Annotated in this window: 102 protein-coding genes and 1 other RNA gene (2 of these 103 cut by a window edge); 50 read left to right on the forward strand and 53 right to left on the reverse strand. The window is 64.9% G+C overall.

Annotated features, from left to right (window positions below):
- The 5 genes from rpoB to EUV02_RS01360 form a co-directional block, all read left to right on the forward strand.
- On the forward strand, nt 1-2,092 hold the final stretch of the coding sequence (gene rpoB, locus EUV02_RS01340) for a DNA-directed RNA polymerase subunit beta (RefSeq protein WP_135244427.1). It extends 2,261 nt beyond the left edge of the window; the window shows 2,092 of its 4,353 coding nt (coding positions 2,262-4,353); the start codon falls outside the window, past its left edge; the stop codon is at nt 2,090-2,092.
- 119 nt (nt 2,093-2,211) lie between these two features.
- Nucleotides 2,212-6,429: a DNA-directed RNA polymerase subunit beta' gene (gene rpoC, locus EUV02_RS01345; RefSeq protein WP_135244428.1), complete on the forward strand. Its 4,218-nt coding sequence runs from the start codon at nt 2,212-2,214 to the stop codon at nt 6,427-6,429.
- A gap of 247 nt (nt 6,430-6,676) precedes the next feature.
- Nucleotides 6,677-7,972, forward strand: coding sequence for a glycosyltransferase family 4 protein (locus EUV02_RS01350; RefSeq protein WP_207790122.1), 1,296 nt, complete (start codon nt 6,677-6,679; stop codon nt 7,970-7,972).
- Between the two features lie 32 nt (nt 7,973-8,004).
- Nucleotides 8,005-8,352: a transfer-messenger RNA gene (gene ssrA / locus EUV02_RS01355) on the forward strand.
- Between the two features lie 231 nt (nt 8,353-8,583).
- Complete coding sequence (locus tag EUV02_RS01360) at nt 8,584-9,051, forward strand: SspB family protein (protein WP_135244430.1); 468 nt, start codon at nt 8,584-8,586, stop codon at nt 9,049-9,051.
- Between the two features lie 105 nt (nt 9,052-9,156).
- Here EUV02_RS01360 and EUV02_RS01365 read toward each other — a convergent pair whose 3' ends face one another.
- Nucleotides 9,157-10,248: a Zn-dependent alcohol dehydrogenase gene (locus EUV02_RS01365; protein WP_135244431.1), complete on the reverse strand. Its 1,092-nt coding sequence runs from the start codon at nt 10,246-10,248 to the stop codon at nt 9,157-9,159.
- A gap of 142 nt (nt 10,249-10,390) precedes the next feature.
- Between EUV02_RS01365 and fumC the strand changes: the two genes are divergently transcribed.
- The 5 genes from fumC (at nt 10,391) to EUV02_RS01390 (ending at nt 17,132) form a co-directional block, all read left to right on the forward strand.
- Nucleotides 10,391-11,773, forward strand: coding sequence for a class II fumarate hydratase (fumC, locus tag EUV02_RS01370; protein WP_135244432.1), 1,383 nt, complete (start codon nt 10,391-10,393; stop codon nt 11,771-11,773).
- A 106-nt stretch (nt 11,774-11,879) separates the two neighbouring features.
- On the forward strand, nt 11,880-13,586 hold the full coding sequence (locus EUV02_RS01375; RefSeq protein ID WP_166430452.1) for a serine hydrolase domain-containing protein: 1,707 nt from the start codon (nt 11,880-11,882) through the stop codon (nt 13,584-13,586).
- A 154-nt stretch (nt 13,587-13,740) separates the two neighbouring features.
- Nucleotides 13,741-14,403 carry a guanylate kinase gene (gene gmk, locus EUV02_RS01380; RefSeq protein ID WP_135244434.1) on the forward strand — a complete coding sequence of 221 codons (663 nt, stop codon included), beginning with the start codon at nt 13,741-13,743 and terminating at the stop codon, nt 14,401-14,403.
- 73 nt (nt 14,404-14,476) lie between these two features.
- Nucleotides 14,477-15,784, forward strand: coding sequence for an acyl-CoA dehydrogenase family protein (locus EUV02_RS01385; protein WP_135244435.1), 1,308 nt, complete (start codon nt 14,477-14,479; stop codon nt 15,782-15,784).
- Between the two features lie 229 nt (nt 15,785-16,013).
- Nucleotides 16,014-17,132, forward strand: a complete 1,119-nt coding sequence (locus EUV02_RS01390; protein WP_207790081.1) for a hypothetical protein — start codon at nt 16,014-16,016, stop codon at nt 17,130-17,132.
- On the opposite strand, the gene EUV02_RS01395 is transcribed toward EUV02_RS01390, so the two are convergent.
- The 3 genes from EUV02_RS01395 to EUV02_RS01405 are packed head-to-tail and all read right to left on the reverse strand — an operon-like array spanning nt 17,129 to nt 20,223.
- Nucleotides 17,129-17,839, reverse strand: a complete 711-nt coding sequence (locus EUV02_RS01395) for a CPBP family intramembrane glutamic endopeptidase (RefSeq protein WP_135244437.1) — start codon at nt 17,837-17,839, stop codon at nt 17,129-17,131. The genes EUV02_RS01390 and EUV02_RS01395 overlap by 4 nt on opposite strands.
- 54 nt (nt 17,840-17,893) lie before the next feature.
- Nucleotides 17,894-18,967, reverse strand: coding sequence for an SO2930 family diheme c-type cytochrome (locus EUV02_RS01400; RefSeq protein WP_135244438.1), 1,074 nt, complete (start codon nt 18,965-18,967; stop codon nt 17,894-17,896).
- Nucleotides 18,968-18,987: 20 nt separating this feature from the next.
- Nucleotides 18,988-20,223 carry a parallel beta-helix domain-containing protein gene (locus EUV02_RS01405; RefSeq protein ID WP_207790082.1) on the reverse strand — a complete coding sequence of 412 codons (1,236 nt, stop codon included), beginning with the start codon at nt 20,221-20,223 and terminating at the stop codon, nt 18,988-18,990.
- Nucleotides 20,224-20,380: 157 nt separating this feature from the next.
- Between EUV02_RS01405 and EUV02_RS01410 the strand changes: the two genes are divergently transcribed.
- Together EUV02_RS01410 and EUV02_RS01415 are read left to right on the forward strand one after the other, a co-directional pair.
- On the forward strand, nt 20,381-22,468 hold the full coding sequence (locus EUV02_RS01410) for a prolyl oligopeptidase family serine peptidase (RefSeq protein ID WP_135244439.1): 2,088 nt from the start codon (nt 20,381-20,383) through the stop codon (nt 22,466-22,468).
- Nucleotides 22,469-22,560: 92 nt separating this feature from the next.
- On the forward strand, nt 22,561-25,785 hold the full coding sequence (locus EUV02_RS01415) for a caspase family protein (RefSeq protein WP_135244440.1): 3,225 nt from the start codon (nt 22,561-22,563) through the stop codon (nt 25,783-25,785).
- 111 nt (nt 25,786-25,896) lie between these two features.
- Here EUV02_RS01415 and EUV02_RS01420 read toward each other — a convergent pair whose 3' ends face one another.
- The 16 genes from EUV02_RS01420 to secB all read right to left on the reverse strand — a co-directional run bounded on the left by EUV02_RS01420 (nt 25,897) and on the right by secB (nt 38,731).
- Entirely contained in the window at nt 25,897-26,811 is a 915-nt protein-coding gene (locus EUV02_RS01420; protein ID WP_135244441.1) for a hemolysin family protein, read from the reverse strand.
- 17 nt (nt 26,812-26,828) lie between these two features.
- The gene (ybeY, locus tag EUV02_RS01425; RefSeq protein WP_135244442.1) at nt 26,829-27,338 is read right to left on the reverse strand and encodes an rRNA maturation RNase YbeY; all 510 of its coding nucleotides are present in this window, start codon (nt 27,336-27,338) and stop codon (nt 26,829-26,831) included.
- Nucleotides 27,339-27,359: 21 nt separating this feature from the next.
- Nucleotides 27,360-28,388 (reverse strand): PhoH family protein, encoded by a 1,029-nt coding sequence (locus EUV02_RS01430; RefSeq protein WP_135244443.1) that lies wholly within the window; start codon nt 28,386-28,388, stop codon nt 27,360-27,362.
- A gap of 2 nt (nt 28,389-28,390) precedes the next feature.
- Entirely contained in the window at nt 28,391-29,728 is a 1,338-nt protein-coding gene (miaB, locus tag EUV02_RS01435; RefSeq protein ID WP_279379485.1) for a tRNA (N6-isopentenyl adenosine(37)-C2)-methylthiotransferase MiaB, read from the reverse strand.
- Nucleotides 29,729-29,825: 97 nt separating this feature from the next.
- The gene (locus EUV02_RS01440; RefSeq protein WP_135244444.1) at nt 29,826-30,563 is read right to left on the reverse strand and encodes a lysophospholipid acyltransferase family protein; all 738 of its coding nucleotides are present in this window, start codon (nt 30,561-30,563) and stop codon (nt 29,826-29,828) included.
- A gap of 110 nt (nt 30,564-30,673) precedes the next feature.
- On the reverse strand, nt 30,674-31,105 hold the full coding sequence (locus EUV02_RS01445) for a Fur family transcriptional regulator (RefSeq protein ID WP_135244445.1): 432 nt from the start codon (nt 31,103-31,105) through the stop codon (nt 30,674-30,676).
- 152 nt (nt 31,106-31,257) lie between these two features.
- Nucleotides 31,258-31,674: a Ros/MucR family transcriptional regulator gene (locus EUV02_RS01450; RefSeq protein ID WP_135244446.1), complete on the reverse strand. Its 417-nt coding sequence runs from the start codon at nt 31,672-31,674 to the stop codon at nt 31,258-31,260.
- A 124-nt stretch (nt 31,675-31,798) separates the two neighbouring features.
- The gene (gene rimI, locus EUV02_RS01455) at nt 31,799-32,269 is read right to left on the reverse strand and encodes a ribosomal protein S18-alanine N-acetyltransferase (RefSeq protein WP_135244447.1); all 471 of its coding nucleotides are present in this window, start codon (nt 32,267-32,269) and stop codon (nt 31,799-31,801) included.
- The gene (gene tsaB / locus EUV02_RS01460) at nt 32,266-32,874 is read right to left on the reverse strand and encodes a tRNA (adenosine(37)-N6)-threonylcarbamoyltransferase complex dimerization subunit type 1 TsaB (protein WP_166430453.1); all 609 of its coding nucleotides are present in this window, start codon (nt 32,872-32,874) and stop codon (nt 32,266-32,268) included. The genes rimI and tsaB overlap by 4 nt, the downstream gene beginning before the upstream one ends.
- Nucleotides 32,875-32,904: 30 nt before the next feature.
- Nucleotides 32,905-33,498, reverse strand: a complete 594-nt coding sequence (locus EUV02_RS01465) for a malonic semialdehyde reductase (protein WP_135244449.1) — start codon at nt 33,496-33,498, stop codon at nt 32,905-32,907.
- Nucleotides 33,499-33,522: 24 nt separating this feature from the next.
- Nucleotides 33,523-34,083: a NifU family protein gene (locus EUV02_RS01470; protein WP_135244450.1), complete on the reverse strand. Its 561-nt coding sequence runs from the start codon at nt 34,081-34,083 to the stop codon at nt 33,523-33,525.
- 81 nt (nt 34,084-34,164) lie between these two features.
- Nucleotides 34,165-34,644, reverse strand: coding sequence for a universal stress protein (locus EUV02_RS01475; RefSeq protein WP_135244451.1), 480 nt, complete (start codon nt 34,642-34,644; stop codon nt 34,165-34,167).
- Between the two features lie 45 nt (nt 34,645-34,689).
- The gene (locus EUV02_RS01480) at nt 34,690-35,364 is read right to left on the reverse strand and encodes a DUF4136 domain-containing protein (protein ID WP_135244452.1); all 675 of its coding nucleotides are present in this window, start codon (nt 35,362-35,364) and stop codon (nt 34,690-34,692) included.
- Between the two features lie 119 nt (nt 35,365-35,483).
- Entirely contained in the window at nt 35,484-36,500 is a 1,017-nt protein-coding gene (gene trpS, locus EUV02_RS01485; protein ID WP_135244453.1) for a tryptophan--tRNA ligase, read from the reverse strand.
- An 8-nt stretch (nt 36,501-36,508) separates the two neighbouring features.
- Nucleotides 36,509-38,074 (reverse strand): murein biosynthesis integral membrane protein MurJ, encoded by a 1,566-nt coding sequence (gene murJ / locus EUV02_RS01490; protein WP_135244454.1) that lies wholly within the window; start codon nt 38,072-38,074, stop codon nt 36,509-36,511.
- Between the two features lie 159 nt (nt 38,075-38,233).
- A complete protein-coding gene (gene secB / locus EUV02_RS01495) occupies nt 38,234-38,731 on the reverse strand; it encodes a protein-export chaperone SecB (RefSeq protein WP_135244455.1) in 498 nt (165 codons plus the stop codon).
- 192 nt (nt 38,732-38,923) lie between these two features.
- Here secB and EUV02_RS01500 point away from each other — a divergent pair, with 192 nt between their 5' ends.
- The 4 genes from EUV02_RS01500 to EUV02_RS01515 all read left to right on the forward strand — a co-directional run bounded on the left by EUV02_RS01500 (nt 38,924) and on the right by EUV02_RS01515 (nt 42,127).
- Nucleotides 38,924-39,595 carry a Tim44/TimA family putative adaptor protein gene (locus EUV02_RS01500; protein ID WP_135244456.1) on the forward strand — a complete coding sequence of 224 codons (672 nt, stop codon included), beginning with the start codon at nt 38,924-38,926 and terminating at the stop codon, nt 39,593-39,595.
- Complete coding sequence (gene mltA, locus EUV02_RS01505; RefSeq protein WP_341533697.1) at nt 39,592-40,773, forward strand: murein transglycosylase A; 1,182 nt, start codon at nt 39,592-39,594, stop codon at nt 40,771-40,773. Before EUV02_RS01500 ends, mltA begins: the two co-directional genes overlap by 4 nt.
- Nucleotides 40,751-41,296 (forward strand): Smr/MutS family protein, encoded by a 546-nt coding sequence (locus EUV02_RS01510; RefSeq protein ID WP_135244457.1) that lies wholly within the window; start codon nt 40,751-40,753, stop codon nt 41,294-41,296. The genes mltA and EUV02_RS01510 overlap by 23 nt, the downstream gene beginning before the upstream one ends.
- Nucleotides 41,297-41,365: 69 nt before the next feature.
- Complete coding sequence (locus EUV02_RS01515) at nt 41,366-42,127, forward strand: class I SAM-dependent methyltransferase (protein WP_135244458.1); 762 nt, start codon at nt 41,366-41,368, stop codon at nt 42,125-42,127.
- A gap of 1 nt (nt 42,128) precedes the next feature.
- Here EUV02_RS01515 and EUV02_RS01520 read toward each other — a convergent pair whose 3' ends face one another.
- From EUV02_RS01520 to EUV02_RS01560, 9 genes are all read right to left on the reverse strand, one after another.
- Entirely contained in the window at nt 42,129-42,506 is a 378-nt protein-coding gene (locus tag EUV02_RS01520) for a VOC family protein (RefSeq protein ID WP_135244459.1), read from the reverse strand.
- A gap of 146 nt (nt 42,507-42,652) precedes the next feature.
- A complete protein-coding gene (locus tag EUV02_RS01525; protein ID WP_135244460.1) occupies nt 42,653-43,063 on the reverse strand; it encodes an ATP synthase F1 subunit epsilon in 411 nt (136 codons plus the stop codon).
- A 1-nt stretch (nt 43,064) separates the two neighbouring features.
- Entirely contained in the window at nt 43,065-43,673 is a 609-nt protein-coding gene (locus EUV02_RS01530) for a hypothetical protein (protein WP_135244461.1), read from the reverse strand.
- Nucleotides 43,670-45,124: a F0F1 ATP synthase subunit beta gene (gene atpD / locus EUV02_RS01535; RefSeq protein ID WP_135244462.1), complete on the reverse strand. Its 1,455-nt coding sequence runs from the start codon at nt 45,122-45,124 to the stop codon at nt 43,670-43,672. The genes EUV02_RS01530 and atpD overlap by 4 nt, the downstream gene beginning before the upstream one ends.
- A 19-nt stretch (nt 45,125-45,143) precedes the next feature.
- A complete protein-coding gene (locus EUV02_RS01540; protein ID WP_135244463.1) occupies nt 45,144-46,028 on the reverse strand; it encodes a F0F1 ATP synthase subunit gamma in 885 nt (294 codons plus the stop codon).
- A gap of 73 nt (nt 46,029-46,101) precedes the next feature.
- Nucleotides 46,102-47,631: a F0F1 ATP synthase subunit alpha gene (atpA, locus tag EUV02_RS01545; protein WP_135244464.1), complete on the reverse strand. Its 1,530-nt coding sequence runs from the start codon at nt 47,629-47,631 to the stop codon at nt 46,102-46,104.
- A 2-nt stretch (nt 47,632-47,633) separates the two neighbouring features.
- A complete protein-coding gene (locus EUV02_RS01550) occupies nt 47,634-48,188 on the reverse strand; it encodes a F0F1 ATP synthase subunit delta (RefSeq protein WP_135245329.1) in 555 nt (184 codons plus the stop codon).
- A gap of 146 nt (nt 48,189-48,334) precedes the next feature.
- A complete protein-coding gene (locus tag EUV02_RS01555; protein WP_135244465.1) occupies nt 48,335-48,739 on the reverse strand; it encodes a hypothetical protein in 405 nt (134 codons plus the stop codon).
- The gene (locus EUV02_RS01560) at nt 48,736-51,201 is read right to left on the reverse strand and encodes a patatin-like protein (RefSeq protein WP_135244466.1); all 2,466 of its coding nucleotides are present in this window, start codon (nt 51,199-51,201) and stop codon (nt 48,736-48,738) included. Before EUV02_RS01560 ends, EUV02_RS01555 begins: the two co-directional genes overlap by 4 nt.
- Before the next feature lie 163 nt (nt 51,202-51,364).
- On the opposite strand from EUV02_RS01560, the gene EUV02_RS01565 reads away from it, so the two are divergent.
- The 4 genes from EUV02_RS01565 to radA all read left to right on the forward strand — a co-directional run bounded on the left by EUV02_RS01565 (nt 51,365) and on the right by radA (nt 55,429).
- Nucleotides 51,365-51,664 carry a putative quinol monooxygenase gene (locus tag EUV02_RS01565; RefSeq protein ID WP_135244467.1) on the forward strand — a complete coding sequence of 100 codons (300 nt, stop codon included), beginning with the start codon at nt 51,365-51,367 and terminating at the stop codon, nt 51,662-51,664.
- Between the two features lie 58 nt (nt 51,665-51,722).
- Complete coding sequence (locus EUV02_RS01570) at nt 51,723-53,006, forward strand: hypothetical protein (RefSeq protein ID WP_135244468.1); 1,284 nt, start codon at nt 51,723-51,725, stop codon at nt 53,004-53,006.
- A 60-nt stretch (nt 53,007-53,066) separates the two neighbouring features.
- Complete coding sequence (locus tag EUV02_RS01575) at nt 53,067-53,978, forward strand: lipase family protein (protein ID WP_135244469.1); 912 nt, start codon at nt 53,067-53,069, stop codon at nt 53,976-53,978.
- 65 nt (nt 53,979-54,043) lie between these two features.
- Nucleotides 54,044-55,429, forward strand: a complete 1,386-nt coding sequence (gene radA, locus EUV02_RS01580) for a DNA repair protein RadA (protein ID WP_135244470.1) — start codon at nt 54,044-54,046, stop codon at nt 55,427-55,429.
- On the opposite strand, the gene EUV02_RS01585 is transcribed toward radA, so the two are convergent.
- Entirely contained in the window at nt 55,426-56,337 is a 912-nt protein-coding gene (locus EUV02_RS01585) for a CPBP family intramembrane glutamic endopeptidase (protein ID WP_135244471.1), read from the reverse strand. The genes radA and EUV02_RS01585 overlap by 4 nt on opposite strands.
- Before the next feature lie 101 nt (nt 56,338-56,438).
- Between EUV02_RS01585 and EUV02_RS01590 the strand changes: the two genes are divergently transcribed.
- The 9 genes from EUV02_RS01590 (at nt 56,439) to EUV02_RS01630 (ending at nt 65,284) form a co-directional block, all read left to right on the forward strand.
- Nucleotides 56,439-57,128, forward strand: a complete 690-nt coding sequence (locus EUV02_RS01590; protein WP_135244472.1) for a CvpA family protein — start codon at nt 56,439-56,441, stop codon at nt 57,126-57,128.
- Between the two features lie 14 nt (nt 57,129-57,142).
- Nucleotides 57,143-58,447 carry a cysteine--tRNA ligase gene (cysS, locus tag EUV02_RS01595; RefSeq protein WP_135244473.1) on the forward strand — a complete coding sequence of 435 codons (1,305 nt, stop codon included), beginning with the start codon at nt 57,143-57,145 and terminating at the stop codon, nt 58,445-58,447.
- Nucleotides 58,448-58,525: 78 nt separating this feature from the next.
- Entirely contained in the window at nt 58,526-59,284 is a 759-nt protein-coding gene (locus EUV02_RS01600) for a DUF3298 and DUF4163 domain-containing protein (protein ID WP_135244474.1), read from the forward strand.
- A gap of 26 nt (nt 59,285-59,310) precedes the next feature.
- The gene (locus EUV02_RS01605; protein WP_135244475.1) at nt 59,311-59,748 is read left to right on the forward strand and encodes an iron-sulfur cluster assembly scaffold protein; all 438 of its coding nucleotides are present in this window, start codon (nt 59,311-59,313) and stop codon (nt 59,746-59,748) included.
- Complete coding sequence (locus EUV02_RS01610) at nt 59,745-61,559, forward strand: monovalent cation:proton antiporter-2 (CPA2) family protein (protein WP_135244476.1); 1,815 nt, start codon at nt 59,745-59,747, stop codon at nt 61,557-61,559. Before EUV02_RS01605 ends, EUV02_RS01610 begins: the two co-directional genes overlap by 4 nt.
- Before the next feature lie 33 nt (nt 61,560-61,592).
- Entirely contained in the window at nt 61,593-62,594 is a 1,002-nt protein-coding gene (locus tag EUV02_RS01615) for an NADP-dependent oxidoreductase (RefSeq protein WP_135244477.1), read from the forward strand.
- Nucleotides 62,594-62,851: a DUF333 domain-containing protein gene (locus tag EUV02_RS01620; RefSeq protein ID WP_135245330.1), complete on the forward strand. Its 258-nt coding sequence runs from the start codon at nt 62,594-62,596 to the stop codon at nt 62,849-62,851. Before EUV02_RS01615 ends, EUV02_RS01620 begins: the two co-directional genes overlap by 1 nt.
- Before the next feature lie 25 nt (nt 62,852-62,876).
- On the forward strand, nt 62,877-64,022 hold the full coding sequence (locus tag EUV02_RS01625; protein ID WP_135244478.1) for an acyl-CoA dehydrogenase family protein: 1,146 nt from the start codon (nt 62,877-62,879) through the stop codon (nt 64,020-64,022).
- Nucleotides 64,023-64,195: 173 nt separating this feature from the next.
- Nucleotides 64,196-65,284, forward strand: a complete 1,089-nt coding sequence (locus tag EUV02_RS01630) for a phosphotransferase (RefSeq protein ID WP_135244479.1) — start codon at nt 64,196-64,198, stop codon at nt 65,282-65,284.
- Between the two features lie 4 nt (nt 65,285-65,288).
- Here the strand turns inward: EUV02_RS01630 and EUV02_RS01635 are convergent, their stop codons facing one another.
- A complete protein-coding gene (locus EUV02_RS01635) occupies nt 65,289-66,245 on the reverse strand; it encodes an acyltransferase family protein (RefSeq protein ID WP_135244480.1) in 957 nt (318 codons plus the stop codon).
- A gap of 190 nt (nt 66,246-66,435) precedes the next feature.
- Here EUV02_RS01635 and EUV02_RS01640 point away from each other — a divergent pair, with 190 nt between their 5' ends.
- A complete protein-coding gene (locus tag EUV02_RS01640) occupies nt 66,436-66,807 on the forward strand; it encodes a DUF423 domain-containing protein (protein ID WP_135244481.1) in 372 nt (123 codons plus the stop codon).
- A 19-nt stretch (nt 66,808-66,826) separates the two neighbouring features.
- Here the strand turns inward: EUV02_RS01640 and EUV02_RS01645 are convergent, their stop codons facing one another.
- Nucleotides 66,827-67,603, reverse strand: coding sequence for a class II aldolase/adducin family protein (locus EUV02_RS01645; protein WP_135244482.1), 777 nt, complete (start codon nt 67,601-67,603; stop codon nt 66,827-66,829).
- A gap of 40 nt (nt 67,604-67,643) precedes the next feature.
- Nucleotides 67,644-67,820 carry a DUF2256 domain-containing protein gene (locus EUV02_RS01650; RefSeq protein WP_135244483.1) on the reverse strand — a complete coding sequence of 59 codons (177 nt, stop codon included), beginning with the start codon at nt 67,818-67,820 and terminating at the stop codon, nt 67,644-67,646.
- Between the two features lie 80 nt (nt 67,821-67,900).
- Between EUV02_RS01650 and EUV02_RS01655 the strand changes: the two genes are divergently transcribed.
- Nucleotides 67,901-69,559: an alkaline phosphatase D family protein gene (locus EUV02_RS01655; protein ID WP_243445731.1), complete on the forward strand. Its 1,659-nt coding sequence runs from the start codon at nt 67,901-67,903 to the stop codon at nt 69,557-69,559.
- Nucleotides 69,560-69,568: 9 nt separating this feature from the next.
- On the opposite strand, the gene EUV02_RS01660 is transcribed toward EUV02_RS01655, so the two are convergent.
- Complete coding sequence (locus tag EUV02_RS01660) at nt 69,569-70,519, reverse strand: DMT family transporter (RefSeq protein WP_243445732.1); 951 nt, start codon at nt 70,517-70,519, stop codon at nt 69,569-69,571.
- Between the two features lie 106 nt (nt 70,520-70,625).
- On the opposite strand from EUV02_RS01660, the gene pyrC reads away from it, so the two are divergent.
- Nucleotides 70,626-71,693: a dihydroorotase gene (gene pyrC, locus EUV02_RS01665; RefSeq protein ID WP_135244484.1), complete on the forward strand. Its 1,068-nt coding sequence runs from the start codon at nt 70,626-70,628 to the stop codon at nt 71,691-71,693.
- Nucleotides 71,694-71,764: 71 nt separating this feature from the next.
- On the opposite strand, the gene EUV02_RS01670 is transcribed toward pyrC, so the two are convergent.
- The 5 genes from EUV02_RS01670 to EUV02_RS01690 all read right to left on the reverse strand — a co-directional run bounded on the left by EUV02_RS01670 (nt 71,765) and on the right by EUV02_RS01690 (nt 75,334).
- Nucleotides 71,765-73,396: a GMC family oxidoreductase gene (locus EUV02_RS01670; RefSeq protein ID WP_243445733.1), complete on the reverse strand. Its 1,632-nt coding sequence runs from the start codon at nt 73,394-73,396 to the stop codon at nt 71,765-71,767.
- 83 nt (nt 73,397-73,479) lie between these two features.
- Complete coding sequence (locus EUV02_RS01675) at nt 73,480-74,109, reverse strand: hypothetical protein (RefSeq protein WP_207790084.1); 630 nt, start codon at nt 74,107-74,109, stop codon at nt 73,480-73,482.
- 78 nt (nt 74,110-74,187) lie between these two features.
- Complete coding sequence (locus EUV02_RS01680) at nt 74,188-74,655, reverse strand: hypothetical protein (RefSeq protein ID WP_135244486.1); 468 nt, start codon at nt 74,653-74,655, stop codon at nt 74,188-74,190.
- A gap of 102 nt (nt 74,656-74,757) precedes the next feature.
- The gene (locus EUV02_RS01685; protein ID WP_135244487.1) at nt 74,758-75,081 is read right to left on the reverse strand and encodes a TraR/DksA family transcriptional regulator; all 324 of its coding nucleotides are present in this window, start codon (nt 75,079-75,081) and stop codon (nt 74,758-74,760) included.
- A gap of 1 nt (nt 75,082) precedes the next feature.
- Nucleotides 75,083-75,334, reverse strand: coding sequence for an HP1242/YdcH family protein (locus EUV02_RS01690; RefSeq protein ID WP_135244488.1), 252 nt, complete (start codon nt 75,332-75,334; stop codon nt 75,083-75,085).
- Between the two features lie 358 nt (nt 75,335-75,692).
- On the opposite strand from EUV02_RS01690, the gene EUV02_RS01695 reads away from it, so the two are divergent.
- A complete protein-coding gene (locus tag EUV02_RS01695; RefSeq protein ID WP_135244489.1) occupies nt 75,693-76,871 on the forward strand; it encodes a DGQHR domain-containing protein in 1,179 nt (392 codons plus the stop codon).
- A gap of 469 nt (nt 76,872-77,340) precedes the next feature.
- Here the strand turns inward: EUV02_RS01695 and uvrA are convergent, their stop codons facing one another.
- Nucleotides 77,341-80,208 (reverse strand): excinuclease ABC subunit UvrA, encoded by a 2,868-nt coding sequence (gene uvrA, locus EUV02_RS01700; RefSeq protein WP_135244490.1) that lies wholly within the window; start codon nt 80,206-80,208, stop codon nt 77,341-77,343.
- Between the two features lie 215 nt (nt 80,209-80,423).
- Between uvrA and EUV02_RS01705 the strand changes: the two genes are divergently transcribed.
- On the forward strand, nt 80,424-80,936 hold the full coding sequence (locus EUV02_RS01705) for a hypothetical protein (protein WP_135244491.1): 513 nt from the start codon (nt 80,424-80,426) through the stop codon (nt 80,934-80,936).
- 1 nt (nt 80,937) lies between these two features.
- Here EUV02_RS01705 and EUV02_RS01710 read toward each other — a convergent pair whose 3' ends face one another.
- Nucleotides 80,938-81,222 (reverse strand): EF-hand domain-containing protein, encoded by a 285-nt coding sequence (locus EUV02_RS01710; protein ID WP_135244492.1) that lies wholly within the window; start codon nt 81,220-81,222, stop codon nt 80,938-80,940.
- A gap of 328 nt (nt 81,223-81,550) precedes the next feature.
- On the opposite strand from EUV02_RS01710, the gene EUV02_RS01715 reads away from it, so the two are divergent.
- Entirely contained in the window at nt 81,551-82,438 is an 888-nt protein-coding gene (locus EUV02_RS01715; RefSeq protein WP_135244493.1) for a class I mannose-6-phosphate isomerase, read from the forward strand.
- 13 nt (nt 82,439-82,451) lie between these two features.
- Here the strand turns inward: EUV02_RS01715 and EUV02_RS01720 are convergent, their stop codons facing one another.
- A complete protein-coding gene (locus EUV02_RS01720; RefSeq protein WP_135244494.1) occupies nt 82,452-83,258 on the reverse strand; it encodes an NUDIX hydrolase in 807 nt (268 codons plus the stop codon).
- 74 nt (nt 83,259-83,332) lie between these two features.
- Here EUV02_RS01720 and EUV02_RS01725 point away from each other — a divergent pair, with 74 nt between their 5' ends.
- The 7 genes from EUV02_RS01725 to aguB all read left to right on the forward strand — a co-directional run bounded on the left by EUV02_RS01725 (nt 83,333) and on the right by aguB (nt 93,107).
- Nucleotides 83,333-83,941 carry a DUF4126 domain-containing protein gene (locus tag EUV02_RS01725; RefSeq protein ID WP_135244495.1) on the forward strand — a complete coding sequence of 203 codons (609 nt, stop codon included), beginning with the start codon at nt 83,333-83,335 and terminating at the stop codon, nt 83,939-83,941.
- Between the two features lie 29 nt (nt 83,942-83,970).
- Nucleotides 83,971-86,634 (forward strand): patatin-like phospholipase domain-containing protein, encoded by a 2,664-nt coding sequence (locus EUV02_RS01730; protein WP_135244496.1) that lies wholly within the window; start codon nt 83,971-83,973, stop codon nt 86,632-86,634.
- 3 nt (nt 86,635-86,637) lie between these two features.
- Complete coding sequence (locus tag EUV02_RS01735) at nt 86,638-87,747, forward strand: glutathione binding-like protein (RefSeq protein WP_135244497.1); 1,110 nt, start codon at nt 86,638-86,640, stop codon at nt 87,745-87,747.
- 365 nt (nt 87,748-88,112) lie between these two features.
- Nucleotides 88,113-90,719, forward strand: coding sequence for a beta strand repeat-containing protein (locus tag EUV02_RS01740; protein WP_135244498.1), 2,607 nt, complete (start codon nt 88,113-88,115; stop codon nt 90,717-90,719).
- Between the two features lie 183 nt (nt 90,720-90,902).
- A complete protein-coding gene (locus tag EUV02_RS01745; RefSeq protein ID WP_135244499.1) occupies nt 90,903-91,877 on the forward strand; it encodes an agmatine deiminase family protein in 975 nt (324 codons plus the stop codon).
- Nucleotides 91,877-92,227, forward strand: coding sequence for a DUF3147 family protein (locus tag EUV02_RS01750; RefSeq protein WP_135245334.1), 351 nt, complete (start codon nt 91,877-91,879; stop codon nt 92,225-92,227). Before EUV02_RS01745 ends, EUV02_RS01750 begins: the two co-directional genes overlap by 1 nt.
- A gap of 16 nt (nt 92,228-92,243) precedes the next feature.
- On the forward strand, nt 92,244-93,107 hold the full coding sequence (gene aguB / locus EUV02_RS01755; protein ID WP_135244500.1) for an N-carbamoylputrescine amidase: 864 nt from the start codon (nt 92,244-92,246) through the stop codon (nt 93,105-93,107).
- Between the two features lie 40 nt (nt 93,108-93,147).
- On the opposite strand, the gene EUV02_RS01760 is transcribed toward aguB, so the two are convergent.
- The 4 genes from EUV02_RS01760 to EUV02_RS01775 all read right to left on the reverse strand — a co-directional run bounded on the left by EUV02_RS01760 (nt 93,148) and on the right by EUV02_RS01775 (nt 100,074).
- Nucleotides 93,148-94,326, reverse strand: a complete 1,179-nt coding sequence (locus tag EUV02_RS01760; RefSeq protein ID WP_135244501.1) for a catalase family protein — start codon at nt 94,324-94,326, stop codon at nt 93,148-93,150.
- Nucleotides 94,323-96,203: a GMC family oxidoreductase gene (locus EUV02_RS01765; RefSeq protein ID WP_135244502.1), complete on the reverse strand. Its 1,881-nt coding sequence runs from the start codon at nt 96,201-96,203 to the stop codon at nt 94,323-94,325. Before EUV02_RS01765 ends, EUV02_RS01760 begins: the two co-directional genes overlap by 4 nt.
- Nucleotides 96,200-98,692, reverse strand: a complete 2,493-nt coding sequence (locus EUV02_RS01770; protein ID WP_135244503.1) for a c-type cytochrome — start codon at nt 98,690-98,692, stop codon at nt 96,200-96,202. Before EUV02_RS01770 ends, EUV02_RS01765 begins: the two co-directional genes overlap by 4 nt.
- Nucleotides 98,693-98,817: 125 nt before the next feature.
- Nucleotides 98,818-100,074, reverse strand: a complete 1,257-nt coding sequence (locus EUV02_RS01775; protein WP_207790085.1) for an LLM class flavin-dependent oxidoreductase — start codon at nt 100,072-100,074, stop codon at nt 98,818-98,820.
- A gap of 121 nt (nt 100,075-100,195) precedes the next feature.
- Here EUV02_RS01775 and EUV02_RS01780 point away from each other — a divergent pair, with 121 nt between their 5' ends.
- Nucleotides 100,196-100,741 carry a phosphatase PAP2 family protein gene (locus EUV02_RS01780; RefSeq protein WP_135244504.1) on the forward strand — a complete coding sequence of 182 codons (546 nt, stop codon included), beginning with the start codon at nt 100,196-100,198 and terminating at the stop codon, nt 100,739-100,741.
- Between the two features lies 1 nt (nt 100,742).
- Here the strand turns inward: EUV02_RS01780 and EUV02_RS01785 are convergent, their stop codons facing one another.
- Nucleotides 100,743-101,111: a diacylglycerol kinase gene (locus EUV02_RS01785; RefSeq protein ID WP_135244505.1), complete on the reverse strand. Its 369-nt coding sequence runs from the start codon at nt 101,109-101,111 to the stop codon at nt 100,743-100,745.
- Between the two features lie 2 nt (nt 101,112-101,113).
- On the reverse strand, nt 101,114-102,076 hold the full coding sequence (locus tag EUV02_RS01790; RefSeq protein ID WP_135244506.1) for a quinone oxidoreductase family protein: 963 nt from the start codon (nt 102,074-102,076) through the stop codon (nt 101,114-101,116).
- A 99-nt stretch (nt 102,077-102,175) separates the two neighbouring features.
- Here EUV02_RS01790 and EUV02_RS01795 point away from each other — a divergent pair, with 99 nt between their 5' ends.
- From EUV02_RS01795 to EUV02_RS01810, 4 genes are read left to right on the forward strand one after another with little or no spacing between them, the layout of a single operon-like run.
- Nucleotides 102,176-103,180, forward strand: a complete 1,005-nt coding sequence (locus EUV02_RS01795) for a zinc-dependent alcohol dehydrogenase family protein (RefSeq protein WP_135244507.1) — start codon at nt 102,176-102,178, stop codon at nt 103,178-103,180.
- A 45-nt stretch (nt 103,181-103,225) separates the two neighbouring features.
- Nucleotides 103,226-104,362 (forward strand): acyl-CoA dehydrogenase family protein, encoded by a 1,137-nt coding sequence (locus tag EUV02_RS01800; protein ID WP_135244508.1) that lies wholly within the window; start codon nt 103,226-103,228, stop codon nt 104,360-104,362.
- Between the two features lie 10 nt (nt 104,363-104,372).
- Nucleotides 104,373-105,368, forward strand: coding sequence for an acyl-CoA dehydrogenase family protein (locus EUV02_RS01805; RefSeq protein ID WP_135244509.1), 996 nt, complete (start codon nt 104,373-104,375; stop codon nt 105,366-105,368).
- A gap of 47 nt (nt 105,369-105,415) precedes the next feature.
- On the forward strand, nt 105,416-106,228 hold the full coding sequence (locus tag EUV02_RS01810) for a bestrophin-like domain (protein WP_135244510.1): 813 nt from the start codon (nt 105,416-105,418) through the stop codon (nt 106,226-106,228).
- A gap of 3 nt (nt 106,229-106,231) precedes the next feature.
- Here the strand turns inward: EUV02_RS01810 and EUV02_RS01815 are convergent, their stop codons facing one another.
- A complete protein-coding gene (locus tag EUV02_RS01815; protein WP_135244511.1) occupies nt 106,232-106,807 on the reverse strand; it encodes an OmpA/MotB family protein in 576 nt (191 codons plus the stop codon).
- Nucleotides 106,808-107,059: 252 nt separating this feature from the next.
- On the opposite strand from EUV02_RS01815, the gene EUV02_RS01820 reads away from it, so the two are divergent.
- Nucleotides 107,060-107,902, forward strand: coding sequence for a hypothetical protein (locus EUV02_RS01820; RefSeq protein ID WP_135244512.1), 843 nt, complete (start codon nt 107,060-107,062; stop codon nt 107,900-107,902).
- A 602-nt stretch (nt 107,903-108,504) separates the two neighbouring features.
- Here EUV02_RS01820 and EUV02_RS15840 read toward each other — a convergent pair.
- From EUV02_RS15840 to EUV02_RS01835, 3 genes are all read right to left on the reverse strand, one after another.
- On the reverse strand, nt 108,505-109,101 hold the full coding sequence (locus EUV02_RS15840) for a hypothetical protein (protein WP_166430454.1): 597 nt from the start codon (nt 109,099-109,101) through the stop codon (nt 108,505-108,507).
- 11 nt (nt 109,102-109,112) lie between these two features.
- Entirely contained in the window at nt 109,113-109,916 is an 804-nt protein-coding gene (locus EUV02_RS01830) for a DUF2092 domain-containing protein (RefSeq protein WP_135244513.1), read from the reverse strand.
- A 69-nt stretch (nt 109,917-109,985) separates the two neighbouring features.
- The gene (locus EUV02_RS01835) at nt 109,986-110,669 is read right to left on the reverse strand and encodes a VOC family protein (protein ID WP_135244514.1); all 684 of its coding nucleotides are present in this window, start codon (nt 110,667-110,669) and stop codon (nt 109,986-109,988) included.
- Between the two features lie 92 nt (nt 110,670-110,761).
- Between EUV02_RS01835 and EUV02_RS01840 the strand changes: the two genes are divergently transcribed.
- Nucleotides 110,762-111,913: an alpha/beta hydrolase family protein gene (locus EUV02_RS01840; RefSeq protein ID WP_135244515.1), complete on the forward strand. Its 1,152-nt coding sequence runs from the start codon at nt 110,762-110,764 to the stop codon at nt 111,911-111,913.
- Nucleotides 111,914-112,009: 96 nt separating this feature from the next.
- On the opposite strand, the gene EUV02_RS01845 is transcribed toward EUV02_RS01840, so the two are convergent.
- Nucleotides 112,010-112,654, reverse strand: a complete 645-nt coding sequence (locus EUV02_RS01845) for a TetR/AcrR family transcriptional regulator (RefSeq protein ID WP_207790086.1) — start codon at nt 112,652-112,654, stop codon at nt 112,010-112,012.
- A 66-nt stretch (nt 112,655-112,720) separates the two neighbouring features.
- Here EUV02_RS01845 and EUV02_RS01850 point away from each other — a divergent pair, with 66 nt between their 5' ends.
- Nucleotides 112,721-113,757, forward strand: partial view of an 8'-apo-carotenoid 13,14-cleaving dioxygenase gene (locus tag EUV02_RS01850; RefSeq protein ID WP_135244517.1) — the 5' portion only. It continues 370 nt past the right edge of the window; only the first 1,037 of its 1,407 coding nucleotides appear in the window; the start codon lies at nt 112,721-112,723; its stop codon lies beyond the right edge, outside the window.

Here is a 113,757-nt window from a genome sequence, read left to right on the forward strand (position 1 = left end):
GATTCCGTTCCTGGAAAACGATGACGCCAACCGCGCACTCATGGGCTCGAACATGCAGCGTCAGGCCGTGCCGCTGGTGCGCGCCGAAGCGCCGTTTGTCGGCACCGGCATGGAAGGCACCGTGGCCCGCGACAGCGGCGCCGCGATTGCTGCCCGCCGCACCGGCATCGTCGACCAGGTCGATGCGACGCGTATCGTCATCCGCGCCACCGAAGATGTCCAGGCCGGCAAGTCGGCGGTCGACATCTACACGCTGATGAAGTTCCAGCGTTCGAACCAGAACACCTGCATCAACCAGCGTCCGCTGGTGAAGGTCGGCGACATCGTCAGCCGCGGAGACATCATCGCCGACGGCCCGTCGACCGAACTGGGCGAACTGGCGCTCGGCCGCAACGCACTCGTCGCGTTCATGCCGTGGAACGGCTACAACTACGAGGATTCGATCCTGATCAACGAGAAGATCGTCAAGGAAGACGTCTTCACCTCGATCCACATCGAAGAATTCGAAGTCATGGCGCGCGACACCAAGCTCGGGCCGGAAGACATCACCCGCGACATCCCCAACGTCGGCGAGGAAGCCCTGCGCAACCTCGACGAAGCGGGCATCGTCTACATCGGCGCCGAAGTCGAACCCGGTGACATCCTGTGCGGCAAGATCACGCCCAAGGGTGAAAGCCCGATGACGCCTGAAGAAAAGCTGCTGCGCGCCATCTTCGGCGAAAAGGCCTCGGACGTTCGCGATACCTCGCTGCGCCTGCCGCCGGGCGTTGCCGGCACTGTCGTCGAAGTCCGCGTCTTCAACCGCCACGGCATCGACAAGGACGAACGCGCGCTGCAGATCGAGCGTGAAGAAATTGAACGCCTCGAAAAGGATGCCGCCGACGAACGCGCCATTCTCGACCGCTCGACCTATGCCCGCCTGCGCCAGAGCCTCGTCGGCCAAACCGTTGTTGCGGCCCCCAAGGGCCTCAAGAAGGGTGCCGAAATCGATGACGACATGCTCGCCACCGTGCCGCGCCGCGAATGGTGGAAGTTCGGCGTTGCCGAAGACGCCATTCAGGCCGATCTCGAAGCACTGAAGGCGCAGTGGGAAGACGCAACGAAGAACATCGACGCGCGTCTCGATGACAAGAAGGACAAGCTCCAGCGTGGCGACGAAATGCCGCCGGGCGTGCTCAAGATGGTCAAGGTCTTCGTCGCGGTGAAGCGCAAGCTGCAGCCGGGCGACAAGATGGCCGGCCGTCACGGTAACAAGGGCGTCATCTCGCGCATCCTGCCGCAGGAAGACATGCCGTTCCTCGAAGACGGTACGCCGGTCGACATCGTCCTTAACCCGCTGGGCGTGCCGTCGCGCATGAACGTCGGTCAGATCTTCGAAACGCACCTTGGCTGGGCTGCACGCGGTCTCGGCAAGCAGATCGGCCAGATGCTCGAAGACATCCATGCCCGTGGCAAGGAACTGGCTTCGGCGGACACCACCGAACTGCGCGCCAAGCTCAAGTCGATCTATGGCTGGCAGTATGACAGCGATATCGCCGACCTGTCGCCCGACCAGCTGGGTGAGCTTGCGCACAACCTCGCTGCCGGCGTGCCGATGGCGACCCCGGTGTTCGACGGTGCGCGTGAAGCCGATGTGACGGCGATGCTCGAACTGGCCGGCCTTGATGGCTCGGGTCAGGTCGAACTGTTCGACGGCCGCACCGGTGACATGTTCGACCGCAAGGTGACCGTGGGCTACATTTACATGCTCAAGCTGCACCATCTGGTTGACGACAAGATCCACGCACGTTCGATCGGGCCGTACTCGCTCGTTACCCAGCAGCCGCTGGGCGGCAAGGCGCAGTTCGGTGGCCAGCGCTTCGGCGAAATGGAAGTCTGGGCGCTGCAGGCTTACGGCGCCGCGTACACGCTGCAGGAAATGCTGACGGTCAAGTCCGATGACGTCATCGGCCGTACCAAGGTCTACGAAGCCATCGTCAAGGGTGACGACACCTTCGAGGCCGGCATTCCCGAAAGCTTCAACGTGCTGGTCAAGGAAATGCGTTCGCTCGGCCTCAACGTCGAACTGCAGAACCACGAGGTCGTCAAGTAGGGGCGGGTTGGCGGCGCGGCAGCTTCGGCTGCCGCGCGCACCGACGGCGCGCAACACCGCGCGCAACCTCCCCTCGGCCCCGCGCAGTTGGCGGGGAACAGAATTAGAAGGAACCGGTTATGAACCAGGAACTGATGAACTTCTTCAACCCGGCGGCGAAGCCGGAAACGTTCGACCAGATCCAGATCTCTCTGGCATCGCCCGAACGTATCCGTTCGTGGTCGTTCGGCGAAATCAAGAAGCCCGAAACCATCAACTACCGGACGTTCAAGCCCGAACGCGACGGCCTGTTCTGCGCGCGCATCTTCGGTCCGATCAAGGACTACGAATGCCTGTGCGGCAAGTACAAGCGCATGAAGTACAAGGGCATCGTCTGCGAAAAGTGCGGCGTTGAAGTCACCGTTTCGAAGGTCCGCCGCGAACGCATGGGCCATATCGAACTGGCGGCGCCGGTTGCGCACATCTGGTTCCTGAAGTCGCTGCCGTCGCGCATCGGCATGCTGCTCGACATGCAGCTAAAGAACCTAGAGCGCGTGCTCTATTTTGAACAGTATGTCGTGCTCGAACCCGGCCTGACGCCGATGAAGAAGTTCGACCTGCTGACCGAAGACGAACTGCTCAAGGCGCAGGACGAATACGGCGAAGACGCGTTCCAGGCCGGCATCGGCGCCGAGGCGATCCGCAAGCTGCTCGAGGAAATGGACCTCGAGGGTGAAATGGAGATCCTCAAGGAGGATCTGCGCACCACCAAGAGCGAATTGAAGCCCAAGAAGATCATCAAGCGGATGAAGGTCGTTGAGAGCTTCATCAATTCGGGCAACCGCCCTGAATGGATGGTGCTCCAGGTCGTGCCGGTCATCCCGCCCGAACTGCGCCCGCTGGTGCCGCTCGACGGTGGCCGCTTCGCGACGTCGGATCTGAACGACTTGTATCGCCGCGTCATCAACCGCAACAACCGTCTTAAGCGGCTGATCGAACTGCGCGCGCCGGACATCATCGTCCGCAACGAAAAGCGCATGCTGCAGGAAGCCGTTGACGCCCTGTTCGACAACGGTCGCCGTGGCCGCACCATCACCGGTGCCAACAAGCGTCCGCTCAAGTCGCTGTCCGACATGCTCAAGGGCAAGCAGGGCCGCTTCCGCCAGAACCTGCTTGGCAAGCGCGTCGACTATTCGGGCCGTTCGGTCATCGTGACGGGTCCCGAACTCAAGCTGCACCAGTGCGGCCTGCCGAAGAAGATGGCGCTCGAACTGTTCAAGCCCTTCATCTACTCGCGTCTCGATGCCAAGGGTCTGTCGATGACCCTCAAGCAGGCGAAGAAGTGGGTCGAAAAGGAACGCAAGGAAGTCTGGGACATCCTCGACGAGGTGATCCGCGAACATCCCGTGCTGCTCAACCGCGCGCCGACGCTGCACCGCCTCGGCATCCAGGCGTTCGAGCCGGTGCTCATCGAAGGCAAGGCGATCCAGCTGCACCCGCTCGTCTGCTCGGCGTTCAACGCCGACTTCGACGGTGACCAGATGGCTGTCCACGTCCCGCTGTCGCTCGAAGCGCAGCTCGAAGCGCGCGTGCTGATGATGTCGACGAACAACATCCTGTCGCCCGCCAACGGCAAGCCGATCATCGTGCCGTCGCAGGACATGGTGCTCGGGCTCTATTACCTTTCGATGGAGCAGCAGGAGCACTTCCCCGAATACATCGAGCTGCCCGATGGCACCAAGAAGCAGAAGCTGCCGATGTTCGGCAACATGGCCGAAGTCCATGCTGCACTGAACGCCAAGGCGGTGACACTGCATTCCAAGATCATCGCGCGCGTCGAAACCGTCGATGAAAACAACCAGCCGGTGCTGCGCCGTGTCGAAACGACGCCGGGCCGCATGCTGCTGGGTGAAACGCTGCCGAAGAACAGCCTCGTGCCGTTCGAAACCATCAACCGCCTGCTGACCAAGAAGGAAATCGGCGACGTTATCGACGTCGTCTATCGCCACTGCGGCCAGAAGGACACGGTGCTGTTCGCCGACGCCATCATGACGCTCGGCTTCCGTCACGCGTTCCAGGCCGGCATCAGCTTCGGCAAGGACGACATGGTCATCCCGGCCGCCAAGGAAGCGCTGGTCAATGACACCAAGGCCTCAGTCAAGGACTTCGAACAGCAGTACCAGGACGGCCTGATCACGCAGGGCGAAAAGTACAACAAGGTCGTCGACGCCTGGGCGCGATGCGGCGATCTCGTTGCCGACCGCATGATGGAAGCCATCAAGGCGCAGCCGATCGATCCGGTCACCGGCGTCCAGAAGAGCATCAACTCGGTGTACATGATGGCGCATTCGGGCGCCCGTGGTTCGCAGGCGCAGATGAAGCAGCTTGCCGGCATGCGCGGCCTGATGGCCAAGCCGTCGGGCGAGATCATCGAAACCCCGATCATCTCGAACTTCAAGGAAGGTCTGACCGTCCTTGAATACTTCAACTCGACCCACGGCGCCCGCAAGGGTCTCGCCGACACCGCGCTGAAGACCGCCAACTCGGGCTATCTGACGCGGCGTCTGGTCGACGTGTCGCAGGACTGCGTCGTCATCGAAGACGACTGCGGCACCTCGCGCGGCATGATGATGAAGGCCATCGTCGAAGGCGGCAGCACCATCGTTTCGCTCGGCGAACGCATCCTCGGCCGCACCGTGCTCAACGATGTCGTCGATGCCAAGACCGGTGAAGTGCTCGCACCCGCCGGCCTGCTGCTCAGCGAAAGCGACGTGTCGCGTATCGAAAAGGCGGCAGTGCCCGAAGTCAAGATCCGCTCGCCGCTGCTGTGCGAAACCAAGGCTGGCGTCTGCGCTACCTGCTACGGTCGCGATCTGGCGCGCGGTACCCCGGTCAATGCCGGTGAAGCCGTCGGCGTCATCGCGGCGCAGTCGATCGGTGAACCCGGCACGCAGCTGACGATGCGTACGTTCCACATCGGTGGCGCGGCGCAGGTCAGCGAGCAGTCAACGCTTGATGCTCCCGTCGACGGGACGCTGGTGTTCCGCAACCTCAACACCATCGCCGACAGCCGTGGTCGCAACATCTCGATGGCGCGCAACGGTGAACTGGTGCTGATGGACAGCGACGGTCGCGAACGTTCGATCCACCGCATCCCGTATGGCGCCACCGTCATGCACGGCGATGGTGCCATCGTTGCGAAGGGCGACCGTCTGGCCGAATGGGATCCGTACACCCTGCCGGTCATCACCGAAAAGTCGGGCAAGGTGAAGTACCAGGACCTGATCGAAGGCGTCTCGATGTCCGAGAACGTCGACGAAGCCACCGGCATCGCCAACAAGGTCGTGCAGGACTGGCGTTCGATCAACAAGAAGGACGACCTCAAGCCGCGTATTACGCTGCTCGACGCCGACAGCGGCGAAGCCGCGCGTTACCTGCTCGCGGTCGACGCCATTCTGTCGGTCAATGACGGTCAGGAAGTCTTCGCTGGCGACGTCGTCGCCCGCATCCCGAAGGAAGCCGCCAAGACGCGCGACATCACCGGCGGTCTGCCGCGTGTTGCCGAGCTGTTCGAAGCCCGCATCCCGAAGGACAATGCGATCATCGCGCGCATCAACGGCCGCGTTGAATTCGGCAAGGACTACAAGACCAAGCGCCGCATCAACATTCGCCCCGAAGGCGAAGGTGAAGTCGCCGAATACATGGTGCCCAAGGGCAAGCATGTTTCGGTGCAGGAGGGCGACTACGTTCGTCGCGGCGATTATCTGATCGACGGCAACCCGAACCCACATGACATTCTCGACGTGCTCGGCATCGAGCCGCTCGCTGAATATCTGTGCTCGGAAGTGCAGGAAGTCTATCGTCTGCAGGGCGTGAAGATCAACGACAAGCACATCGAGGTGATCGTTCGCCAGATGCTGCAAAAGGTCGAGATCACCGCGTCGGGCGACACCACCTTGCTCGTCGGCGAACAGGTCGACCGCGAGGAAATGGACGAGACCAATGCCAAGGCGATTGCCGAAGGCGGCCAGCCCGCCGAAGGCAAGCCGATCCTGCTCGGCATCACCAAGGCGTCGCTGCAGACGCGCAGCTTCATCTCGGCCGCATCGTTCCAGGAAACGACGCGGGTGCTGACCGAAGCGGCGGTGCAGGGCAAGATCGATACGCTGACGGGTCTCAAGGAGAACGTCATCGTCGGTCGCCTCATCCCCGCCGGTACCGGTGCGGCGATGGCGCGGATGCGTGTCACGGCGAACAGCCGCGATGCCGCGCTGCGTGCGAGCCAGGCTGCCAAGGTCGATGTCGTGGCCGCGCCCGAAGCGCTGGTCAGCCCAGTAGCGACCGCAACCGAAGTCTAGGCCTCGGTTCGAAACAAAAAGGGGCGCGCGCCGGGAAACCGACGCGCGCTTTTTTTGTTGTGCATCAGGTAGTTACGCGGCGAATCTGGTCAGGCTTTACGGGTCCAGGGCTTTTCGCGCAGTTTACACTGCTATCGCTGCGCAATTGCAGAATAGCCAGCGCCAAGGCGTGCGAAAGCGGCGACCTGTCGCCGGCCTGTCGCTTTCATGCCCTATCGTCGCCATTATCGGCGCGTAGATGGGCAGCATGGAGCTGAGCCACCCCCAGTTCGCGCGCCCTGTCGCCCCGCTGTCCACGCCGGGGCAGGGGCTGCGCGTTGCGCTGATTTCCGGCAACTACAACTACGTCAAGGACGGCGCAAACCAGGCGCTCAACCGGCTCGTGGCGTATCTTGAACGCAAGGGCGTCACCGTCCGCGTCTACTCGCCGACTAGCGACACGCCGGCGTTCGTCCACAGCGGCACCCTTGTGTCGGTGCCGTCGATCCGCATGCCCGGCCGCGGTGAATATCTCGTCGGGCTCGGCCTGACGCCGGCACTGAAGCGCGATTTGCGCGAATTCGCGCCCGATCTGGTGCATCTGTCGGCGCCCGACTTGCTCGGCCACCGCGCCAAGAAGTTTGCCAAGTCGCTCGGCGTGCCGATCGTCGCCTCGGTGCATACGCGCTTTGAAACCTATTTCCGCTACTATGGCATCGGCTGGCTGACACGCGTCGGTGAAAACATGCTGCGCAGCTTCTACAGCGACCTCGCCGGCATCTATGCGCCGTCGGAAAGCATGGCCGACCTGTTGCGCGCGCAACGCATGAATGAGCATGTGCGGATCTGGAGCCGCGGTGTCGACCGCAACCTCTACAAGCCGTCGCGTCGCGATACCGACTGGCGCCGCGCAATGGGAATCGCCGATAGCGAAGTCGTGGTTGGGTTCGTCGGCCGCTTGGTCCATGAAAAGGGCCTCGACGTCGTTGCCGACACAATCGCCGAGCTTGAACGCCGCGGCGTCAAGCACCGTGTCGTCATGGTCGGCGAAGGCCCGGCGCGCGACTGGCTCACCGAACATATCCCGGGCGCCATCCTGACCGGCCACCTTGAGGGCGAGGCACTGGCGCGTGCCTATGCGTCGATGGACATGCTGTTCAACCCCTCGACGACCGAAACCTTCGGCAACGTCACGCTCGAAGCGATGGCAAGTGGCCTGCCCGTCGTTGCCGCAATTTCAACCGGCAGCAGCTCGCTGGTCAACGACGGCGTCAGTGGCCGCCTGATCGCGCCGGGCTCGATTGCCGGCTTTGCCGATGCGCTCGCCGGCTATATCGCCGATCCGTTGGCGCGCGTTGCCGCCGGTGGCAGCGGGCTCGCCGCGAGCTCGCGCTACGACTGGGACGAAATCAACGGCGCGATGCTTGAACATTATCGCTCGGTGCTCGAACCGGCACCCGCCGCGCTGCCGGTATTGCTGCCGCGCCGTGCCGGTGCTGCACGTGTCGCGCCGGTGCCGCCAGTCGCCGCCGTCCGGCCGCCACTCGCCGCCAGCGGCAGCTAATTTGTGGCCGCCGTTGCGGCCATTCCAAAGCATCCCTTTCAAATCATGCCCTGCGCGCCTATATTGACCGTGCAGTCCTTCGGGATTGCTATGGCGATAAACGGCGTCGTGAAATAGGCACAGCGGACCCGGGGGCGGTACCCGGCGGCTCCACCATTATTTCTGGTTGTTCCGGAAGGTTTGGGGCCGAACTAGGATCGACGTGTGTTGAAAGACGAGAGCTTTTGCCCGGCCTGAAAACGCCGTTAAACTGTTCAAAACACCATAAATGCCAACGACAACGAGGCATTCGCAATCGCAGCGTAACCCGGTCCTCACGGACTAAGTTACACTGGCCGAAAGCGCGGTAGGGACCACGCCGGGCAACAGAAGTGGAAACCAGCGGTACGGGGAGCACCGGGCAACAGAAGCTCCCCACTTTTTTTGTTGGCGCTTCCGCTTGTAGGCGGCACCGGCCCACACCCCCGGCCCCGCCACCCATGAGTTTGTCGCAAAGTGCGGCTGGGCCGGGGGTGTGGGCCGGCACCTTGCGACGGGCGTGATAACGCGCCGCTTGACCGCGGCGGCGCATCACGTCACCTAGGGCGCTTAGCTCACCGGAGTCGCACATCGTGACCGATACGCCCGTCGACAGCCTGATACCGTACGACGAGATCGTGCAGGACGCGCTGCGTTCGGTCGTCCAGCGCGTGCTTGAACGCATCGATGCCGAAGGCGGACTGCCCGGCAACCACCATTTCTACATCGCTTTCCGTACCCGCTATCCGGGCGTCGAGATGCCCAAGCACCTGCTCGAGCGCTATCCCGAAGAAATGACCATCGTCATCCAGCACCGCTATTGGGATCTGAAGATCGACGACAAGCATTTCGAAATCGGCCTGAGCTTCAACCAGGTGCCGGCCAAGCTGTCGATCCCGTTCGATGCGGTGACCGGCTTTGTCGACCCGGCGGTCGATTTCACGCTGCAGTTCCCCATGAAGGAGGGCGAAGTCGCCCCCGAACCCGAACCGGCACCGCCGATCGTGCAGGGTGAACCCGGCTCGAACGTCGTGACAATGGACGCGTTTCGAAAGAAATAGCGGCAGGTTTAAGGGCCTCCGGCGGGCAGGGCCTCGGGCCCTGCACCCAATTGTTTGGCGCTCTTCAAATGGGTGCAGGCCTCAGGCTTGCCCGCCGGAGGCTCTTTAATCATCGAAAACAATCACTGACCGCGCCACCGACCCGCGCGCCAGTTCCTCGAACGCCTCGTTGATGCGCGACAGCGGGATGCGCTGCGAGATCAGCTCCTCGACCTTCAACTTGCCCTGCATGTAGAGCTCGACGTAGCGCGGGATGTCGATCGGCGGTCGCACGCTGCCCATGTACGAGCCCTGGATGGCGCGCTCGCCGATGGTCAGCGTGATGCCGGGGACTTCGATGTTGACGCCGGGCGAAATGACACCGGCGATGGTCGCGGTGCCGCCGCGCGCCAGCATCCGGTAGGCTTGCTGCGCGGTCTGCGGCAGGCCGATAGCTTCGATGGCATGGTCGACGCCCCAGTTTTCGGTCAGCGCCATCACCGCCTCGACAGGGTCGCAGGTCGAGGCATCGATGATGTCGGTGGCGCCGAACTTCTTCGCCATTTCAAGCTTCATCGGTATGCGGTCGACGGCGATGACACGGCGTGCGCCTGCTACTGACGCGCCGTTGACCGCCGCCAGCCCGACGCCGCCGCAGCCGATGACGACGACGGTTTCGCCGGGATGCACATTGGCGGTGCGCGTCGCGGCGCCAAAGCCGGTGGTGACGCCGCAGCTGATCAGGCAGGCGCAATCGAACGGCATGTCGTGGCGGATCGCCACGCAGCCGCTGTCGTGCACCAGCATGTACTCAGCGAAAGATCCGGTGCCGCAGAATTGTTCGAGCGGCTGGCCGTTCGCCGTCAGCCGCGGCGCCTCGCCGGCACCGCGCCGCGCTTCGGACGGCATGCAGCGGTTGGGGTGGCCGCTCAGGCAATGCTGGCAGTGGCCGCAGTGGAACACCAGATTGGCGATGACATGGTCGCCCGGCTTGACATTGGTGACGGCGCTACCGACGCGTTCGACGATGCCGGCGGCTTCATGGCCAAGCACAATCGGCAGTGCGGCGGGCAGGTGGCCATCGATGACGTGCAGGTCCGAATGGCACAGCCCGACCGCCTTGACGCGCACCAGCACCTCGCGTGGGCCGGGTTCTGCGACGGCGACCTCCTCGATCTGCATGGGCTTGCCGATTTCGCGGAATACTGCTGCCTTCATGGACGTTCACCTCCCAAGTGCGGCGCTGCGGCGCCTGTTTCGTTGGGGCGATAGTCCGCGCGATTGTGCAGCATTGCAACCCCATTGGGTGGGCGGGCGGCGATGCGCTATGCTGGCCGCCGTGGCGACACTGGAGACATTTATGGCAACGCGAACCGAGACTGACAGCCTAGGCGCCGTCGAGGTGCCGGCCGATGCTTATTGGGGCGCGCAGACGCAGCGCAGCATTGAAAATTTCCCGTTTCCGCCGCGTGAACGCATGCCGATCGAAATCATCCACGCGCTGGCGATCATCAAGGGCGCGGCCGCAGCGGTCAATCGTAGCCACGGTCTCGACGCCGGGCTGGCCGATGCCATCGAAGCCGCTGCCGCTGCGGTCGCCGCCGGCGCGCATGACGACCAGTTCCCGCTGACGATCTGGCAGACCGGTTCGGGCACGCAAACCAACATGAACGTCAACGAGGTCATCGCCGGGCTGGCCAATGAAGCGCTGACGGGCAAGCGCGGCGGCAAGGCGCCGGTGCACCCCAACGACCATGTCAACATGGCGCAATCGTCGAACGATTGCTTCCCCACCGCGCTGCACATCGCTGCCGCGCGGATGGCCACGCAGCGGCTCATGCCGGCGCTCGACAGGCTGCACGCCGCGCTGGCGGCCAAGCAGGCAGCCTGGGCCGACATCGTCAAGATCGGCCGCACACACCTGCAGGACGCAACGCCGCTGACGCTGGGGCAGGAGTTTTCAGGTTATGCCAACCAGCTGTATCGCTGCCGCGCGCGCATCGAACCCGCGGTGATGCACGGCATGTGCCAGCTGGCGCAAGGTGGCACGGCAGTCGGCACCGGGCTCAACGCGCCGCCGGGGTTCGGCGGTGCGATTGCTGCTGAGATCGCGCGACGCACCGGCCTGCCGTTCTTCACCGCCGAAAACAAGTTCGAGGCGCTGGCGAGCAACGATCCGCTGGTGCATCTGTCGAGCACGCTCAATACGCTGGCGGTGGCGCTGACCAAGATCGGCAACGATATCCGCCTGCTCGGCAGCGGGCCGCGCGCCGGCATCGGCGAGCTGTCGTTGCCCGAAAACGAGCCCGGCAGTTCTATCATGCCCGGCAAGGTCAACCCGACGCAGAGCGAAATGCTGACGATGGTGGCGGCGCAGGTCATCGGCAACCATGCCGCGGTCACGGTTGGTGGTATGCAAGGCCAGTTCGAACTCAATGTGTTCAAGCCGCTGATCGGCGCCAATGTGCTGCGCTCGATCGACCTGCTGAGTGTGGCGATGGACAGTTTCGCGACGCGTTGCGTCGAGGGACTGGTCGCCAACCGCGACCGCATCGCCGAACTGGTCGAACGCTCGCTGATGCTGGTGACCGCGCTGACGCCTGAAATCGGCTATGACGCAGCGTCGAAGATCGCCCGTCACGCGCATGCCAAAGGTCTGACGCTGCTCGAGGCCGCCCTAGCGCTCGGCCTCATCGACGAACCCCGCTTCCGCGCGCTGGTCCGTCCCGAAACCATGACCTGAACAACCGGGTGCAGGCCTCAGGCCTGCCCGCCGGAGGCCCTTAAATCCCGCTGGCGATTTCCCCGGGGTCGATGCAATGTCAAGCAGGGCAAGCAGGGGACACGGCATGCAAATTAATCGCAGGTGGGCGCTCGGGCTGGGCGCGGCGGCGAGCGTTGCGCTGGCGAGCGCCGGTCGCGCAGCGACAGTGGGAGCGGCGCGGATCAACGTGCTGGCGCCGGGTGCGGGCGATGCGGGCGCGATGCTCAAGGCGCTCGGCGACTATGCCGCAACCGAGATGAACGCATGGGGGCTGCCGGGGATGACGCTATCGGTGCGCGGGCCGAAGGGGCTGCGCGCGGTGATGACGCTGGGGCTTTCGGACATCGAACGCGGCTTGCCGGTCCGGCCCGACCAGCTGTTCCAGATCGGCTCGATATCGAAGTCGCTGGTGGCGCTATGTCTGTACCGGCTGGCGGCACAAGGGCGGCTGAACCTCGATGCCCCGATGGCGGAAGTGTTGCCCGGCGTGCCGCTGCCGGTGCCGGTGACCGTGCAACAGTTGCTCGAACACAGCAGCGGGCTGGCGCATGACGCGCCACTGTTCCCGCGCGTCAATGGCAACATGCTGTGGACGGGGTTCACGCCCGGCACGCGGTTTTCGTACAGCAACACCGGCTATGATTTGCTCGGCCACGTCGTGTCGCAGATCACCGGCAAGACCTATGCGGCCGCCTGCCGCGAGCTGGTGCTGGTGCCACTCGGCATGACGCACGCCGAGCCGGTGATCGTGGCGCGCGACCGGCCGCGCTATGCCATCGGCTATGTGCCGACGCTGGGCGACCGTGTCTATTTCCCCGGCGCCGAGTGGACGGCGGGGCCGTGGTTCGATGCTGATATTCCGGCGGGCTCGGTCGCGGCAACGCCAGCCGACATGTTGCGCTACCTCGACATGCTGGCGCAGCTTGCGGCGGGCAAGGGCGGCGCGCTGATGACCGATGCGCTCGCCAAGCGCTTTGTCACCGCCACCGTCGATGCACCCGATTTCGGCAAGGGCGCGCGCTACGGCGCCGGGCTGGCGACGATCGATATCGATGACCACAAATGTCTGCATCACACCGGCGGCATGATCAGCTTCAGCTCGTCGATGATGTTCGATGCGGCGGTCGATGGCGGTGTGTTTGCCAGCAGCAACGTCGGCAACATCAACTATCGCCCGCGCGAAATCACCCGCTACGGCTGCCGCTTGCTGCGCGCCTATGCCGAGGGCAAGCCGCTGCCCGAAACGCCAGCGGTCCGTACCCAGCCGCCGGTCGAGGACCCAATCAACTACATCGGCAACTACCGCGCCGCGAACGGCAGCGCGATCGACATCGTGCCCTATTTCGATGGCATCGCGGTGCGTGTCGGCAGTGTCTATGGCAGCATGAAGCCGATTGGCGCGACGAACTTCCTGACCGATCACCCGGCGCTCTACGCGCACGAAATCGCCTTTGACGCGGGCTCGACGACACGCGACCGACTGTGGTGGGGCGGCACGCTTTACGGCCGCGATGCGCCGCTCGCCACGCCGCCAGTCCCGGCCAAGCTCGCGGCGCGCGCCGGCAGTTATTATAGCAGCGACTCCTGGGTCGGCGGCATCTCGGTCGTGGCACGCGGTGACACGCTTGTCGCCGAAGGCGCCGGGCCGCTGAGCGAAAGCCCCGACGGCAGCTGGCGCTTCGCCGACTCCGAAATGGCTGCCGAACGCCTGTGGTTCGACGCGCCGCTGGCGGGTCGCATGCAGCGCGCCAGCTTTTCGGGCGGCGACATGTGGCGATTCAACGATGTTTGAGTTCAAAGTGAAGAGCCTCCGGCGGGCAGGGCCTGAGGCCCTGCACCCGATTGTTATGCGCTCTTCAAATGGGTGCAGGCCTCAGGCCTGCCCGCCGGAGGCCCTTGAATCGTCCCGCGCTTGAACGCGCTCCCCTGAAATGCCACAGCAGCGCATGAGCGAATTCATCCATCCCAATCTGACGCAACCGCAGCGCCGCGGGCTGATGTTCGTGCTGTCGTCGCCGTCGGGCGCCGGCAAGACGACGATGTCGCGCAAGCTGCTCGAAGACGACGACCATATCACGCTGTCGGTGTCGGCCACGACGCGGGCGCCGCGTGCCGGCGAAATCGATGGCCGCGACTATCATTTCGTCGACAACGCGCGCTTCGATGCGATGGTGGCGAACGGCGAGCTGCTCGAATGGGCGCATGTTTTCGGCAACCGCTACGGCACGCCGCGCGCCGCGGTCGAGGCAACGCTGCACGCCGGCCGCGACGTTTTGTTCGATATCGACTGGCAGGGCACGCAGCAGCTCCAGCAGACCGAAGCCGGCGGTGATTTGGTGCGTGTTTTCATCCTGCCGCCGAACATGGCCGAACTTGAGCGCCGGCTGCGGTCGCGCGCCACCGACAGTGAGGACGTCGTCGCCGGCCGCATGGCGCGCGCCGCCACCGAAATCAGCCACTGGGGCGAATATGACTATATCCTGGTCAATGACGACGCCGCGCAGTGCCTCGCCGAAATCCGCGCCATCCTCGCGGCGGAGCGCTTGCGGCGTTTCCGTCAACTCGGGCTGGCGGCATTCGTTCGCGACATGCTAGGCGTCGCGGGCTGAAACGAATCGCGCCAACGCGATCACCAACACGGCTTCAAGACATTTGGCACGACACTTGGGAAAGGACGACCGCATGACCATGGCCTCCGAATTCGGGTTCAACCCGCACGATGACCTCAACGACCTGCGCATGAGCGAGGCAGCGACGCCGCTGTATGACCACGTCAAGCGCTTCATCAAGGAAACCGTCGAGCCGATGCAGGCCGAGTGGGTCAAGCTCGGCGAAGTGCCGCACGACCGCTGGCAGTTCGCGCCGGGCCAGCTCGAAGTGCTCGAAGTCGCCAAGAACAAGGCGAAGGCCGAAGGCCTGTGGAACTTCTTCCTGCCTGACGCCGAATCGGGCGTCGGCCTGAAGAACCTCGACTACGCCTATATCGCCGCCGAACTCGGCAAGGCGCCGATGGCCTCCGAAGTCATGAACTGCGCTGCGCCCGACACCGGCAACATGGAAGTGCTCGAACGCGTCGGCACCCCCGAACAGAAGAAGAAGTGGCTCGAACCGCTGATGAACGGCGAAATCCGTTCGGCCTATGCGATGACCGAACCCGATGTCGCCTCGTCGGATGCCAAGAACATCGCCACCAGCGCCGTGCTCGACGGCGACGAATGGGTCATCAACGGCGAAAAATACTATATCTCGGGCGCCGGCGATCCGCGCTGCAAGATCATGATCACCATGGTCCGCACCAGCCCCGATGCCGTGCCCAACAAGCAGCAGTCGCAGATCCTCGTCCCCACCGACACGCCCGGCGTCAAGATCCTCGGGCCGATGCACGTGTTCGGCCAGGACCACGCACCGCGCGGTCACATGCACATCAAGTTCGACAACGTCCGCGTGCCGGCATCGAACATGCTGCTCGGCGAAGGCCGCGGCTTCGAAATCAGCCAGGTCCGCCTCGGGCCGGGGCGCATCCATCACTGCATGCGCACCATCGGTAAGGCTGAAGCCGCGCTCGACCTGATGCTCAAGCGCGGCGTGTCGCGCAAGGCATTCGGCCAGAAGATCGCCTATCTCGGCGGCAACCTCGAAATCATCTCGCGCGCCCGTATCGACATCGAAGCGATGCGCCTGATGGTTTTGAAGGCCGCCAAGGCAATGGACGTGCTCGGCAACCGCGAAGCCCGCATCTGGGTCTCGATGGTCAAGGCCATGGTCCCCGAACGCGTCTGCGAAATCATCGACCAGGCGATGCAAATCCATGGCGCCACCGGCATTTCGCACTGGTCGCCGCTGTCGGAAATGTACACCGATGTCCGCCACCTGCGCTTCGCCGACGGTCCCGATGAAGTCCACCACATGGTCGTCGGCCGCAACGAAGTACGCCGCTATGAAAACAGCCCGGCCGATGACATTACGCCGGCGGTGGTTTGGCGCAACTAGGGGGTAGGGCCTCCGGCGGGCAGGGGCTTGCCCCTGCACCCGATTGATTTGGGCCGGCATTCCACAAGGGACGCCGGCCCTTCCTTTTTCCCTCTCCCTTGACGGGAGAGTGCGACCCGCGCGCCAGGGTGAGGGTGACCTGCCGCCCGCGTATTTCCCCTTAATTCCGGCTGCCACGCGCTGTGCTACAGACTGCCAACTCGTGATGGCGCAAAGGTCGGTGAATCCAGTGAGTCGTCGTCCATCAGTGATCGCACCCGGCCGCACAATCGCCGCGTTGGTCATCTGGGCTGCAGCCACTGCGACGGCATCCAGCGCGTCGGAGACCAATGCAAAATCGCCGCCACGCTGGACGATTTCCGCCGAAGCCGTCCTGCTCGGCCGCGTCGGCACCGGCAACCAGCCGCTCGTCGCGTTCGTGCCCGGCGATGTCTATTGGTGGACGCCTTCCGGCCTCAACACGACGAACTATCCCGGTGCCGTTGCGCTCGCCAGTAACCAGCTCGGCCAGCGGTTGGCGCCCGGACCGAAACTGGGCGTGACGTATCGTGGCGCATCGGGCTGGAGTGCCGAACTCAGCTATTTCTCGGTGGTCGGGCTGGGTGCCACGCGCACGCGCGGCCCCGAAAACCCCGGGCAATGGTTGGTGATGAAGGCACCGGGCAGCTTCTGGCAGACGCAGGACTTCGCCTATCAGTCGATGGCGTGGCGCGCTGATTCCGGGCTGCACAGCCTTGAGGCCAACGTCCGGCGTGATGTGTCGCCACGCGTCACGCTGTTCGCCGGGCTGCGTTGGCTGCAATTGAACGACACGCTGCAGGGCACGCTGACCCCCATCGACATCGGCGAGCCCGACTGGAAAACCACGGTCATGCCGGCGACGCTCGCCGACGCGAAGCCTATGGCCGGCAGCACGCCAGTCGCCAACCCGCCATTCTGGACGACCGATACAGGTAACAGCCTCTACGGCGTCCAGATCGGCGCGCGCGCAACGGTCTGGCAGCATGCCCGCTTCTCGGTCGAGGCACTGGCCAAGGCCGGCGTCTACGCCAACCACGCCGAACAAGCCGCGCTGGTCAGTATCCGCAAACAGCTCAACCCCGCCAGCGCCGCCGTCAACACCACGAGCTTCGTCGGCGAGGGCGGTCTGGTCGCGCGGTTTGGCGTCACTGACGCCGTCGCGTTCAAACTCGGCTACGACATTCTATGGCTAAACGGCGTCGCGCTGGCGCCGACGCAGATCGCGCAAATGAGCACGACGCCCACTACGGTCACCGCGACCGGCGTCGATACGGGCGCGTCGACGCTGTTCCAGGGTCTCAGCTTCGGGGTTGAATACACCTTCTAGGCCGCGTCAAACCGCCGTTTGCGCAAATCGACGACCCAAAGCACCAGCGCCACCACCGCGTTGAGTACGATGCCGATGTTGATCAACGGGCCGAAATCGCTGCCGAAGACGCCGCCCAGGAACTGCACCGCGTCCCACAGCATGTGGAAAATCATCACCGGCACCAGGCTGTTGGCGCGCAGCGCGTAGCACGCCATTGCCAAGCCGAAGATGAAAGTCAGGCCGAGCTGTTCGAACATGCTGTCAATGGGGACGCCCGCCAGCGTATTGACTGAGTGCAGCAGCGAAAAGCCGACTGATGAAATCAGGATGGCCTTGCCCAGGCTGACATCGCGCAATGCGCCCTGCAGCAGGATGCCGCGAAACACCAACTCTTCCGAAAAGCCGACCAGCACCATCGTCGCGACGATCAGCAGCACAAACCCTGAAAGCTGCGGGTTGCCGGTGCTGAACGCGGCGTAGAACAACGCGGCCGCGAGCGCGAAATTGGGCAGCATCCACAGCGCGCCGCGCCAGTCGATCAGGCCGTAACCGCAATCCCAACGCCCGAAAATGCGCCGCGCCATGAAGATGGCGAACAGGCTCATCGCCACTTCGAAAAATACCAGCACCCGGACCATGTTCGGGTCGCCGTACGTGATGTTGAATACATGGCCGGTGGTGAACATGCCCACCGCCATGATCGCGATATAGCCGGTCGCAGCCATTATGGCAGGCCGCAAGGTTCCACCTTCAAGCTTCACGGCTGCTCCCTTTCTATGTTAGCCAGCGCATGCCCCCGGCATTTCGCGGATCCATTGGCGGATCAGCGCGACGCCCTCGCGGTCGGCGACCGAGCGGCCGAGTTCGGGCATCATCTTGGCGGGGTCGGCCGATTCCATCCGGTAGAGCAAGATCGACGCATCGGGCTTGCCCGGCACGACGTCATAGATACGGTCACCGCTGCCTTGCCCGGCCGCGACGGGGGTCTTGCACACGCCCCACAGTGCGGCATCGGTGACGCCGGGCTCAAGCGACAGCCCCGTGGTGTCGGCGGCGCCCTTGCTGTTGTGGCAGTGCGCGCAGTTGATATCGAGGTACGACCGCGCACGGACATCGAGCGACGCCGACGTGTCGCGCCAGTTGACGCTGCGCGGGGCATCGGCGGGCGCCTGATCGAGCATGTGGCGGCTGACCAGCCGCTGCAACTGTGCCGGTGCGCCGCCGAAGCCCACGTGGTTAAGGTGCGCCGCGGTCAGCCCGATCGGCTGCATGACCTTGGTCGTGTGGTTGACTTCGTGGCACTGCGCGCACTGGTTGGCGTTGGGCACCTGGTAGGTCAGCTTGACCGGCTCGGCGGCGATGTCGTCAAGGGTGATGTCCTCGATGGCACCGGTGCGCCGCAGCGTGGCTTCGGTCTGCTCGGCGTTCCACACATAGGGCAGACCGACCCAGCCGGCTTCACGTCGCACCAGCAGCCGCGTTTCCATGATGCGAACGCCGCGCAGGTCGAGTTCGGCCGCCGAAGCCGGGGTGAAGTAGCGGTCGCCGCGGCCTAGGCCGCTGGCCGATTTGCGGTAGAAGAAGGTCTTGCTGACGATGGTGCCGACGGGGAAATCGAGCGGCCCCGACGTCGTGTAGGTTGCCCGCTTGCCCTTGGGGATCCAAACCGTGCGCAGCTTGCCGGCATAGTCGCTGAACAGCGGCGTTTGCAGCGTATAGGCGAAGCTGTCGGGCGCCGGGCGGACGCGGTCGCCCGACATCTGCAATATGCCCCAGTCGCTAAGCTTCTGCGGGTTGTCTTCGGGGTGGAATTCGACGCCTTCATCGCTGCCGCAGGCTGCGAGCAGCAACATCAACACGAACGCGAGCAACCTCACGGCTTGGGAGCATCCACCAGAATGCCGGTCAGCGCGACGGCGGGCAATGCCGGCAGTGTGCAGACGAACGACTTGGTATCGATGCGCGGGTTCTTCGATTTGTTCGGCATATCGGCATTGAGCACCGGCACGCCGTCGGTGCACAGCACCGGCACAGTCGCCTTGGGATTGCGGAAGCCGTCCCACAGGATTTCGGGCAGCGGACCGGTCAGACCGACGACCGCCAGCCGCAGCGCTTTGAGCTGGACGCCGTCAGGCGAATTGCCGTTGCCCGACATGCGGTTGCCGTGGACGTAGATGCCTTCGGGGTAGGGATCGAAGGTCGCGGCGTGCGGGTATTTGTCGTTGAAGCCCGACGAGAACCCGCTCGACACGATGACCGCCGATGTGTCGTTGCCGGTGATGTCATTGTCGAAAATCTCGACATCGTCATTGGCGTTGATGACGACGCCCGAGCCGGCGGGAACATTGCCGACCGCGCTGCCCTTGGCGCCGAAATTGGGCTCGTTGTTGGCAATGACCTTGTTGCGGAAAACGCGCGTACCCTGGCCGACCTTGGTGAGCTGGGGCATGTTGAATACCAAAATGCCGCCGGTGTTGCCCTCGGCAATGTTATCGTAAACATCGGCGTGCTGGCTGTTTTCGATTTCGATACCCGCGACATTCTTCGACGCCTTGTTGCGGCGCACGACGATGTTTTCGGACTGGCCGACATAGATGCCGGCATCGGCGGCCGCGATGGCGACGCTGTCTTCGATCAGCACGTTCTTGATCTGCACCGGATACAGGCCATAGGCGCCGTTCGACGTGCTTGGGCCACCCGTCCATTCGGTGCGGACGCGGCGAATGATGACATTCTCGCCTTCATTGACTTTGAGCGCGTCACCCTTGCTGTCTTCGATGGCGAGGTCCTGGATGGTGAAGTTCGACGCATTGACCAGCAGCCCTTCGGCGCCGGCCTTCTGGCCCTTGAACGACAGGATGGTCTTGTCCATCCCCGCGCCCTTGATCGTCACGCCGTCGACATCGAGGCTGAGGCTACGGTCGAAATGGAAGGTGCCGGCCGGGATGTCGATAACATCGCCGGGCTTGGCGTCGAGCAACTGCTGCTGCAGCTTGGTTTCGATTTCCTTGGTCGCGGTGTCACTGCTCGCACCCGGCTTGTTGCATGCTGCGACCAGCGCCAGCGCGCTGATAGCGGACAGCGTTGCCCACGTCTTCAATCCCGCCATGTCATTCTCCCCTGCAACGCCATGCCGCGCCGCCCCTTGCAGCGTTTTGACCACAGGACGCGCCGCGCTGGCAAGTGGCGAAGCGCCGCCCTGACGGGTTTTCAATTGCGCGCCAACCCGATACGCTGGCGCATTGCCGCCAATCCCCGGAGTTCCGATGCGCATCCTGCTCGCTCTTGCCGCCGCGCCGTTGATTGCCAGTGCTGCGCAAGCTGCTGACCCCAATGCTTATCTGGAGGAAGTCGAAGGCCCGGCGGCGATTGCGCAGGTCAAGGCATGGAACGCCGAAACGCTGAAGGTGCTGACCGCAACGCCGGGGTTCGACGCCAACCGGACACGGGCGCGGGCGCTACTCGAGGACGACAAGCGCATCGCGACACCCGACGCCGTGCAGGGCGGGCAGGTGCTCAACATCTGGCGCGACGCCGCCAACCCACGCGGCCTGTGGCGCACTGCCTCGCTCGACAGCTTCAAGGCGGGGACGCCGGCATGGCGCGTGCTGATCGATGTCGACGCGCTCGGCAAGGCCGAGCACAAGAGCTGGGTTTGGGAGGGCGCAGTGTGCCGTGCGCCGGCGTATGACCGCTGCATGGTCGCGCTCGCCGACGGCGGTACCGACGCGCATGTTTGGCGCGAGTTCGATGTCGTGCACGGACATTTCGTCGATGGCGGTTTCGCGCTGCCCGCCGCCAAGGCCAATGTCGCCTGGGCCGGCAATGATGCGCTCTATGTCGCCACCGACTTCGGCAAGGACAGCCTGACCACGTCGGGCTATCCGCGCATCGTCAAGCGATGGACGCGCGGGTTGCCACTATCGACCGCAACGCTGGTGGCGCAGGGCAAGCCGACCGATGTGGGCGTCGCCGCCAACGTCATCGTCGACGGCGACAAGCAATGGCCGCTGGTCGTGCGCAGGCTCGATTTCTACCACACCGAAGTCAGCCATATCGCGCCGAACGGCAAGCTGGTGCGCAGCCCGCTGCCCATCGACGCCGAAATCGAGGATATCGTCGATGGCCGGATGATCGCCAAGCTGATCACGCCGCTCGGCGCCATCCCTGCGGGGGCGCTGGTCGATTATGACGTCGCGGCGCTGCTTGCCGGCAAACCCGCGCCGATTGCGCCGGTGTTCGTGCCGGCCGCCAGCCAGTCGGTCGAACAGGTGTCGGGCGGCGCGTCGGTGCTCTGGGTCAAGCTGCTCGACGATGTGTCGGGCAAGCTGCTGGCGCTGCGTCGCGGCGGCGACGGCACATGGGCGCAGACCCCGGTGCCACTCGCTGCAAACGCTACCGTACATCTTGATGCCGTCGGCGGCACGTCGCCGCTGGCGTTCGCGACGGTCGAAGGGCTGCTACTGCCGCCGACGCTGTACGCGGTGACGCCCGCGACAACGCCGCAGCTTGTCCAGCAACTGCCGGCCCGCTTCGATGCGAGCACGATGCAGGTCGAACAGCGTTTCGCCAAATCGAAGGACGGAACGCGCGTCCCCTATTTCCTGGTGCGCAAGAAGGGCTCGACCGGTCCGGTGCCAGCGCTGGTGCACGCCTATGGCGGCTTCCGCGCCGCGCAGACGCCAACCTACCTTGTGGAACAACCCTATCGCGCCGGGCCGGTGGCGCTGTTCTGGGTCGAGGCGGGCAACGCCTATGTGCTGGCGAACATCCGCGGCGGCAGCGAATATGGCCCGGCGTGGCACAAGGCGGGCCTGCGCGAAAAGCGCCAGAACGTCTTTGACGACCTGCACGCCGTCGCCGAGGATCTGGTCGCCACCGGCGTCAGTGCCAAAGGCCACATCGCGATTTCGGGGCGCTCGAACGGCGGCTTGCTCGTCGGCGTCGCGATGGAGCAGCGCCCGGATCTTTACGGCGCGGTCGTCATGGGCTCGCCGCTGATCGACATGCAGCGTTATTCGCACCTACTCGCTGGTGCGTCGTGGATGGGCGAATATGGCGACCCCGATGTCCCCGCCGACTGGGCATTCATCAGCGCCTATTCGCCGTACCAGAACCTCAAACGCGGCGTGAAATATCCGGCGCCGTACATCTACACCTCGACCAAGGATGACCGCGTCCACCCCGGCCATGCGCGCAAGTTCGCGGCGAAACTCGCCGAGTTCGGCGACCCGTTCTTCTACAGCGAGGCGTTGGAAGGCGGCCATGCCGCCGGCGCCGACCGTATCGAGGATGCGCAACGTGCGGCACTGATCTTCGCCTATCTGCAGCGCCAGTTGCCCGCGGCCCACTAGCGGCAAAGCGATTGGAATTATCTATGCAGATTTGGCGAAGCCGCAGCGCACTATAGGCAATCTATGGTGGATTTTCAGGGGGACTTTCACACATGCCGAAGACCTATGCGCTGCTGGTCGGTATCAATGACTATCCGACCGAAACCAGAGTCGCCAAGCTGCAAGGCTGCGTCACCGATGTCGAGAACTTCCACGGTTGGCTGAAGGCCAATGTCGCGGCCGAAGACCTTGATGTGCTGGTGCTGACCGATGCCGCAGCGACGCGCGCGGCGGTCATCGACGGCTTCCGCAAGCATCTCGGCAAGGCGCGCAAGGGTGACGTCGCGGTGTTCCATTACTGCGGCCATGGCGCACGCTCGCTTTCCGCGCCCGACTTCGCCGAATACTTCCCCGTCGGCAAGGACGAGGGGCTGGTCTGCATCGACAGCCGCATGCCCGGCGGCCGCGACCTCGCCGACAAGGAACTTGCTGTGCTGATCGCCGAGCTGGGCACGCACGCGCCGCACATTTCGATCATCCTCGATTGCTGCCATTCGGGTTCGGGCACGCGCAGCGCCGACAAGATCATGGGCGCCCGTACCCGCGCCACCTATGAAGTCACCGCCGACCGCCCGCTCGAAACCTACATCGACGGCTACTATGCCAAGCTCAAGGCGCAGGGGCAGCCGCTGACCATCCCGGCCACGCCGCACATTCTGCTCGCCGCGTGCGAGCGCAACCAGGAAGCGCAGGAAACGCAGGACGTAGGCAACCACGCCGGCGTCTTCACCACGACGCTGTGCGAGGTGCTGGGCAAGTCGCGCGGCGATTTGAGCTATGCCGACCTGTTCGTGCGCTGCCGTGCCGCGGTCCGCAGCCGCGCCGACAATCAGAACCCGCAGTTCGAAGCCGTCGGCAGTTTCGACGCGCAATCGGGTTTCCTCGGCCGCACCTCGCGCTCGGCGGCCGCGCGCTACAGTGTCTATCACGCGGCGGATGGCTGGACGCTCGATTGCGGCGCAATCCACGGCCTGCCGACCGACCCCGGCAAGCCGGTGACCTTGGCGCTGTTCCCCGAAGACGCGCAGGGCACGCGTGCCGGCGGCGCGGTCGCGGTGCAGATCGGACCGCAGAAGAGCCTGATCAAGCTCGATTTCGCCAGCGATGAAGCCACGCGCTACCGCGCCGAAATCACCAGCCTGCCGGTGGCACCGCTGCTGCTGGCGTTCGACGGCGATGATGCGTTGCGCGCCGCGCTCCAAACGTCGTTCGCGACTGAATCGGCGTCACCGCTGGCGCTCGCCGCACCTGCAGCTGTAACTGACTATGCGCTCGGCGTCAGCGGCGGCCAGCTGCAACTGGTCCAGCGCGCCACCGGCATTGTTGTCGCATCTGCGCGGTTTGACGATGCAAAACCCGCTGACGCCGCGGCCGCATTGCTGCCGGCGCTGCGCCATGTCGCGGCGTGGGAACGCAGCCTCGCGCTCGCCAATCCGACGACGCAAATGGAAACGTCGCTGGTCGATTTCGATTTCCACAGCCCGCAGCTCGACGATGGCAAGGCACCCGCAAGCGCGGCCCGCGAATTCACCATCGAAGTCGGTGGCGAGCAGCTGCCGCTCGGCAAGCTGACCGTCACCAACCGCACCAACCAGCTGCTGCACGCGGTGCTTGCCTATTATTCGCCCGACTTCGGCGTCAGCATCCTGCGCAACGAGCCGATCGGCGAGGACGGCGTGCCGGTGACGATGTGGGGCGGCGACTCCATCGGCTTCACGCTCGAACCGACGCAGAACTCCTCGATCGAGAATTTTAAACTGTTCGTCAGCACCGAGCAGGTCGATGACTTCCTGCTGGCGATGGAACCGCTCAAAATGGCGCAAACGCGCGGCATCGGCAGCGTGCTGCCGGTCAAGACCTACAGCAACGAATGGTTCACCCGCGGCTGCCGCGTCCGTGTGGTGCGCCGCATGGCCACCACCGGCACCGGCGATGTCAGCGTCGCCAAGGGCCGGATTACCATCAAGGGCCATCCGTCGGTCACCGCGAGCATTGCGCTGAGTGCCGCGACACCGCCGACCCGGGGGCTCGGCGCGGCGCCCGATTTCTACCGAGCGCTTGAACGCCAGGGGCTCGACCTGGTCAATTTCGCCAACACGCGCGGCGAGGGCGAAAACGTCCTCGAACTCACTGGCATCACCAACACCGCCGCACTCAAGACCGACCCGCTCAAGATCGAAGTCGATATCCCGCTCGCCGACAACGAGGCCATCCTGCCGGTGGTGTTCGACGGTGAGCACGTGTTGTTCGCCGGCGACGCGTACAAGGACGACGCCGGCAAGACGCAGATCAGCATCAGCGAACTGCCGGCAGCGGCGATCAGCACGCGCAGCCTCACCGGCGCGATCAAGATGTATTTCTTCAAGACCTATCTCAAGGCCGGCAACGTCAATCTGCTGCGCCGTGTCGAATATCTGGAGGACGGCAGCTTCGCCTATTGCGCCACCGAAAAAGACGACAAGCACGTCGCGGCGGCGAAGAACATCCTGCTGCTCGTCCACGGCATCATCGGCGACACCGAAGGCATGGCGGCGGGCGTCAAGGAATGCGGCGTCGCCGACAAGTTCGACCTCGTGCTGACCTATGACTATGAAAGCCTCAACACGCTGATCGCCGACACGGCGCGGTCATTGCAGGCGCAAATGGCGCAAGTCGGTATCGATGCCAATGACGGCAAGTCGCTGACAATGCTGGTGCATTCGATGGGCGGGCTGGTGTCGCGCTGGTTCATCGAACGCGAAGGCGGTAAGCATGCCGTTGATCACCTCGTCATGTGCGGCACCCCCAACAATGGCTCGCCGTTCGGCCGCATCGATGGCGCCCGCAAGATCGCCAAGGTGCTGACGGGGCTGGCGATGAACTATATCCCGACGGTCGTGCCGGTCGCCAGCGTGCTGATGCTGGCGCTCAACCGCTCGGCCAAGGTCACCCCGGCGCTCGAACAGATGAACCCCGACAGCGACTTCATCAAGACGCTCAATAAGAGCGAAGACCCCGGCATCCGCTACACCATCCTCGCGGGCAATGTGGACGAATATCAGGAACCCTCCGACGCGTTCTTCGCCAAGATGATCGCCAAGGTCGGCCAGAACGACGTGTTCGAAATGCTGTTCGCGCAAAAGCCCAACGACATCGCCGTCGGCGTCGAAAGCATCCTCGGCGTCGGCACCGGCCGCGCGACGGTGCCGGTGCGCACCAACATCGCCTGCCACCACCTCAACTATTTTGTTTCAGCTAATGGCCAGAAGGCGCTGACCACTGTCGCGTGGGATGGCTAACGCGGACGGCTAAGAGCCTCCGGCGGGCAGGGCCTTAGGCCTTGCACCCGATTGTTATGCGCTCTTCAAAAGGGTGCAGGCCTCTGGCCTGCCCGCCGGAGGCTCTTGAACCTACCCCGCCACCGGCGGATACAGCCGCACGCGGCGCACCATGCGCGGGTCGCCGTCGATGACTTCGAAGCGCCAGCCGTCGGGGTGGGGGATGGTTTCGCCGACGGCCGGCACGCGGCCCGCGAGCATGAACACCATGCCGCCGAGCGTATCGACATCCTCGCCGATGTCGTCGTTGGCGAAGTTGTGGCCGGTGGTTTCGGCGAGTTCGGTCAGGTCAAGCCGCGCATCGGCTTCATAGATGCCGCCGCCGATTTCCTGGAGCAACTGCGCGTGGGTGTCGTCGTGCTCATCCTCGATATCGCCGACGATTTCCTCGACGAGATCCTCGATGGTGACGAGGCCGTCGGTGCCGCCGAATTCATCGACGACGATCGCCATGTGGGTGCGTCCGGCGCGCATCCGCGCCAGCAGGTCGAGCACGCGCATCGATGAAGGGACATAAAGCACCGGTCGCAGCAGCGTTTCGACCTTGAAGTCGGCGAACGGCGCGCTCGAAACATTGTCGTCGAAGGTTTCGGCAATGACTTGATAAACGTCCTTGACGTGGATCATCCCGACGACGTGATCGAGGCTGTCGCGGAATACCGGCATGCGGCTGTGGCCGGCTTCGCGGAACAGCGCGACGAGCTCGGCGAAGCTGTCATCGATGTCGAACGCCACGATGTCGGCGCGCGGCACCGCGACGTCATCGACATCATGTTCGCCGAAATGCAGCAGGTTCTTGAGCATCGTGCGCTCGACCGCCGACAGGTCGTCGCGGTCGTCGGGCTCGCCGACATGCTCGTCGATGGCTTCTTCGAGGCTGGCGCGCAGGCTGGGTTCGGCGCCGGCGCCGCTGAGCAAATCGCGGATGCCGCGCCAGATACGGCTGCCTAAATCGCCGGATTCGCTGCTACTTTGGGGGTCCGCCATGTCAGCCGTCCGTCCGCTCAGGCGACATCAGCATAAGGGTCAGCCACGCCGAGGCCGGCGAGTGCGCTCCGTTCGAGCCTTTCCATATGCTCGGCCTGCCCCTCATCTTCATGGTCATATCCTAGCAGGTGCAGCGTGCCGTGCACAATCAGGTGCGTGGCATGATGTGCGATGCTGATGTGCTTTTCGGCCGCCTCGCGCGCCACCGTCTCGGCGGCGAGGACGATATCTCCGAGCAGGATTTCGCCGTCATCGCTGTCCGCCAGCGTGTCGAACAGGTCGGGTGCCACCATCGGGAACGACAGCACGTTGGTCGGCTTATCCTTGCCGCGGTAGTCGCGGTTGAGCGTCTGCACCTCGGCGTCATCGCTGAAGCGCACCGAGACTTCGGCGGCCGCCGCAAGCTCGGCAATCCCGGCATAGAGCGATTGCGCGAGGGCCGCCGCACAGGCCTTGGCGGCGAGCGCTTCCCAATCGGCAGCCGCGTCCCAGTCACCCGCCGCGATATCGGTTTCGACGGTCAGCATGGCGGGCAGCCAGGTTGTCGGTCAGGCATCCTTGGGCGGCCCTTCATAGGCCTCGACGATGCGGCCGACGATCGGGTGGCGGACGACTTCGCTCGCCGAAAAGCGCATCGTCGCGATGCCTTCGACGTCTTCGAGCTTGCGCACCGCATCGGCCAGCCCCGACATCGCCGGGTTGGGCAAATCGACTTGGTTGGGGTCGCCGCAGACGACCATCCGCGAGCCCTGGCCGAAGCGCGTCAGGAACATCTTCATCTGCAGCGGCGTGGTGTTCTGCGCCTCGTCGAGGATGATGAACGCGCTCGCCAGCGTGCGGCCGCGCATGAACGCCAGCGGCGCGATTTCGATTTCGCCCGACGCCAGCCGGCGCTCGACCTGTTCGGCGGGCAGCATGTCGTACAGCGCGTCGTAGAGCGGCCGCAGATAGGGATCGACCTTGTCCTTCATGTCGCCGGGCAGGAAGCCGAGTCGCTCGCCGGCTTCGACCGCCGGCCGCGACAGCACCAGCCGGTCGACGGTGCCGGCGACGAGCTGGTTGACCGCCTGTGCGACCGCGAGATAGGTCTTGCCGGTGCCCGCCGGCCCGAGCGCGAAAATGACATCGTGGCTCGACAATGCCTCGATGTATTTCACCTGTGTCGGCGAGCGCGCGACGATGGTCTTGCGGCGCGTGTGGATCGTGGCGAGCGTCGCGGGGCCGCCGCCGGCATCGGCGCGGGTCAGCCCGTCGAGCGACGGGTCGGCGCTGATCGCCACCGCACCGGCAATGTCGCCGGGGTCGAGTGCACGGCCGGCGACCAGCCGGTTGTAGAGCCCGGCGAGCACGTCACGGGCGCGTGCGACGCTTTCGGCATCGCCTTCGATCGCGACCTTGTTGCCGCGGGCGCTGATGTGGACGCCGAGTTCGCGTTCGATAACGATGAGGTTTTCGTCATACTGGCCGAACAGCGGGCCCATCAGGTGCGGGCGGTCGAATTCATGCTCCAAGCGAACACGGTCGGCGGGTTGCATGGTGCTGCGGGCTGGGACGCGGGGTGCGGATTTCTTGGCCATGCTCAGGCCGCCCGCGCATGGGCAAGTACCACGCCTTCGAGGCTGTTGGGCTGGGCATCGCGCAGTTCGACACGGACGATATCACCGATGACGGCGTCACCCGCCGCGACATGCACCGATTGCAGCCACGGCGACTTGCCGATCAGCTGGCCGGGACGGCGGCCCTTGCGTTCGAGCAGCACATCCACCTGTTTGCCGACGCTGGCGCGGTTGAACGCCAGTGCCCCCGCGCTTATCGCTTCCTGCAACTCGGCAAGCCGGGCTTCCATGACCGCTTCGGGCACTTGATTCTCCATTGTTGCTGCAGGGGTTCCGGCACGAGGACTGTATTTGAAGCTATAGGCTTGCGCGTAACCGACGCGTTTGACCAGCGCGACGGTGTCGGCGAAGTCCTGGTCGGTTTCGCCAGGGAAGCCGACGATGAAATCGCCCGACAGCGCGATGTCGGGCCGCACCGCGCGCAGCCGGTCGAGCGTCGCGAGATACGAATCGACGGTGTGTGCGCGGTTCATGGCCTTGAGGATGCGCGTCGAGCCCGACTGCACCGGCAAGTGCAAATACGGCATCAGCTCGGGGACTTCGGCGTGCGCGGCGATCAGCGCATCATCCATGTCGCGCGGGTGCGAGGTCATATAGCGCAGCCGCGCCAGCCCCGGCAGCGCCGCCAGCTCGCGGATCAGCCCCGCCAGCGTGATGGCATTGCCGGTGCCGCCGGTGCCGTGGAAGGCGTTGACGTTCTGGCCGAGCAGCACGATTTCGCGGGCACCCGATGCGACCAGCGACCGCGCTTCGGCAATCAGGTCGGCGACCGGGCGCGAGACTTCGGCGCCGCGCGTGTAGGGCACGACGCAGAAGGTGCAGAATTTGTCGCAGCCTTCCTGCACCGTCAGGAACGCGCTTGGCGGCACGGCGCGGCGGCGCGCGGGCAGGGCATCGAACTTGGGGTCGAGCGGCATGTCGGTATCGACCGCGGCCTTGCCGCCTTGCGCGGCGGCGAGCAGCGCCGGCAGGCGGTGATAGGCCTGCGGTCCGACGACGACATCGACGGTCGGGGCGCGGCGGGCGATTTCGGCGCCTTCGGCCTGCGCGACGCAACCGGCGACGACGATGACCGGCTTTACGCCCGACTTGCGCTTCGAGGCTTTCAGCCGGCCGATGTCCGAATAGACTTTCTCGGCGGCCTTTTCGCGGATGTGGCAGGTGTTGAGGATGACGACGTCGGCGTCTTCGCTGGTCTTTGCGGCGACCATGTCGCTGGCTTCGAGCAACTCGCCAATACGTTCGGAATCATAGACGTTCATCTGGCAGCCGAAGGTCTTGACGAAATAGCGTTGGCTCACAGGCAGAACGATCTCCGGTCCAGCGCCGCGCAGTTTTGCGGCAACACGACTCCTATACGGGGTAACCGCGGCCGGCGAAAGCGCCGCGCCACGGCCATCATCGGACAGGTCGCGGCGTGTTGCCGCCGCGCATCAATTGCCGGTAGCTGCTGGCGATGACGGTATGGCAGTGTCGCATCAGCGCCTTGCGGTCGGCGAAATCAGCAGCGCGCACCGCGGGGTGAAAGACGATCTCGGTGCGGATCGGGCCAAGCCCCATCAGCGTCAGCGCGTGCGGTGCGAGCTCGCTGTCACCGACCCAGGCGATGTCGGGCAACTGGCCACGCGTAACCGGCATGCCGTTGACGCGGGTATAGGCAATGGTGACCGGCTGGATCAGGAAGTCCGCGGCTTCGGGGCCTTCGACCACCGCGAACAGCGCCGATTTGAATGGCATGACGCTGACGCCGTCGCTGTTGGTGCCTTCGGGGAACAGGATGACATCGCCGCCATTTGCCAGCCGCTCGACGATGGCGTTGCGTTGCTCGGCGGTGCGCGACCGGCGCTCGCGTTCGATGTAGACTGTGCGTGCCAGCGTCGCCAGCCAGCCGACCACACCCCAGCCGGCGACTTCCGATTTGGCGACGAATGCCGCGCGGATCTGGCTGCCGAGCACCGGGATATCGAGGTAGGAGATATGGTTGGCGACGTAGAAGACGCCGCCCTGGCGTGCCGGTGCGCCATGGATGCCAATACGCAAGCCCAGCGACCGGCACAGCATTTTGTGAAACATCTGCGTCAGTTGCGGCCAGCCACCGGGGCGCAGTTTGCGTGTCAGCAGTTCGAGCGGTACCAATACGGTAACGGCGGCTCCGGCGCCCAGTGCGGCGCGTGTCCGGCCATAGATTTTGGCGCCAAACCCGATCTGCCGTGGCGTCTTCGACGGGTCTGGCGCAGCTGCGTTATTCAGCTGGATTTCCCTGACGGCTTGGCCGGGCTGCCGTAAAGTTCCATGCGGTGATCGACCAGCTTGTAGCCCAGTCGCGCGGCGATCTTGGCCTGCAGTTCTTCGATCTCGGGATCGTGGAACTCGATGACCTGGCCGGTTTCTATGTCGATCAGATGGTCGTGGTGCTCATCGGGGACGGTTTCATAGCGCGAACGCCCGTCACGAAAGTCATGGCGTTCGAGGATGCCGGCTTCTTCGAAGAGGCGGATCGTGCGGTACACGGTGGCGATTGAAATGCGCGAGTCGATCGCCGCCGAGCGCCGGAACAGCTCCTCGACATCGGGGTGATCCTGCGCATCCGACAGCACACGGGCAATGACGCGGCGCTGGTCGGTGATCCGCAGGCCCTTGGTGGCGCACAGCGCTTCGATATCGATCCTGCCGCTCATGTTCACCCCGGTGAAGATTGTCTCGCCGCCATATTAGAAAGGCGCCGCGACGGCGGCAAGTGATGGTGCAGCGATTGTCGGATACGCAGCACAAACAAAAAGGCGGCGGTTGCCCACCCAACCGCCGCCTTTCTTGTGTCGGTGTCTAAAAACTAGCGCTTGCTGGTGCGCTTGGTGCCGAGACCGATTTTCTTGGCGAGCACGCGACGCTGTGCAGCGTAGTTGGGTGCAACCATCGGATAGTCGGCGGGCAGGTTCCACTTGGCGCGATACGCATCCGGCGTCAGGCCATAGTGCGTCATCAAGTGGCGCTTGAGCATCTTGAGCTTCTTGCCGTCTTCAAGGCAGATGACATAGTCGGGCTTGATCGACGCGCGGACGCTGACAGCGGGTTCCTGGCGCGCTTCGGGCGCCTTCACGTCTTGACCCAGACGCGCGAGCGTCGTGTAAACATGCTCGATGACATGCGGCAAATCGGATACTGCAACCGTGTTGTTTGCAACATGCGAAGACACAATGTCCGCAGTCAGCGAAAGCAACTCTTGGTGCGATTCTGTACGATCGTTCATTGGATTGACCCTCAATTTTATCGTTCTCAACCATGGGAACGAGCGTCATATGTCGATTATGACATAAAAATGCAAGAAGAGTCCGGTGACGTTAACTCAAATTTAGGAATATTGCTACTGCTTTTCAAATGCCGAACTTGCAGCGCATGGTAATGGCATCGAAGCGTTCGGTTCCAGCGCCGGAATAATAGTCTTTGCGGCGGCCGATTTCTGTAAAGTCGCACTTGCGGTAAAGCGCCAGTGCCGCCTCATTGCCGTCGCGCACTTCGAGGAACATCTCTGCGGCACCGCGTTGGCGCGCCTGCTCTGCCGCTGCCTCAAGCAGCGCGCGACCGCAACCGGCACCGCGACAGTCATTGGCGACCGCGACAAGTAAAAGTTCGGCCGAGTCGAGAATCAGCCGCGTCAGCGTGAAGCCGGTGACTGTGCCGTCAGCGCCGTGCGCGACCATCGCCCAAGTGCCGGGGATCGACAGCGAGCCGGTGAGCTGGCTGACCGACCAGGCCTCGCCGAAGCGCGGGTCAAACGCGTCGCGCATCACCGTCATGATGGCCGACACATCGGCGCCGGAGGCAAGGCGCACGTCGACGCTCATGACAGCAGCATCGCCGGTGCCACGGCATCGGGGGCGCGGACATAGAGCGGTGTGGGTGTCAGCGCGCGCGCCGCGGGCGTCAGCAACCGCGCATCGGCGGCACGCGGCCATGCGTCAGACAATATCCGGGCATCGCCGAGCATCGGCGCACCCGGACCGGCGACGGCGATTCCGGCGCAGGCGCGCGTCGCGTCGGGGGGGCTCAGCGCGACGATGTCGCCAGCGGGTTGGCCGCGCTCGAAGTGCTGGACATAAAGCTGGCCACGGCCAGCATCGAGCACGACGGCGAGGCGGTCGCAATCGGGCGCATCGGCGAACGCTGCCGCGGCGACGAGGTCGGTGGCGCGCATGCCGTGCACCGGCACGCCCCAGGCGAGCCCGAGCGCGCGCGCGGCCGCGATGCCGATGCGCAGGCCGGTGAAACTGCCCGGGCCGATATCGACGACGATGGCGTCAGGTACATCAACCCCGGCCCGCGCCATGACATCGGCGACCACCGGAATCACCGACTCGGCATGGCCGCGGCCAATCAGCACATGGTGTTCGGCGACAATCCGGTCGCCGTCACACAGCGCCACCGACAGCCCCGCCAATGCCGTATCCATGCAAAGCAGCATCAGCGCGGCCGGTCCGGGTCAGACGATCTGCGCGGCGTCTTCGAAGCTCAGGCGCGGCGAGCGACCGAACAGCTTTTCGGTGGTGCCCTTGCCGAGCGTGCAGATGAAGTTGGTTTCGATCGTCGTGCCGGCGAAGAACGCCGCATCGACCAGCGGTTTGGCGAACCCCGACATAGGTCCGGTGTCGAAGCCGAGCGCGCGTGCCGCAAGGATCAGATAGGCGCCCTGCAGCGCGCTGTTGCGGAATGCCGTTTCGCGGCGCAGCTCGTCATTGTGCGCGAACCAGCTGCGCGCATCGGCGTGCGGGAACAGCTCGGGCAGCCGTTCGTGGAAGTTCATTTCCATGCCGATGATGACAGTGACTGGCGCGGTCAGCACCTTGTCCTTGTTGTTCGGCCCGACAAATCCCGCCAGCTTTTCGCGGCCCTCGGCCGACTTGACGAAGACAAAGCGCGCCGGCGAAGCATTCGCCGACGTCGGCCCCATCTTCACCAGGTCATACAGCGCCCGCAGGTCGGCATCGCTGACGGGGGCATCGGACCAGCTGTTATAGGTGCGGGCTTCGCGAAACAGCTGATCGAGCGCGGCATCGCCGAGCGGGGAACCGGACATGGTAACTCCTGTTATGCTGGGGGGTCAGACCGCGCGAACCTCGGTCACTTCGGGCACATAATATTTGAGCAGCGATTCGATGCCGTTCTTGAGCGTCGCCGTCGATGACGGGCAGCCCGAGCAGGCGCCCTGCATCTGCAACGACACGACGCCCTTGTCGAAGCCGCGGTAGATGATGTCGCCGCCGTCATTGGCGACTTGCGGGCGGACGCGCGTGTCGATCAGCTCGATGATCTGCGCGACGATTTCGGCATCTTCGGGGTCGTCGTTGATGGCGGCCGCCGCCGGCGCCTGCGCAGTGAATAGCGGCGCGTTGCTGCTGAAGTGGTCGACAAGGACGCCGAGTACCTGCGGTTTGAGATAGCTCCAGTCGGCGCTGGCTTCGGCCTTGGTCACCGCGATGAAGTCGGTGCCGAACAGCACGCGCGTCACATCGCCGAGTGCAAACAGTGCTGCGGCGAGCGGCGAGCCCTCGTCGGCGGCCTCGGCAGTGGCGAATTCGGCGCTGCCTTCGGCGAGCACGGTGCGGCCGGCGAGGAACTTCAGCGTGGCCGGATTCGGCGTGCGTTCGGTTTCGATGTACATTGGGGGGACTCCATGTCTGGCGTCCATGTGGCGCGTTGGCGTCGCAATATCAAGCATTCGCCGCAGCGCCGCGACCCGCGCTCAGGTCAGTTCTGCCAGCCGGTCGTCAGATACGCCGCCGGGCACGATCATCACCAGACAGGGCAGGGTGCCGGCGCGTTCGCCAGCGAAGTAGCTGACCAGCGGGCCAGGGGCTCCCTTGGGCGCGGCGCCGAGCACCAGTGCATGGATCGACGGGTCGGCCGCGACGGTGTTCATGACGGCGGCAATAGCCTCACCCTTGGCGATGATGACGCCGGGACGGCTGCCCGTCCATTCGACGACTTCGTCGGCAATCCCCGCGAGCAATGTCTGGGCGTTTTCGGCGGCCTCGGCTTCAATCGCCGCCTGCACGCCGCCCCATTGCATGAACTCGGTCGCGGGCATGACGTGGAGCAGGATGACGCGGCCGCTGACACTGCGCGCGCGCAATGCGGCATAGCGCAACGCGACACGGCTTTCGGGCGTCGCGTCGACGACGACGAGATAGGTTCGTACCGAATCGGCAGCGGCTGCGTTCATCGACGGCAGCCTAAGCCGCGCCGACGCCTGACGGCAAGCGCGGTACTATTTGGCAGGCACCGCAGCAACCGGTGTGGGCGCTACCGGCGGCCGTGTCGGGTCGAAGGTGACCGTCGTCGTCTGGCCCGATACACCGGGGAAGTCGGTGAACAGCGCGCGTACCAGATTGGGTACGAGGAAGGTCACCGCGCTCTGCGTGCTATTGGTCTGGGCGCGGCCTTCGAACAGGCTGGTCTTGTCGGCAGCGCGATCGATGTGGAGTTCGGTCCAGGCGTTCCAGGTGTCGGTCGAATAGATCTGCGGCGCGGCCCAGCCGCCGCCCCAGCCACCCCAGCCGCCCCAGCCGCCATAGCGGCCCCAGCCGGCGCCTGCGCCCCAGGCGCCGCAGCCCCAGCCACCGCAGGCCGGGCCCCAGCCCGGCGTACTGTTGATCTGCGTCGGACCCTGCATGACGTTGTAGTCGAACTTGGCGATCAGCGTGGCATTGGTCGGCGTCGGCGCTTCGACAAAGCCGGCGTCGATCAGTCCGCGGCGGACATAGCCGGCGAAGGTGGCGAATTCGATGCTGCCGACCTTGGCGGGATCAAGCGGCTCGATGGTGAAGCTCTGGCCGGTCGGCGGCGGCAGGACCTGGAAACGCGCGACTTGCGCGGTGAACGTCGGGGCGCAGGCGCTCACCAAGGTCAGCGACGCCACGGCAAACAGGATCTTCAAACGCATTGCCCACTACTCCACGGCCAAACGGCCAAACCCACAAGGAACATCAAATCATGCAAATATAGATATGAACTCGTCGTGAATTTGAAACAAGTGGCCGCGCCGTCGCACGTCGCTGCGGTTCAGCGCAGGAAGCCGACGGTTTCCTGCACCTGCGCCAGCACCGGCTCGGCAATCGCATTGGCGCGTTCGCCGCCGTCACGCAGCACCTGGCTGAGATAGGCGGGGTCGGCGCGCAAATGCACGAAGCGGTCGTTGATCGGTGCCAGCGCGGTGATCATCAGCTCGGCGAGCGCCGGCTTGAACGCGCCGAACCCCTTGCCGGCGTAGTCGGCAAGCACCGCATCGACGCTGCAATCGGCGAGCGCCGCATACAGCCCGACAAGGTTGCGCGCTTCGGGACGTCCCTCAAGCCCGGCGGCGGTTTCGGGCAGCGGCTCGGGGTCGGTCTTGGCGCGCTTGATCTTGTTCGCGATGGTGTCGGCATCGTCGGTTAGGTTGATGCGGCTCATGTCCGAAGGATCGGACTTCGACATTTTCGCGGTGCCGTCGCGCAGGCTCATGACTCGGGCCGGACCGGCAGCATTGTGACCGCCGATGACCGGTTCGGGCAGCGGGAACAGCTCGACACCGAAATCGGTGTTGAACTTTGTTGCGATGTCGCGCGCCAGTTCAAGGTGCTGTTTCTGGTCGTCGCCGACGGGTACGTGCGTCGCCTTGTAGCCGAGGATATCGGCAGCCTGCAGCACCGGATAGACGAACAGCCCGACGCTGGCGCCTTCCTTGTCCTTGCCCGACTTGTCCTTGAACTGCGTCATGCGGTTGAGCCAGCCCATGCGCGCCGTGCAGTTGAGGATCCACGCCAGCTCGGCATGCATGCGGACGCGGCTCTGGTTGAACAGGATGGCGCGCTTGGGGTCGATGCCGCTCGCCAGCAGGGCTGCGGCCATTTCGAGCGTGTTGGCGCGCAGCTCGGCGGGCACGTGCGGCATGGTGATCGCGTGCAGGTCGACGATGCAATAGATGCATTCATACTCGTCTTGCATCGTCACCCAGTTGCGGATCGCGCCGAGATAGTTGCCGAGGTGCAGGTTGCCCGTCGGCTGGATGCCCGAAAACACGCGCTTGGTGATGGTCATAACTCTTCTCAACTCTTGCGGCGGGTCAGTTGCGCGCGCAGGTCGGCAACCGAAAACGCCTTGAGGGCGAACGCGCTTGCCAGATACGCGATACCGCCCGCCGACAGCAACAGTCCAAGGCCAAGGCCGCGGACGATGATGTTGCCGTGCATCCAGCCCATGATGACCGGATTGAGCGCCAGCAGCACGCCGACCATGGCCAGCGCCGCAACCACCAGCCGCCAGACGGTGCGCCGCAGCCGCGCATCGACCGCGAAATGCCCGCGCTTGTGCAGCACGACATACAGCGCCCCGGCGTTGACCCAGGCGGCGAGCGCCGTCGAGAGTGCGATGCCGACATGCGCCAGCGGCCAGATCAACAGCAGGTTGCCGACGAGGTTGACGAGCATCGACGCGACCGCAATGCGCACCGGCGTCTTGGTATCCGAACGGGCATAGAAGCCCGGCGTGAGCACCTTGATCAGCACATAGGCCGGCAACCCGAGCGAAAACGCCGCGAGTGCTGCCGCCGTCGCCGACGAATCGGCCGGCGTGAACGCGCCGCCTTCGAGCAGCCCGCTGATGATCGGCACCGCCGACACCACCAGCGCGGCAGCGGCGGGCAGGGTGAGCAGCAGCACCAGCTCGATGGCGCGGTTTTGCGTGTGCAGCGCGACTTGCGGGTTGCCGGCACCAAGCTGCCGCGACAGCGCCGGCAGCAGTGCCGTGCCGACACCGATGCCGATCAGGCCGAGCGGCAGCTGGTTGAGCCGGTCGGCGTAATACAGATAACTGACCGCACCTTCGGGCAGGAAGCGCGCCGCGAGTGCGGTCGAAATCAGCAGGTTGAACTGCACCGCACCGGCACCGAGCGCCGCCGGGCCGATGATGATCAGCAGCCGCTTGACCATCGGCGTAAACGCCGGCCAGTGCAGCCGCAGCTTGATATCGACACGCACGCATGCCCACAGCAGCCAGATGAACTGCAAAATTCCGGCAATGGTGACACACGCCGCCTGGACGCGCGCAGTCTGCACATCGCTGTCGCCGCGGAAGAACAGCATCCCGCCGATCAGCGCGAGGTTGAGCAGGATCGGCGCGGCCGCATTGACCCAGAAGCGCCCGAGCGAGTTGAGGATACCGCCCATCAGCGACACCAGCGAAATCAGCAGCAGATAGGGAAAGGTGATGCGGGTGAATTCGACCGCCAGCTCGAACTTTTGCGGGCTGGCATCGGGAAAGCCGCCGGTCAGTGCCCAGACGACAGGGCCAGTGGCGACCAGCATCACCGCAGTGAACACCACCAGAATGGGCAACAGCACCGACAGCACTTCTTCGGCAAAGCGCTGGCCGGCGCCGCTGTCATCGGGATTGGCGGCGATTGTCCGGCTGAACATCGGCACGAACGCCGCCGAAAACGCGCCTTCGGCGAACAGCGCGCGGAACAGGTTGGGCAGCCGGAACGCGATCAGGAAAGCGTCCGCCGCCATGCCAGCGCCGACAAACCGCGCCATCAGCACGTCGCGCAGGAAGCCGAGGACGCGGCTGACCAGCGTCAGGCTGCCGATGGTCGCGGTGGCGCGGACCAAACTCATGCGCAGCGGGGCCTGTGGTGAAGGCGAAATTCGTCCTTCACGAATTTTGGCTTCGGCACGGACTCACGCAAGCACGGCCGGCGGGGCGGGCGGAAACCCCGCCCGAACCCGTCCGACGGCGTGGCTTTGCCACGACGCGTGCCACTTGCTTGGCGTGAACTAGGCGTTGCCAACCGAAGGCTGGCCGGCGTTGCCGGCCTGCTGCTGCATGTACAGCGAGGCAAAGTCGATCGGTTCGAGCAGCAGCGGCGGATAGCCGCCATCACGCGTGGCGTCCGCCACGATGCGGCGTGCGAACGGGAACAGGATGCGCGGGGCTTCGACGACGAGGAACGGCTCGAGCGCTTCGGCGGGCACGTTGCGCAGGCCGAACAAGCCGCCGTAGAGCAGCTCGACGACGAACGCAGCAGCATCGCCATTGAACGCCTTGGCTTCGATCTTGAGCTCGACTTCGAACATGTCATCGCTGAGGCGGCGGGCGTTGACGTTGACGTTGATTTCGATGCGCGGCGCAGTTTCCATCTGCAGCGACTGCGGCGCGTTCGGGTTTTCGAACGACAGATCCTTGACGTATTGCGTCAGGATGCTGACCTGCGGCTGCGTGTCGGCGCCGTCGCCAAAGGCAGTGGTGTCGATTCCTTCGATCTCGTCGGCCATGATCATATCTCTTTTTGAAGCTGAAACTGATGGCGCGGTCGCTAGCAGAGGTGAACCCGTTTAGGCAAGCGACGTAGCGTTGTCGCGGCACTTGCGGGCGCGGCGAAACACCCTATGTCGCATCTGCGGCACAGGCATGGACGATTGACCATCGGCTTGCTACAGTGTTGCAGTTGAATTGAGGCGTATTTGATGAGCGATAGCGGAACCTGGATCGAGATCGTGCTGCTGGCGATGCTGGCGGGCTTTATCGGTTTGCGGCTGGTCAGCGTGCTGGGCCGGCGGACGGGCCATGAAAAGCCCGCGGGCGAACCCTATCGCGCCGGCGCCCCCGAACTGTCGAAGCCCGGCACTGTCGCAACCGACGCGCGCAAGCCGGTCGCCATCGAGCTGCCGTCGGGAACGCCCGCCGCGCTACGTGCCGATTTGCAGTCGATTGCCGATGCCGATCCGCGTTTTGACCCGGCGCGTTTCCTGACCGGCGCACGCGCCGCCTACGGCATGATCCTCGAAGCGTTCTGGGCCGGCAATGCCGCCGACATGAAGCATCTGGTTTCGGATGAAGTGCTCGCGCATTTCACCAGCGCCATCGATGCGCGCAAGGAATCGGGCGTGCGTTTTGAAAACCGCCTCGTCGGCATCGATGCCGCGACGCTGGTGGGCGCGCAGATGGTCGGCCAGATGGCCGAAGTGACCGTGCGCTTCGATGCGCAGATCGCCGGCATGTCGACCGACGCCAGCGGCGCCGTGGTCGCCGGTTCGAAGTCCGACGCGACGCCGACGCATGACGTGTGGACGTTCAGCCATCATGTCGGCTCGGCCGATCCGGCGTGGTTGCTGATCGCGACCGACGACGGAGAGTGACGCCGCGCCTTGCGGCACTGGCGGGACTGCTGTTCCTCGCCGGCTGCGCAACGACGACGCCCAAGCCGGCAGTACCGGTTGCACCTCCTGCTCCTGCACCGACCGCTGACGCGCGTAGCCTTGCGGTGCGCGCCGCGCCGCTGATGCAGCAGCCGGGCTGGGCGCAGGCCGATGCGACCGCCGCACTTGCCGCCTTCCGCAAGACCTGTCCGGCGCTGCTCAAACGGACCGATGCCAGCGGCCTGACGCAGCCCGGCGACTGGGCCGCTGCCTGCACTGCCGCCAAGACCGCGACCGACGCGCGCGGCTTTTTCGAAACCGCGCTGGTGCCGGTGCGGATCGGCGACGGGCGCGGGCTCAACACGGGTTACTATGAACCTGAAATCGCCGGATCACGCACCGCCGCGCCTGGCTATGCCGTACCGTTTTACCGTCGGCCGGCCGATTTGATCGAGGTCGATCTCGGGCTGTTCAGCGACAGTCTCAAGGGCAAGAAGGTGCGCGGTCGCGTCGACGGCACGGCGCTGGTGCCCTATTACGACCGCGCCGCGATCACCGGTGGTGCGCTCGCCGGGCGCGGGTTGGAACTGGCCTGGGCGGCCGACCCGTATGAGGCGTTCTTCCTCGAAATCCAGGGCTCGGGGCGGCTGCTACTCCCTGATGGCAGCGTCATGCGCATCGGCTTCGACGGCCAGAATGGCCGCGACTATGTCGCCATCGGGAAGCTGCTGCGTGACCGTGGCGCGCTGGCACCGGGGCAGGCGACGATGGATGGCATCATCGGCTGGCTGCGCGCACACCCCGACGAAGCGCCCGCTATCCTCAACGCCAATGGCAGCTATGTGTTCTTCCGAGAGGTCAAGGGCGACGGGCCGATCGGTGCGCTGGGGCAGGCGCTGACACCGCAGGTCAGCGTTGCCGCCGATCCGCGCTACGTGCCTCTCGGTGCGCCGCTGTGGCTCGATACGCGCGTGCCGGCGCCGTTCGCGCGGCTGATGGTGGCGCAGGACACCGGCGGCGCGATCAAGGGCGCCAACCGGCTCGATATCTTTTGGGGCGCGGGCGCCGACGCGCGCAAGACCGCCGGCGGATTGTCCACAACGGGCACCACGGTGCTGTTGCTGCCGCCCGCCGCTGCTGCCCGGCTGTTTCAAAATGGTCCGCAAACTCGGCGCTGACGAAACCGCGCTGTGGTCGCATGTCGCGGCTTCGGTGCGGCCGATGGAGGGGCAGTCGCGGCCACCGTTGCAGCCGTTGCCCAAGGTGGCGTTAAAGCCGCAGCCAACCTCCGCAACCCCGCCCAAGCGCACCGCCGCCGCCAATCGCATCGCCGTCGATGACGCGACGCTTGACGGCAGCTGGGACAAGGCGATCCGGCGCGGCGTGCTGACCCCCGACACGACGATCGACCTGCACGGCTATACCAGCGACCGCGCGCACGCATTGCTGGTGCAGCGCATTGGCGACGCGGCGTTGTCAGGCGCGCGCGTGCTGCTCGTCATCACCGGCAAGGGCGCGCGCGATTCCGACACCGAACGCGACCACCGCCACCATGACGACCGCCCGCGCGGCGTCATCCGCGCCCGACTGCGCGACTGGCTCAACGGTGCCGAACTGCGACCATTCATTGCCGCACTGCGCCCCGCGCACCCGCGCCACGGTGGCGGCGGGGCATGGTATGTCATCCTGCGGCGGCGCTGAACGTCCTGCTTGAGCCGGCGCGGCGTTGCGCCTAGCCTGTCGCCAATCGCTTTTGGGGAGGCTCGCACCATGAAGATTTCACCGTTGCTCGCGTTGCTGTTGCTGACCGCGTCGCCGCTTGCTGCTGCACCCGCGGCGAACCCTTTGGCGGCCGCCGTCGCCGCTCCCGACCGCCCCGCCGACCAGGTCGAACTCGATGCCGGGCGCAAGCCCGTCGAGGTTCTCGGCTTCTTCGGGCTCAAACCCGGCGACCGCGTGCTCGATGTCATGGCGGGCGGCGGCTATTACACCGAAATCATGGCGCGCGCCGTCGGCCCCAAGGGCTATGTCATGGCGCTCGAACCGCCGCAGTTCGTCAAGACCGACAAGGCCAAGGCGGCGTGGGCGTCACTCATTGAACGCGACAAGAATGTCGGGCTAATGCTGATGTCGCCGCAAAATGTCGCGCTGGCGCCGAGCAGCTATGACTTCGTGCTGATGCACCTCGTCTATCATGACACCTATTGGGAAAGCGCCAAATACGACTTCAAGCGCATGGACCCGGCGGCGTTCCTGCAGGTCGTGTTCAATGCCACCAAACCCGGCGGCATCGTCGGCGTCGTCGACCATGTCGGCGCAACCGGCAGCGACACGCGCGCCACTGTCGACAAGCTGCACCGCATGGACCCGGCGGTCATCAAGGCCGATTTCATCAAGGCCGGCTTCGTGTTCGAAGGCGAATCGCCAGTGCTGGCGAACCCGGCGGATGATCACACGACTTTGGTGTTCGGCCCCACCATTCGCGGCAAGACCGACCGCGTGGTGTACAAGTTCCGGAGGCCTAAGGGCTGAGTCAACCTTGAGTCAGGCTGAGCGCGTTGCCATCGGGGTCGTTGAAGAACGCCACTTTGGCGCTGCCATCCGGCGCCGTCCAGATGCCGAGCGCATCCTGACCCATGCCATCGTAGATGGTGAACTTGACGCCGCGGGCGGTGAGGGCAGTTGCGGTGGCGACGATGTCGGCGACCTGCCAGCCGAGCACCGGGTGCGCTGACGGGACATGGCCCGGCACCTCGGTCACCCGCAAGGCCACGCCGGCAAGGTCGAAGACCGCGGCAAAGCCGTCATCGCGCCGCAGCGGTAGCCCTAGGGTTTCGCCGTAGAACGCTTCGGCAACCTTGCGGTTGGCGGTGATGATGAAGGTGATCGGTGCACAACCGGCAAGCGACATGTCTGCCTCCCCTGCAAAGCGGCGGGAATTTAACATGAAGTGCGGGGTAGAGGTAGAGCCTCCGGCGGGCAGGCCTGAGGCCTGCACCCGATTGAAGAGCGCCTAATAATTGGGTGCAGGCGTCACGCCTGCCCGCCGGAGGCGCTTTAGTTCGCGGCGACAGCCTGCATGGCTTCAAGCCGCGCAACCTGTGCGCCCAGCGTGCGCTGTTCGCCGGCATCGGTGGCGAGGCGCAGCTTTTCCCGGGCCAGGCTGAGGTCGGCAATGACGGCGTCGACGGCGATGTCGGCGACCGGCGTGGCGCTTTCGGCGAGGATGGTCAGGCCATTGGCGCCGACTTCGGCGAAGCCGCCGTCGATGAACACGCGTTCGGGGGTGTCGTTGAGGCCGGTCGGATAGACGAGGATCGCGCCGGGGCGGATCGTCGACATGAACGGCGCGTGGCCCGCGAGCACGCCGAAGTCACCCTCGGCGCCCGGAACGACAACCATGAACACTTCGTCCGAGCGCAACAGCTTCTCGGGCGAAACGAGTTCGAAGTGGAGGAGGTCTGCCATGTTATTCCTTACTCAATATCGAAATGGTGACTAACATCTGCTGCTGTGAGGTTAACAACTGTCCCTCTCGCGGCTCGGTCACAACTAACGTTGGTCGTATATTGCAGCTTTCGCAGCGCTGAACATACACTTGATGTGTGTTACCACCCGATTTTCCGAAATAGGGATTTTCCTTGTCAGTCGCTACGCTCCACGTGCCCCCTTCAAGAATTAGCGGTGATAGTGACGAACCTGCTCGTGATATGAACTTGGAATTTGAAACTGCAATTCGGCATGCTTTTCGCTCAGTAGACGCCAAAATCCATATGCTGGCGTGAGGATCAAACCACTCGTAAAATTGCGACTTCCCCAAAAATCCTGCAAGTTCGTTCAATTCAGGAGAAACTTGCGACGCTGGCTTCAGGCTGTATCGAACTCCAAAGGTTGTTTGGTTTTTCCACTCAGCTTCTGACGCCGCTAGGTGATACTCGCACGCTTGAATGGCGCCATTGAGATTCGCCGCCAAAGCGCCAACTTCACGTCCCGCTTCCCATTCCGGCAGCGGCTGCGCGATCGTTGCACTTGCAACAAAGCAACACGCCACTGCCGCTTGGGCAAGCGGACGAATCACGCCGCTTCGGCTGCCATCTTCTGCGCCTTGGCGACGGCCTGCTCGATGGTGCCGACCATGTAGAAGGCGGCTTCGGGCAGGTGGTCGTATTCGCCGGCGACGATGGCCTTGAAGCCCTTGATCGTGTCTTCGACCGCGACGAACACGCCGGGGAAGCCGGTGAAGATTTCGGCGACGTGGAACGGCTGGCTGAGGAAGCGCTGGATCTTGCGGGCGCGGGTGACGACGAGCTTGTCGTCTTCCGACAGTTCATCCATGCCGAGAATGGCAATGATGTCCTGCAGCGACTTGTACTTCTGCAGCACTTCCTGGACCGAACGCGCGACAGCGTAATGTTCTTCGCCGACGGTGCGCGGCTCGAGCACGCGCGAGGTCGAATCGAGCGGATCGACGGCCGGATAGATGCCGAGTTCGGCGATCGAGCGCGACAACACGGTCGTCGCGTCCAAGTGAGCGAACGAGGTGGCGGGCGCCGGATCGGTCAAATCGTCGGCGGGCACGTAAATCGCCTGCACCGAGGTGATCGAACCGCGGTTGGTCGAGGTGATGCGTTCCTGCAGCGCGCCCATGTCGGTGGCGAGCGTCGGCTGATAGCCCACCGCCGACGGGATGCGGCCCAGCAGTGCCGACATTTCCGAACCGGCCTGCGTGAAGCGGAAGATGTTGTCGATGAAGAACAGCACGTCCTGGCCTTCGACGTCGCGGAAATATTCGGCGTTGGTCAGGCCCGACAGCGCGACGCGGGCACGCGCGCCCGGGGGTTCGTTCATCTGGCCATAAACCAGCGCGACCTTCGAACCTTCACTGGTCGGGTTGCCGTCAGCGTCCTTGGCGATAACGCCGGCTTCGAGGAATTCGTGGTAAAGATCGTTACCTTCGCGGGTGCGTTCACCGACGCCGGCGAACACCGAGGTGCCGCCGTGGCCCTTGGCGATGTTGTTGATCAGTTCCTGGATGAGCACGGTCTTGCCGACGCCGGCGCCGCCGAACAGACCGATCTTGCCGCCCTTGGCGTAGGGCGCGAGCAAGTCGATGACCTTGATGCCGGTGACCAGAATCGAGTTGTCGGTCGACTGGTCGACGAACAGCGGTGCTTCGGCATGGATCGGCATCGTCGTCGCGGCGCCCACCGGGCCACGTTCGTCGATGGGCTCACCGATGACGTTGACGATGCGGCCGAGCGTTGCCGGGCCGACGGGGACGCGGATCTGGCTGCCGGTGTCGGTCACCGCCTGGCCGCGGACCAGACCGTCGGTGACATCCATGGCAATGGTGCGGACGGTGTTTTCACCGAGATGCTGCGCGACTTCGAGCACGAGGCGGACATCGCCGATCTTGGTTTCGAGCGCCGACAGAATCGCCGGCAGGTCGCCGTCGAACTGTACGTCGACAACGGCGCCGATGACCTGCGTGATGCGGCCGATGTTGGCGGTGACGGGGGCTTTTGCCATGGGTACTTCTCCTGAATTCTTAAAGCGCTTCGGCGCCGGAGATGATCTCGATCAGCTCCTTGGTAATCGCGGCCTGGCGGGTGCGGTTGTAGGTGATGGTCAGCTTGTTGATCATTTCGCCGGCGTTGCGCGTCGAATTGTCCATCGCGGTCATGCGCGAGCCTTCTTCCGACGCGGCGTTTTCGAGCAGCGCGCGGAACACCTGCACGCTGAGGTTGCGCGGCAGCAGTTCGGCGAGGATCAGCTCCTCGTCGGGCTCATAGTCGGCAGACGACGTAGCAGCGGCGGGCGTTTCCTCGGTCGCGCCGGCAATCGCCACCGGAATCAGCTGCAATTCGGTCGGTTCCTGGACCAGCGCCGAACGGAAGCGCGCGAAGAACAGGTGCGCGACGTCGAATTCACCGTCGTTGAAACGTGCCACAATGTCATCGGCGATGCGCTGCGCGTCGCTGAAGCTGGCGCGCTTCATCTCGCTGATGTCGATGCTGCCGATGATGTGCGACGCATGGCTGCGCTGCAACTGCGCGCGGCCCTTCTTGCCGACGAACAGCAGCTTGACGGTCTTGCCCTCGGCCAGCAGCGTATCGATCTTGCGGCGTGCAAGGCGAACGATGTTGGTGTTGAAACCCCCGCACAGCCCGCGCTCGGACGAAGCGATGACGAGCAGGTGAACCTGGTCGCTGCCGGTGCCGGCGAGCAATTTGGGAGATTCGGGTCCCGGCGTGACCTTGCTGCCGAGCGACGCCAGCACGGCGGCCATGCGCTCCGAATAGGGGCGCGCGGCTTCGGCGGCTTCGGACGCACGGCGCAGCTTCGCCGCAGCGACCATCTTCATCGCCTTGGTGATCTTCTGCGTCGACTTCACCGAAGCGATGCGCATCTTGAGCTGTTTAAGACTGGCCATCGTATCCTTCTGTCATCCCGGCTTGCGCCGGAACCCAGTTCGTTCCGCCGTCACCGGAGTGACGGCTGAAGTTTCAAGCAAACGTCTTGGCGAAGTTGCCGATTGCAGCGTTCAACTTTGCCTTGCTGTCATCCGAAATGTCCTTCGACGTGCGGATGGCGGCGAGCAGATCGGCGTGGTTGTTGCGCATGTCCGACAGCAGGCCGGCTTCGAAGCGCGTCACCGCGTTGGTCGGGACGGCATCGAGGAAGCCGTTGACGCCGGCGAAGATGCTGACGACCTGTTCTTCGAACGGCATCGGCTGGTACTGGCCCTGCTTGAGCAGTTCGGTCAGGCGGGCACCGCGGTTGAGCAGGCGCTGCGTCGACGCATCGAGGTCCGAACCGAACTGCGCGAACGCCGCCATTTCGCGGTACTGCGCGAGCTCGAGCTTGATCGAGCCGGCGACCTTCTTCATCGCCTTGGTCTGGGCCGCCGAACCGACGCGGCTGACCGACAGACCGACGTTGATGGCCGGACGGATGCCCTGGTAGAACAGTTCGGTTTCAAGGAAGATCTGGCCGTCGGTGATCGAAATCACGTTGGTTGGAATGTACGCCGAAACGTCGCCGGCCTGGGTTTCGATGATCGGCAACGCGGTCAGCGAGCCCGAGCCATTGTCGGCGTTCATCTTCGCGGCGCGTTCGAGCAGGCGCGAGTGGATGTAGAACACGTCGCCGGGATAAGCTTCGCGGCCCGGCGGGCGACGCAGCAGCAGCGACATCTGGCGGTAGGCGACGGCCTGCTTCGACAAATCGTCATAGACGATGACGGCGTGCATGCCGTTGTCGCGGAAATACTCACCCATCGTGCAGCCGGTGTAGGGCGCGAGGAACTGCAGCGGGGCAGGCTCCGACGCGGTCGCGGCGACGACGATGCTGTATTCCATCGCGCCGTTTTCTTCGAGCGCGCGGACGATCTGCGCGACGGTCGAACGCTTCTGGCCGATGGCGACGTAGATGCAGAACAGCTTGTTCTTGTCATCGGCGCCGGCGTTGGTGATCTTCTGGTTGATGAAGGTGTCGATGGCGACAGCGGTCTTGCCGGTCTGACGGTCACCGATGATCAGTTCGCGCTGGCCGCGGCCGACGGGGACGAGCGCGTCGAGCGCCTTGAGGCCGGTCTGCATCGGTTCGTTGACCGACTGGCGCGGGATGATGCCGGGCGCCTTGACTTCGACGCGGGCGCGCGTGACGTCGGTCAGCGGGCCCTTGCCGTCGATGGGGTTGCCGAGGCCGTCGACAACGCGACCGAGCAGACCGCGGCCGACGGGAACGTCGACGATGGTGCCGGTGCGCTTGACGGTGTCGCCTTCCTTGATGGTCGAATCCGACCCGAAGATGACGATGCCGACGTTGTCGGCTTCGAGGTTGAGCGCCATGCCCTTGATGCCCCCGGGGAACTCGACCATTTCGCCCGCCTGGACGTTGTCGAGCCCGTAGACGCGGGCGATGCCGTCACCGACCGACAGCACAGTGCCGACTTCGCTGATTTCAGCTTCGTTGCCAAAGTTGGCAATCTGGTCCTTGATGACCTTCGAGATTTCTGCGGCGCGGATATCCATGTTCAGCCCTTCAGTCGCTGTCCGAGTGTGTTGAGTTTGGTGGCGATCGACGAATCGATCATGCGCGAACCGACGCGCACGACGAGCCCGCCGAGAATTTCAGGATCGACATGCAAGTCGAGCGCGACGTCGCGGCCCAAACCGGTCTTGAGCTGCGCGAGCAACGCTGACGTCTGCTTGGCATCGAGCTTGCGGGCGCTGGTGACGTGCGCGGTGACTTCGCCGCGCGCCGCTGCCGAAAGCTTGCCGAAGTCGGCGATGATCGCGGGCAGCACGGCGAGGCGGCGGCCCTGGGCGAGCACGCCGAGGAAATTGCTGGTCAGCTTGTCGAGCTTCATCGCCTTGGCGGTGGCGGCAACCGCCTTGCCGGCGTCGGCGCGATCGATCAGCGGGCTGTTGATGAGCGACTTCAGGTCCGCCGATTCGGCGAGTGCTGCCGTCAGCGCGGCCAGCGAGGCAGCAACCTTGTCGGTCGCCTTCGCGTCCTGCGCGAGCTGGTACAAAGCGGTGGCGTAACGCCCCGAGATACCAGCAACAATTCCGCCCGATGTTTCCACGAACCTCGCCATTTCCAAAGGATTGGACCTGAATGCACACGCGCGAAATGCCCCGGAAGGCACGGTCTGCGCGAGCGCGGTGGCCCTAGCATGGGGTCATTCATGTTGCAAGGCAGCGAAACACCGTAGCGCCGCCTCGGGCGAATTTATCGCCGGCGCAGCAGCGGCACCACCGCAAACAGCAGCTGCGCGGCCAGACCGAGCCTGGCGGCGGCGCCGGTGTAGCTCGCCACAAACTCTGCCGGGCTGCTGCCGTTGAGGACCCGCGCCAGCGCCATTTCGGCGGCAATCAGCAGCGCGAACGCCGTAGCGCTCATCAATAGCCGCCATGGCCACTGCGGCGGCACCGCCCAGTGCGCCAGTACCCGCCCGCACACCAGCCACGACACCGCCAGGATCAACGGCGCCTCGATCATGACCGCGGGCAAGGCACCGATGCGCGGCATCAGCAACAGCGTGCGGACAATGCCGAACACGAACCCCGCCGCGAACACCACGGCAAAATAGACCAATGCGGCCACCAGCGTGCGGCGCAGCGCGCTAGCGCTCATTCATTGTCTTCAGCGCTGGGCAGCGGGCTGGTAGGGTCGCCGCTCGCCGCCATCAGCACCGCAATATCGGCTTCGAGCGATTCGATCAGGTCGGGAATGCTGGTCAGCACGCCGCGCTCGGCGGTCAGAATGGCAGCGAACGCCCGCGCCTTGATGCCGCGCAGCCGCTCGGGGGCGATGGCCTGATTGTCGGGCAGGGTCGAAGCGACGATGTCGATCAGCCGTTCGGCGCCGTGCAGCCGGCCCCACAGATAGTCGTTTTCGCGGTAGGCGCGCGAAAAGAACGCGCCGAACGAATTGAGCTGCGTGCCCTTGAGTGGGCTGGCCCTGACCGGATCGACGGTGCTGGTGGCCGACGTCGTCGCCTTGGCGAGCGCCACGGTGGCGCGGCCGCGGCTCAGGCTGTTGGCGTCGGCGGGCGAGATGCGGTCAACCATGATCTCGTCGAATTCGTCGATGCCGTCGCCCTGCAGCAGCGGCAGCACGGTAATGTCGTAGAAGGCAAAGCCGAGATAGGCGCGCAGCAGCGCCTGGCGATGCGACTTGGCGCTGATCGTTTCGAACAGCGTGACCAGATCGCGATCGGTCGCGGTGTCGAGCGCATTGAGGTCCATCGCATCGGCGAGCGCTTCCATCGCCATCACCGGATCGAGCGGCGAGGCGGCGGCGACCGAGCGCAGCGTGTCCGAATAGTGCCCGTCGCTGCGGCACGCCAGATACGGCGCCATCAGCCGGTAGATGCCGGCCTTGACCTTTTCGAGACGCTCGCGCTCGTCCTCGTCGTCGATGGCTTCCGCCAGGCTGTTGAGGCGCCGCAGCAGAAAGCGCAGGCGGCGGATGCGGAATTCGAGGTCGTATCGCCGCAGGAACTCGACAAACGGCGAATGCGCGCCGCCGCGTGCGGTGACCTGCGCCACCTCGCCGAGCTTGCGCGCGGTGACATTGTCCCAGATTTCGCGGCGCAGTTCGGCGGCGCCGCCGCGCATGTCGAAGCCGCCGAGGTGGATCAGCCGGCCGATCAGCGATTCGACAACGCCGGCGAATTTGAGCTGGCCGTAAGCGGCATAGGCAAAGCCCGCCTCGACCGCCGCCAGCGTCTGCGTCTTGCTGCGCCATTCGGACAGCCGCGCCGGGGTCAGCTTGCGCAGGAAAAACCGCCGGCCGACAGCGCGCGCAATCGCGGCATCGACTTGCGGCTGCATGCCGTCGACGACATAGCGCAGCCGGCGCACGCGCGCCGACACGCCCTCGATCGCTTCAAGGTTGTCGCGGATCGGCTGCTCGCGCGGGATATCGGCCAGGCTGCGCAAAATCGTCGTGAAGAATCCCGGCGGCGCCCCGGCCTTGCCCGCCGGATCACCGCGTGCGCCGGGCTTGGGGTCGATATAGACGAAGCGCCGGTCGACCTCGCGGTGCGCCGGGCGGTGGCGCAGCGCCTCGATCGCCGGACCGAACGGCCGGTTGTTGAGCACGCTGCCATCGATCAGCGTCGCGCCTTCGGGTGGTAGCCCGGCCGACGTCCGGCGCGCCAATATCCGCCGCAGAAACGCATCACGCCCCGGCCATGACACGCCGCGCGCCGCCAGCACGCCATCGATTTCGCCGACCTGCGTCGGCGGAAACGCGCCGGGGAACGACGCCGTCGCGCGCGCCGCCAGCGTCAGCTCGGCGCGGTGGCCCAGGCTGCGCGTCGTCGTGACCGTCGAACCGTCGTCGATTTCGCTGTGGAAGCCGATGATCAGTCGGTGCTCGGTCTCGATGATTTCCTTGGGCGAGTGCAGTTGCAGGTTTTGCGGCGAACCGTGGAAATCGGTGACGGTGACGAACAGGTCGAGCGGCTGGCTGGCGGGGATCAGCGGCGGCCCGGGCGGCGCCTTTTCCATCGCGGTCAGCGCGTCGAACAGATAGCCCGAAAACCCCGGCCCCGAAAACGGCGGCTGGAACCAGCGCGATCGGATAAAGCGCGACAGCTTGGCGCGGACTTCGGCGCGCGCTTCGGGGTCGAGATCGTCCTCCATATTGTCGGGCAGGCGATTGGTGCGGCCGTTGAGCCACCAGATCAGCGGGCGCGCCCACCACTTCGAAAACCGGCTCGATGCGGCCTCGGCATCGAGCAGATTATCGATGTCGGCGTTGACCAGCCACAGGTCGCGCAGCGCTTCCATGTCGTAGCCGCCGGCGATGGCGTGCGCGAGCTGGATGCCGTTGATGCCGCCCGCCGACGCGCCCGCGACGATATCGACGATGACGTGCAGGTCGACCTGTTCACCGATGACGTCGAGCAATTCGGCGTAGACGTCCTCGGTGCAGGCGCCGGGCAGCGCGCAGGCGCTGGTCAACCGCGCGCGGGCGGTCGAGGCGCGGAGCAGCTTCCACACCTCTTTGGTGATGCCGTGCATGTAGATGGCCAGGCTGACGCCGCCGTAGCAGACGAGTGCGAGCCGCAGTTCCTTTTCGCGCATGCGCGCTGTTTCCCCAAACTGGACGCCCGGCGCCCGCTTCAACTAAATACGGCATTTGCGTCGCGCACAACACCGCGTTGATTTGACGGCGAAATAATTGCCGCAGCCGGCGAAGCTTTGTAGGGCCTTGCCGGCAATTCAAGTCACAGGGAGCACCCGGCGCATGATCATCGTCATTGGCACGTTGCGATTTCCACCCGAAGCGCTGGCGACGCTGCGCCCGGCGCTGACCGAGCTGGTCGAAACGACGCGGCGTGATGACGGCTGCTTCAGCTATGACGTTGCCGAGGACGTGTTTGATCCGGGACTGCTGCGGTTTTCGGAAAGCTGGCCCGATCGGGCCAGTCTCGACCGCCATCTCGGCGCGCCGCACATTGCCCCGTGGCGCGCCGCCGCCGCGGCACACGGGCTGATCTCGAGGGCGTTCACCGCCTATGAGGCGAGTGCCCCGACTTCGGTCTAGGTGAAAGCTTGCGGAAACGTGACGACCGCCTAGTCTGGCCGCGACCGGGGGAATTGCCATGCAGCTGCGTTTGATGTTGCCGATTGTCGCGCTGCTGCTGATGGCGCTGGCGCCCGCCGCCGCACCGCTCGACCGCATTGCCCGCGACTATGTCCAGTTGACGCTGGAGGCCGGGACGCACGAGGACGGCTATGTCGATGCCTATTACGGCCCGCCCGAATGGGCCGCCGCCGCCAAGGCCAAGCCGCGAACGGTCGCAGAGCTTAAGGCCGCCGCTGCCGCGCTTGAAGCCGAAGCCCGCGCCGTCGATCCCGCAGGACTGACGCCGATCGAGCGCCAGCGCGCCGCCAACCTCGCGCTGCAACTGCACGCCGCGCAAACCCGGCTGGCGATGATCAGTGGCGCCAAGTTCAGTTTCGACGACGAAGCCTTCGGGCTATTCGGCGTGCATCCGGTGCTCAAGCCGCTCGCCGACTATGACGCGACGCTCGCCGAAATCGACAAGCTGCTGCCCGGCCCGGGGCCGCTGTGGCAGCGCGTCGACAGCTGGCGCAACGCGGCACTGATCCCCGCGGACAGGCTCAATGCAGTGATGCAGGCGGCAATCGCCGAATGCCGAGCGCGCACACTCGCGCATATCGCACTGCCCAAGGATGAAAAGTTCACGCTCGAATTCGTCAGGAACCAGCCGTGGAGCGGCTACAACTGGTACAAGGGCAACGCCACCAGCCTGATCCAGGTCAACACCGACCTGCCCGTCGAAATGTCGCGCGCCGTGGGGCTCGGCTGTCACGAAGGCTATCCAGGCCATCACGTCTATAATGCGCTGCTCGAACAGCAGCTGACGCGCGGCCGCGGCTGGGTCGAATTCAGCGTCTATCCGCTCTACAGCCCGATGTCGTTACTCGCCGAAGGCTCGGCCAATTACGGGCGCTATCTGGCGTTTCCGGGCGACGAGCAGGCGGCATTCGAAGCGCGCACACTGTATCCGCTCGCCGGTCTCGATCCGGCATTGGCGCGTCGCAACGTCGCGCTTTATGCCGCGCTCGAGCGACTGGGCGGGGCGCGGCTGACCATCGCGCGCGATTATCTCGACGGCCATATCGACCGCGTGACGGCACTGGCGCTGACGCAGAAATACCTGCTGCTGTCGCCCGAACGCGCCGCGCAGTCGGTCAAGTTCACCGAGCACTACCGCAGCTATGTCATCAACTACGGTCTCGGACAGGATCTCGTGCGCGCACACATCGAAGGTGCCGGTCCCGACCAGACGGCGCGCTGGACGGCGATGCAGCAAATCCTGTCGCGCCCGACGACACCCGCCGATCTCGGCGCGCGCTGACGGTTGTCGCCAAGGGCGCGGAGGCATATTGTAACGGCGTCGCTTCAGGGGAGTTTCGACATGGTCGACAGTCTGCACCGCCGCCTGATGTATCTGTGTAATCTTAGCTACGAACTCGCGCCGGGTGCCATCGCCGTGCCGGTCCGCCCCGGCGAGACCGGCCGGCGCGACGCCGCCATCGGGCTTGGTCATCAAGGCGCCGTGATCGCGCGCAACGCGGCGGGCGGGCTGTTCCGCGACGTGGCGCTGGTCGGTCACATCCCCGAAGGCATCGTCATCGCGGCGCGCGGCACGATGCCGCCCGATCCGCACGCGAAGGGGCCGGCGGCGCTCGCCATCATCCGCGACTGGCTCAACGACGGCAATCTGTTCGACAAGGCGTCGAACGACTTCGTCGACCGCGTTCATGGCGGTTTTGCCGCATCGGCGATTGCGTTGTGCGGCGGCGATGACGGCATCAAGGCGGTGCTGACCGACCTGCTGGCGCGCGACGACATCCCCAGGCATGTTTTCGTCACCGGTCACAGCAAGGGCGGCCCCGTCGCCAACCTGATCGCCTGGGCCATTCGCGCCCGCTGGGGCATTTCCAGCGTGCCGGTCACCGTCGTCACCTTTGCCGCGGCACGCACCGGCAATGCGGCCTTCCGCGCCGATTTCAACTCGCGCGGCATCGAATGCACGCGCTACGAAGCATTTTTCGATCAGGTCCCCAAGCTGCCGCTCGGCACCGACCAGAACGCTGCGCTGCGCAAGCTGCTCGACCATTTCGGCATCAAGGTTTCGGGCGACGGCGTCGGCTTTGTCGGTATCGGCAGCAAGGTCGAGGAAAACCCGTTCCAGGCAATTTTCAAGAACGCCGGCGGGCTGGTCCACCTCGGCAACGGCAAGATCGATTTCATCGACAACCTCGAAATGATCGTCAAGGCGCACAGCATCGGGCCGGAAACCTCCTACGACGGGCTGGTGCAGTAACGGCACTTGCAGGCGCGCCGCTGCGATGCTACGTTCCCGTTTCGTTCGCATCTTCCGGAGTCGCCATGGCCCGCCCCGCCACCCGCTATGTCTGCCAGACCTGCGGCTCGGTGACGTCGAAATGGATGGGGCAATGCGCCGACTGTAACGAATGGAACACCATCCAGCAGGAAGCCGCGCCCGTCGTCAGCGTGTTTTCCGCCAAGCACTCGCTGAGCGCCGGTGGCGCGCGCATCGACATGACGGGATTGAACGACGATGTCGCGCTGCCCGAACGGCTGTCGACCGGCATCGCCGAACTTGACCGCGCACTGGGCGGCGTGCCTGGCGGTGGCGGCCTGGTCGCCGGCTCCGCCGTCTTGATCGGCGGCGACCCCGGCATCGGCAAATCGACGCTGCTGCTGCAGGCGGCGGGCAAGATGGCGCTGAATGGCCTTCGCGTCAGCTATATTTCAGGCGAGGAGGCTGCCGATCAGGTGCGGTTGCGTGCCCGCCGGTTGGGCCTTGCCAAGGCGCCAGTGCAGCTTGCCGCCGCGTCGTCGGTGCGCGACATTCTGACGACGCTGGCCGCCGGCCCACCACCAGCGCTACTGATCATCGATTCAATCCAGACGATGGTATCCGACACGCTTGAAGGTGCGCCGGGCACTGTCAGCCAAGTACGCGCCTCGGCGATGGAACTCATCCGCTACGCCAAGACCAGTGGTGCGGCGGTGGTGCTCGTCGGCCATGTCACCAAAGATGGGCAGATCGCCGGACCGCGGGTTCTGGAGCACATGGTCGATACCGTGCTCTATTTCGAAGGCGAGCGCAGCCACCAGTACCGCATCCTGCGCGCCGTCAAGAACCGCTTCGGCGGCACCGACGAAATCGGCGTGTTCGCGATGGGCGCCGATGGCTTGGAGGAGGTGGCGAATCCGTCGTCGCTGTTCCTCACCGACCGAGAACGCCCGGTATCGGGTGCAGTGGTGTTCCCGGCGCTCGAGGGCACACGGCCGGTGCTGTGCGAGATCCAGGCGCTGGTGGTGCGTGTTGCCTCGGGCGCAACGCCGCGCCGCGCCGTGGTCGGCTGGGACAGCGCGCGGCTGGCAATGATTTTGGCCGTTCTGGAGTCGCGCTGCGGACTGAGCTTTTCGGCTTGCGAAGTCTATCTCAACGTGGCGGGCGGCCTGAAAGTCTCCGACCCCGGCGCCGACCTTGCGGTGGCGGCGGCGCTGATATCGGCGCTGACCGAGACCGTGGTGCCGCACGACACGGTGGCATTCGGCGAAATCGCGCTGTCAGGCGAAGTCCGCAGCGTCGGCCACGCCGCACTACGCCTCAAAGAAGCTGCGAAACTCGGTTTCAACGCCGCGTTGGTGCCGGCGGGCACGAAGGGCGTCGGGTCGCTGACGCCGCGCAACTTTGCCACCGTCGGCGCGCTCGTCGATTGGCTCGGCGCCAAGGGCTAGCGCGCCCAGGTCGTGATGAAATCCGCCAGACTCGGCAGGAAGTCCACCGACCCGTGCAGCGCCGCGACCAGCAACAGGCTGCGCGTACGCCACCACGCCGTGCCGAGCATCAGCGACAGCGGCGACAGCGTCGCGATGGTGAATGCCGCCACCTGCCACGGGTCGGTCGACCAGCCATCGGTGCCGGGACCGCCGCGCAGATACAGCCCCGGCCAATGCGCCAGCGCGAAGATGATTGAGGCAACCGGAATTGCGCCCGCCGGTGATCGCAGCACCGCCGCCAGCCGCGATTGCAGAACGGCGCGGTACAGGAATTCCTCGTTCAATCCCGCGACGATGCTGATCGCGACGAAGTTGAGTGGCACTGCCCACAACAGCGTCGGCAATGTCGCTCCGGTCGCCGCGACCTGCTTGAGGCTGGGGCTGACAACCGCCAGCAGCCCGATCAGCGCCCCGCCGACCACCAGCAGCACCGGCCAGAACCCGCGCCGCTCGATGCCGCTGTCGAACAACGTCCGCACCGGTGCGCGCAGGGCCAGCAGCAACAGCACCGGCAGCAGCACATGCGCGGTCAGCTTGACCAGTGCGGTGACAATGTCATGACTGCGCGGATCAGTGATGCTGTGCGTCCACGCCATCACCGGGCCGAGGAAAACCGTGGCGTAAACCAGCAGATACGCGAGCACCGCGCCAAGCTCGACCACTGGTCGCCGCACCGGCACCGCCGGTGCCTTGGTGTGGCGCGTCAGTACCAGCACCAGTCCCGAGCCGGTGATCCCGAAGATGGCCATCGACACCAGCGGAAAGCCCCAGTCGCCACCCGTCGCGGCGAGATAGGCCACCGATGCTATCCAGGCGAGCGCATAGGCCAGCAAGCAGTTGCGGGTGGCGGCAGGATTTGCGTTCATCGTTGCTGTATTATCACACTAATACGCAAATGCAACGGGGATTGCGCCGCGTCCAGCGCGCAGGGCTTTAGCTTGGCGCCAAATATCGCTACACCGGCGCCATGCTAGCCAGTCTTACCCCGTTCGACATTGTCGTCATCCTGCTCATCGGCCTCGGCGGCGTTGCCGGGCTGTTGCGCGGTTTTGTCACCGAAGTGCTGTCGCTGCTCGCCTGGGTGGCGGGCATTGTCGCGGTGCGTTTCCTCTATGCGCCGACGCGCGACTTTGCGCTGCGCTATCTGGGCAACGAGGCCGGCGCGGCAATTCTGGCGTTCGTGCTGATTTTCTTCACCGCCTATATCGGCTTTCGCTTTGTCGCGCAGATGCTCGGCACCCGCACGCGGTCGTCGATCGTCGGGCCGCTCGACCGGTTGCTCGGGCTCGGCTTCGGCGCGTTCAAGGGGCTGATTGGCGCTGCCGTGCTGTTCCTGTTGCTGACCTTTGGGCTCGATCTGCTCGACAAGGGCGGCCCGCGCCCGGCGTGGCTGCAGGCCGGCCGCACCGAGCCGCTGCTCAACATGACGTCGAAGGCGATGATCGATTTCGTCGACAAGACCCGCGCTGGCCAGCCCATCGGCAAGTCGCTGAGCGAAGCGGTGACCTTGCCCAAGGACAAGGCCGTAAAGCCAACCGACAAGCCCGCAGGCAATTTGGCCGCCAAACCCGCCGAAAGCGGCTATCAGCCCACCGATCGCAAGGCGCTCGACAGCTTGCTTGGCGACACCGACGCCACCGGCGGCGACAAGACCTGACCGCAAGGCGCAGCATGCAGATCAAGCTTTACGATACCATGGCGCGCGCCAAGCGCGTCTTCGTGCCCGCCGACCCCGACCGCGTGACGATGTATGTCTGCGGCCCGACGGTTTATGGCCGCGCGCATATCGGCAATGCCCGCCCCGCGGTGGTGTTCGACGTGCTGGCGCGACTGTTGCGCCACCAGTACGGCGCGAACCACGTCATCTACGCGCGCAACATCACCGACATTGACGACAAGATCAACGCCGCCGCCGCCGCCGAAGGCGTCGACATCAGCGTGATTTCAAAGCGTTGGGAAGATTTCTATCTCGCCGACATGGACGCGCTCGGCGTGCTGCGTCCCGATATCGAACCGCATGCAGTGGCGAGCATTCCGGCAATGGTGGCGATGATCAGCGACCTGGTTGCCAAGGGCGCGGCCTATGCCGCCGAAGGTCATGTGCTGTTCGATGTCACAGCAAGCCACGACTATGGCGTGCTGTCGCGGCGCCCGCTCGACGAGATGATCGCCGGCGCGCGCGTCGAAATCGCGCCCTACAAGAAGAACGCCGCCGACTTCGTGCTGTGGAAGCCCAGCGCCGCCGGCCAGCCGGGTTGGGATAGCCCCTGGAGCCACGGCCGCCCGGGCTGGCACATCGAATGCTCGGCGATGATTGCCGAAAACCTTGGTACCACGATCGACATCCACGGCGGCGGGCAGGACCTGATATTCCCGCACCATGAAAACGAGCACGCGCAAAGCCATTGCGCGCATGGTGCGCCGCTGGCGAATTATTGGCTGCATAACGGCTTCCTCAACATGGGCGACACCAAGATGTCGAAGTCGCTCGGCAATATCGTCAGCGTCGGCGATCTGCTCGAAGCGGGCTGGGATGGCGCGGTTTTGCGGTTGGCGCTGCTCAGTGCGCATTACCGCCAGCCTCTGGCGTGGACGCAGGACCTGCTCGAAGCGACCAAGGCGCAGCTCGAACGCTGGCGGCGCGTCGCCGGCAGCGGCTGGGATAGCGCGTCGGAGCCGCACCCCGATGTCGTCGGTGCACTTGCCGATGACCTCAACACCCCCAAGGCGTTCGCGGCGCTGTCGGCGCTCGCCAATGCCGGCGATATTGAGGCATTGCGCGGCTCGCTGGCGTTCATCGGCATCGGCGAGGCCGAGGCAGACGTTGACCCCGAAATCGATGCCCTCGTCGCGGCACGCACCGCGGCACGGGCGCGCAAGGACTTCGCCGAGTCCGATCGCATCCGCGACGAACTTGGCGCACGCGGCATCGTGCTCGAAGACGGCGCGGCTGGCACCAGCTGGCGTCGCGCCTGACCCCGCGCAATCGTGCTTTCACCCCGGCGCGCCAGCGTCTATGACGTTCGCATTGCGCGTCATTAATCGGGGACTGTCATGGGTATGCGTTTGGGTTCGGTTGCGCTGGCGGTGATGGCGCTGGCGTTGGCGCCGGTTTTAGCGACGTCGGCGGGGGCCGCGCCAATTCTGGCGAGCGACCTCATCCTCAAGAGCAACACCGCGAACCTCCAATACAGCTGGCGCGTCCCACCCGAAGTCGGTGTCGAACCGCCGCTGTTCGAAGTCATGCGCGGCAAGGCCGAAGCGGGTTTCGCCGCCGGTCTGGCGCAGGCCAATGCCGACGCCGCCGAAGCCAAGAAGTCCGGCTTCCCGGTCCACCAATATACCGACCTGCGCTACTGGACGGTGGCTGCCGACACGACGCGGCTGCTGGCGCTGACCGGGCAATTGTACGGTTACACCGGCGGCGCGCACGGCAACACCGGCTATGACAGCGTCATCTGGGACCGCAAGACCAGGACCGCCATTAGCCTGCCGTCGCTGTTCAGCGACCGCGTCAAGGCGCGCGCCATTATCGAGCCTTTGGTCTGCAAGGCACTTGCCGAGGAGCAGAAAGAACGCCGTGGCGGCCAGAAAATGCCCGATTTCGAAAAGTGCCCGCCGCTGAGCCAAGCGACGCTGGTACCGTATGGCGGCATGACGCCGGTCGCGCATTCGCTGCGCGTCATATTCGCGCCGTATGTCGCGGGCCCCTATGTCGAAGGCAGCTACGAGCTGACCATCCCCTGGCCCGAAGCCGTCAAGCCGCTGGTCAAACCCGAATTTCGCGAAGCGCTGTTCGGCGTGATGCAATAACGGCGCAGCCGCGCTATATCGGCGGCATGTCCGAAGCGCTCTACAACACCGCCATCCTGCGTCTGGCCGCATCGATCCCGCATCAGGCGCGCCTGACCGCGCCGCAGGCGAGCGTCGTCAAGGTGTCGCCGGTGTGCGGCAGCCGCGTCACCGTCGATGTCGATCTCGATGCGCAGGGCCGCGTCGTGCGTTTCGGGCAGGAAGTCCGCGCCTGTGCATTGGGGCAGGCGTCCGCCAGCCTGTTCGGCGCGCACGTCATCGGCCGCACGCCCGAAGAACTCGCCGCCGCGCGCGATGCGCTCGCCGCCTATCTGAAGGGCGACGCCGATACCGCCGGCGACTGGCCGGGGCTCGAGCTGTTCGCGCCGGCACGGCCGCACACCGCGCGCCACGGCTCGATCCGGCTGGCGTTCGAAGCCGGCGCCGAAGCCGCCGCACTTGCCGCCCGCGCGGCAGCGGCATGACCGAAGGCGGTTCGGGCTATCTGATCGAAACCGTCGGCTATCTGGCGGCGGCGGTGGTGATGGTGCCGCTGTTCGTGCGCTTCAAACTCGGCGCGGTGCTCGGCTATCTCGGCGCTGGTATATTGATCGGTCCGTCGGTGCTCGGGTTGCTGGGCGATCCCGAACAGACGTCGCGGCTTGCTGAATTTGGCATCGTGCTGCTGATGTTCATCATCGGGCTCGAACTCAAACCATCGCGGCTGTGGGCGCTGCGACGCGACATATTCGGGCTGGGGCTGCTGCAGGTCGTGCTGTGCGGGCTGGCGCTGACCGGCGTACTGCTGCTGCTGACATCAATGAGCTGGCAGGCGGCGCTGGTCGTCGGGCTGCCGCTCGGGCTGTCGTCGACGGCGCTGGTCATGCAATTGCTCGAAGAACGCGACCTGACCAACACGCCGTTCGGCGAGCGCGCGTTTTCGATGCTGCTGTTCCAGGACCTTGCCATCGTGCCGCTGTTGACCGTAGTCGCGGCGCTGTCGCGGGTGCCCGATCCCGATGCGATGCCGGGCTGGCTGCAGGCGCTGGCAACCGTCGGCGCGATTGTCGTGCTGGTGCTTGGCGGGCGTTTCCTGCTGCGGCCGGGCCTGCGCCAGCTGGCATTGTTCGGCGCCCGCGAGGCGTTCACCGCCGCCGCGCTGCTCACCGTGCTGGCGGCCGCATTACTGATGGCGAGCCTCGGGCTGTCGATGGCGCTCGGCGCCTTCGTCGCCGGCGTCATCCTCGCCGACTCGCCGTACCGCCACGCGCTCGAAGCCGATATCGAGCCGTTCCGCGGGCTGCTGATGGGGCTGTTCTTCGCCTCAGTCGGGGCGTTGCTCGATTTCAGTGTCATCCGCGACCAATGGCCGCTGGTCATCGCGCTGGTCATCGCCGTGCTGGCGACCAAAACCCTGGTTATCGGGCTGCTGGCACGCGCCTTCGGCAGCAGCTGGCTGCGTGCCTTCCAGATGGGTCTGCTGCTCGCGCAGGGCGGCGAATTCGGCTTCGTGCTGTTCGCCAGTGCGCAGCGCGGCCTGCTGATCGAACCGCAGGCGGCGGCATTGTTCAGCGCGGTGGTGACGGTGACGATGGCGCTGACACCGCTACTGATCCGGCTGGCGGCAAAGCTTAATCCGAAGGCTCAGCCACGTACCGATCTCGACGGCCCCGACGCGGCGCCGCGCGAAAATGCCGACAGCAGCGTCGGCCGCGTACTGCTCGTCGGCACCGGCCGCGTCGGGCAGGGCGTCGCGCAGATGCTGCTGGCGCGCGGCGCCGATGTCGTGGCGATCGACAATGACCCCGAAATCATCGACGTCAGCAAATTGTTCGGCAACCGCGTCTATTTCGGCGACGGCCGCCGCGTCGATATCCTGCGCGCCGCCGGCGCTGCCGAGGCGCGGCTGCTGGTGTTCGCCATCGACGGCAAATGGGACCCCGAAACCGTGCTCGGGCCGATCCGCGCGGCGTTCCCGCAGCTCGAAATCGTCGCACGCGCTTTCGACCGCGTGCATCTCCTCGACTTGCTGCGCGCCGACGTCGGCGTCGCCGTACGCGAGATGTTCGATGGCAGCATTGCGCTTGGCCGTGCGGCGCTCACCGCGCTCGATACCGATTCCGAAACCATCGCGGCGATCGAGGCCGAATTCCGCAGCCGCGACGCCGAAAGGCTGGCGCTGCAACTGGTCAGCGGCGACCAGCTTTCGGGCGCCGACCGGCTGTTCCGCCCTGGTAGCGTCTTCATCCCCGATGCGCTCGGCGAGATTCCCTTTGAGGAAGCCCCCGCGGACTGATACGCGCTGCCTACAAACCTTGGGAGAACTGCAATGACCGTTTCGCGCGAAGTCCGTTTGGCGAGCCGCCCCGTCGGGCTGCCGACCGCCGCCAATTTTGCCGTCGCCGACGTGACGCTCGCCGCACCCGGCCCCGGCCAGGTGCTCGTCGCCAACCGCTGGATGTCGGTCGACCCCTATATGCGCGGCCGCATGTACGACCGCGAAAGTTATGTGCCGCCGTTTCAGGTCGGCGAGGTGCTGCAGGGCGGTGCCGTCGGCGAAGTGATCGAATCGAACGATCCGGGCTTCAAGGCCGGCGACCTGGTGATGTCTTTCTTCGGCTGGCGCACGGCGTTCGTCGCGCCTGCTGCCGCGCTCGAAAAGCTGCCGGCCGTCGCCGGTGTGCCGACGCAGGCGTTTCTCGGCGTGATGGGCATGCCGGGGCTGACCGCCTGGGGCGGGCTGCTCGACGTCGGCCAGCCCAAGGCGGGTGACACGGTATTCGTGTCGGGCGCCGCCGGCGCTGTCGGCTCGCTGGTCGCGCAGATTGCCAAGATCAAGGGCTGTACCGTCGTGGCGAGTGCCGGCACCGACGCCAAATGCGCCTGGCTCAAGTCGCTCGGCATCGACCATGTCATCAACTACAAGACCTGCGGCAACCTGCTTGAAGCCGTCAAGGCGGCAGCGCCCAAGGGCATCGACGTCTATTTCGACAATGTCGGCGGCGAGCATCTCGAGGTCGCGATCGAATGTGCCAAGCCGTTCGCCCGCCTCGTCGAATGCGGCATGATCGGCGACTATAATGCCACCGAGCCTTCGCCCGGTCCGCGCAACATCATCATGGTCGTCGGCAAGAGCCTGAAGATCCAGGGCTTCATCAGCACGCAGTTCGCCGGCAAGCGCGCCGAATTCGCTGCCGAAATGGCCGGCTGGATTGCCGCCGGCAAGATCAAGTGGGAAGAAACCGTGTTCGAAGGCATCGACAAGGCCGGCGACGCTTTCCTCGGGCTGTTTTCGGGTGCCAACACCGGCAAGATGCTGGTCAAGCTGTGATGCTGTTGCTGCTGGCAGCTGTGGTTGGCAGCGTCGCCGCGACGCCGCCACCGGCAGCACCGCCGACCGCAACGACGACGCTCGCCAATCCGGCGAGCGTCGCCTGCGGCAAGGATGGCGGCACCATCGAGATGGTGCCCGATGTGGCGGGCAACATCACCGGCATCTGCCACCGCAAGGACGGCAGCGCCTGCGAGGAATGGGCGCTGTTCCGCACCGGCCAGTGCGTGTTGCCGCCACCACAAATCAAGAACTAGACCAACGACCTCAGGGCATTACGAAATGCAATTCGATCTGACCGAAGACCAGCGCAGCATCCAGGAAATGGCGCGCCGCTTCACTGCCGACCGCGTCGTGCCGTTCGCCGCCGGCTGGGACCAGCGCAGCGAGTTCCCGCGCGACACCATCGTCGAGGCGGCGGGGCTGGGCTTCGGCAGCATCTACATTTCGGAAGCGTCGGGAGGCATCGGGCTGGGGCGCATGGAAGCGGCGCTGATCATGGAAGCCATGGCCTATGGCTGCCCGAGTTTTTCGGCGTTCATTTCGATCCACAACATGGCGTCGTGGATGATCGATTGCTACGGCGACGCCGACGTCAAGGCGCGCTACCTGCCCGACCTCGTGCCGATGACGCGCATCGCCAGCTACTGCCTGACCGAGCCGGGCTCGGGCTCCGACGCCGCCGCCTTGCGAACCCGCGCAGTGCGTGACGGCGACCACTATGTCGTCAACGGCAGCAAGGCATTCATTTCGGGCGCCGGCGTCAACGAAGTCTATGTGACGATGGTGCGCACCGGCGAGGACGGGCCGCGCGGCGTCTCGTGCCTTGTCATCGACAAGGACACGCCCGGCGTCAGCTTCGGCGCCAACGAACACAAGATGGGCTGGCGCAACCAGCCGACCGCGGTGGTCAATTTCGACAACGCCCGCGTGCCCGTCGCCAACCGCCTAGGTGCCGAGGGCGAGGGCTTCAAGATTGCCATGTCGGGCCTCGACGGTGGCCGCCTCAACATCGGCGCGTGCTCGCTCGGCGGTGCCCAGCGCGCGCTCGACGACGCGATTGCCTATACCCGCACGCGCAACCAGTTCGGCAAGGCCATCGTCGATTTCCAGGCAACGCAGTTCAAGCTCGCCGACATGGAAACCGAACTGCAGGCGGCGCGCACCTTGCTCTACGCCGCCGCCGCGAAGGTCAGCGCCAATGCCCCTGACAAGACCAAGTTCGCCGCAATGGCCAAGCGGCTGGCGACCGATACCGGCATGAGCGTCGTCGACCGCGCGCTGCAGCTTCACGGCGGCTATGGCTATCTGCAGGACTATGGCATCGAAAAGCTGTTCCGCGACCTGCGCGTCCACCAGATACTCGAAGGCACCAACGAGATCATGCGCGTCATCATCAGCCGGGAATTGCTGCGCGAGAGTAATTAAGAGCCTCCGGCGGGCAGGCCTGAGGCCTGCACCCGATTGAAGAGCGCCAAACAAATGGGTCCAGGCCTCAGGCCTGCCCGCCGGAGGCCCTTGAATTGGTTGACTGAAAGAGTCGCCACTGGCCTGTTCTGCGGCTAGACCAAATCGTACCAACACCGTTCTGGGGAGGACGCATGACCAATCCTTTGATCGTCGCCGATGCGGCGACAATCGATGCCGCCTGGATGACGATGGCGCTGCGCCACGCCGGCGTGCTCGGCAGCGGCAGCGTCGCCAGCCTGACGCGCAAGGCGGTCGGTAACGGGTTGGTGGCCGACAGCTACCGCTTCGAAATGACCTATACCGGGGATGCCGGGACGGCGCCGCGCAGCGTGGTCGGCAAGTTCCCCGCGACCGACCCGGTGAGCCGCAAGGCGGGGTCGGAGCATGTGCTGTATCTGCGTGAGGTCAGCTTCTACCGCGAATTGGCGCGGACGCTCGAAATCCACACGCCGCACGCCTATGTCGCCGAAGTCGACCCTGACAATGATGATTTCACGCTGTTGCTCGCCGATCTCGCGCCGGCGCGGCAGGGCGACCAGCTCGCCGGCTGCTCGGTGGCGGATGCGCGCGTGGCGCTGCGCGAGGCGGCGATGCTGCATGCGCCGCGGTGGGGTGATGCATCGGTGGAAAGCATCGACTGGCTGGTGAACCGGCCGGCGCGGTTGCAGCCAATGGTCGAAGCTGCGCTGCCGACGATCGCGGGCCTGTTCCAGGAACGCTACGCGGGCGTGCTCGAGCCCGAATACATCGACCTCGTCAACCGGCTGCCGGCGGCGCTGGCGGGCAGCCGCGAGGACCGGTCATCGCCGCGTACGCTGATACACGGTGACTTCCGGCTCGATAACATTCTGTTCGATGTCTATGGCGGCGCGCGGCCGATGGCTACGCTCGACTGGCAGACCGTCACCGTCGGGCCGGGGCTGACCGATGTCGCCTATTTCCTGTCGGCCGGGCTCGACCCCGATGTCCGCCGCGCGCACGAAGTCGAGCTGGTGCGCGGTTATCACGCCGAGCTGCTGCAACGCGGCGTCACCGGCTATGGCTGGGATGACTGCTGGCGCGATTACCGGCGCTACACGCTGCACGGCATCATGATGGGCGTGTTTTCGGCGCTGTCGGTCGAACGCACCGAGCGCGGCGATGCGCTGTTCCTCAAGATGACGCGCGGCGCCTGCGCGCAAGCGCTCGACCATGGAAGCTTCAGCTTCTGGGAGGGCTGAAACGCTATTGCGCCGGCACCGGCATCAGTCTTGTGCGCCGCGCAATGCGCCAGTCTTCAATCGGCCGATCAATGAAGCGATAAGTCAGGAGCGTCACCACGACCGTGGCGAGCAGCGCGACAAGCTTGCCGGCCCAGCCCGGCGCAAACCAGCCGGCCGCCATCCCGATCGACAGCACCGGATAGTGTAGCAGGTAGAATGGGTAGGACAGATTGCCGAGCAGCCGGTCGATTGGTGGTGCGATTTGCCGCACGTTCCATGCGATGAACGGTATCAGCAACAGGCACCACGCCATGCCGACGCGCAGATCGGCGTCCGACCACACCCCCGGCGTCTTGAGGACTATATGGCTTAATCCGGGCACCAGAAAACAGACCAGCCCGAAGCCCGCGAATGTAACGACGGACGCCAACGCCGAACGCCCAGTACATGTCCAGCCGGTCAAGCGGATCGCCAGCCCGGCGCCGAACGCTGGTACCAGTACCAACACGGTAGCGATGTCATGATTGCATAGCAGCCAAAGCCCGACCGGCGTCGCCACCAACAGCAGCAGTAGTGCCCGCCATCTGACCAGCACGCCGGCCGGTGCGACCAGCAGCATCAGCAGCGGCAGCAATATGTAGAATTGTAGTTCGAAATCGAGCGACCAGGCGACGCCGAGCACATCATGGTGGCGCGTCGCCAGTCCGAGCAGCAGCAGCGTCGACGCCAGATTGCCCGCCGCCGGCAATGCCAGCCACTGACGCACCGCAACCGTGGCTATTGTGGCAATCGCCATCAGCGGCCAGATACGCAGCCAACGATCGAGAATGAAGCTGCCGATGCTGCCGTTGTGGCGCACGAAAAGCCCCGTCACCCAAAAACCGCTGAGCACAAAGAAAACGATGACTGCGGGGCCACCGATTTGCAGGCGCGACGTGTGCGAAACCCACACAAGCAATGCCAGCAGCAACCGCAGCATGCCGGGGCCGCGAAGAACCGGCAGCCAAAATGCCTGCAAACTGCCTGAATTTCCTGTCACTCGCCCCCGCGCCCGCCCTTCGCACGATGGCTATAATGTTTCCAATTTATTAATTCTAATGACTTGTTTGAATGCTGGCAACATTCGGCATATGCGTTTTCGGCGCAATTCCTGCGGTGGACCCCTGCTGATGGCCAATCTTCAACCTGCCGGCGCACGCTGGCTGCCGACGCTGGCGGCGCTCAACGGGCTGCTCGCCGTTGGTGTCGGTGCAATGGCTGCGCACGCACTGACCGATCCGCAGGCCAAGGCGTGGGCGACGACGGCGGCGGCTTATCAGCTACCGCACGCGATCGCGGTGTTCGCGCTGCTGGCGTGGCGCGACAGCCGCGCGGTGCGTGGCGGTGCGTGGGCACTGACGCTGGGGACGTTGCTGTTCGGGCTCAGCCTCGACGCGCTGGCGCTGGGTGCGCCGCGCAGCGTTGCCCTGTTCGCGCCGGTCGGCGGTTCGCTGATGCTCGGCGGCTGGGCGTGGCTGATCTGGGTGGCGGCGCGGCGGTGAGGCCGCGCCGTAGCCGTCGCTAGTTGGCGTAACCCGGATTGTGGCGGTCGAGCTTGCGCAGCAGCGCCGGCCACGCCAGTTTGTCGGCAATCACGCCGATCATTTCGGTCTGGCCATGGACCTTTTCGGGCGTGCCCTGCGGCGGGTTGTTGAGGCCCTTCAGCCCGGCGCTGAGCGCCTTGACCTGCACTTCGCAGGCGCGTTCGAGATAGTACATCGACACGAACGCCTCGGCCATCGTCTTGCCGACGGTCAGCGTGCCATGGTTGCGCAGGATCATCGCGGTGTTGGTGGCGCCAAGGTCCGTGCCCAAGCGCGCGCGCTCTTCGAGGTCGGTCGCGATGCCTTCATAGTCGTGATACGACAGCCGGTTGACGACGGCCATTGCGGTCTGGCTGATCGGCAGCAGCCCTTCGGCCTGGGCGGCGACGGCCTGGCCCGACGGCGTGTGCAGGTGGATGACCGCATGCGCGTCCTCGCGCGCCATGTGCACCGCCGAATGGACGGTGAAGCCAGCGGCGTTGACCATGTACGGCGTCTCGTCGACGGGGTTGCCGTTCATGTCGATCTTGACGAGGCTCGACGCGGTGATTTCCTCGAACATCAGGTTGTACGGGTTGATCAGGAAGTGATGTTCGGGACCGGGGATGCGCACCGATAGATGCGTGAAGATCATATCGTCCCAGCCGTACATCGCGACCAGCCGGTAAGCGGCGGCCAGATCGACGCGCAGCGCCCATTCCTCGGCACTGCAGCTGTCCTTGACGCTGGGCGCGGCCTTCATTGCGGTAGCCATGATAAATCTCCCCGGAGATGGAATTTGCTAAACCGAGAGCCTATGCCCGACTCGGTGGCAAAGGCAAGTCCCGCGGTGTGCGCTGCGTCCGGCAGGCATCCGAACAGTAGCGCACATTTTCCCAGTCGCGTTCACACTTCTTGCGCCAGCTGAACGGTCGCCCACAGCACTGGCAAATTTTTGTCGGCAGGTCGGCCTTGTTGCGCATCTTGGGCATATTGTTAGTCTAGGCGCGCGCATCGCAGCTGCCAATCGGCAGCTGTCCAGTGCGCCAACGATAGTCCCGGGGGATGCGCGATGATCGACTTTCTGCAAATGGCGATGAATCGCCGCAACCTGCTCGGCAGCGGCGCGCTGGCAGCCGGCGCGATGATGCTGCCGGGCCGGCTGAATGCCGCCACCGCGCCGACCAGCGGCTTCACCCACAGCGTCGCCAGCGGCGAACCGGGGCCGACATCGGTATTGCTGTGGACGCGCTACATCGGCGCCGATGACCGGCCAATCCTGCGCGCCGAAGTCGCCGCCGATGCGGGTTTCGCCACCGTGCTGCGTCACCGCGAAGTCAGCGCCAACAGCGCCAGCGACGGCTGCGCCAAGGTCGTCGTCGACGGGCTGAAACCCGGCACCATCTATTACTACCGCTTCGTCGCGCCCGATGGCAGCAAGTCGCCCGTCGGCCGCACGCGGACGCTGCCGACAGGCGCGCTGGCACAATATAAGGTCGCGGTATTCAGCTGCTCGAACATCGGCTTCGGCTGGTTCAACGCCTATGGCCATGCCGCCAAGCGCGACGACCTCGACCTCGTCATCCACGTCGGCGACTATCTGTACGAATATCAGCGCGGCGAATACCCGAGCGCCGCCGAAACCGTGCCTGGCCGGCTGGTCGAACCCGCCAACGAAATCATCACGCTGAGCGACTACCGCACACGCTACGCCAGCTACCGCAGCGACCCCGATTTGCAGGAACTGCACCGGCTGTTCCCGTGGGTGGCGATCTGGGATGACCATGAATTCGCCAATGACGCCTGGATGGGCGGCGCCGAAAACCATGATCCCAAGACCGAAGGCGACTGGTACGCACGCAAGGCGGCGGCCAAGCAGGCACACAGCGAATGGCTGCCGGTCAGCGGCAAGCCGTACCAGCGCTATGACATCGGCGACCTGCTATCGCTGATAACGCTCGATACGCGTGTCGAAGGCCGCGACAAGCAGCTCGACATGTTCGGCGCGATCAAGGGTGCGCCCGACCCCAAGGCGGCGCTGGTGGCGTTCCGCGACGGACCCTGGTCGGACCCCAAGCGCAGCCTACTCGGGCCGGCGCAGGAACAATGGGTCGCCGACCAGCTCAAGGCCTCGGTCAAGGCCGGCAAGAAATGGCAGCTCGTCGCCCAGCAGATCGTCATGGGCGGTTTGATTCTGCCGCCGGCGGCAGCGGGCTGGCTGGCCCCCGATGCCGACAAGCGCGCCGTCGGTTTCCTCAAGGTCGGCGTGCTCGCGGGCACAGTCGGGCTGCCGCTGAGCATGGACAGCTGGGAAGGCTATAGCCCGGCGCGGATGCGCTTCTACAAGGCGGCGCAGGCGGCGAAGGCCAACCTCGTCGTCGTGTCGGGCGACAGCCACAACGCCTGGGCGAACAATCTGTCGCTGAACGGCAAACCCGTCGGGGTCGAATTCGCCGGGCAGGGGGTGACCTCGCCAGGGTTCGAATCGGTGCTCGGTATCGCGCCGACGAAGGCCGCCGCCGATCTGGTCGCTGCAAACCCCGGCCTCAAATGGTGCGACCTCAGCCGGCGTGGCTATTTGACGGTGACGCTCACGCCTGAAGCCGCACGGTCGGACTGGGTGTTCATGAACACGGTCCGTGAGCCGTCGCTGGCGCTGTCGGCCGGCAAGACCGCCATCGCCAATCACGGCACCAACAGCATGGTGATGATCGAGCCGGTATCCGGCTGAACGGCGGCGTTACGGCTCTTCGCGTAATAGCAGCAACAGCGGCGCCACATGGTTGCGGCGTAGCGCCACGATCAGCACGCCGGTCAGCGCCAGCGCCGCGCCGATCGCCATCCGCATGTCGAAATGGTCGTGGGTGATGAGCACGCCAAACGCAATCGTCGCCAGCGGCGCCATCAAGGTCAGCGGCGCAATCAGATTGGCTTCGTAGCGCTGGATCAGGCCGTAGAACGCCGTGTGGCCGACCACCGAAACGATCAGCGCGGTAAACGCCACCGCGCCGACGAACGGCCAGCCCGCCGCCATCGCCGACGGCCATTGATTGTGCTCGAACAGCAGCGAGCCCAGCGCCATCGGCACCAGCGAGGCGAGCGCCACCCAGGCCTGGAAGCGCAACGGCGCAACGCCCTCCATCTGCTTCATCATGATGCCGCCGAGCGAGCCGACGACGGTGGCGCCGGCAATCAGCCACAGGCCGTACGACAACTCCACGCCTTCGGGGTGCCAGATGACGGTCAGCGCGCCGGCCATGGTCAGCGCGATGCCGAGCGCGCGGCGCCAGTGGATGCGCTCGCCCAGCATGAATACCGACAGCAAGGTGGTGATCGGCACGCCAAGCTGCAGCACGATTGCCGCGGCGGATGGTGATGCGGTCTGCAACCCCATGAACAGCAGCGCGAAGTTGCCGCCGCCCATCAGCACGCCGATCATCAGGATGCGCCAGATCGGCCGCGGTGCCGGCAGCAGCCACGGGAAGGTGACCGCCAGCACGACAGCAAAGCGCAGCGCGGTGTAGAACAGTGGCGCGACGCCCCACTGGCCGACGACAATCTTGCTGACAACGTTGCTCAGCCCCCAGACGAGGCAGATGGCAATCAGCAGGGCAAGGTCGCGCAGCGACATGGTCGGGCCTTCATTGGCGCACGCCGGAGGTCGACGTGGCGCGACTGGTAGTGGCTGCACGCCGCGCGTCAAGCATTCAACCGCAGCTATTCTAGTGCGGGCGCCTCTTCCCTTGTTGTCGCAACCGTGGAATAGCGCCGCCATATTGCAAGTGACGGAGGCGGCGATGGCGACAAGCGAGATCAAGCAACTGGTGCTGCGCCAGCCCGACGATTGGCACGTGCATCTGCGCGACGGCGCCATGCTCGGCGCGGTGGCAAACCATACCGCGCGGCAGTTCGCGCGCGCCATCGTCATGCCCAACCTGTCGCCGCCGGTGACCAGCGTCGCCGCTGCCGCCGCCTACCGCGACCGCATAATTGCCGCGGTCGATCCGGCGTACAATTTCACGCCGCTGATGACCGCCTATCTGACCGACAGCAGCGACGGCGCTGAGCTGGCGCGCGGCCATGCCGAGGGCGTGTTCACCGCCGCCAAGCTGTATCCGGCGAACGCCACCACCAACTCGAGCCACGGCGTCACCCGCATCCAGGCGCTGTATCCGGCGCTCGAGGCGATGCAGAAGGCCGGCATGCCGCTGCTGGTGCACGGCGAAGTCACCGACCGCGACATCGACATCTTCGACCGCGAGGCGGTGTTCATCGACCGCGTGCTGGCGCCGCTGCTCAAGGATTTCCCCGGCCTGAAAACGGTGTTCGAACACATCACCACCGCCGAAGCCGTGGCATTCGTGCAAACCGCCGGTGCCAATATCGCCGCGACCGTCACGCCGCACCACCTCGCGCTCAACCGCAATGCCATGTTCGATGGCGGCATCCGCCCGCACGCCTATTGCCTGCCGGTCATCAAGCGCGAACGCCATCGGCTGGCGCTGCGCGGCGCAGCGGTTTCAGGCTCACCGAAATTCTTCCTCGGCACCGATTCCGCCCCGCACGCCGCACCGACCAAGGAAGCCGCATGCGGCTGCGCCGGGATCTACAACGCCCCCTACGCCCTCGAAAGCTACGCCAAGACCTTCGCTGAGGAGGGCGCGCTCGACAAGCTCGAAGGCTTCGCCAGCGAATACGGCCCGCGCTTCTACGGCCTGCCGCTCAATGCGGGCACGGTGACGCTCGACCGCATCGACACGCTGGTGCCCGCCGACCTGCCGGCTGCCGGCACGACGATCGTACCATTCCATGCCGGCGAGACATTGGCATGGCGGTTTTCAAGGGCCTCCGGCGGGCAGACCTGAGGCCTGCACCCATTTGAAGATCGCCAAATAATCGGGTGCAGGGCCTGAGGCCCTGCCCGCCGGAGGCGCTTCTAAGCCGCCACCGCCTTGCGCGCTGCCGCCCGGATCATGTCGCTGGCCTTTTCGGCGATCATGATGGTGGGCGCGTTGGTGTTGCCTGACACCAGCCGCGGCATCACCGAGGCATCGACAACGCGCAAGCCGTCGATTCCGTGAACGCGGCAATCCGGCCCGACAACGCTGCGCGGATCGTCCGCCCGGCCCATCGCGCAGGTGCCGACGGGGTGGTAGATCGTGCTGCCCGATTCACGGATGAACGCCAGCATGTCGGCATCGGTTTCGACCGCCGCGCCGGGCAATTGCTCATGGTCGATATAGGGCGCCAGCGCCGGCTGCGCGGCAATCTTGCGGCCCCAGCGCATGCCCGCGACGATGGTGTCGCAATCGACTTGCGCGCTGAGGTAGTTGGGCTTGATCGACGGATGGTCGAACGGGTTGGCGGTGCGCAGGTGGATGGTGCCGCGGCTTTCGGGGCGCAGCTGGCACGGCGCGATGGTCAGGCCGGGCGTGCGCTCGAGTTCCATCACCTGGTGCAAAGTCAGCTTTTCGACATCCATCGTCGCCGGCAGGATGTGGAACTGCACATCGGGCCCGGCGAGACCCGGCCGCGTGCGGACATAGGCCTGGATATGCGCTGCCGACAGCGCCAACAGCCCCTTGCGCGTCACCGCATAGCGCGCCGCCTCGCGCACCAGCCGCCAGCCGCGGCTGAGTTCGTTGACCGACAGGCAGCCGGGCTTGAGCCGGAACTGCGCGCTGACGACATAGTGATCCTGCAAATTGGTGCCGACGCCCGGCAGCGCTTGCACGACATCGATGCCCAGCGGCTTGAGCACCTCGGGGTCACCGATGCCCGACAGCTCCAGCAACTGCGGCGAGTTGACCGCGCCGCCGGCCAGAATGACCTCGCGCCGCGCCTTGGCTTCGACAACCACGCCCTTCTGGTTGTAGCGCACGCCGGTGGCGCGCTTGCCGTCGAAGGTGATGCGTTCGGCCTGTGCGTTGATTTCGAGCTTGAGGTTCGGCCGGTTCAACGCCGGGCGCAGATACGCCATCGCCGCCGACCAGCGCCGGCCGTTCTTCACCGTCATCTGGAAATAGCTGATGCCGTCCTGGCTTTCGCCGTTGACGTCATTGTTGAACGGGATGCCGGCTTCGACGCCGGCAGCGATGCAGGCGTCCGAAATCGGGTGGTGGTCGGCGGGGTCCGACACGTTCAATGGTCCGTCGCTGCCGTGCAGGTCATCGCTCAACCGCTCGTTGCCCTCGGCGCGCTTGAAGTACGGCAGCACGTCCGAATAACTCCACCCCGCGCACCCGAGCTGCGCCCACTGGTCATAATCCGCCGCCTGGCCGCGCACATACAGCAGGCCGTTGATCGACGATGAGCCACCGAGCACCTTGCCGCGCGGCCACACGTGCGGGCGGCCACCGCTCGACGGGTCCTCGTCGGTTTCGTACAGCCAGTTGACCTTGGGATCCTTGAGCGTCTGCGAATAGCCGACGGGGATGTGGATCATCGGGTTGGTGTCCTTGCCACCCGCTTCGAGCAGCAGCACCGTGGCACTGCCGTCCTCGGTCAGCCGGTTGGCCAGCACGCAACCGGCGCTGCCGGCGCCGATGATGATGTAATCGAATTCCACTGACCCACTCCCCGAATGTTTTACTTGGGGCGACACTGCGCCAAATCAGCGCCTTGGGAAAGTACGTATCAGCACTACCAGCGCTATCCGGGGTTACCGGCTTTCCAGCGCGCTTCGAGCTTCGCTTCAAGCTTGTCACCCAGCCCGCGCGACACCAGGCTCAACCCCTGCAACTCGACGCGGTCCGACCGCAGCGTCCGCGGGTGCAGCGTATAGCCCAGGTCATAGAGCGCGGTATCGGTGACGGACTCGCCGTTCACCTCGAATTTGGTGATGATGCCCACTGGCATGCGGCCGGTGAAGGTGCCGTCATGGTCGGGCACGGTCTTGAGCAAGCCGCTTTCGAACCAGCTGGCATCGATATGCGCATCGCCGGTGGTGTCGACGGCGCTGGCGTCGAGCGCCTTGGGGAAGATGACCGTCTGCGTCTGCACGACAATGCCGTCGGCACTCGCCGCCAGATCGAGCCGCGCGCCGTCGTCGACCGCCTTGCTGGTCAGCGTCAGCTTGGGCTTGGCCTTGGGGGCGGCTTCGCGGGCTTCGCTGCGGACACGTTCCTGATGGCTGTCCCAGAAACTCGCCGCCGAAATCAGCAGCGCAATGACCCCGACGGTTTCAGCGAAGGTCAGCCAGCGGCGACGGCGGCGTGCCTCGGCGGCGGCAGGCGTATCGGCACCGGCGGGACGATCGACGGGGTCGGGCAGCGGGCTCATGCAGGTCCTCGGTTGGGTGAACCGATGATGTGGGAGGCGCTGTACGGCGGTGCAATCCCGCGCCGGAAATATTGACCGTTAGTTGCAGCCGGCGTTGGCATGGCCCTTGACGCAGGTCTTGCCACCCGGGCCGGTCGCGACGCCGTAGCCGTTCTTCGACTTGGCGGTGACGCCGGTGTTGGTCTGCGTGGTCTTGACGCCGTTGTACGGGTTGGTGGTCTGCACCGCTGCCTTGCCGGTGTTGGGGTTGTACGCGGCCTTGTCGCCATAGGCGCCAGTCGCGGTGGTGACGCCCGACGGGTAGCGCGTTGCGGTGGCGACCGGCGCGGCAACCACGGCATGTGGCGCAACAACCACGGGCGCTGGGGCGACAACGACCGCCTTGGGCGCGGCAACGACCGGCGCTGGTGCAACCACGGCGCCCGCTGCGGTTTCACAAACGGTGCGGCCGTAGCGCGTGGTGATGCAGCCGGCAGCGTGTGCGGTGTTGGCGAGGAAGACCGAGCTGGTCAGCAGTGCGGTCGCGGCGAGAAAGACGAACTTCATGGTGCACTCCCTGACGGCGGATGCTGCGGACATCAGGTCACGCAGGCACTCCGCTGTGCAGGGACATGCTATGCCTTTGTCGGCGCGGCGGCAAGCCGCCGCCTAGTCGGCGCAGTTCACGCAGCGGGTGGCGGTGGGCACGGCGCGCAGGCGGGCGGCGGGGATTTCGGCGCCGCAGTTGCTGCATTCGCCGTAGTTGCCCGCCGCGATCCGCGCCAGTGCGGCGTGGATGGCCTGGGCCTCGGCGAGGTGGCTGCCTTCGATGCCGTGCAGCGCGTCCTGGCCCTCCAGCTCGGCGGCCTGTTCGGCGAAGTCGGCGTCGAGCGGGGCGCGCAACGCGGTTTCGATGCGCGCGATATTGCCGCCGAGTTCGGCGAGCCGGGCGTGCAGCGTCTTGACGATATCGTCGGGGACGGTTGCAGCCATGTCAGGCGGCCGTCTTGGCGGCGGCGACGCAGGCGGCGATCTCGTCGAGCAGCGCCAGCCGGTGCTTCTTGATTTCTTCGAGGCGGATATCCGACGCGGGTTCGGTGCCGGCTTCGATGCGCAGCACTTCCTCGTCGAGTTCGTCGAAGCGTGCCGACAGCGTCTGGAAGTGGCGGTCTTCGGCCTTGAGCTGACGCAGCACCGCCTCGTCATCGGGGAAGGCGTTGTGCAGGTCTTGCGAGATATGCGTCATGGGAAACTCCACTCTGGTGTGATCGAGTCGGGTTATGCGCCGGTTTTGGCAGCAAGGTCGATGATTTAGATCAAAAAGGCCAAGGCGGCAGCGCGCTGGAGGAAATTCGCGCAGCAAATTTCCGAAGTCCGCTGACTCGCCGCAGCGTCCGGCCGGCGGGCGGCAAAGCCGACCCGTCCGACGACGCGGCTCCGCAGCGATGGAGGAAGCAGTTTGACAGCAGTGGACGTGATTCCAGATCTCGAAATCTGATCTGTTAAAATAGATCTGAAAAAAAGATCTTGATACGTGGATCGGATTTGCTTATATCGGATTCACAGCGGCCGGCATTGTGCCAGCCTGATTGAAGGGAAATGCGATGGGTGAATTTGATGATTTCGAAGACCTGAAGAGCCTTGAAGGCGCTGGTACGCACGTCGCGGCATTCGCGATTCCGATTGTCGTGGGTCCGAAGCTCTCGTCTGGTGTCCAGCTAATTTCGGGGTTTATCCCGGTCAAAGCACTTTTGGGACGCTTCACCGTGCCATCTTACAACCCGGTCAGCCGCATTGGCTACCAGCGGATGCCGGGCAAGGCACGCGTCAACCAGTTGGCCGCCGCCTTGCGGGCCGGTAGCGTAGATCTGCCGAACTCGGTGATCCTTAACATCCGCTCGCAGGATGCCGCTTCGATGGTGTCTGGCGGTCACCTTCATCTCCCGGGCATTAGCGGAAATCCGACTGACGACCAGATCATTCACGTGGTTGACGGCCAGCATCGCGTCTTGGCGCTATCGAAGGCCGTAAGTGATGGCTGGGAATACGGCGAGGAGTATCTCTTGCCGTTTGTTTGCATGCTAGGTGGTAACGAACTGGAAGAGATGAAGCAGTTCTATCTGGTAAATTCGAACGCCAAGCCCGTGCGCACCGATCTCGCGTTGGCGCTCATGAAGCGTATGAGCGTGGCTGATCCGTCGGTGATGGATGAATTGGAAGGAAAAGGGCGGGCATGGCAGATTAACGGTCAGACTCTAGTTGAGCGGCTTGCGAATGAGTCGGGCATCTGGCGTTTGCGCATCCGACTGCCTGGTATGGACAAGGGGCAGACCACGATGCCGTCCGCGTCGATGGTCAAGTCGCTTCAGGGTGTACTCAAGTCGCCGTTCTTCCAGCGCCTGAATCAGGACCAACAGGTGCGCATTCTCGAGGCATATTGGGAAGGTGTCCGGCAGGTTCTGCCTGCGGCATTTTCCAACGCCGAAGACTATACGATCATGAAGGGTGTAGGTGTGCGCGTGTTGCATAACCTCTTACCTGACGTGATTGAAATCATTCGCGATTCTGGGAAGTCTACTGCTGATCCCAACAACTACGAGGAAGTCCTTGCGCAGCCACTGCTCGAAGTGAGCGGCTACGACTCAGAAGGTGACGAAGTCACTGGTGACAGGTTCTGGCTCAGCGGTGCAGAAGGTGGCGCGGGTAGCTTCAGCAGCGAGTCCGGCATCAACAGGCTAACTGCGTCCCTGCAGAAAGCGTTGCCGAACCTCGAAATCGGCTAAGTTGCGGTCCCCAATCTTGATCATCGGCCCGCCTTTATTGGCGGGCCGAACCTTTTTGAGTCGTTGGCTAAATACTGTTTGCCTTAGAATTGCGGTCACCAAAATTACCGTGACAATGCATGCAGCATCGGGCGAGTTTCGCGACTTGAGAAACCGGCGAACGAGTGGGCGCGGATTTGTAACGCTGCACGCAGGCGTTGCTGCGGGTTTGATGATGGCCTTGGGCGGGCGGCACCGTTGGTAACGGCAGCGGCCAGCGCCGCTTCCCCCTCACCCCGCCGCGCTGGGGCGCGAGTCGCCCTCTCCCTCGAGGGGAGAGGGGCAAGAGGGCGGCGCGCTTCAATCGGGTGCAGGCGTCACGCCTGCCCGCCGGAGGCTCTTGGCTTCGGTCTTGGTACGTGGCGAAGTGCCCACCCCCGCTCGCCTATGGCGAGTCGCCCCTCCCTTGGCAGGGAGGGGGTTGATGGGGTCAGGCGGTGGCTTGGGCTTTGGGCGCTTCCAACAGCGCCTTCAAATACCCCCCCGTCCAGCTCCGCGCACTCGCCGCCACCTGCTCCGGCGTCCCCGTCGCGACAATCTCCCCGCCCTTATCCCCGCCGTCGGGTCCAAGGTCGATGATCCAGTCGGCGGTTTTGATGACCTCCAGATTATGTTCGATGACGACGACGGTGTTGCCCTGGTCGACGAGCGCGTGGAGGACCTCCAGCAGTTTGCGGACGTCTTCGAAGTGCAGGCCGGTGGTGGGTTCGTCCAATATATACAGCGTGCTGCCGGTGGCGCGGCGGGCGAGTTCCTTGGCGAGTTTGACGCGCTGCGCCTCGCCGCCCGACAGCGTGGTGGCTTGCTGGCCGATCTTGACGTAGCCGAGGCCGACTTCGTGGAGCATGGCGAGCTTGTCGCGGATCGGCGGGACGGCCTTGAAGAATTCGACGCCGTCTTCGACGGTCATGTCGAGCACGTCGGCGATGCTCATGCCCTTGAACTTCACTTCGAGCGTTTCGCGGTTGTAGCGGTGGCCGTGGCAGACGTCGCAGGTGACGTAGACATCGGGGAGGAAGTGCATTTCGATCTTGATCAGCCCGTCGCCGGTGCAGGCTTCGCAGCGGCCGCCCTTGACGTTGAAGCTGAAGCGGCCGGGTTTGTAGCCGCGCGCCAGTGACTCGGGCAGCCCGGCGAACCAGTCGCGGATGTTGGTGAAGGCGCCGGTGTAGGTGGCGGGGTTCGAGCGCGGGGTGCGGCCGATCGGCGACTGGTCGATGTCGATGACCTTGTCGAGGTGTTGCAGCCCCTCGACGCTGTCATGCGCGCCGGCCAGCAGGCGCGCGCCGTTGAGCTCACGCGCCGCGGCGGCGTAGAGCGTATCGATGGTGAAGGTCGATTTGCCGCTGCCCGAGACACCGGTGATGCAGGTGAAGGTGCCGAGCGGGATGCTGGCGGTGACGTTCTGCAGGTTGTTCGAGCGTGCGCCCTTGACCGTCAGCTTCTTGCCGCTGCCCTTGCGGCGGATGAGCGGGACGGGGACGGCGCGACGGCCCGACAGGTAATCGCCGGTGACGCTGCCGGGCGTGGCGATGATGTCGGCGACCGAGCCTTGCGCGACGACATGGCCGCCGTGGACGCCGGCGCCGGGGCCCATGTCGACGACATAGTCGGCGGCGCGGATGGCGTCCTCGTCATGTTCGACGACCAGCACGGTGTTGCCGAGGTCGCGCAGGCGCTTGAGGGTGAGGAGGAGGCGGTCGTTGTCGCGTTGATGCAGCCCGATGCTGGGTTCGTCGAGCACGTAGAGCACGCCCGACAGGCCCGAGCCGATTTGCGAGGCGAGACGGATGCGCTGGCTTTCGCCGCCGGACAGCGTCCCTGATTTGCGATCGAGGTTGAGGTATTCGAGGCCGACGTTGTTGAGGAAGCCGAGGCGTTCGACGATTTCCTTGAGGACGCGCTCGCCGATCTGGCGCTCCTTGGGGGTGAGCTTTTCGGCGAGGTCGCGGGCCCAGGGGTAGGCTTGTGAGACGGGGCGGCGGACGGCGTCGGCGATGGTCTCACCGGCGATTTTGACCGCGAGCGCTTCGGGCTTGAGGCGGTCGCCGTGGCAGGTTTCGCAGGGGGCCGACGACTGGTAGCGGCTGAGTTCCTCGCGCATCCAGGCGGATTCGGTGGCGCGGAAGCGCTTGTCGAGGTTGGCGATGACGCCGTCGAACGCCTTGATGACGTCGTACGACTTGCGGCCGTCGGTGAAGGTCAGCGGGATGGCCTTGCCGCCAGTGCCGTGGAGGATGGCGTGCTGCTGTTCGGGCGTGAGGTCGCGCCACGCGGTTTTGAGGCTGAAGTCATAGGCGCGGCCGACGCTGGCGAGCACCTGCATATAATAGGGCGAGGGCGGGTTGGATTTCGCCCACGGCATGACGGCGCCCTGCGCGATGGTCAGGCTTTCGTTGGGGACGATGAGCGCGGGGTCGAAGTAGAGCTTGTCGCCGAGGCCGTCGCAGGCGGGGCAAGCGCCTTGCGGGGCGTTGAAGGAGAACAGCCGCGGTTCGATTTCGGCGATGGTGAAGCCGGAGACGGGGCAGGCGAATTTTTCGGAGAAGGTGATGCGTTCGGGGGTTTCGCCTTCGGGGGCGTCGGCGAATTCGGCGATGGCGAGGCCTTCGGCGAGCTTCAATGCGGCTTCGAAGCTTTCGGCGAGGCGGCCGCCGAGGCCTTCCTTGACGACGATGCGATCGACGACGACGTCGATGTCATGCTTGTATTTCTTGTCGAGCACGGGGGCGTCATCGATGTCGTAGAAGGCGCCATCGACCTTGACGCGCTGGTAGCCGTCCTTCTTCAGCGTCGCGAGTTCCTTGCGGTATTCGCCCTTGCGGCCGCGCACGATGGGGGCGAGCAGGTAAAGCCGGGTGCCTTCGGGGAGCGCCATGACGCGGTCGACCATCTGGCTGACGGTCTGCGCGGTGATCGGCAGGCCGGTGGTCGGCGAATAGGGGGTGCCGACGCGCGCCCACAGCAGCCGCATGTAGTCGTAGATTTCGGTGACGGTGCCGACCGTCGAGCGCGGGTTCTTCGACGTGGTCTTCTGTTCGATGCTGATGGCGGGCGACAGGCCTTCGATATGATCGACATCGGGCTTCTGCATCAGTTCGAGGAATTGGCGGGCATAAGCGCTCAGCGATTCGACGTAGCGGCGCTGGCCCTCGGCGTAGATGGTGTCGAACGCGAGGGACGACTTGCCGCTGCCGGACAGGCCGGTGATGACGACCAGCTTGTCGCGGGGCAGGTCGATATCGACCGACTTGAGGTTGTGTTCGCGCGCGCCGCGCACCTGAATGTGAGTCAGCATGGGTGGTTTGTTCCAGATTTGTTCGCTTTTGGCAAGCGCGCGGAGGTGCGGGAATGTGGTTTCCGAAATAGGGGTTCGACGGGGCGACCGCAACCGCGCGACATCGCCGCATGCATCAGCCAGTGTCGGCGATTGCGGCGGCGCGCCAAATCTTCCAAAGTGGCGGCGGACGGGTGTGCAGCAGTTGCTGCCGTTGCGAAACAAGGGATATGGCTATGCGGTTGAAAACTTTGGCAGTGCCTGTGGTGCTGATGCTGGCGGGCGCTGCGTCGGCGCAATCGAGCGTCGGCAATATGGTGGGTTCGGCGGTCAATTCGGCGGTCGATTCAACCACGAGCCTGGTCAATGCCAACCCCAAGCAGGTGCCGCAGATCCTCGAAGATGCCATCAAGCGGCCCTATACGCTGCAGGGCACGGCGAATTGCGCGCAGCTGACGGCGAGTGTACAGGCGCTCAATGCGGTGCTTGGTCCTGACGTCGATGCACCGCCGCCGCCGAGCAGCGACAACACCGGCACCGAGCTGGCGATGGCGGCGGGCCAGTCGGCGGTGAGCATGTTCATTCCCGGCACCGGGCTGATCCGCCAGATTTCGGGTGCGGCGGCGGCGCAGAAGCACGCGCAGACGGCGGTCTATGCTGGCTCGATCCGGCGTGGCTTCCTGAAGGGGCTGGGCCAGGCCAAGCGCTGTGCGCCGCCGGCCGCACCACTGCCGGCCGCGCTGCAGTAAGTCAGTTGCCGGCGCGCGCGGCGAGGGCCTTGTAGACATAGGCCATCAGTAGCTCGAAAAAGCCGATCTGGCCGTTGGCGTTGGCGTCGATCTTGGCGAAGGTCGTGTCGGCGCCACCGGCCGCACTGAACTCGCTGGCGCTGATCGTCCGGCTGTTGTCGGTGTCGACTTTCTGGATGGTTTTGACCGTGGCAGCGACGATCGGGCGCTTTTTGGCGAGCGCGGGCGAGGCGGTGGCGGTTAGCGTGACGGCAAGCATTGCAGCGACCAAAGTGGCGTTCTTCATTGTCATTCTCCCCGTTGCGGCGGACTTTATGGCCCGCACGTAAAAACATTACGCCGATGCTGCACTTTTCCCTCGCGCACTTCAACTCGACCCTGAAATCAGGGCATTTGGCCGATGAAAGCCACCAATGTGGCAGTTTCGGGGGTGGCACGACGGCGCTTCGGCGGCTATGGAAACCTTAGGCTGAGGCTCGGTCGGTAATGGCGCTGTCACTAGCACATGGCAGGAATACGGGCGGACTGGATGTGCGATTGTAAACGCCATCGAGTCTGCGCGCAGCAAGGGATCGCTGCCATCCATGGTTCAGGATGGTACGAAGAAGGACAAGATGACTGCGACGCGCCTCCAACCACGCTATGTGCACAAGCCTTGGGGCCGCCGCGATCTGACGCCGTGGTCCGACGGCCTACCGCCGACGACGGAGCCGGTCGGTGAGATCATTTTTGATGTCGGCCACGGGCTACCTGCCGACCCGGAACTACTGATCAAGGTATTGTTCACTTCCGAGGCGCTGTCGGTGCAGGTTCATCCCGATGCCCCTACCGCGACATCGCTTGGCCTGCCGCGCGGCAAGGATGAGGCATGGGTCGTGCTGTCGGCCGAGCCCGGCGCACGCATTGGCTTGGGCCTGACGGCGCCGGTCAGTGCCGAAGTGCTCGCGGCTGCAGCGCTTGATGGCTCGATCGAGAAGCTGCTCGATTCGCGCCCCGTATACGCCGGCGATGTGATGCTGGCACAGGCCGGCACTATCCATGCCATCGGTGCCGGGGTGGTGTTGATCGAAGTCCAGCAGAATCTCGACCTGACCTACCGCCTGTATGACTATGGCCGGCTTGATCATGGCGTCCCGCGCGATCTCCATCTGGGGCCTGCTCTGGCGGTCGCCAAGTGTGAAGTCTGGCAGCCGGCAACGTCGCCGCGCGCGATGGGGGCCGGGCGGACGGCGTTTGTCGAGGGGCCGAACTTCGTGGTCGAGCGCGTCCGCGCACATGGCACGGGGCGCATCTGCGGTAGTCGCGAACGGCCGGTCTGGGTCGCTGCCGTGGCGGGTAGCGGCACGGTCGACGACGCCGCATTCATCCCCGGCGAAGTGTGGTTCCACACCGGCGCCGCGCAGTGGCATTTTGAAGGCGAAGCCGACCTCGTGCTGGCCTATCCCGGAGACTGCGCGGTCGACGTGGCCTGGCAGCAGATCCAGGCGCGCGCCGTAGCCTAGCCGCGCTCTGGTCTCAGCCCCGCATCGCGCTTTCCATCTTTTCTTCGGTAATCGGATAGTCGGCACCTGTCGGGATGGTCAGGAACATGCCGTCGTCGCGTTTGACGATTTCGGGCTGGATGAGCTGCAGTTTGCGTGCCGCCGTTCCCGCCCACAGCGCCTCGACGGTCGGGTATTGCGCCAGTCGTTCGAGGTTGCGGCGCGTCGGGAAGATTACGCCAATTTCCTTGGCATCGGCGCGCGCAAGTGCCGCCGCCGCCGTCGACCAGTGCGCGGTTACCGCTTCGCGGCCGTCGGGCGTCATGACCTCGCCGTCGGGTAAGCGAGCGATGTAGAACAGCGTGTCGAAACGCTTGGCGACACCATGCGCCATCGGCGGGATCCAGTGCGAGAATGGCAGCAGCGCCGCTGCATCGAGGACATGGCCGGTGGCTTCGAGAATTTCCGCGTAGCGCTTCGATTCGTCATGGTCGTTCGCCAGGTTGAGGCGTCGGCGCCATTCGGCGCGCGTCGCGGCGTCGAGTGCCGGACCATCGGAGAGCAGTACGCCGGCTTCCTCGAACGTCTCGCGTGCGGAGGCGACGCGGCCCGCGGCGTCGGCATCCGATAGCCCGTCGAACCCGCGCGTCCACTTCGGGTTGCGCGCGATTGCGAGGTCGCCGTCATCGACCTTGCCGCCGGGGAAGACGTACATGCCGCCGGCAAAGCCCATGCTGCGGGCACGCTCGACGAGCAGGATTTCGGGGGCGTCTTTGCCTGCACGCAGCAGGACGACGGTGGCGGCAGGCTGCGCGGCAGCGGCGGGTTTTTCATCGGACATGCAACCACCTTAGGACGCAGTTGGCGAACTTGCCAAGCGCGCGTATCATTCCGGTGCAAACGGGGATCTGCAAGATGGGGGCAGTCGAAGTCATCGGTGTTGCGACCAGCCTGAGCCTGTTGGCCGGCTGGCGCCTGTACGCCTGTGTTTTCGCCTGCGGGCTGGCGATGCGATTCGGCGTGTTGCCGTTGCCCGAGAACTTTCATGCGCTAGATGCGTTGGCGAGTTGGTGGGTGATTGGCGCGGCGGCGGTAGGCCTGATCGCGGAATTCTTCGCCGACAAGGTCGCGTGGGTCGATAGCATCTGGGACACCATTCATACGCTGGTGCGACCCGTTGGCGGCGCGATGCTGGCGCTCGCCGTGGTCGATCCGAGCAATACCAGCCTGCAGATCGTGACGCTGCTGCTCGGCGGCGGTGCGGCGCTCGCCAGCCATGCCGCCAAGGCCGGCGGCCGCGCGATGATCAATCTCAGCCCCGAGCCGGTGAGCAACATTGTCACCTCGACCACCGAGGACGGCGTCACCGCGGGCGCACTATATGTCGTGCTCGCACATCCGCAGGAGGCGGCGATGGTGGCGGCGCTGCTGCTAGCCGGCGTGGTGTTGCTCGCATGGTGGAGTTGGCGCAAGCTACGGCCGTTGTGGAAGCGCTGGAACGATTGGGGCGACCGGAATCTTTAGACAGGCGCCGGTGATCAAAGGGGGCATTGATGCCGCAGGCACGCAAGTACGAACCGAGCGAAGCCGACAAGCTGGCGGCACTGCGCGCCTATGAACTGTCGCGTATCGCCCGGCGTCGTGCCGCCCAGGGTGATGCCCGCGCGCCCGATGTCGATATGTCGGCGCTGGCGCTGTCGGGCGGCGGCATCCGCAGCGCGACGTTCAGCCTTGGCCTGATGCGGACACTGTCGCGGCTCGGGCTGTTGCACCGTTTCGATTATCTCTCGACAGTGTCGGGCGGTAGCTACATCGGCAGCTTTATCGGCGGGCTCTATGCGCGCCGCGACGGTCAACCCGGCATGCTCGAGGGTGTGGCTGCCGACGGTGTCGATCCGCTCGGCAAGCTGCAGGTGCGGCGCTCGATCGCGTGGCTGCGCGATTCAGGCAATTATCTCGCGCCAACCGGCGCGGGAGATTTTCTGTATGCATTGACCTTGCTGGTGCGCAACTGGTTCGGCGTGCAGCTGGTGATCGGCGCGGCGCTGTTTCTGGTGGCGCTGGTAGCGGTGGCGCTAAGGCTGGCGTTCGGCTCGGCATTATTTGGCCCCGTGCAGGCACTCGCTGGCTGGGCATTGCCGCTACCCGACACAGAAGCGCTCAGTCCGTTCGTCGTAATGGCGCTGGTGCCGGCGATGGGAGCGGTGATTGCCAGCTGGTCATACTGGCTGACGCGCCGCGAGGCGTTGAGCCGTTGGGCGCTACCTTGGCCGGCGCTTGGAGGGACAGCATTGGTTGGCTGGACAGCCTGTTATGTCTGGCGCCACATGCAGACGCATCCGAAGGCCGGGCTGGTGATCGCCGTGATGGCGTTTTTGGCGTTCGCACTCTGGGCGATGGTGACATTTCACCGGCTGCGCGCGGCAACGCCAAAGGGACCACGCGCGCAATTCGAACTGGCGCGCGCCTGGGATCTGGTGCGGCAGGACCTGACCGGGTTGCAAGCGCGGCTGGTGCGCTGGGCGCTGGTGCTGCTGGCGGTCGGCATCATCGATTCGGTAGCGATTTTCTTGTGGCAAATGCTCGCGAAGACAGCGGCGACGGGCGGCTGGAACACCAGCCTGGGTGATGCCATAAGGTTGTCGCCATTCGCGGCGGCGGTGCTGGTCCCGACGGCACGCTGGCTGCTCAAGCAGGTTGGGCCGGTCGACCCCAAATCGATCATCGACCGGCTGAAGGCCATGGGGCTCAAAGCCGCAACAGCGCTGATCTCGGTGTTGTTGGTGCTGTTCGTCGCCCTGTTCTGGTCGATTGCGGCCTATACGGTGGCGTGGCGGGTTTATGACGGCGCGCTGCCGGGGCTGCCGACGGGGCGCACCGGGCTGCTGTGGCTGATTGGACTGACAGTGCTGCTCAACCTGTTGCTCGGCTATGTTGCGGCGTTCCTCAACCTGTCGTCGCTATCGACCTTCTACGCCTCGCGGTTGCGGCGCGCTTACCTCGGCGGCAGCAACCGCAACCGCTTCGATGGCCGCGAAATGGGCGTCGACAAGGCCGAGCGCAACGACGAAATCCGCATCAGCGACTATTACGGCGCTGACGCCGCGCCGCTGCACCTGATCAACATCACGCTCAACGAGACGGCGAGCGAAGGTTCGAACCTTGTCCAGCGCGACCGTCACGGCCGCAATCTGGTGCTGTCGCCGGCGGGCATCATCACCACGCGCGGTACCTATGACCGGCTGCTGCGCGTCCATACATCGCCGCCCGAATATGCCAGCACGGCCGAAACCGCGGCGCTCGAAGCGCTCGACAAAGGGTTCCCTGCTAACCCGCCAGGCGAGCCGATCGCGATGTCGGCATGGGTGGCAATTTCGGGCGCGGCGTTCTCGACCGGGTTGGGCGCACAGACCAGCATCGGTATGGCGATGCTGGCGGGACTGGCGAACATCCGGCTCGGCTATTGGTGGAACCGTACGCGCAACCCGCCGGGCGAAGTCATCGGCGCGGCATTGAAAAAGCCGTTCAAGCTGCTCACCGAAGTGCACAAATGGCCGCGCTATTTGCTTGCCGGCTGGCAGGCATTCGTCGCGCACAAACCCTGGGTCATCCAGATCTACCTGCTCGGCGAATTTACCGGCACTTTCCACGGCTCGGACCGCCAGCGCTGGTATCTGACCGACGGCGGGCATTTCGAAAACACTGCGGTCTATGAACTGATACGCCGCAAGCTGCCGTTTATCGTGGTGTCCGACAATGGAGAGGACAGCGCGCGGATTTTCGACGACCTCGCCAATCTTGTGCGCAAGGCGCGCGTCGATTTCGGCGCCGAAATCGTCTTTGAAGACGACGCTGGGCTCGATGCGGCGGTCGGCCATGACAAGACGCTGCGCAGCGCCTTCCGTGCGCTGCCCAAGCTCGCCGGCGATGATGACGGTGTCAGCTCGGCGGTGGCGATGCTGGCGCGGATTACCTATCAGGACGGCAGCGGCGGTACGCTGGTGGTGGTCAAGCCGCGGCTGGCCGGTTACGCGCCTCTCGACGTGCTGAGCTACCACTACCGCAACCCGATTTTCCCAAATGAACCGACGATCGACCAGTTCTTCGACGAGGCGCAGTGGGAAAGCTATTTCCGCCTCGGGCGACTGAGCGGCGAGCGGGTGTTTGCGGCGTCGGAAACGGGGTGGCATCCGGCACAGTTCAAGCGGCACTTTTGAGTGATGATACCTGCGCAGCCGGGCGCGCCGTGGCGCGTCCACGGGCTCGACCTGTCGTATTTCACCGGCAAGATCGAAGCCTATCTGCGCGCCAAGGGCATCGCCTATAAGCTCGTTGAAATGGACACGGCGGGCTTTGCCGCCTGCGCGCTTGCCACGGGTGTCCGGCAGATGCCGCAGATCGAACTGGGTGACGGCCGCTGGCTGACCGATACGACGCCGTCCATGGGCTGGATCGAGGCGCAGTATCCGGAACCGCGCATTGCCCCTGAAAACGCGCTGGTGGGGTTCGTCAGTCGGCTGATCGAGGATTTCGGTGACGAGGCGCTGTGGCGGCCGGCGCTCTATTATCGCTGGGCCAAGCCGGACGATGCACGGCTGATGAGCGGGCGCATCGCGGCGGGGATGCTGCGCGATATCAAGCTGCCGCTGGCACTACGCCGGCAATTCATCCTGCGCCGCCAGCGACACCATTATCTGCGCGGCGAGGGTGTGACGGCGGCAAATAGTGCTGCGGTCGAGGCGCTGTATCTCGATTCCCTCGCCGTCCTCGAGCCGGTGCTGGCGACGCGCGACTTCATTATGGGCGCGCGGCCGTGCGAGGCAGATTTCGGGCTGTTCGCGTCGATGTTCCGGCATTTCTTCTGCGACCCGACACCGGCACAAATCATGCGCGACCGCGCGCCGCATGTGCTGGCCTGGGTGACGAGGCTCTGGGCGATTTCACCGGACGATTTCGCCGATGCGCCGGCGCTGGAAACTGTTCCCGCTGACCTCGCACCATTGCTGGCGCTGATCGGGCGCGATTATCTACCTTATCTCGCGGCCAATGCGGCTGCCTGCGCAGCCGGCGACAAGACGGTGCGCTACACCTTCTACGGCGGCGATTTCGAAACGCGCTGTAACGCATATCATGCCTGGTGCCTCGATCAGCTGCGGATCGGCTTTGCGCCGTTAGCGCAATCCGATCATGCAAAGCTCGAAACATGGCTGGGTGCCGATGCGCTGGCCGTGTTGGTAGTGCCGCGAGACGCCGGCATCGCGGTTGCGCAGGTACTACCAATCGCGGCGCCGCCGATGACGGCATTGCGCGACCGACAGTGGCGCAGCTGAAGGCCTAAGAAAGCGGCTGTCTGGCGACCTGCTCAGGCTTGGCGGTACTACGTCGTGGGAACGGGCCCGGAAATGCGATCCGTTGACCCAAAAATCGCTAAAGCGGACGAAGCGACCTAGGTACGCACCACAGCGTAAAATTTACCGTTAATCAATAATAATGAAATAAAATAGCAAGCAGAGTGCCAATTTAACATGTCGAAACACGTAAATCTTGCGCGCGAAACGCTCAACCGTTCAAAAAGTCGCATCGTCTGTGTTAATTTTTTGTGCTGTTAACTATTTATTCTGATTTGCTCTGCGACTTGATGCCTCGGGGTCGGAACTGAACAAGGGCAATCCAGATTTCTAAGAGGTAGCGTAATATGACAACCCAGACAATTCAGGTTTCGACTGCAGCCGGACTTATGTCGGCGCTCGCGTCGGCCACCGGCGGCGAGACGATTCAGCTGGCGGCCGGCAATTATGGCGGCGTGTATTTATATCAGTATAATTTCGCACAGAAGGTGAACATCGTTGGCGGTACGTTCTCCAGCATCCAGGTTGTCAGCAGCAACGGCCTGAATTTCGAAGGCACGACGGTCAATTTCGTGCCCGATGCAACCAGTACCAGCAACAGTCAGGGCGTCCGCGTCTATCTGAGCCAGAACATCAATTTCAACAATTCGACTGTGGTTGGCGGGCTGTCGGTCAACGGTGTGGACCCGAGCGCCGCGTCAGGCGATGCGACGGGAAATGTGCTGGGCTATCCAGTTGGCAAGGGGGTCAACTTCGAGAACTCGAGCTTCTGCTCGATCACCAATAGTGACGTTTCGGTATTCGCCAAGGGAATCACCATAACTGGCGGGCATGACTACCTGATCGACAACAACACCATTCACGACCTGCGCACGACGCCGATCAGCGGCTCGGTTACGTCGAACCTGACGATCAGCAATAATCACACCTGGGACAGCCATCCGTGGCAATTCGGGACCCAGGATCACGGCGACCGTATCCATGTTTGGACCAACGGCACGCCGATCTCCGGTCTGGTAATTGCCAACAACTACCTCGACCAAGGCGCCGGCGATCCGATGCTGGGCATTTATCTCGATGACAATGGCGCCGGTATGGGCTTCACCAATGCTGTCATCAGCGGCAACACGTTGATCGATGGTACAGGTCAAGGTGTGCTGCTCGAAAACGTAACCGGGACGGTATCGAACAACACACTGATCTGGTCGGGCACCGGGACGCAGGCGAACAATTCGCCGCGCTTTGATATCAATGCCGGCAGCGATCACATTAACTTCACTGACAACACCGGCAATGTCTCGATCCAGACCGGTTCGACCTTTCTCAATTTTGTGCGCCAAACCGGCATGATTGCCGAAGACGCGACGATGTCTTCTGCTGATCGCGATACCATTACTATCGACTATATGGTAATCACCGCGCACAACAGCTACGCGCTCAATGCCACAACCTCTGACCTTTATTTTCAAGGTGGGATTGGCGATTTCGTTGGCACTGGCAACACGCTTGCCAACCACATCGTCGGCAGCACTGGCAATGACACGCTGACAGGCAATGGTGGTGCCGACTATCTCGAAGGCAAAACCGGCAATGATACCTATGTCGTCGATAATCTCTCGCAGGTTATCTACGATTCGGGGGGCACCGAGCTGGTCAAATCAAAGATTTCGTGGACACTGCAGACCGGCTTAGAAAACCTCACCTTTATCGGCACCGGCAGCGCTACGCTGGCGGGCAACGCGGCGCCGAATATCATTATCGGCGGCGGCGGTGCCGACCGGCTTATCGGCAATGGCGGTGCGGACACACTGCAGGGCGGACTTGGCAACGACACCTATGTCATCGACAATCTGGGCCAGAAGATAACCGATACAGGCGGCACCGACACCATCGAAGCCAGCCTGAACTGGACGCTACAATCCGGAATCGAAAATTTGACGCTGACCGGCGCTGCAGTGTTCGCCACTGGCAACACCAGCGCCAATACGTTGCGGGGAAACGGGCTCAACAACACACTCGACGGCAAAACCGGCGCGGATTCGATGTATGGCGGCGCGGGAGATGATATCTACATCGTCGACAACGCCGGCGACAAAGTCTTTGAAGTCGTCGCCGGCATAGATTCGGGTGGTTTTGACACGGTCAAGACCGCCTTGGCGTCGTGGACAATGGCGGCTGGTGTTGAGGTGCTGACCTACACCGGCTCGGCAGCGTTCACTGGTACTGGCAACACACTCAACAACACTATTAGCGGCGGAGCGGCGATTGATACGCTCAACGGGCTCGCCGGCGACGACAAGCTGATCGGCAATGCCGGCGATGACAAGATCAACGGCGGTGCCGGATCCGATACGCTTACCGGCGGCACCGGTAACGACACCTTCATCTTCTACCGAGGCGAGGCGTACAGTGACTCGATCACCGACTTCAACGGTCGCATTTCGACAGTCGGCGATTCGATCGAACTGCGAGGTTGGGGCACGGGTTCGACCTTTACCAATATCGCCGGCACCAACTTCTGGGTGATCCACGACGGGCTGGACGGATACGAGGAATACATCTCGGTGACGGGTGGCGTCGACCCGAGCGATTGGAGCTTCACCCAGTCGGTCACCAGCGTTGTCGCGCCAGCTGCGGCGGTGATGCCGATGTCGGTCTTGGCGCTCGACACGCAGGGAGTCGATCTGACGTCGGTGGCAGCGACCGAAACCGATCTGGTGCTCGCCACCAGCGACACGCCCGACCTGTCCAGTGTGCTCGATGATAGTGTCGATCAGACCGACATGTTCCCCGATGATAGTGCACAGGCAGCGCAGCAGGTCACCGAGGACGCTGGCACTTTTGATCCCGCCGTCCCCGAAGCAGCCGCTGCGCAGGGCCATGACGGTGGACGGGACGGAGTGTGGCTTCCGTTCGCCAACGCCGACCACCACGTGCCGTACCACCACGCTTGACCTGACGCAGGGCCGCGCGCCACCGGTGCACCCACCGGTGCACCCACCGGTGGCGCGCGGCTTGCGCTGCACGCGCCGGACTGCCATTCATTCGCGTATGACATCCGTCACCAAGCGCAAGGGAGCCCGCGTGCCAAAGGCCAATTGCAACACCTATCGCCGCATTGGCGGCCAGGGCGCCGCATGACCGCGCGCCAGTCTGCCGAATGGGCGCTCCACGCCGCTTGCTGGACAGCGTTCCCCAGCGCCGCCGACCTGTGGGAGGACAATCTGGCCCCCGCACAGGCAGAAGTCGCGGCGATGGTCCGCGTCATCGCGGAGAGTGAACGCGTCGAGCTGCTGGTCAACGGACTGGCGGCCGAACTCGCTGCGCGCGACCTGCTGGGCGCGGCCAATGTCGGCTTCCACCAGTTCGGTTTCGGCGACATCTGGCTGCGCGATACCGGTCCGTTGTTCCTGTCATCGCCGGTCGGCCATGCCGCCGCGGCGTTCCGCTTCAATGGCTGGGGCGGCAAGTACGACTTGCCGGGCGATGATGCGGTCGCCGCGTTCGTCGCGTCGACCGCCGGCGTGCCGCTGGCGCGACATGACTGGGTGCTGGAGGGCGGCGCGATCGACGTCGACGGTACGGGCCTCGCGGTAACTACCGAACAATGCCTGCTCAACCCCAACCGCAACCCGCGCATGGACGCCAATGAAATCGCCTCGCACCTGCGCCGCGACCTCGGCATCGACCGTCTGCTCTGGCTCGGTGACGGGTTGGAGGGCGACCACACAGACGGCCATGTCGACAATCTCGCGCGCTTCGTCGCGCCCGGCGTGCTCGCCGTGCCGGCGCCGAGCGGTGCCGACGACCCCAACGCTGAAATCTACGAAGACGCGCACCAACGCGCCCGCGATTTCGGGCTAGATGTCGTGACGATTCCCTCGCCGGGGCGCGTCGTCGTCGATGGCGACGTCGTGCCGGCCAGCCACATGAATTTCTACATCGCCAATGGCGCCGTCGTCGTGCCGACCTATGGCAGCCCCTACGGCGACGCTGCGGTCGCGGCGGTCGCCGCGCTGTTCCCGACGCGCAAGGTCGTCGGGCTGCAGGCATTGCATGTGTTGAGTGGCGGTGGCAGCTTCCACTGCATCACCCAGCAACAGCCGCTTTGATGCTCTACCTAGCGGTCAAGGCGTTGGTATCGGGCATCATCGTTGCGGCAGTGTCGGAAATTGCGCGGCGCAGCCCGGCCGGCGGCGCGCTGCTGGCGTCGCTGCCACTGGTGTCGGTACTCGGCATGATCTGGCTGTGGCGCGACACGCATGACCCGGTACGGATGGCGTCGCATGTCGGCGCGACATTCTGGTATGTGCTGCCGTCGCTGCCGATGTTTCTGGTCATCCCGCTGCTGCTTCGCGCTGGCGTCGGCTTCGCGCCGGCGTTGGTCGCGGGTTGCGTGCTGACGATGGTGCTGTATCTGGCGATGGTAGTGGTGCTGGCGCGCTTCGGCATCACGCTTTAACTGCAGGAGTCGGGCGATGCGCCAAGTCACCGTAGCCGGATTGCAACTGGCGTTCAGCGACAACCGCGACAAGGATATCGCTATGACTGCCGCTGCGGTGCGCGCAGCCGCCGCTGCCGGCGCGCAGGTTATCCTGCCGCCCGAACTGTTCGAAGGCCATTACTTCTGCCGACATGAAGACGAGAGCCTGTTCGCGCGCGCGCTGCCGGTCGACAAGCATCCTGCGGTCGCGGCGATGCGCGAGGTCGCGCGGACGACCCGCACCTTCATCCCGACCAGCTTTTTCGAAAAGGACGGGCACCACCACTACAACAGCCTCGCAATGATCGACGACGAAGGCCAGGTCATGGGCGTCTACCGTAAGAGCCACATCCCCGACGGCCCGGGCTATGAGGAGAAATTCTACTTCCGCCCCGGCAACACCGGCTTCAAGGTCTGGCCGACGAAGCACGGGGTCATCGGCGTCGGCATCTGCTGGGACCAATGGTACCCCGAAACCGCACGCGCGATGATGCTGCAGGGCGCCGAAGTCCTGATGTTCCCCACCGCCATCGGCACCGAGCCGCACGACCCCAGCCTCGACACCCGCCGCATGTGGCGCCGCGCCATGGTCGGCCATGCCGTGTCGAACGTGGTGGGCGTCGTCGCCTGCAACCGCATCGGCACCGAAGAAGCCGGCACCCCGCACGCACAGACGTTTTACGGGACCAGCTTCATCGCCGACCAGCGCGGCGACATCGTCAGTGAACTCGATGACCACACGCCGGGCATGGTCATCGCGACCTTCGACCTAGACTTGCAGGCGAAGCATCGCGCCGCCTTCGGCTTCTTCCGTGACCGCCGGCCGGAGCTCTACGGGCGGATTTCGAGCGACATTTAGGGGCCTCCGGCGGGCAGGGGTGACCCCTGCACCCGATTGTCTAATCGAACGTCTCGCTGCCGTCGGGTTCGTAGTGGGCTACGTGGTTCATCGCCTGGCGGTACCGCGACAGTTCCTGGTACATGCGGCGGCGTGCGCGGCTCTGGTTGCCGAGCGGGCGGTTGGCGATGTGGGCGTGCCACGGGTTGTACGACAGGCGCTTGGCGAATTCGAACTGCGCCGGCTGATCGAAATGCTGCGCCGGAATCTTCAGGATGGCGGCAGGGATCAGCGGTGATTTACGATACGACCAGCGCACCCCGGCGTTTTCGATCGGCATCGCGTGCGCATTGGTCTGTAATTGCAGGAACACATCAAATTCGACCGGCTGCGCATCCAGCGTGCGCTGCATGTTCTGCCGTAGGTAATTGTCATCGGGGTCGAACGGCAGCCCGTCGATATGCATATCGACCTTCTGGCGCGGCCTGATTTCGTATTTCATCGCCTGGCCCGGCCCAAGCAGATACGGCACGCACGAGTAATATGTGGCGCCGAGCGGGTTGCGCTGAGTTTCGTTCCACAGGCTCTGCATGATGAAGTCGCGGATGTGGCTGTTGCGCGGATCGAGGAAGTACCAGACCGGCATTTCGCGCCGGCTCCAATATTGCAGGCGGGCGTTGTCACGGGTGTTGCAGGTGACGAACGTCGGGGTGACGACGGCGGTGAAGTCCTGCGTGAACTTCTCGTCGTCGAGCAGCTTCTCGCCGGGCACATCCATCGCCTTGATCGAGATGCTGCCGAAACCGACGTCGTTGATGTCGGGCTCGACATGCGGCCCCGGGCCCGAAAACCGCACCCACGCCGGAAAGCTGCGCGGCGTCGCGAAAATGCCGTGGCGGCAGTGCGCCGGCAGGTCGTCGCGGATGACCAGCTCGGCGCGGACGATGCCGTGCGTCTTGGTATTGCCGCCGCGCTGCATGTCGCCAGGCGCGAAGTCCTGCGCCAGATGCCGGCGGATTTCGTCGATCATGCCCTGGCAACTCGCCTCCTCGTCAGGGTCGATGACTTCCTCGGCGAGCGCCAGATGTTGATCGGGGCGCGGCAGGTTGATCGCCAGCTGGGTCAGCGCCGCGACAGGCTCGCGCACCAGCGCATTGAGCGCCGGGCGGAAGAACGGTTCGAAGCGGCGCTCGAGGTGGAGCACCGAAGTCAACGCGTCGTGCAGCGGCTTGAGGATCATTGCTGACCTCCTGCGGACTCCAATAGCACATCTGCGGCCTTTTCGCCGATCATATAGATGGCCGAGACGATGAAATATCCGGGGATGCGCGGGAAGACGCTGGCATCGACGACGCGCAGGCCCTGAACGCCATGCACACGGAAGTCGCTGCCCAGCACGCCGCCGGCATCACGCGGTCCGATGGCGGCGCTGCACGAGGCATGGTGCCCCCAGGCGTTGTCGCGCACCCAGTCGGCGAGCGCGGCGCCGCGCACGTCACGTCCCGGCACCAGTTCCTCGGCGATGCGGCCGCGCTTGCGCATCGGTGCGGTGATCTGGCGCGCCAGTTCGACGCCGCGCACCGCGGCAGCGAGATCGCGGCCGCCGGGGTCGCTGGTTTCGGTGAAGTAGTTGAACTGGATCTGTGGGGTCGCGCGCGGGTCGCTCGACGCCAGCCGTACGGTGCCGGCGCGGTTGGCGGTGTGCGCGAGCAGCACCGCCCAGGTCAGGCAATCATGCTCGGTCGCCACCAGCCGCGAATAGCCGGGAAAATAGCCCTGAAACCGTGCCAGCAGCCCCATCATGAAGATATCGGGGACGGGCCGGTCAGGGTGCGAGCGCCGCGTCACCGCCAGCGACACGCCGTTCGAGCCATACATGCCGCGACCGTGGCGCCGCCATTCGGCGAACAGCGGGTCATCGCGCGTGAACGTCGCGCCCTTGAGCGCCGTCCAGGGCTTCGCCATGCGGTTGACGACGCCGACTTCGTAGCGGTCCTGCAGGTTGCGCCCGACGCCCGGCAGATCGACGCGGCAGGCAATGCCGTGCGCCGCCAACTCGCCCGCCGGGCCGATGCCCGACAGCATCAGCAGTTGCGGCGTGTTGAAGGCGCCGCCCGCCAGGATGACCTCGCGCGCCGCAAACGCCTGCCGGGTTTCGGCTGCTTCGCCATGCGGTGCGGGATGTGCGGCGTACAGCCGTTGCCCCTTGAGATATTCGACGCCGATGGCGCGGTCTTCGGCATCGAACAGCACGCGCGTCACCAGCGCGTCGAGTTCGATGTGCAGCCGGTCGGGGAAGCGTCGCTGGATGTCGAGCAGGTGTTCGCGGGTGCCGCGCCGGCTATTCGACTTTGCCGAGATCGGCCCGTACCAGATGCCTTCGCGGGCGTTGACGCGGACGTCGTTGGGGTCGCCCTTGCCGATCAGCAGCCGCCACAGTCCGGCGATGATCGCCTTGATGCGGAACCGCGACAGCTCGTCGAACGCGGCGCGCGCGCTGAGCAGCATGGCCGACAGCATCGCGCGGTCGCGCAGCGCTTCGGTCGGCATCGCGACCTGCGTGTCGAGCCAGCCGTCGAAGCCGTGGCCGGTCGGGTTCCAGCCGGTACGGCGGTAGATCCAGCGCCAGACGTTGCGGTGCTGGCAGCGTTCGACGCGCTGCCAATAGCGCGCCATGTGCGCGGCCGACCAAGACGCATCGCCGGTCACCTTGGCGATCGCGTCCCAGTCCTGCGCGTTGGGCGCCATGAAGATCATCGCGTTGTGCGCGGTGCAGCCGCCAAGTGCGGCGGCGCGCGGATAGAGGATATGGCCGTCGGCCATGCGCTTGGGGTCGCGCGCGGCTTCCACCGCGTCGGCGTGATGGTCGACGCCGAAGTTCCAAGCCATCGCAGCGTTTTCGGACGACTGCGCGTGGAACGCCGGTACCTGATAGTCTTCGGGCATGCCCGGCGTGCCGCTGTTAACGGGGTCGCTGCCCGCTTCGATGACCAGCACGCGCATGCCCGACTGTGCCAGTCGCGCCGCCACCGTGCCACCGCCGGCACCCGAGCCGACGACGATATAGTCCGGCCGAAAACCTTTAGAGTCCAAGGTGTCGGCGGAAGTGTCGGTCACAGCGTCTTCAGATACTCGACCAGCGCCAACTTGTCGGCTTCGGCGAGCACCGGCTCGGTCCCAAAGGCGCGTTCGTCGGCGGTCAGCCCGGCCTGGTCATTGAACTTCGCCGTGCCGAAATAGTGCCCGCGGTTGACGACGAAGTCGGGGCATTTGCTTAAGCGCAGCATCGGTGCCGCAAGGTTGGCAAAGTGCGCCCTCAGCTCGGCGTCGGTGGCGTTCTTCGGCTGCTTCGCCATGTCGACCTTGATGCGCACCAGCAGGTCGAGCAACCGGTCATAATGGCGCGCGATTTCCGCCGGGTTCTTCGATTCCGCCAGTGGCTGCAGGTTCGCCAGCAGGTTGACCGGCACACCGGCCGGGATCGGCCCGAGGTTGACGTCGCCATTGGCGTCGATCAGGTGCGGCGCGGCTTTGGCGGCGGCAGCGTCGTGCTTGCGGATGAACTCAGGAACATAACCGCGCGGGATGAAGATCCAGCTGCGTGTCGTCGTGCGGTCGATGGTGCCATCGACCTTGGCACCGAGCACGGCATCCATCTGCCGCGTTTCGGGCCACAACATCTGGCGGATCGCAGCGTCATACATCGCCATGCGGCCCTTGACCGACGGATCCTGGTTGAACGGCCCGACGCTGTTGTTGAGCAGATACGGCGCCGAGGTCCACAGCGACACGAGCGTCGGCGGCCGCGTATAGCCGCGCCCGCCGCCGGCCATCACATAGGCCGAGCGTGCACCGGTGAACGGATCGGCGATGGTGATCGACCCGACCGACGGCAGCGATTTGTAGGTCGACGCCGAAAAGTCGTTCCAGATGTTGCCGGCGATGGCGTTCGATGCCAGTGGGCTGCAGGCGTTTGTACGTAGCAGCGTCGCGGGGATGCGGACTTCGGTCGAGAAGTAGTTGCCCTGCTTGAAGTCGGGCGCGGCGACGATGCTGCGCATCTGCGCCTTGTAGGCCGGCGTCTGCGTGAACGCCCACCATGCCTTGAAGCGGTTGAGATAGTCGGGGCCTCCGCCGCCAAGCCGCGCGTTGGCCGGCGGCACCACGCCCTTGCTCGAATGGCAGCGCGCACAGGTATCGGCAAAGGCGTTGCGACCGCGTTCGAGCGTTGCAGCGTCCGCCGTCAAGAAGGCCTTGCCACCGGGAGCTGCAGACAGGTCATCGGGTCGCCCGGCCTTGAGGAAGAACAGTGCGGTGTTGGGCGTGCTGTTCTGCGTCGCACGCCAGTACGCTGAATTGGCGTTGGCCGATGCTATGGTAATCGGCGTGATCGGCTTGCCGCCGACGACGGGGTTGAAGTGGCGCAGCCACTCCTCCGAGTACAGCCCGATGTTCAGATAGACACGGTTCAAGGCGCCCAGCGCGCCGACCGAGTCCGAGCCGTCCTTGAGCACGTGCGGCGAATAGACGGTGGCGGGCGGCTTGAAGAAATGCGTCAGCGGGCCGGTCTTGACGAAGTCGTTGAATTGCTTGTTGTTCAGCTCGCCGCCCTGGAGCGTTTCCTCGCCGACATGCAGCGCGTTGTCGAGACGTTCGGGCAGGTTGTAGATGGCGTTCATCGTTCGCGGGTTGTTGATGTTGTCGGTCGATACCAGCGAGGTATCCATCGCGCCCGGCCGGAACGTCATGACCAGCTGGTACATAAAGTTCTTCGGGTTGGCCTCGACCATGAACAGCCGGTCGACCCACATGTATTGCGCGCCGACCGTCGAATTGAGGTTCTCCCATTTCGGATGCGCAGGATCTGCGGGCGGATTGATCGGGCTCGGGCCGACATGGCAGAAACCGCAGCTCATGCCGACGCGGTAGGGGCGCACCAGCTTGGCATCGTTGTAATAGGTCGGGTCGTTGTAATAGCGGTTGGCGTCCCAGCGCGCTTTGGCCTTGGCGTCGAATTCGGGGTTGGGGAACAGCCGCAGCCCGACGATGCCGGTGGGTTCGCCGTAATAGGAACCGACGGGCAGTTCGCTGCCATCGGCGAACTTGGTGCCGCGCGCGCCGATCTTGACGCCGGGGTATTTCTTTTCATCGGCGAACGGGTCGGGCGCGCAGTCGCTGCTGCGCTGATCCATGTACAGCCCGAAATGCTTGGGGTCGGGGCCGGCGGCGGGGGTGAAGCACGGCTCGTTGATCAGCCCGAGATATTGCCAGCGCTGCTCACGGCCATGCGGCGTGCCGGGGCGGCCGGCAACGATCTTCAGCAGGTCGAAGCCACCGAACGTCGGCTTCGACATGGTGTCCCAGAACCGGTCGTTGCCGCCGGTCCAGACGTTCCACATGTTGCGACCTTTGATTTCGGCGTCGTTCAGTTCGATGCCGTTATCCATCGCCTTGAAATAGTCTTCGTCGGCCTGTTTGAAATGTGCGTCGGACAACCCGGCCTGTGTCGCTTCGTCCTCGACCGCGCCCTTCTTGCACGCCGTAACGCCGAGCCCGGTCGCGACGATCAGCGCTAGTGCAAGCGCCCCCTGTGAAATCCGCTGCATGACGCCGGTCCTCCCACCCAAGACAAGACAAAGCACGCGACCAACTGGCGTTTTCACGCCTTCGCAACAGGATTGCGCGCGGCACGCACAACGTCAAGGCCGCTGTGCGTGCGTGCTATGCGGTGTCAGGCTTGCTTGGCGGCTGCGGCGAGTGCCGCGAGGATTTCGGGGCTGATGTTATCGGTGCCCTTGGCGGCGATATGCCCGACAATGCGCGCCCCGACCGCGGCCTGCACCTGGCCGATAAACTCGGGCCGGTTCTTCGCTGCCCAGTCGATTGAGGCGATGCGGTTATCGTTGAGGTTCTGCAGCCGCGGCATGACATAGCGCGCCAGCATCTCGTAGCTGCGGCGCTTGGCATCCCAACTCGCCCAGTTGTGGTCCATCAGCAGGAAGGCGCCGAAGCCGCCCGACTGCGCCTGCAGCCGCTCGATCTGCGCCACTGCGTCATCGGGTGTGCCGATCACCGCCATGCCGTTGGCGATCAGCGCATCGACGGGGTCCGTGCCGTCATCGGGCGCCAGCGGCAATGCCGCGACGTCGCGGAAATAGTGCAGCCAGTTGTGCAGCCCGAACTGGACATCGGCTCGCGCCTGTTCGCGCGTCGCAGCGATATGCATCGGTCCGACCAGCCGCCACTGATTGCGGTCCATCGTGTTGCCAGCGGCGCGTGCAGCCTCCTCGGCAATCGCCCAGTTCGACGCCAGCGCGTTGAAGCCGCCCGTCGAGGTGGCGCCGATCGACAGCAGCCCCAGCCCGTGCAGCCCCGCCGCCTGCGCACCGGTAGGTGACACCTGCGAAGCGACGGTGATTTCGACCGAAGGCCGGCTGAACGGCGTCATCTGCAGCCGGGCATCCTTGAGCTCGAACCATTCGGTGCTGGCGCTGACGGTCTCGCCGCGCAGCAGCGGCACCAGCACCGCGAGCGCCTCGTCCATGCGGTCGCGCTGCTTGGCGACGGGGATGCCCATCATGAACGCATCCGACGGCAGCGCGCCGGGGCCGACGCCGAACATGACGCGGCCGCGGGTGATGTGATCGAGCTGGTTGATGCGGTCCGCCAGCATCAGCGGGTGATGATACGGCAGGCTCGATACGCCGGTGCCGAGGCGGATGTTGCGCGTGCGTTCGGCAACGGTGGCGATGAACAGTTCGGGGCTGGCGATGAGTTCGAAGCCCGCCGAGTGATGCTCGCCGATCCACGCTTCGTCAAAGCCGAGCTTGTCCATCCACTGGACGAGCTCGAGATCGCGCTCGAGGCACAAGGTTGGATTTTCGTCCATGGCATGGAAGGGGGCGATAAAGGCGCCGAAACGCAGCTTGTTGCCGAGCATGTCGAGTGTCCCAAGGTTATGATTGTTGACGTTTACGTTAACCGCCACTGCTACCGATGCAACATCAAAGTGCGCAGCTGCTGCAGACCTTCCTCGACAAACGCCGGCATTTGCGCAAAAGCGTCCCGGCGACTCCCGACCGGCGGCCGCATCCGGAGGAGTATAGTCCATGCAATTTGCCAAGCTTGCCATCGCCGCCGCCACGCTGTCACTGGTCAGCGTGCCCGCAGCCGCCGTCACCAACGACCAATGGGACAACGCCGGCACCGCCGTCACCATCGGCCTGATGGCGACCGGCTACGGCCTGAGCATCGCCAAGGAAGATAATTGGCAGGGTGCCAAGCAGCTGACCTTCGCGCTGGTGGGTTCGGGCGCGACGACCGAATTGCTCAAGCAGCTCGTCCACGAAGAACGCCCCAACGGCGAAAACGACCAGTCGTTCCCGAGCGGCCACACCACCATCGCCTTCGCCTCGGCGGGCTTCATGCAGAAGCGCTACGGCTGGCAGATCGGCCTGCCGGCAACGCTGGCGGCGGCGTTCGTCGGCTTCACGCGCGTGCAGTCGAACAACCACTACATCCAGGATGTCGTTGCCGGCGCGGTGATCGGCGAAGTCTGGGCCTGGGTCGTCACCAAGCCGCTCAACGACAATGTCCAGGTGATGCCATGGGGCGACTCGAAGGGCGGCGGCGTTTCGGTCGCGGCGAAGTTCTGAGCTAGAATAAACGTCCCTGCATCCACAGGTCGACCGCCAGCGCCAGCGCTACCAGCAGTGCCGTGCCGCTGAGCACCAGCACCGCGCCCGCGACCATGTCTTTGATGATCTTGATCTCCGGGTGATGCTCGGGGTGCAGGTGGTCGATGACGCCCTCCAGCGCCGAATTGACCAGTTCGAGCGCGAGGATCAGCGCCACCACCAGCAGGATCACCGCCCACCACACCGGCGCCGGGCGCAGCAACGCCAGCGCCGCGACCGCGAGCAGCCCCATCACGCAATGCGTGCGGAAGCTGGCTTCGCGCTGCCACGCTGCCTTCAGCCCCGCCAATGCGAAGCCCATGCGTTCGATGAACGGGCGGTTCTTCATGCTCAGGGGATCAACAGTACGCGGCCGACGGCGGCGCGGCTTTCAATATAGGCGTGTGCGGCAGCCGCTTCCGATAGCGGGAAGGTCTTGTCGATGACCAGCTTGATGCTTCCGGCGGCGGCCTGCGTGAACAGCCCGGCGATCATGTCATGGACGCGGTCAGTCATGATTTCGGCGCCGAGGAACACGCCGCGCAAGGTGCGGTTGCCGCCCATCAACGACCCGACATCGACCTTCATCGGCTCGCGCCCGGCGGCACCCACCGAGGCGAGGCGGCCGCGGTAGCCAAGCGAATCGACGCTGCCCTGCAAGGTGCTGCCGCCGACCGAATCGACGACCACCGCAGCGCCCTTGTTGTCGGTCAGCCGCATGACTTCGGCGGGCACGGCGTGGGTCTTGTAGTTGATGCCGTGGTCGAGCCCGTAGGCCTTGAGCTTGGCGAGCCGGTCATCGGACGAGGCGGTGGCGATGACGGTGGCGCCGGCGGCCTTCGCCAGCTGGATCGCCGCAATGCCGACGCCGCTGGCGCCCGCCTGCACCAGCACGGTGTCGCCGGCCTTGAGCTGCCCGGCGTCGAACAGGCATTCATGCGCGGTGCCGAAGGTGACGGGGATGATCGACGCCGCAGCAAGGTCCAATCCATCGGGCACAGCCCAAGCATTGCGCGCCGGCACTTCGCGCAATTCGGCGTGGCTGCCCCATCCGTTGACGGTGGCGACGCGGTCGCCGAGCTTGTGCGTGGTGACCTCGCTGCCGACTTGCACGACGGTGCCCGATGCCTGATAGCCGACGATGTGCGGACGTGTGACCAGTGGCCCGCCGAAGCGGTTGAGCGTGTCGCCGCCTTCGATGCTGACGGCTGCGACCTTGATGACGACATTGCGCGGGCCGCATGTGGGATCGGCGACGTCCTCGTAGCGCAACACCTCGGGACCACCATTTTCGTAATAGACTGCTGCCTTCATCGTCGCATCTCCCCATTTGACTGTTGCGCAAAACCCGCGCTTGGTTAAGGCATGACGTATACGTCAACCAATCAACGAGCAATGCCGGGGAGTCGAACAATGAAGGTCATGCGTCTGCGCAAGCCAGGTGGGCTGGAAAATCTGTACCTTGAAGACATCGCGCCGCGCGAACCCGGCGCCGGTGAAATCCGCGTCCGCGTTCACGCCACCTCGCTCAACTATCACGACTATATCGTCGTCAAGGGCGGCATCCCGACCCCCGATGGCCGCGTCCCGATGAGCGACGGTGCCGGTGTCGTCGAAGCCGTCGGCGAAGGCGTCAGCGAATTCAAGGTCGGCGACTCGGTGGTCAGCACCTTCTTCCCGCTATGGTGGACCGGCGAGGCAACGCCCGAATGGATTTCGCAGGTCCCCGGCGACCGCAGCGACGGTTTCGCCAGCCAGACGGTGACGATGGCCGCCAAGGCCTTCACGCATCCGCCCAAGGGCTACAGCCATGCCGAAGCGGCGACGCTGACCTGCGCCGGGCTGACGGCGTGGCGCGCGCTGGTCGTCGACGGCCAGATCAAGCCCGGCGCGACGGTGCTGGTGCAGGGCACCGGCGGCGTGTCGATCTTCGCGTTGCAGTTCGCCAAGGCGCTCGGTGCGACGGTCATCGCCACTTCGTCGTCGGATGAAAAGCTCGAACGCCTCAAGAAGATGGGCGCTGACCACCTGATCAACTACAAGTCGACGCCCGATTGGGGCGTGGCGGCACGCGCCTTCACCGGCGGTCGCGGTGTCGACCATGTCGTCGAAATCGGCGGCGCCGGCACAATGAACCAGTCGATCATGGCCACGCGCATGGGTGGCCACATCGCGCTGATCGGCGTTCTTGCTGGCTTCGCGGGGCCGGTGAACACCGCCGCAATAATGGGCAACCAGCTCCGCGTGCAGGGGCTGTTCGTCGGCAACCGCGAACATCAGCAGGACATGATCCGTTCGATCGACGTGTCGGGCATCAAGCCGGTGATCGACTGCTCGTTCCCATTGGAAGGTCTCGCCGACGCGTTCCGCAAGCAGGAATCGGGCACGCACTTCGGCAAGATCTGCGTCGAGTATTAAGCGTGACGTCGTTGCGCGCACGCGCATTGGGGCTATCGTAGCAGCATGTCGATCTTCGCCGCCCCGTTACCCGTTTTGCCCGATGTCGGGGACCTGCGCGACCGCGTGCGAGCGCTGGTCGCCGCGACGGTTCCGGGCAACCCCGCAGCGCACCGCGCCAATTGCTGGGCGGTTGCCGACGAAGGCTTCAGCCGCGCCGCCGGTGCCGCCGGGCTGATCGGCATGATCTGGCCCGAACGCTACGGTGGCCACGCCCGCGCGCCGCTCGAACGCTATGTCGTGCTCGAGGAGTTGCTGGCGGCGGGCGCGCCGGTCGCGGCACACTGGATTGCCGACCGCCAGACCGGCCCGCTGCTGCTGCGCCATGGCACCGAGGAACAGAAGCTCAAGCTGCTGCCGGCGATGGCGCGCGGCGAGCTTTATGCCTGCATCGGCATGAGCGAGCCCGGCGCCGGCTCCGACCTTGCATCGGTGCGGACGCGGGCGGAGCGCACCAAGGACGGCTGGCGCGTCAACGGCCAGAAGCTGTGGACCAGCGGCGCGCACCGCGCCCACATCATGATCGCGCTGGTGCGGACCGATCCTGAATCGACGCGCAATGCCGGGCTGAGCCAGTTGCTGGTGACTATGGACACGCCGGGCATCACCGTGCGGCCGGTCATCGACCTGACCGGCGCGCACGACTTCAACGAGGTGTTCTTCGACGACGTGTTGCTGCCGCATGATGCGCTGATCGGCAAGGAGGGCGAGGGCTGGAAACAGGTCACCGCCGAACTGTCGCTCGAACGCTCGGGTCCCGAACGCTATCTGTCGAGCTATGCGCTGTTCGTCGAACTTATGCGCTGGGCCGGTCCCGAACCCGATGCGGCGGTCGCTGCACTGATCGGGCGCACCGCAGCCGAGCTGTGGACGCTGCGCCGCATGTCATGGGCGGTCGCGGCGAAGCTGGCGGGCGGCGAGGATCCGGCGCTTGAGGCGGCGATGGTCAAGGACCTCGGCAACAGTTTCGAGCAGGCGCTGCCGCCGGCGGTGCAGGCGCTGGCTGAAATCGATCCGGCGGGCGCGCCCGAACTGGCGGCGGTGTTGGCGCAACTGTTGATGGTGTCTCCGAGCTTCTCGCTGCGCGGCGGCACGCGCGAGATCTTGCGTGGCATCATTGCGCGGGGATTGGGCCTGAGATGAGCAAGACGCGATGAGCGACAATCGTGACATGGTGGTCGATACCGCGGCGCGGCTGTTTGCGGCGCTCGGCAGTGATTATGCGACCAACATTGCCGAGGTTGAGGCTGCCGGGTTGACCGACCTGCTGCTGCCCGCCGATGACGGCGGGTTCGGCGGTGACTGGGGCGATGCTGCGGCGGTGCTGGCGCTGGCCGGCGCGCATGCCGTGGCGCTGCCGCTCGGCGAGGTTATGCTGGCACGACGGCTGGCGGCGGCTGGCGGGCTTTCGCTCAATGGCCGACTGACGATTGCCGGTGCGACACAGGGCCGGCTGACCGGCGACAGCTTCACCGGGACATTGTCGCAAGTGCCCTGGGGCCTCGAAGCCGATGCAGTGCTCGCCGAGGCCGATGGCCGCTTGCTGCGGCTGGCGGTGGCCGACGCGCGCGCGGCCCGCGCCATCAACCCGGCGGGCGAGCCGCGCGACACGCTGGTTTTCGAGCGTGCCCCGGCAACAAGCGCCTCCGAGGCCGGCCTGTTCGCGCAAGGCGCCTTGCTGCGCGTGCTGCAATCGGCAGGCGCGCTCGATGCGGCGCTCAAGCTGTCGGTCGACTACGTCAACGGCCGCCAGCAGTTCGGTCGCGCGCTCGCCGCATTCCAGGCGGTGCAGCAGCTGCTCAGCCAGTTCGCCGTCGAGGTGGCTGCCGTGCGTGCCGCTGCGGCCGGAGCGTGCGAAGCTGCCGATGCCGGCGATGCAGCGTTTGAGATTGGTGCGGCCAAGCTGCGTACCAACATCGCCATCGGCGTCGGCACCGCGGCGGCGCATCAGGTCCATGGCGCCATCGGCTTCACGCAGGACTATAGCCTGCACCCGCTGACGCGACGGCTGTGGAGCTGGCGCAGCGAGTTCGGCAACGACGCCTATTGGGCGGTGCGGCTCGGGCATGAAATCACTGCCCAGGGCGCCGATGCCTTCTGGCCGCAAGTTGTGGCGCGTACCGACAGGCTCAACCGGCGCGCTTCGTGAGTCACAGCGCGGCGGCAAGGTTCGACATCGACTGACGGAGGCGGGGCATGGAGGTCGGCACCTATTTCGGCGTTGGCGAGGAATGGTTGGCGCTCGCCGCCATCGCGCTGTTCTTCCTGGCGATGATCCTCTGCCTCGAGTTCGGGCGCCGGCTCGGCCAGCGCGCGCGCGGCCGTCAGGATGACGGCCCGGTCGGCGTCGCGACGATCGATGCCGCTTTGTTTGCCCTGCTCGGCCTGCTGATCGCCTTCACCTTTTCGGGCGCCGCGGCGCGTTTCGAAGGGCGCCGCGAGCTCATCCGCGACGAAGCCAACGCCATCGGCACCGCCTATTTGCGCGTCGATCTGGTCAACGCGGGCGCGCAGCCGGTGCTGCGGCAGAACTTCCGCGACTATGTCGATGCGCGGCTGAGCGTCTATGCGCACGTCACCGATCCAGTCTCGACACGCGCGGCCGTCGCGAAGGTCGGGCAGTTGCAAGCCACGCTGTGGCGCAACGCGGTCGCGGCCGCGGGCGCGACACCGGGGCCGCAAGCGTCAACGGTGCTGCTGCCGGCGATCAACGCGATGTTCGACATGGCGACGACGCGCATGGTCGCAGCCCAGGCGCACCCGCCCAGGGTGATCTATTTCATGCTCGGCTTCCTCGCGCTGGCCTGCTCGATGACCGCGGGGTTCGGCATGGCCAACGGCAACCGCAAGCGCGAGTGGCTGCACGTGATGGCGTTCTCGACGTCGATTGCGATGACACTCTACGTCATCATCGACCTCGAATATCCGCGCGTCGGCCTGTTCACCATCAGCCACGCTGACCAGATTCTGATCGACGTCCGCAACAGCATGGGTACTGCGCCGCGCTGAGCGCTACTTCATGCGCAGGATGATCTCGATGCGGCGGTTGGCCTGGCGCCCGGCGGCGGTCGTGTTGGGCTTGACCGGCTGGTATTGCGAATAGCCCGTCGCCGCGAGGTTGACCGGCGGCACGCCCTTGTCCTGCAGATATTTGACGACCGAGGTGGCGCGCGCCGTCGACAGGTCCCAGTTGGTCGGGAAGCGCGCGATGATGCTCGGGCCGATTGGCTGATCGTCGGTATGGCCTTCGATGATGATCCACTTGCCGGTCTGCGCGGCCAGCGTCGGGATGGCCTTGTCGAGCACCGCGCGGCCCTTGGGGTGGAGTTCGGCGCTGCCCGAGGCGAACAACACCTGGTCGACCAGTGTAACCACCAGCCGATCGTTGAGTTGCTGGATGGTGACCTGCTTGTCGGCGATTTCGGCCGCCAGTTGCTTGTTGAGTTCGGCATTCTGGGCGCTGAGGTTCTGCGCCGCAGCAGTTGCGGCGACCTGGCTGTTGTATCTTGTCTGGCTGACACAGCCGCCGAGCAGCGCGAACGCGACAAGAGGCACAATGGCAGCAGTATGCGTGAGGGCAGGGCGCATGGCAGGGACTCCTTCGGCACTGTTGGTCAGGGCGGTAGCGTATCGGTGGCGGTAAGGGCGGCAAGCTGTTGGCGGCAGCACGGGCGCCGGGCGCGGCAGACTGTTGCGGTAATGTCGCTTTTGGCGCAAAATACCTGTGTCCCTGCGAGTTTTGCTTGAGTTGGCAATGGTCGCCGTGGGATAGGCAGTCCTGACATTGCGCCGCTACATGCTGGCGCATGGACAGTTGAACTCAGGGCGAAGGAATATTTGATGACTGTGGGTTTTTCGAAGCGTGCGTTCGCCGGGCTTGCCGGCCTTGGCATGGCGATGGCTGCACAGGCCGCCCACGCCGAAGTTGATCCGAGCTACGGCGGTCAGGGTACCGACAAGTTCACGCTGAGCGCCGGCTGGGTGTTCACCGATCTCGGCGGCAGCATCGGCCTCAACGGCACGACAACCGATGGCACCGATGTCGGTTTCAATCCTGATGGTAGCGGCGCCAGCACCAGCTCGTTCCTGGCTTCGGCCAACTGGCGCGTCGCCAACCGTCACCGCGTTTCGCTGCTGTGGTATCAGACCAAGCGCGACACCAGCTACACGACGCAGAACGACATCCAGATCGGCAATGAGTTCATCCCGGCCGGTGCATCGGCGTCGATCGAACTGAAGAACAACTATTTCTTCGGCACGTATCGCTACTCGTTCATCAAGAAGGACAATCTCGAACTCGCCGGCTTGCTCGGCCTTTATGGTTCGAACGTGAAGTTCAACTTCGCGGCGTCGGCCTATCCGGGCAACCCGACGCGCAGCTTCTCGACCAGCGAAGGCACCACGCTGCCGCTGCCGGTCGTCGGTGGTTCGTTCGACTGGTATCTCAGCCCGCGCTGGACGGCAGGCACCAGCCTGTCGGGCATGAAGGCCAAGATTGGCGACATCGACGGCTCGATCTGGGTGCTGACCGCCTCGACCGATTATATGCTGTTCCACAACTTCGGCGTCGGTCTGTCCTATCTGCACACCAACATCGACGTTGGCGTCACCAAGACCAGCTTTGACGGCAACGTCAACATCAAGACCAACAGCTTCCTGATCTACGGCGTCGTCAAGTTCTGACGACAGCGTAGCAGGGTTGAAAGGCACGACGCCGGTCCAAGGATTTGGGCCGGCGTTTTGCTGTCGACAGCGTGCAAACCCGTCGCAGCCACGACGAATTTCCGGCCAGCGGATATCCCCGCCCCGGTCCATCGTCCTGGTACTGACCCCCACCGCCACGGTGGAGATTTATCCTCTTCCCGATGACGGCGTCCTTGGGAGGGTTGCTGGATCATCGGGAAGAGGCAGGCTTTGTGACGCTGATCGGGATAGCCGGGTTGCGGAGGACGGGCGGTTTCTTACGCCGCTAGTACTGTTTCAGTACTGTATGTCAGCACTAGGCTTCGTACAGGGTAGAAAGTGTCCTCCTGGAAACACTTGGAGCTGAAGTTCCCGATCTAACAGAGCGCGGGGCTAAAAAGCGCGGCGGTGAGACGTCACGCCCGGGAACGCAAGTGGCGATCGTGAGCCCGGACAGGTTGGACGAGGAACTCCCATTCCCCGTCGCCTTGAGAGCATCACTAACCGATTCGGTTCGTTATGTCAAGTGAAATCGCGCATTCGGCGCGCACAAAAAACCGGCCGCGGTTGCCCGCGGCCGGTTGATGGTCACGCCGGGCGCCTTAGTACGGCGCGTTGACCACCACATATTGCGTGCTCGAACCCTGCGCCATCGGCTGGTACCAGGTGCCGTTGCAATACAGGTAGACATAGCCGTTGTAGGGCTGGTTGGTGCAACCCGACGGCTGGGTGTTGACGATCGAGCCGACCACTGCCGCCGTCGTCACCACCGCAGCGGTGGTGACCATGGCGCGGCCGACATAGCCGATGCCGTCATTGTAGCAGCAGCCACCGTGGTAGCCATTGTTGTAATAGCCACCGCCACCGTAGCGGTTGTTGCCGCTGACGTTGACGTTGGTGTTATGGTTGACGTTGACGTTGTTGTAATTGTTGCCGTTGTTGTGGGCGCCGCCACCATTGGGACGGTTGCCGTTGCCGCCACCGTTGTAGCCGCCCTTGTTGTAGTTGCCGGCATTGCCACGATTGACGCTGGTCTGCGCGCTGGCGCGGTTGCCGCCACCGCCGCCGCGGTCAAAACCGCCGCCGCCACCGCCGCCGCGACCACCGCCGCCACCGCCGCCGCCGCGTGCGAGGACCGGGGACGCCGCCATGAAGGCTGCGCCGACGAGCAGGATAATCGACTTCTGTTTCATGTTCATGGTTCTGCTCCTCACTTCGCCGGCTTCTTGGCCGCAGTTGCTGCGGCAAGCGCTTCGGGCGTCATGAACGGGATACGCTTGGCATTGGCGTCGGGCGTGAAGGTGAACACCGCCGGATCAATTTTGGGATCCAGGTTCCAGTTCATCACTGCCGTGTATTGCGGCTGCGCCGGATCGGCGAGGTTGTTGATGACCAGCTTGCGCGGCAACGGCTTGTCACCCTTTTCGATCCAGACCTGGAAGTCGACGTCGCCCTGACGGAAGGCGTAATGATCGGTATCCCAGTCGACGACCTTCGAGTCGCCGATGGCGATGCCCTCGGTCGGCTTGCCGGTTACCGCCGTAGGGTCGCCCCAGCGGAACAGATCCTGCAGCGGCAGGTCGACGCCGTACTTTTCGACTTCGGTGAGCAACTGCGCGATGGTGCCGGTGAACGGCACCTGCGCGTAGAAATCATTCTGGTTGTTGCGCACGGTGAAGGTCTTGCCGTCATAATAATAATGACGCTTGATCTTGTCGCCGCTGACCGTCGCCGCCAGCATGTTCGGCGCCTTCAGGACATAATGGACCTGGTTGTTGGTCATGATTTTCTGGCCCGAATCGAGCACGTCCTCGGTCGTGCTGTAGACGGTGACGTCGAATTCCTTGAGCGTCCGCAGATAGGCACCCATGCGGTTGAGCGCCGCGGTTGCTGCCGGATCAACGGCGGGTGCTGCGACGGTCTTCGCCGGCGCTGCGGCCGTTGCTGCCTGTACCGGTAATGCCAACATGACCAGCGACAGGCTGCCCAGAAGGGCGGCATGCATTCGCTTCATAAATATCTCCCGTTACGAGCCCATGGGTAGCCTGACCCAACACAGGCCGTGTTGCAAGTCACAAACGCGTCAGGCCGGCACCGGAGGCTCGGCATACGACGCGCCGGCGGTAATCATTTCGTCGGGCACTTTGAGCATCTTGAGATAGACATCGCGCGGATAGGCCATGTGCGGCTTCGCTGGGTCGAATTCGGGTTGCGGCAATGGCGACGGGCCGGTGTACGCCGGCGGCGCCGCATAGACCGCGGCCTCGGCGGCCGAAATGCCGGCCTTGGCGAGCGTCGTCGGGTCGATCCACTTCTTGGGATCGAGCGGCGATCCCGGTGCGGCGACCTCGAGCGTCATCTGGTCGGGGCCGGCGAAATAGATCGACTTGCACATGCCATGGTCGATCGGGCCGATGACGTTGACGCCGTGGCTGCGGATGCGGTCGCGCATGGCGATCAGCCCGGCATCATCGGGGACGCGGAACGCCAGATGCTGCAGCGTGCCCGCAGCGCTCGGCAAGGCGCCGCTGCCGGCGTGGGTGACGCCGAGCTCGGCGGGGATCTTGTCGACGTCGGGGAGCTGGACGATCGAGAAAAAGCTGTGGTCGTTCATGCGCAGGAAGGCGTGCAGCCCGCCCGGCACGCCGTGCATGTCGAACAGCGCCACCAGCGGACAGCCCATGACCTGCGAGAAGAATTCGATGTGTTTCTTGATGTCGCCCGCCATGAAGGCGAGGTGGTGGATACCATCCGGTTGCTGTGTCATGTCGTTCTCCCCAGCGTCTTTGCCCATTCGGCATTGAAGTTGACAATATGCAGCGCCGCGAAGAACGTCCAGCACGCAACGAGGAGCAGTCGATGAACGTGGTACGCGAACCCTATGGCTATCAGAGCAAGGATCCGAGCAAGCTCAAGGAGGTCTATGGCGGCGCAGCGGGGGCGGTGTTCGTCGAATGCATGCGGATCCGGCCCGAAACCGGCGCGTCCAAATCGGTCATCCTGTTCAGCCACCCGATCGGCGGCGGGTCATTCCTGCCGCTGGTGACGGCGCTCGCCGCGGCGGGGCACCACGTCATCTATTGCAACACGCGCTACCGCGGCAACGACACCGCGCTGATCCTGGAAAAGTGCGTGCTCGATCTCGGCGCCTGCATCGCCGATCTCAAGCGCCGCTTCGGCTATGAAAAGGTCGTGCTCGGCGGCTGGTCGGGCGGCGGCTCGCTGTCGCTGTTCTATCAGGACCAGGCCGAAAATCCGTCGATCACCACGACGCCGGCGGGTGACGAAGTCGACCTGGTCGCCGCCAAACTGCAGCCCGCCGACGGCATCATGCTGCTCGCCGCGCACATCAGCCGTTCGGTGACGATGACCGAATGGCTCGACCCCTCGGTGACCGACGAGGACAAGCCCTATGAGCGCGACGTCACGCTCAACATCTATGACCCGAAATGCCCCGACCAGCCGCCGTACAGCGCGGCGTTCGTCGAACGCTTCCGCGCCGCGCAGATCGCCCGCAACCGCCGCATCACCGCGCGTGTCGAGGCGACGCTGGCGGCATTGAAAGCGTCCGGCGAACCCGATGCCGAGCGGCCGTTCATCGTCGCCGGCACAATGGCCGATGTGCGCTGGACCGACCCGACGCAGGACCCGTCCGACCGCAAGCCCTACACCTGCTATCTCGGCGAGCCGCGCATCGCCAATGACGGCCCCGTCGGGCTCGGGCGCTTCACCACGCTGCGCTCATGGCTGTCGCAGTGGAGCTATGACCGCAGCCGCGCCAACGGCATCGTCAATGCCGGGCATATCTCGTGCCCGGTGCTGGTCATCAACAACACCGCCGACCTCGCGTGCACGCCGAGCCATGCGGCGCGGCTGTTCGAAGCGGTGGCGTCGCCCGACAAGAGCTATGTCGATATCAAGGGCGCCGACCATTATTACATCGAGCGCCATGATTTGCTGCCCGAAGCGGTTGCGGCGGTGAGCGGCTGGATGAGTGCGCACGGGTTTTAGTAGCAGGGCCTCCGGCGGGCAGGGGCTAGCCCCTGCACCCGATTGTTATGCGCTCTTCAAATGGGTGCAGGCCTCAGGCCTGCCCGCCGGAGGCTCTTAACCCTTGCCCTGCGGCAGCAATGTCCGTCCCTTGACCACCGCATCGATCAGCGCATCATCTGCAGGCAGTTGGCCGTCGAGGATCAGCATGGCCAGCCCGTGCACCTGCGCCCAGGACCGTGCCGCGATGACGCGTACTTCTTCGGCGCTGGTGCCGGGCGGGGCGAGGGCGGCGATGGCGTCGCGCAGCTGGCGCATGGCGCCGGAGACGCGTTCGGGGGCGGCGGCGGTCTGGTCGATGACGTCACCGTTGGCGACGGCGATGTTCGACATGATCATGCGGAACAGCTGTGGGCGCGCGACGGCGAAGCGCACATAGGCGGCGCCTGACGCGTCGAGGCCGGCCGCACCGCCGCCGGCGTGCATCATCGCGTTGCGCTGGTTCTGCGCGAGCTGGTCGAGGCCTTCGCGGGCGAGTGCGCGCAGCAGTGCGGCCTTGTCGGCGAAGTGGCGGTAGACGGCGGTGGCGCTGACGCCGGCTTCGCGGGCGACGGCGCGCAGGCTCAGGCTCTCGGCGTCGCCGCTTTCGAGCAGCCGCATGCCGCAATCGACCAGCGCAGCGCCGAGGTCGCCGTGGTGGTAGCCGCGCGCTTTGACGGCGGCGTCGGATTCAATGTTGACAGTGTTAGCATCGCTCGCCATGATGCTAACACTGTAAACATTCCTGAGTCGTTTTGCCAAATCATATTCAGAACAGGGGAGCCGATCATGGCCAGCACCATTGACGATCTGACCACCCGCGCCGGGCCGGCCAAGCCGCTGTTCGCGGCCGACCAGCCGCATCCGTATCTGTCGGGCATTCATGCGCCGCTGGCGCGTGAAGTCACCGTCACCGACTTGCAGGTGACCGGCACCATCCCGGCTGCGCTCGACGGTCGCTACCTGCGCATCGGGCCCAATCCGGTTTCGCCGCCCGATCCGGCAAAATACCATTGGTTCGTCGGCGACGGCATGGTGCACGGCATCTGCCTGTCGGACGGCAAGGCGCAATGGTATCGCAACCGCTGGGTGCGCTCGAAGGCGGTCAGCGCGGCGCTCGGCGAGGCGCCGGCGCCCGGGCCGCGCAACGGCATGAGCGACACCGCCAACACCAATGTGCTCGGCCACGCCGGCAAGACCTGGGCGCTGGTCGAGGCCGTCGGCTTTCCGGTCGAGATGTCCGACACGCTCGACACGGTGGCGCATAATCCGTTCGGCGGCACGCTGACCGGCACGTTCAGCGCGCATCCGCATCTCGATCCGCTGACCGGCGAATTGCACGCGATCTGCTACGCTGGCACCGATCCGACGACGATCCGCCACGTTGTCGTCGGCAAGGACGGCAAGGTGACGCGCGAGGAGCCGATTGCGGTGCAGGATGGCCCCAGCATCCATGACTGCATGATCACGCAGCGCTTCGTGCTGATCTTCGACCTGCCGCTTACCTTCTCGATGAAGACGCTGCTCGCCGGCCATGCCTTTCCCTATGCTTGGAACCCCGCGCATGAAGCGCGCGTCGGGCTGCTGCCGCGTAACGGCAAGGGCAGCGACACCATCTGGTGCCCGGTTTCGCCGTGCCATGTGTTCCATCCCTGCAACGCCTATGACACGCCCGACGGCAAGGTCATCGTCGATCTGGCGGTGCACGACCGCATGTTCGCCGAAAGCACGCAGGGCCCGGATTCGCAGACGGTGACGTTCGAGCGCTGGACGATCGATCCGGTGGCGCGCACTGTGGATCGCAAGGTCCTCGACGCCGATCCGCA

The sequence above is a fragment of the Glacieibacterium arshaanense genome (assembly GCF_004681125.1).
Lineage (GTDB): Bacteria > Pseudomonadota > Alphaproteobacteria > Sphingomonadales > Sphingomonadaceae > Polymorphobacter_A > Polymorphobacter_A arshaanense.

Excerpts from the sequence above, each read along its gene's own strand:
- EUV02_RS01575 (WP_135244469.1), top strand. The coding sequence starts at position 53,067 with ATGGTCGACAGTCTGCACCGCCGCCTGATGTATCTGTGTAATCTTAGC.
- EUV02_RS01500 (WP_135244456.1), top strand. The coding sequence starts at position 38,924 with ATGAGCGATAGCGGAACCTGGATCGAGATCGTGCTGCTGGCGATGCTG.
- EUV02_RS01615 (WP_135244477.1), top strand. The coding sequence starts at position 61,593 with ATGACCGTTTCGCGCGAAGTCCGTTTGGCGAGCCGCCCCGTCGGGCTG.
- EUV02_RS01810 (WP_135244510.1), top strand. The coding sequence starts at position 105,416 with ATGGAGGTCGGCACCTATTTCGGCGTTGGCGAGGAATGGTTGGCGCTC.
- EUV02_RS01520 (WP_135244459.1), bottom strand. The coding sequence starts at position 42,506 with ATGTCGCTTGCCGGTTGTGCACCGATCACCTTCATCATCACCGCCAAC.
- EUV02_RS01350 (WP_207790122.1), top strand. The coding sequence starts at position 6,677 with ATGGAGCTGAGCCACCCCCAGTTCGCGCGCCCTGTCGCCCCGCTGTCC.
- EUV02_RS01820 (WP_135244512.1), top strand. The coding sequence starts at position 107,060 with ATGACTGTGGGTTTTTCGAAGCGTGCGTTCGCCGGGCTTGCCGGCCTT.
- EUV02_RS01470 (WP_135244450.1), bottom strand. The coding sequence starts at position 34,083 with ATGTACATCGAAACCGAACGCACGCCGAATCCGGCCACGCTGAAGTTC.
- EUV02_RS01805 (WP_135244509.1), top strand. The coding sequence starts at position 104,373 with ATGAGCGACAATCGTGACATGGTGGTCGATACCGCGGCGCGGCTGTTT.
- EUV02_RS01695 (WP_135244489.1), top strand. The coding sequence starts at position 75,693 with ATGGGTGAATTTGATGATTTCGAAGACCTGAAGAGCCTTGAAGGCGCT.
- EUV02_RS01705 (WP_135244491.1), top strand. The coding sequence starts at position 80,424 with ATGCGGTTGAAAACTTTGGCAGTGCCTGTGGTGCTGATGCTGGCGGGC.
- rpoC (WP_135244428.1), top strand. The coding sequence starts at position 2,212 with ATGAACCAGGAACTGATGAACTTCTTCAACCCGGCGGCGAAGCCGGAA.
- EUV02_RS01740 (WP_135244498.1), top strand. The coding sequence starts at position 88,113 with ATGACAACCCAGACAATTCAGGTTTCGACTGCAGCCGGACTTATGTCG.
- EUV02_RS01610 (WP_135244476.1), top strand. The coding sequence starts at position 59,745 with ATGACCGAAGGCGGTTCGGGCTATCTGATCGAAACCGTCGGCTATCTG.
- atpA (WP_135244464.1), bottom strand. The coding sequence starts at position 47,631 with ATGGATATCCGCGCCGCAGAAATCTCGAAGGTCATCAAGGACCAGATT.
- EUV02_RS01655 (WP_243445731.1), top strand. The coding sequence starts at position 67,901 with ATGATCGACTTTCTGCAAATGGCGATGAATCGCCGCAACCTGCTCGGC.
- EUV02_RS01645 (WP_135244482.1), bottom strand. The coding sequence starts at position 67,603 with ATGGCTACCGCAATGAAGGCCGCGCCCAGCGTCAAGGACAGCTGCAGT.
- EUV02_RS01540 (WP_135244463.1), bottom strand. The coding sequence starts at position 46,028 with ATGGCCAGTCTTAAACAGCTCAAGATGCGCATCGCTTCGGTGAAGTCG.
- EUV02_RS01560 (WP_135244466.1), bottom strand. The coding sequence starts at position 51,201 with ATGCGCGAAAAGGAACTGCGGCTCGCACTCGTCTGCTACGGCGGCGTC.
- EUV02_RS01635 (WP_135244480.1), bottom strand. The coding sequence starts at position 66,245 with ATGCTGCGGTTGCTGCTGGCATTGCTTGTGTGGGTTTCGCACACGTCG.
- EUV02_RS01730 (WP_135244496.1), top strand. The coding sequence starts at position 83,971 with ATGCCGCAGGCACGCAAGTACGAACCGAGCGAAGCCGACAAGCTGGCG.
- EUV02_RS01585 (WP_135244471.1), bottom strand. The coding sequence starts at position 56,337 with ATGAACGCAAATCCTGCCGCCACCCGCAACTGCTTGCTGGCCTATGCG.
- EUV02_RS01790 (WP_135244506.1), bottom strand. The coding sequence starts at position 102,076 with ATGAAGGCAGCAGTCTATTACGAAAATGGTGGTCCCGAGGTGTTGCGC.
- EUV02_RS01750 (WP_135245334.1), top strand. The coding sequence starts at position 91,877 with ATGCTCTACCTAGCGGTCAAGGCGTTGGTATCGGGCATCATCGTTGCG.
- gmk (WP_135244434.1), top strand. The coding sequence starts at position 13,741 with ATGAGCGAATTCATCCATCCCAATCTGACGCAACCGCAGCGCCGCGGG.
- EUV02_RS01785 (WP_135244505.1), bottom strand. The coding sequence starts at position 101,111 with ATGAAGAACCGCCCGTTCATCGAACGCATGGGCTTCGCATTGGCGGGG.
- EUV02_RS01735 (WP_135244497.1), top strand. The coding sequence starts at position 86,638 with ATGATACCTGCGCAGCCGGGCGCGCCGTGGCGCGTCCACGGGCTCGAC.
- EUV02_RS01630 (WP_135244479.1), top strand. The coding sequence starts at position 64,196 with ATGACCAATCCTTTGATCGTCGCCGATGCGGCGACAATCGATGCCGCC.
- EUV02_RS01415 (WP_135244440.1), top strand. The coding sequence starts at position 22,561 with ATGCCGAAGACCTATGCGCTGCTGGTCGGTATCAATGACTATCCGACC.
- EUV02_RS01565 (WP_135244467.1), top strand. The coding sequence starts at position 51,365 with ATGATCATCGTCATTGGCACGTTGCGATTTCCACCCGAAGCGCTGGCG.
- EUV02_RS01770 (WP_135244503.1), bottom strand. The coding sequence starts at position 98,692 with ATGCAGCGGATTTCACAGGGGGCGCTTGCACTAGCGCTGATCGTCGCG.
- uvrA (WP_135244490.1), bottom strand. The coding sequence starts at position 80,208 with ATGCTGACTCACATTCAGGTGCGCGGCGCGCGCGAACACAACCTCAAG.
- ybeY (WP_135244442.1), bottom strand. The coding sequence starts at position 27,338 with ATGCTGACCGTCGAAACCGATATCGCGGCGGGTGACTGGGACGCGGCT.
- EUV02_RS01515 (WP_135244458.1), top strand. The coding sequence starts at position 41,366 with ATGAAGATTTCACCGTTGCTCGCGTTGCTGTTGCTGACCGCGTCGCCG.
- EUV02_RS01745 (WP_135244499.1), top strand. The coding sequence starts at position 90,903 with ATGACCGCGCGCCAGTCTGCCGAATGGGCGCTCCACGCCGCTTGCTGG.
- EUV02_RS01715 (WP_135244493.1), top strand. The coding sequence starts at position 81,551 with ATGACTGCGACGCGCCTCCAACCACGCTATGTGCACAAGCCTTGGGGC.
- tsaB (WP_166430453.1), bottom strand. The coding sequence starts at position 32,874 with ATGGATACGGCATTGGCGGGGCTGTCGGTGGCGCTGTGTGACGGCGAC.
- EUV02_RS01800 (WP_135244508.1), top strand. The coding sequence starts at position 103,226 with ATGTCGATCTTCGCCGCCCCGTTACCCGTTTTGCCCGATGTCGGGGAC.
- rimI (WP_135244447.1), bottom strand. The coding sequence starts at position 32,269 with ATGAGCGTCGACGTGCGCCTTGCCTCCGGCGCCGATGTGTCGGCCATC.
- murJ (WP_135244454.1), bottom strand. The coding sequence starts at position 38,074 with ATGAGTTTGGTCCGCGCCACCGCGACCATCGGCAGCCTGACGCTGGTC.
- EUV02_RS01620 (WP_135245330.1), top strand. The coding sequence starts at position 62,594 with ATGCTGTTGCTGCTGGCAGCTGTGGTTGGCAGCGTCGCCGCGACGCCG.
- EUV02_RS01465 (WP_135244449.1), bottom strand. The coding sequence starts at position 33,498 with ATGTCCGGTTCCCCGCTCGGCGATGCCGCGCTCGATCAGCTGTTTCGC.
- EUV02_RS01780 (WP_135244504.1), top strand. The coding sequence starts at position 100,196 with ATGCAATTTGCCAAGCTTGCCATCGCCGCCGCCACGCTGTCACTGGTC.
- EUV02_RS01400 (WP_135244438.1), bottom strand. The coding sequence starts at position 18,967 with ATGTTGCTGCTCGCAGCCTGCGGCAGCGATGAAGGCGTCGAATTCCAC.
- EUV02_RS01600 (WP_135244474.1), top strand. The coding sequence starts at position 58,526 with ATGGGTATGCGTTTGGGTTCGGTTGCGCTGGCGGTGATGGCGCTGGCG.
- EUV02_RS01830 (WP_135244513.1), bottom strand. The coding sequence starts at position 109,916 with ATGAAGCGAATGCATGCCGCCCTTCTGGGCAGCCTGTCGCTGGTCATG.
- EUV02_RS01845 (WP_207790086.1), bottom strand. The coding sequence starts at position 112,654 with ATGGCGAGCGATGCTAACACTGTCAACATTGAATCCGACGCCGCCGTC.
- EUV02_RS01835 (WP_135244514.1), bottom strand. The coding sequence starts at position 110,669 with ATGACACAGCAACCGGATGGTATCCACCACCTCGCCTTCATGGCGGGC.
- EUV02_RS01650 (WP_135244483.1), bottom strand. The coding sequence starts at position 67,820 with ATGCCCAAGATGCGCAACAAGGCCGACCTGCCGACAAAAATTTGCCAG.
- EUV02_RS01365 (WP_135244431.1), bottom strand. The coding sequence starts at position 10,248 with ATGAAGGCAGCAGTATTCCGCGAAATCGGCAAGCCCATGCAGATCGAG.
- EUV02_RS01480 (WP_135244452.1), bottom strand. The coding sequence starts at position 35,364 with ATGCGTTTGAAGATCCTGTTTGCCGTGGCGTCGCTGACCTTGGTGAGC.
- EUV02_RS01570 (WP_135244468.1), top strand. The coding sequence starts at position 51,723 with ATGCAGCTGCGTTTGATGTTGCCGATTGTCGCGCTGCTGCTGATGGCG.
- EUV02_RS01450 (WP_135244446.1), bottom strand. The coding sequence starts at position 31,674 with ATGAACGATCGTACAGAATCGCACCAAGAGTTGCTTTCGCTGACTGCG.
- cysS (WP_135244473.1), top strand. The coding sequence starts at position 57,143 with ATGCAGATCAAGCTTTACGATACCATGGCGCGCGCCAAGCGCGTCTTC.
- EUV02_RS01680 (WP_135244486.1), bottom strand. The coding sequence starts at position 74,655 with ATGAAGTTCGTCTTTCTCGCCGCGACCGCACTGCTGACCAGCTCGGTC.
- radA (WP_135244470.1), top strand. The coding sequence starts at position 54,044 with ATGGCCCGCCCCGCCACCCGCTATGTCTGCCAGACCTGCGGCTCGGTG.
- EUV02_RS01760 (WP_135244501.1), bottom strand. The coding sequence starts at position 94,326 with ATGATCCTCAAGCCGCTGCACGACGCGTTGACTTCGGTGCTCCACCTC.
- EUV02_RS01840 (WP_135244515.1), top strand. The coding sequence starts at position 110,762 with ATGAACGTGGTACGCGAACCCTATGGCTATCAGAGCAAGGATCCGAGC.
- EUV02_RS15840 (WP_166430454.1), bottom strand. The coding sequence starts at position 109,101 with ATGAACATGAAACAGAAGTCGATTATCCTGCTCGTCGGCGCAGCCTTC.
- EUV02_RS01385 (WP_135244435.1), top strand. The coding sequence starts at position 14,477 with ATGACCATGGCCTCCGAATTCGGGTTCAACCCGCACGATGACCTCAAC.
- EUV02_RS01605 (WP_135244475.1), top strand. The coding sequence starts at position 59,311 with ATGTCCGAAGCGCTCTACAACACCGCCATCCTGCGTCTGGCCGCATCG.
- EUV02_RS01590 (WP_135244472.1), top strand. The coding sequence starts at position 56,439 with ATGCTAGCCAGTCTTACCCCGTTCGACATTGTCGTCATCCTGCTCATC.
- EUV02_RS01375 (WP_166430452.1), top strand. The coding sequence starts at position 11,880 with ATGCAAATTAATCGCAGGTGGGCGCTCGGGCTGGGCGCGGCGGCGAGC.
- EUV02_RS01690 (WP_135244488.1), bottom strand. The coding sequence starts at position 75,334 with ATGACGCATATCTCGCAAGACCTGCACAACGCCTTCCCCGATGACGAG.
- EUV02_RS01525 (WP_135244460.1), bottom strand. The coding sequence starts at position 43,063 with ATGGCAGACCTCCTCCACTTCGAACTCGTTTCGCCCGAGAAGCTGTTG.
- pyrC (WP_135244484.1), top strand. The coding sequence starts at position 70,626 with ATGGCGACAAGCGAGATCAAGCAACTGGTGCTGCGCCAGCCCGACGAT.
- EUV02_RS01555 (WP_135244465.1), bottom strand. The coding sequence starts at position 48,739 with ATGAGCGCTAGCGCGCTGCGCCGCACGCTGGTGGCCGCATTGGTCTAT.
- EUV02_RS01685 (WP_135244487.1), bottom strand. The coding sequence starts at position 75,081 with ATGGCTGCAACCGTCCCCGACGATATCGTCAAGACGCTGCACGCCCGG.
- secB (WP_135244455.1), bottom strand. The coding sequence starts at position 38,731 with ATGGCCGACGAGATCGAAGGAATCGACACCACTGCCTTTGGCGACGGC.
- EUV02_RS01405 (WP_207790082.1), bottom strand. The coding sequence starts at position 20,223 with ATGGCGGGATTGAAGACGTGGGCAACGCTGTCCGCTATCAGCGCGCTG.
- aguB (WP_135244500.1), top strand. The coding sequence starts at position 92,244 with ATGCGCCAAGTCACCGTAGCCGGATTGCAACTGGCGTTCAGCGACAAC.
- atpD (WP_135244462.1), bottom strand. The coding sequence starts at position 45,124 with ATGGCAAAAGCCCCCGTCACCGCCAACATCGGCCGCATCACGCAGGTC.
- trpS (WP_135244453.1), bottom strand. The coding sequence starts at position 36,500 with ATGACCATCACCAAGCGCGTGTTTTCGGGCATCCAGCCGACGGGCAAC.
- EUV02_RS01420 (WP_135244441.1), bottom strand. The coding sequence starts at position 26,811 with ATGGCGGACCCCCAAAGTAGCAGCGAATCCGGCGATTTAGGCAGCCGT.
- EUV02_RS01725 (WP_135244495.1), top strand. The coding sequence starts at position 83,333 with ATGGGGGCAGTCGAAGTCATCGGTGTTGCGACCAGCCTGAGCCTGTTG.
- EUV02_RS01430 (WP_135244443.1), bottom strand. The coding sequence starts at position 28,388 with ATGGCCAAGAAATCCGCACCCCGCGTCCCAGCCCGCAGCACCATGCAA.
- EUV02_RS01410 (WP_135244439.1), top strand. The coding sequence starts at position 20,381 with ATGCGCATCCTGCTCGCTCTTGCCGCCGCGCCGTTGATTGCCAGTGCT.
- EUV02_RS01640 (WP_135244481.1), top strand. The coding sequence starts at position 66,436 with ATGGCCAATCTTCAACCTGCCGGCGCACGCTGGCTGCCGACGCTGGCG.
- EUV02_RS01625 (WP_135244478.1), top strand. The coding sequence starts at position 62,877 with ATGCAATTCGATCTGACCGAAGACCAGCGCAGCATCCAGGAAATGGCG.
- EUV02_RS01710 (WP_135244492.1), bottom strand. The coding sequence starts at position 81,222 with ATGAAGAACGCCACTTTGGTCGCTGCAATGCTTGCCGTCACGCTAACC.
- EUV02_RS01720 (WP_135244494.1), bottom strand. The coding sequence starts at position 83,258 with ATGTCCGATGAAAAACCCGCCGCTGCCGCGCAGCCTGCCGCCACCGTC.
- fumC (WP_135244432.1), top strand. The coding sequence starts at position 10,391 with ATGGCAACGCGAACCGAGACTGACAGCCTAGGCGCCGTCGAGGTGCCG.
- EUV02_RS01510 (WP_135244457.1), top strand. The coding sequence starts at position 40,751 with ATGGTCCGCAAACTCGGCGCTGACGAAACCGCGCTGTGGTCGCATGTC.
- EUV02_RS01675 (WP_207790084.1), bottom strand. The coding sequence starts at position 74,109 with ATGAGCCCGCTGCCCGACCCCGTCGATCGTCCCGCCGGTGCCGATACG.
- EUV02_RS01815 (WP_135244511.1), bottom strand. The coding sequence starts at position 106,807 with ATGCGCCCTGCCCTCACGCATACTGCTGCCATTGTGCCTCTTGTCGCG.
- EUV02_RS01475 (WP_135244451.1), bottom strand. The coding sequence starts at position 34,644 with ATGAACGCAGCCGCTGCCGATTCGGTACGAACCTATCTCGTCGTCGTC.
- EUV02_RS01395 (WP_135244437.1), bottom strand. The coding sequence starts at position 17,839 with ATGGCTGCGACCGGCTATATCGCGATCATGGCGGTGGGCATGTTCACC.
- EUV02_RS01795 (WP_135244507.1), top strand. The coding sequence starts at position 102,176 with ATGAAGGTCATGCGTCTGCGCAAGCCAGGTGGGCTGGAAAATCTGTAC.
- EUV02_RS01445 (WP_135244445.1), bottom strand. The coding sequence starts at position 31,105 with ATGAGCGGCAGGATCGATATCGAAGCGCTGTGCGCCACCAAGGGCCTG.